The organism is Niameybacter massiliensis, assembly GCF_001282685.1.
GTDB classification, from domain to species: domain Bacteria; phylum Bacillota; class Clostridia; order Lachnospirales; family Cellulosilyticaceae; genus Holtiella; species Holtiella tumoricola.
The window spans coordinates 1,247,081-1,362,423 of record NZ_LN875035.1; the positions used below are offsets into that span (position 1 = coordinate 1,247,081).

90 protein-coding genes, 2 pseudogenes and 1 riboswitch (2 of these 93 running past the window's edge) are annotated in these 115,343 nt (G+C 34.0%); of the genes and pseudogenes, 17 read left to right on the top strand and 75 right to left on the bottom strand.

The genetic code is table 11. The features are described from left to right. From BN2390_RS11430 to BN2390_RS11455, 6 genes are all read right to left on the bottom strand, one after another. Positions 1–523: the 5' portion of a polysaccharide deacetylase family protein gene (locus BN2390_RS11430; RefSeq protein WP_053984479.1), read on the bottom strand. It extends 161 nt beyond the left edge of the window; the window shows 523 of its 684 coding nt (coding positions 1–523); its start codon is at positions 521–523; its stop codon lies beyond the left edge, outside the window. Further along, the gene (locus BN2390_RS11435; RefSeq protein WP_053984480.1) at positions 523–1,599 is read right to left on the bottom strand and encodes an MGDG synthase family glycosyltransferase; all 1,077 of its coding nucleotides are present in this window, start codon (positions 1,597–1,599) and stop codon (positions 523–525) included. Before BN2390_RS11435 ends, BN2390_RS11430 begins: the two co-directional genes overlap by 1 nt. A gap of 192 nt (positions 1,600–1,791) precedes the next feature. Then, on the bottom strand, positions 1,792–2,295 hold the full coding sequence (locus BN2390_RS11440; RefSeq protein ID WP_053984481.1) for an HdeD family acid-resistance protein: 504 nt from the start codon (positions 2,293–2,295) through the stop codon (positions 1,792–1,794). 83 nt (positions 2,296–2,378) lie between these two features. Next, the gene (locus BN2390_RS11445; RefSeq protein ID WP_053984482.1) at positions 2,379–3,773 is read right to left on the bottom strand and encodes a transglutaminase family protein; all 1,395 of its coding nucleotides are present in this window, start codon (positions 3,771–3,773) and stop codon (positions 2,379–2,381) included. A 150-nt stretch (positions 3,774–3,923) separates the two neighbouring features. After that, a complete protein-coding gene (locus tag BN2390_RS11450; protein WP_053984483.1) occupies positions 3,924–4,769 on the bottom strand; it encodes a YitT family protein in 846 nt (281 codons plus the stop codon). Between the two features lie 120 nt (positions 4,770–4,889). After that, a complete protein-coding gene (locus BN2390_RS11455; protein ID WP_053984484.1) occupies positions 4,890–8,153 on the bottom strand; it encodes a DUF5107 domain-containing protein in 3,264 nt (1,087 codons plus the stop codon). Between the two features lie 116 nt (positions 8,154–8,269). On the opposite strand from BN2390_RS11455, the gene BN2390_RS11460 reads away from it, so the two are divergent. Further along, complete coding sequence (locus tag BN2390_RS11460) at positions 8,270–9,115, top strand: helix-turn-helix transcriptional regulator (RefSeq protein ID WP_053984485.1); 846 nt, start codon at positions 8,270–8,272, stop codon at positions 9,113–9,115. Positions 9,116–9,146: 31 nt separating this feature from the next. On the opposite strand, the gene BN2390_RS11465 is transcribed toward BN2390_RS11460, so the two are convergent. The 8 genes from BN2390_RS11465 to BN2390_RS11500 all read right to left on the bottom strand — a co-directional run bounded on the left by BN2390_RS11465 (position 9,147) and on the right by BN2390_RS11500 (position 16,460). Beyond that, positions 9,147–10,307 carry a dicarboxylate/amino acid:cation symporter gene (locus tag BN2390_RS11465; RefSeq protein WP_053984486.1) on the bottom strand — a complete coding sequence of 387 codons (1,161 nt, stop codon included), beginning with the start codon at positions 10,305–10,307 and terminating at the stop codon, positions 9,147–9,149. Positions 10,308–10,498: 191 nt separating this feature from the next. Beyond that, a complete protein-coding gene (locus BN2390_RS11470; RefSeq protein ID WP_053984487.1) occupies positions 10,499–11,821 on the bottom strand; it encodes a PepSY domain-containing protein in 1,323 nt (440 codons plus the stop codon). A gap of 117 nt (positions 11,822–11,938) precedes the next feature. Continuing rightward, positions 11,939–12,175 (bottom strand): putative Se/S carrier protein, encoded by a 237-nt coding sequence (locus tag BN2390_RS11475; protein ID WP_053984488.1) that lies wholly within the window; start codon positions 12,173–12,175, stop codon positions 11,939–11,941. Next, the gene (locus tag BN2390_RS11480) at positions 12,172–13,314 is read right to left on the bottom strand and encodes an aminotransferase class V-fold PLP-dependent enzyme (RefSeq protein ID WP_053984489.1); all 1,143 of its coding nucleotides are present in this window, start codon (positions 13,312–13,314) and stop codon (positions 12,172–12,174) included. Before BN2390_RS11480 ends, BN2390_RS11475 begins: the two co-directional genes overlap by 4 nt. A gap of 14 nt (positions 13,315–13,328) precedes the next feature. After that, on the bottom strand, positions 13,329–13,916 hold the full coding sequence (yedF, locus tag BN2390_RS11485; protein WP_053984490.1) for a sulfurtransferase-like selenium metabolism protein YedF: 588 nt from the start codon (positions 13,914–13,916) through the stop codon (positions 13,329–13,331). Positions 13,917–13,925: 9 nt separating this feature from the next. Continuing rightward, positions 13,926–14,945 (bottom strand): selenide, water dikinase SelD, encoded by a 1,020-nt coding sequence (gene selD / locus BN2390_RS11490; RefSeq protein ID WP_053984491.1) that lies wholly within the window; start codon positions 14,943–14,945, stop codon positions 13,926–13,928. Between the two features lie 279 nt (positions 14,946–15,224). Beyond that, a complete protein-coding gene (locus tag BN2390_RS11495) occupies positions 15,225–15,488 on the bottom strand; it encodes a cupin domain-containing protein (RefSeq protein WP_053984492.1) in 264 nt (87 codons plus the stop codon). Between the two features lie 135 nt (positions 15,489–15,623). Further along, the gene (locus BN2390_RS11500) at positions 15,624–16,460 is read right to left on the bottom strand and encodes a Cof-type HAD-IIB family hydrolase (RefSeq protein WP_053984493.1); all 837 of its coding nucleotides are present in this window, start codon (positions 16,458–16,460) and stop codon (positions 15,624–15,626) included. A 463-nt stretch (positions 16,461–16,923) separates the two neighbouring features. Here BN2390_RS11500 and BN2390_RS11505 point away from each other — a divergent pair, with 463 nt between their 5' ends. The 3 genes from BN2390_RS11505 to BN2390_RS11515 all read left to right on the top strand — a co-directional run bounded on the left by BN2390_RS11505 (position 16,924) and on the right by BN2390_RS11515 (position 19,589). Further along, on the top strand, positions 16,924–17,538 hold the full coding sequence (locus BN2390_RS11505) for an alpha/beta hydrolase (RefSeq protein WP_053984494.1): 615 nt from the start codon (positions 16,924–16,926) through the stop codon (positions 17,536–17,538). A gap of 69 nt (positions 17,539–17,607) precedes the next feature. Continuing rightward, a complete protein-coding gene (locus tag BN2390_RS11510; protein ID WP_053984495.1) occupies positions 17,608–18,066 on the top strand; it encodes a MarR family winged helix-turn-helix transcriptional regulator in 459 nt (152 codons plus the stop codon). A gap of 116 nt (positions 18,067–18,182) precedes the next feature. Beyond that, positions 18,183–19,589, top strand: coding sequence for an MATE family efflux transporter (locus BN2390_RS11515; protein ID WP_053984496.1), 1,407 nt, complete (start codon positions 18,183–18,185; stop codon positions 19,587–19,589). 73 nt (positions 19,590–19,662) lie between these two features. Here BN2390_RS11515 and mscL read toward each other — a convergent pair whose 3' ends face one another. Beyond that, entirely contained in the window at positions 19,663–20,097 is a 435-nt protein-coding gene (gene mscL, locus BN2390_RS11520; RefSeq protein ID WP_053984497.1) for a large-conductance mechanosensitive channel protein MscL, read from the bottom strand. 94 nt (positions 20,098–20,191) lie between these two features. Between mscL and BN2390_RS11525 the strand changes: the two genes are divergently transcribed. Next, entirely contained in the window at positions 20,192–21,628 is a 1,437-nt protein-coding gene (locus BN2390_RS11525; protein ID WP_053984498.1) for an SGNH/GDSL hydrolase family protein, read from the top strand. A 30-nt stretch (positions 21,629–21,658) separates the two neighbouring features. On the opposite strand, the gene BN2390_RS11530 is transcribed toward BN2390_RS11525, so the two are convergent. Continuing rightward, entirely contained in the window at positions 21,659–22,000 is a 342-nt protein-coding gene (locus BN2390_RS11530; RefSeq protein WP_053984499.1) for an arsenate reductase family protein, read from the bottom strand. A gap of 230 nt (positions 22,001–22,230) precedes the next feature. On the opposite strand from BN2390_RS11530, the gene BN2390_RS11535 reads away from it, so the two are divergent. After that, on the top strand, positions 22,231–24,543 hold the full coding sequence (locus BN2390_RS11535; RefSeq protein ID WP_053984500.1) for a bifunctional diguanylate cyclase/phosphodiesterase: 2,313 nt from the start codon (positions 22,231–22,233) through the stop codon (positions 24,541–24,543). A gap of 84 nt (positions 24,544–24,627) precedes the next feature. Here the strand turns inward: BN2390_RS11535 and BN2390_RS11540 are convergent, their stop codons facing one another. The 15 genes from BN2390_RS11540 to BN2390_RS11610 form a co-directional block, all read right to left on the bottom strand. After that, positions 24,628–26,037: a vWA domain-containing protein gene (locus BN2390_RS11540; protein WP_053984501.1), complete on the bottom strand. Its 1,410-nt coding sequence runs from the start codon at positions 26,035–26,037 to the stop codon at positions 24,628–24,630. A 3-nt stretch (positions 26,038–26,040) separates the two neighbouring features. Continuing rightward, positions 26,041–27,171, bottom strand: coding sequence for an ATP-binding protein (locus BN2390_RS11545; protein ID WP_053984502.1), 1,131 nt, complete (start codon positions 27,169–27,171; stop codon positions 26,041–26,043). Positions 27,172–27,183: 12 nt separating this feature from the next. Beyond that, positions 27,184–27,987: a hypothetical protein gene (locus BN2390_RS11550; protein ID WP_053984503.1), complete on the bottom strand. Its 804-nt coding sequence runs from the start codon at positions 27,985–27,987 to the stop codon at positions 27,184–27,186. A gap of 158 nt (positions 27,988–28,145) precedes the next feature. Further along, positions 28,146–28,637: a hypothetical protein gene (locus tag BN2390_RS11555; protein WP_053984504.1), complete on the bottom strand. Its 492-nt coding sequence runs from the start codon at positions 28,635–28,637 to the stop codon at positions 28,146–28,148. A 108-nt stretch (positions 28,638–28,745) separates the two neighbouring features. Next, positions 28,746–29,318 (bottom strand): hypothetical protein, encoded by a 573-nt coding sequence (locus tag BN2390_RS11560; RefSeq protein ID WP_053984505.1) that lies wholly within the window; start codon positions 29,316–29,318, stop codon positions 28,746–28,748. Positions 29,319–29,461: 143 nt separating this feature from the next. After that, complete coding sequence (locus BN2390_RS11565) at positions 29,462–30,394, bottom strand: ABC transporter permease (RefSeq protein WP_053984506.1); 933 nt, start codon at positions 30,392–30,394, stop codon at positions 29,462–29,464. Next, entirely contained in the window at positions 30,395–31,465 is a 1,071-nt protein-coding gene (locus BN2390_RS11570; protein WP_053984507.1) for an ABC transporter permease, read from the bottom strand. Continuing rightward, the gene (locus BN2390_RS11575) at positions 31,446–32,960 is read right to left on the bottom strand and encodes an ABC transporter ATP-binding protein (protein ID WP_053984508.1); all 1,515 of its coding nucleotides are present in this window, start codon (positions 32,958–32,960) and stop codon (positions 31,446–31,448) included. The genes BN2390_RS11570 and BN2390_RS11575 overlap by 20 nt, the downstream gene beginning before the upstream one ends. Positions 32,961–32,980: 20 nt before the next feature. Further along, on the bottom strand, positions 32,981–34,123 hold the full coding sequence (locus tag BN2390_RS11580; RefSeq protein ID WP_053984509.1) for a BMP family ABC transporter substrate-binding protein: 1,143 nt from the start codon (positions 34,121–34,123) through the stop codon (positions 32,981–32,983). A gap of 147 nt (positions 34,124–34,270) precedes the next feature. Continuing rightward, positions 34,271–34,372: riboswitch (purine riboswitch) on the bottom strand. A gap of 155 nt (positions 34,373–34,527) precedes the next feature. Continuing rightward, positions 34,528–36,606, bottom strand: a complete 2,079-nt coding sequence (rbr, locus tag BN2390_RS11585) for a rubrerythrin (RefSeq protein ID WP_053984510.1) — start codon at positions 36,604–36,606, stop codon at positions 34,528–34,530. A gap of 178 nt (positions 36,607–36,784) precedes the next feature. After that, positions 36,785–38,887 (bottom strand): PAS domain-containing sensor histidine kinase, encoded by a 2,103-nt coding sequence (locus BN2390_RS11590; RefSeq protein WP_198524906.1) that lies wholly within the window; start codon positions 38,885–38,887, stop codon positions 36,785–36,787. 363 nt (positions 38,888–39,250) lie between these two features. Further along, a complete protein-coding gene (locus BN2390_RS11595) occupies positions 39,251–39,679 on the bottom strand; it encodes a hypothetical protein (protein WP_053984512.1) in 429 nt (142 codons plus the stop codon). 226 nt (positions 39,680–39,905) lie between these two features. Beyond that, the gene (locus BN2390_RS11600; protein ID WP_053984513.1) at positions 39,906–40,652 is read right to left on the bottom strand and encodes an amino acid ABC transporter permease; all 747 of its coding nucleotides are present in this window, start codon (positions 40,650–40,652) and stop codon (positions 39,906–39,908) included. Positions 40,653–40,680: 28 nt separating this feature from the next. After that, entirely contained in the window at positions 40,681–40,896 is a 216-nt protein-coding gene (locus BN2390_RS11605; protein ID WP_053984514.1) for a hypothetical protein, read from the bottom strand. Positions 40,897–40,971: 75 nt separating this feature from the next. Beyond that, entirely contained in the window at positions 40,972–41,556 is a 585-nt protein-coding gene (locus BN2390_RS11610; protein ID WP_053984515.1) for a transporter substrate-binding domain-containing protein, read from the bottom strand. 405 nt (positions 41,557–41,961) lie between these two features. Here BN2390_RS11610 and BN2390_RS11615 point away from each other — a divergent pair, with 405 nt between their 5' ends. Further along, on the top strand, positions 41,962–43,701 hold the full coding sequence (locus tag BN2390_RS11615; protein WP_053984516.1) for an ABC-F family ATP-binding cassette domain-containing protein: 1,740 nt from the start codon (positions 41,962–41,964) through the stop codon (positions 43,699–43,701). A 79-nt stretch (positions 43,702–43,780) separates the two neighbouring features. Here BN2390_RS11615 and BN2390_RS11620 read toward each other — a convergent pair whose 3' ends face one another. The 8 genes from BN2390_RS11620 to BN2390_RS11655 all read right to left on the bottom strand — a co-directional run bounded on the left by BN2390_RS11620 (position 43,781) and on the right by BN2390_RS11655 (position 51,940). Continuing rightward, positions 43,781–44,074 carry a (2Fe-2S)-binding protein gene (locus BN2390_RS11620; RefSeq protein ID WP_330373759.1) on the bottom strand — a complete coding sequence of 98 codons (294 nt, stop codon included), beginning with the start codon at positions 44,072–44,074 and terminating at the stop codon, positions 43,781–43,783. 32 nt (positions 44,075–44,106) lie between these two features. Then, positions 44,107–44,364 carry a cysteine-rich small domain-containing protein gene (locus tag BN2390_RS11625; protein ID WP_053984518.1) on the bottom strand — a complete coding sequence of 86 codons (258 nt, stop codon included), beginning with the start codon at positions 44,362–44,364 and terminating at the stop codon, positions 44,107–44,109. An 83-nt stretch (positions 44,365–44,447) separates the two neighbouring features. Beyond that, positions 44,448–46,265 carry an ABC transporter ATP-binding protein gene (locus BN2390_RS11630; protein WP_330373760.1) on the bottom strand — a complete coding sequence of 606 codons (1,818 nt, stop codon included), beginning with the start codon at positions 46,263–46,265 and terminating at the stop codon, positions 44,448–44,450. 1 nt (position 46,266) lies between these two features. Then, positions 46,267–48,018, bottom strand: a complete 1,752-nt coding sequence (locus BN2390_RS11635; protein WP_053984519.1) for an ABC transporter ATP-binding protein — start codon at positions 48,016–48,018, stop codon at positions 46,267–46,269. Between the two features lie 91 nt (positions 48,019–48,109). Continuing rightward, complete coding sequence (locus BN2390_RS11640; protein ID WP_053984520.1) at positions 48,110–48,484, bottom strand: HEPN domain-containing protein; 375 nt, start codon at positions 48,482–48,484, stop codon at positions 48,110–48,112. A 160-nt stretch (positions 48,485–48,644) separates the two neighbouring features. Then, positions 48,645–50,237, bottom strand: a complete 1,593-nt coding sequence (locus BN2390_RS11645) for a choice-of-anchor I family protein (RefSeq protein WP_053984521.1) — start codon at positions 50,235–50,237, stop codon at positions 48,645–48,647. Between the two features lie 198 nt (positions 50,238–50,435). After that, complete coding sequence (locus tag BN2390_RS11650; protein ID WP_053984522.1) at positions 50,436–50,864, bottom strand: hypothetical protein; 429 nt, start codon at positions 50,862–50,864, stop codon at positions 50,436–50,438. A 131-nt stretch (positions 50,865–50,995) separates the two neighbouring features. Next, positions 50,996–51,940 carry a helix-turn-helix transcriptional regulator gene (locus BN2390_RS11655; protein WP_053984523.1) on the bottom strand — a complete coding sequence of 315 codons (945 nt, stop codon included), beginning with the start codon at positions 51,938–51,940 and terminating at the stop codon, positions 50,996–50,998. A 162-nt stretch (positions 51,941–52,102) separates the two neighbouring features. On the opposite strand from BN2390_RS11655, the gene BN2390_RS11660 reads away from it, so the two are divergent. Further along, a complete protein-coding gene (locus tag BN2390_RS11660) occupies positions 52,103–53,977 on the top strand; it encodes an alpha/beta hydrolase (protein ID WP_053984524.1) in 1,875 nt (624 codons plus the stop codon). Between the two features lie 57 nt (positions 53,978–54,034). On the opposite strand, the gene BN2390_RS21715 is transcribed toward BN2390_RS11660, so the two are convergent. The 3 genes from BN2390_RS21715 to BN2390_RS11670 all read right to left on the bottom strand — a co-directional run bounded on the left by BN2390_RS21715 (position 54,035) and on the right by BN2390_RS11670 (position 57,214). Further along, on the bottom strand, positions 54,035–54,181 hold the full coding sequence (locus tag BN2390_RS21715; RefSeq protein WP_154668821.1) for a hypothetical protein: 147 nt from the start codon (positions 54,179–54,181) through the stop codon (positions 54,035–54,037). Positions 54,182–54,499: 318 nt separating this feature from the next. Beyond that, positions 54,500–55,741, bottom strand: coding sequence for a metal-dependent hydrolase family protein (locus BN2390_RS11665; protein ID WP_053984525.1), 1,242 nt, complete (start codon positions 55,739–55,741; stop codon positions 54,500–54,502). A 21-nt stretch (positions 55,742–55,762) separates the two neighbouring features. Then, positions 55,763–57,214 (bottom strand): APC family permease, encoded by a 1,452-nt coding sequence (locus BN2390_RS11670; RefSeq protein WP_053984526.1) that lies wholly within the window; start codon positions 57,212–57,214, stop codon positions 55,763–55,765. A gap of 322 nt (positions 57,215–57,536) precedes the next feature. Between BN2390_RS11670 and BN2390_RS11675 the strand changes: the two genes are divergently transcribed. Beyond that, a complete protein-coding gene (locus BN2390_RS11675) occupies positions 57,537–58,250 on the top strand; it encodes a LytR/AlgR family response regulator transcription factor (RefSeq protein ID WP_053984527.1) in 714 nt (237 codons plus the stop codon). Continuing rightward, positions 58,247–59,563 (top strand): sensor histidine kinase, encoded by a 1,317-nt coding sequence (locus BN2390_RS11680; RefSeq protein WP_053984528.1) that lies wholly within the window; start codon positions 58,247–58,249, stop codon positions 59,561–59,563. The genes BN2390_RS11675 and BN2390_RS11680 overlap by 4 nt, the downstream gene beginning before the upstream one ends. Positions 59,564–59,686: 123 nt before the next feature. Here the strand turns inward: BN2390_RS11680 and BN2390_RS11685 are convergent, their stop codons facing one another. From BN2390_RS11685 to BN2390_RS11700, 4 genes are all read right to left on the bottom strand, one after another. Further along, a complete protein-coding gene (locus tag BN2390_RS11685) occupies positions 59,687–60,499 on the bottom strand; it encodes a purine-nucleoside phosphorylase (RefSeq protein WP_053984529.1) in 813 nt (270 codons plus the stop codon). 41 nt (positions 60,500–60,540) lie between these two features. Beyond that, on the bottom strand, positions 60,541–61,434 hold the full coding sequence (locus BN2390_RS11690) for a DUF1266 domain-containing protein (protein WP_053984530.1): 894 nt from the start codon (positions 61,432–61,434) through the stop codon (positions 60,541–60,543). Positions 61,435–61,714: 280 nt separating this feature from the next. Further along, a complete protein-coding gene (locus tag BN2390_RS11695; protein ID WP_053984531.1) occupies positions 61,715–63,073 on the bottom strand; it encodes an MATE family efflux transporter in 1,359 nt (452 codons plus the stop codon). Positions 63,074–63,306: 233 nt separating this feature from the next. Continuing rightward, complete coding sequence (locus BN2390_RS11700; protein WP_053984532.1) at positions 63,307–64,668, bottom strand: MATE family efflux transporter; 1,362 nt, start codon at positions 64,666–64,668, stop codon at positions 63,307–63,309. 345 nt (positions 64,669–65,013) lie between these two features. On the opposite strand from BN2390_RS11700, the gene BN2390_RS11705 reads away from it, so the two are divergent. Then, complete coding sequence (locus BN2390_RS11705) at positions 65,014–65,730, top strand: PHP domain-containing protein (protein WP_053984533.1); 717 nt, start codon at positions 65,014–65,016, stop codon at positions 65,728–65,730. A gap of 80 nt (positions 65,731–65,810) precedes the next feature. Here BN2390_RS11705 and BN2390_RS11710 read toward each other — a convergent pair whose 3' ends face one another. The 8 genes and pseudogenes from BN2390_RS11710 to BN2390_RS11750 form a co-directional block, all read right to left on the bottom strand. Then, complete coding sequence (locus BN2390_RS11710; protein WP_053984534.1) at positions 65,811–66,458, bottom strand: pentapeptide repeat-containing protein; 648 nt, start codon at positions 66,456–66,458, stop codon at positions 65,811–65,813. A 197-nt stretch (positions 66,459–66,655) separates the two neighbouring features. Then, positions 66,656–67,348, bottom strand: coding sequence for a pseudouridine synthase (locus tag BN2390_RS11715; protein WP_053986313.1), 693 nt, complete (start codon positions 67,346–67,348; stop codon positions 66,656–66,658). Further along, positions 67,338–68,540 (bottom strand): class I SAM-dependent rRNA methyltransferase, encoded by a 1,203-nt coding sequence (locus BN2390_RS11720; protein ID WP_330373763.1) that lies wholly within the window; start codon positions 68,538–68,540, stop codon positions 67,338–67,340. The genes BN2390_RS11715 and BN2390_RS11720 overlap by 11 nt, the downstream gene beginning before the upstream one ends. Positions 68,541–68,689: 149 nt before the next feature. Then, positions 68,690–70,078, bottom strand: a complete 1,389-nt coding sequence (locus BN2390_RS11725; protein WP_053984535.1) for an amidohydrolase — start codon at positions 70,076–70,078, stop codon at positions 68,690–68,692. Between the two features lie 24 nt (positions 70,079–70,102). Further along, positions 70,103–71,041, bottom strand: coding sequence for an ABC transporter permease (locus BN2390_RS11730; protein WP_053984536.1), 939 nt, complete (start codon positions 71,039–71,041; stop codon positions 70,103–70,105). Next, complete coding sequence (locus tag BN2390_RS11735; RefSeq protein WP_053984537.1) at positions 71,035–72,069, bottom strand: ABC transporter permease; 1,035 nt, start codon at positions 72,067–72,069, stop codon at positions 71,035–71,037. The genes BN2390_RS11730 and BN2390_RS11735 overlap by 7 nt, the downstream gene beginning before the upstream one ends. A gap of 423 nt (positions 72,070–72,492) precedes the next feature. Further along, positions 72,493–73,842 (bottom strand): annotated as a pseudogene (locus BN2390_RS11745) (ABC transporter ATP-binding protein); the annotation flags it as partial. Positions 73,843–74,004: 162 nt separating this feature from the next. Next, positions 74,005–75,039, bottom strand: coding sequence for a BMP family protein (locus BN2390_RS11750; RefSeq protein ID WP_053984539.1), 1,035 nt, complete (start codon positions 75,037–75,039; stop codon positions 74,005–74,007). Between the two features lie 160 nt (positions 75,040–75,199). On the opposite strand from BN2390_RS11750, the gene BN2390_RS11755 reads away from it, so the two are divergent. Beyond that, positions 75,200–75,790, top strand: a complete 591-nt coding sequence (locus BN2390_RS11755) for a helix-turn-helix domain-containing protein (RefSeq protein WP_053984540.1) — start codon at positions 75,200–75,202, stop codon at positions 75,788–75,790. A 56-nt stretch (positions 75,791–75,846) separates the two neighbouring features. On the opposite strand, the gene BN2390_RS11760 is transcribed toward BN2390_RS11755, so the two are convergent. Both BN2390_RS11760 and BN2390_RS11765 read right to left on the bottom strand, forming a co-directional pair. Further along, on the bottom strand, positions 75,847–76,995 hold the full coding sequence (locus BN2390_RS11760; protein ID WP_053984541.1) for a Gfo/Idh/MocA family protein: 1,149 nt from the start codon (positions 76,993–76,995) through the stop codon (positions 75,847–75,849). 259 nt (positions 76,996–77,254) lie between these two features. Beyond that, on the bottom strand, positions 77,255–77,983 hold the full coding sequence (locus BN2390_RS11765) for a response regulator transcription factor (RefSeq protein WP_053984542.1): 729 nt from the start codon (positions 77,981–77,983) through the stop codon (positions 77,255–77,257). A 50-nt stretch (positions 77,984–78,033) separates the two neighbouring features. Here BN2390_RS11765 and BN2390_RS11770 point away from each other — a divergent pair, with 50 nt between their 5' ends. Further along, positions 78,034–79,752: a sensor histidine kinase gene (locus BN2390_RS11770; protein ID WP_053984543.1), complete on the top strand. Its 1,719-nt coding sequence runs from the start codon at positions 78,034–78,036 to the stop codon at positions 79,750–79,752. Positions 79,753–79,775: 23 nt separating this feature from the next. Here BN2390_RS11770 and BN2390_RS11775 read toward each other — a convergent pair whose 3' ends face one another. The 3 genes from BN2390_RS11775 to BN2390_RS11785 form a co-directional block, all read right to left on the bottom strand. After that, positions 79,776–81,458 carry a type 2 periplasmic-binding domain-containing protein gene (locus BN2390_RS11775; protein ID WP_053984544.1) on the bottom strand — a complete coding sequence of 561 codons (1,683 nt, stop codon included), beginning with the start codon at positions 81,456–81,458 and terminating at the stop codon, positions 79,776–79,778. A 17-nt stretch (positions 81,459–81,475) separates the two neighbouring features. Next, on the bottom strand, positions 81,476–82,291 hold the full coding sequence (locus BN2390_RS11780) for a carbohydrate ABC transporter permease (RefSeq protein WP_242847667.1): 816 nt from the start codon (positions 82,289–82,291) through the stop codon (positions 81,476–81,478). A 90-nt stretch (positions 82,292–82,381) separates the two neighbouring features. Continuing rightward, complete coding sequence (locus BN2390_RS11785; protein WP_242847668.1) at positions 82,382–83,287, bottom strand: ABC transporter permease; 906 nt, start codon at positions 83,285–83,287, stop codon at positions 82,382–82,384. Between the two features lie 240 nt (positions 83,288–83,527). On the opposite strand from BN2390_RS11785, the gene BN2390_RS11790 reads away from it, so the two are divergent. Beyond that, entirely contained in the window at positions 83,528–85,279 is a 1,752-nt protein-coding gene (locus BN2390_RS11790) for a DUF4838 domain-containing protein (protein WP_053984547.1), read from the top strand. Between the two features lie 124 nt (positions 85,280–85,403). Then, positions 85,404–87,641, top strand: a complete 2,238-nt coding sequence (locus tag BN2390_RS11795) for a glycoside hydrolase family 30 protein (protein ID WP_082238770.1) — start codon at positions 85,404–85,406, stop codon at positions 87,639–87,641. A gap of 75 nt (positions 87,642–87,716) precedes the next feature. Here the strand turns inward: BN2390_RS11795 and hdhA are convergent, their stop codons facing one another. Together hdhA and BN2390_RS11805 are read right to left on the bottom strand one after the other, a co-directional pair. Further along, the gene (gene hdhA, locus BN2390_RS11800; RefSeq protein ID WP_053984549.1) at positions 87,717–88,514 is read right to left on the bottom strand and encodes a 7alpha-hydroxysteroid dehydrogenase; all 798 of its coding nucleotides are present in this window, start codon (positions 88,512–88,514) and stop codon (positions 87,717–87,719) included. 169 nt (positions 88,515–88,683) lie between these two features. Continuing rightward, a complete protein-coding gene (locus BN2390_RS11805) occupies positions 88,684–89,238 on the bottom strand; it encodes a helix-turn-helix domain-containing protein (RefSeq protein ID WP_053984550.1) in 555 nt (184 codons plus the stop codon). A 168-nt stretch (positions 89,239–89,406) separates the two neighbouring features. On the opposite strand from BN2390_RS11805, the gene BN2390_RS11810 reads away from it, so the two are divergent. Further along, the gene (locus tag BN2390_RS11810) at positions 89,407–90,342 is read left to right on the top strand and encodes a DMT family transporter (RefSeq protein WP_053984551.1); all 936 of its coding nucleotides are present in this window, start codon (positions 89,407–89,409) and stop codon (positions 90,340–90,342) included. 193 nt (positions 90,343–90,535) lie between these two features. Here the strand turns inward: BN2390_RS11810 and BN2390_RS11815 are convergent, their stop codons facing one another. Both BN2390_RS11815 and BN2390_RS11820 read right to left on the bottom strand, forming a co-directional pair. Next, positions 90,536–97,276 carry a chitobiase/beta-hexosaminidase C-terminal domain-containing protein gene (locus BN2390_RS11815; RefSeq protein ID WP_053984552.1) on the bottom strand — a complete coding sequence of 2,247 codons (6,741 nt, stop codon included), beginning with the start codon at positions 97,274–97,276 and terminating at the stop codon, positions 90,536–90,538. A gap of 1,188 nt (positions 97,277–98,464) precedes the next feature. Continuing rightward, positions 98,465–99,025, bottom strand: a complete 561-nt coding sequence (locus BN2390_RS11820; protein ID WP_053984553.1) for a hypothetical protein — start codon at positions 99,023–99,025, stop codon at positions 98,465–98,467. A 410-nt stretch (positions 99,026–99,435) separates the two neighbouring features. On the opposite strand from BN2390_RS11820, the pseudogene BN2390_RS22415 reads away from it, so the two are divergent. Further along, positions 99,436–99,564 (top strand): annotated as a pseudogene (locus BN2390_RS22415) (multidrug resistance efflux transporter family protein); the annotation flags it as partial. On the opposite strand, the gene BN2390_RS22115 reads toward BN2390_RS22415, so the two are convergent. The 12 genes from BN2390_RS22115 to BN2390_RS11880 all read right to left on the bottom strand — a co-directional run. Beyond that, positions 99,561–99,785 carry a DapH/DapD/GlmU-related protein gene (locus BN2390_RS22115; protein WP_053984554.1) on the bottom strand — a complete coding sequence of 75 codons (225 nt, stop codon included), beginning with the start codon at positions 99,783–99,785 and terminating at the stop codon, positions 99,561–99,563. The pseudogene BN2390_RS22415 and the gene BN2390_RS22115 sit on opposite strands and share 4 nt — an antisense overlap. Before the next feature lie 573 nt (positions 99,786–100,358). Then, positions 100,359–101,522 carry a flagellin lysine-N-methylase gene (gene fliB / locus BN2390_RS11830; protein WP_053984555.1) on the bottom strand — a complete coding sequence of 388 codons (1,164 nt, stop codon included), beginning with the start codon at positions 101,520–101,522 and terminating at the stop codon, positions 100,359–100,361. Between the two features lie 258 nt (positions 101,523–101,780). Continuing rightward, positions 101,781–103,574, bottom strand: a complete 1,794-nt coding sequence (locus BN2390_RS11835) for a glycoside hydrolase family 16 protein (RefSeq protein ID WP_053984556.1) — start codon at positions 103,572–103,574, stop codon at positions 101,781–101,783. Between the two features lie 11 nt (positions 103,575–103,585). Continuing rightward, the gene (locus BN2390_RS11840) at positions 103,586–104,893 is read right to left on the bottom strand and encodes an FAD-dependent oxidoreductase (protein ID WP_053984557.1); all 1,308 of its coding nucleotides are present in this window, start codon (positions 104,891–104,893) and stop codon (positions 103,586–103,588) included. Between the two features lie 12 nt (positions 104,894–104,905). Then, positions 104,906–106,177: a Gfo/Idh/MocA family protein gene (locus BN2390_RS11845; protein WP_053984558.1), complete on the bottom strand. Its 1,272-nt coding sequence runs from the start codon at positions 106,175–106,177 to the stop codon at positions 104,906–104,908. 11 nt (positions 106,178–106,188) lie between these two features. Beyond that, positions 106,189–108,063: a beta-N-acetylhexosaminidase gene (locus BN2390_RS11850; protein WP_053984559.1), complete on the bottom strand. Its 1,875-nt coding sequence runs from the start codon at positions 108,061–108,063 to the stop codon at positions 106,189–106,191. Positions 108,064–108,067: 4 nt separating this feature from the next. Further along, a complete protein-coding gene (locus BN2390_RS11855) occupies positions 108,068–108,952 on the bottom strand; it encodes a carbohydrate ABC transporter permease (RefSeq protein WP_053984560.1) in 885 nt (294 codons plus the stop codon). A 12-nt stretch (positions 108,953–108,964) separates the two neighbouring features. Next, on the bottom strand, positions 108,965–109,867 hold the full coding sequence (locus BN2390_RS11860) for an ABC transporter permease (protein WP_053984561.1): 903 nt from the start codon (positions 109,865–109,867) through the stop codon (positions 108,965–108,967). A 150-nt stretch (positions 109,868–110,017) separates the two neighbouring features. Next, on the bottom strand, positions 110,018–110,779 hold the full coding sequence (locus BN2390_RS11865; RefSeq protein ID WP_053984562.1) for a response regulator transcription factor: 762 nt from the start codon (positions 110,777–110,779) through the stop codon (positions 110,018–110,020). 1 nt (position 110,780) lies between these two features. Continuing rightward, a complete protein-coding gene (locus BN2390_RS11870; protein WP_053984563.1) occupies positions 110,781–112,478 on the bottom strand; it encodes a sensor histidine kinase in 1,698 nt (565 codons plus the stop codon). Between the two features lie 121 nt (positions 112,479–112,599). Continuing rightward, positions 112,600–114,291, bottom strand: a complete 1,692-nt coding sequence (locus BN2390_RS11875) for a type 2 periplasmic-binding domain-containing protein (RefSeq protein ID WP_053984564.1) — start codon at positions 114,289–114,291, stop codon at positions 112,600–112,602. Positions 114,292–114,842: 551 nt separating this feature from the next. Beyond that, positions 114,843–115,343 carry the final stretch of a Gfo/Idh/MocA family protein gene (locus tag BN2390_RS11880; protein ID WP_053984565.1) on the bottom strand. Its footprint extends 600 nt past the window's final position, so 501 of the gene's 1,101 nt are visible here — the last part of the coding sequence; its start codon lies beyond the right edge, outside the window; the stop codon is at positions 114,843–114,845.

Below are 115,343 nucleotides of genomic sequence, written 5' to 3' on the forward strand. Positions count from 1 at the left end.
TTTGCTGAATTTTAGTAACTGTTGTATTCCCTCTCCAATCCTGTGCCATAACCTTCCATAATACAGCCTGTAATCCTCTTTTTTTAGATTCTAAAATCGTACTAATATTAAAGTGTCCCCATGGAGGTCTAAAATAATGAATATCTACACCTAATTGCTTCATAATCTCTATACTTTGCTCAAAATCATATTCAGTAGATGCTGGTGTCTGCACTAGCCCATTTTTATGTGACAAGGAATGTAAACCTATTAAATGCCCTGCCTGCTGCATTCTCTTTATAATTGCTGAATTTTGTTTTGCAAACTCTGCAACTACAAAAAAGCTTGCTTTAATATTGTATCTATCTAATAAATTTAACAGTTGAAGTGTGTATTCTGAGTCTGGTCCATCATCAAATGTTAAATATATGGTTTGATTACATCTACCTTTTTGAAAGTAGTTCCATATTTTATATCCATATGTAGGCATAATGCTATAACTTAAAAATAGAAGAAACAATGCACTAAAAATGACTATCTTCATTATGCAACCTCCTTTTTACCAAAATAATGAGATGGGCATAGGCAATCCCATTCAAGTTTTATATTTGCCATATTTACTTCCATCTGCTCAAGAAGAGCATCATTGTTAAGAAGATCCATAATATCTTCATAGACATCCTTTTTATCTGACCACACAATACGTCCAATATTTTTTTGTTCAATATATTCCGCATTCCCAATTTCTTGCATCAGAAATGGCTTAATAATATACAAAGGTGTTCGGCAATAAATTGCTTCAAAAGTTGTACTACCTCCAGACTTTGTAATAACTAAATCTGCTCGTCTCATATACTCTGCTACTTTATCTGTATATCCTACTACATTAATAGCTGGAAAATCTTTTTTCATCTTTAAAAATAAGGCTTTATTTTTTCCTGTAATAACAGTAATGTGTAAACTTTTATTCCTACATAACTTAGTTAAAAACTTATGATATGAAGGAATAAGTCCAAGTCCTCCTCCCATAATAAGCACTTCTTTTCTCCTCTTTATACCTGTATGTGTTTTCAATACCTCCTTATGAAAATCCTCTCTTACTGGAATCCCACTGACTCTAATCTTGTCTTCATATACACCTTTAGAAATAAGTATATTCTTTGTAATGGTTGCTCCGACAAAATATATATCTGTATGGGGCGTTATCCATTCTTCATGAGCCGTAATATCTGTAATATAAGTATATAGAGGAATCGATGTGCCTACTTTTTCTTTATAGGCTGAAATGTATTGTGAACTCACTGGTAAAGTGGATATAACTAAATCCGCCTGATACTCAGATAATAATTGGTGTACTTTTTTTACAACTGATTTCTTCAATGTTATATTACTATGTCTACATGCAATTTCATTTAAGCAGTTATAAATAGAGGCACACTTATTTACCATAAAGTTAAAGCTGGCGTAAATAACTGTACTACTTTTTGGAAACATATATTCAATTATATCTACTATATATACATGCGCTTCAGGATTCATTCTTGTAATCTCTTGCTGTATTGATTCAGCTGCGCTATAATGCCCCATTCCAAAGTGCCCGGTTAAAATTAAAATATTCATCACGCTTCTTAGGCAGTCATTCGCCCTTTCCTCCTAATTGTATATTTGTATTTTATTCATACAGTATACTTAAGAATTCTTTCTGTAAGATTTACATTCCCTTAAGAAATCTTAAGGTAAAAAAATAAATCCAGAAGCTCATCACCTAACAAGCTTTCTGGATTTATATCATTCATATTTTATTTTAAAACTTTAGGCATGGCATCCTATATAGACTTCACTTCCTGCTAAGAAGATAAAATAAGCACCTATAATGTACGGAATATAAGGGATTATAAAGACTATAGCCACTGGTGAAAGAACAATAAGTAGACCAATAATTACAGTAACTACTCCTTGTATAGTTCTAAAATTCAAACCTAGATTTTTATTTTTAAAAGCTATGACAAGTTCAAATAATCCTCTTACTAGAGACCATGCACCATAAAATACAAGTAACATTTCTATGGTTGCCATTGGTGAAATAATGAGGATAAGCCCAAATAAAATATCTATAACACCTGATATTAAAGTATACATTTTAAATGAACTATGCCATCCATGCACAATCTTTGATATGGCAGCTCCAATCATGAGTATGCCTATTAAAAAAGCAAAACTTAATAAAGATTGTAATGGACATAAGAAAAATAAAATTCCCACTACAGCAAGCAAAATACCATCTAGAATAAATAATTTATCAATATAGTTTTTCATTCTTGTACTCCTTGATTTATAATTTTTATCCTATAGCTATTTTGTCTCATTTTCAAAAAATCACTCATACATATTATGCTTTTTCATTTTATATTCCAAATACTCTCATCTATTATAGGATAAATATATCCCGCATCCTTTAAGAGTATAAATCCTGCATTATATACAGTATTAATAAATTGTTTTGTTTTACTATTTCTAATATGTTCTGTATATTCTTTTTTCATTTCACCACTAAATGCATTATTAAAATCTATATCCACACTTAAAGTTTCAAAGGCTTTATCTAGAAGCTCCAAATAATGCTTTTGCATTTCTATAACTTCCTGTTTCTTCTTTTGAAATATATCTTGATTTAATGTACTACTTTCATCTTTTAATGCTCCAATAGCTTCTTTTATCTTATCCCCTTCTTCTATAAGTTCATCATGATTTATTAGAAGTACAGAGTTTGTCGATGTTAGCTCATCTTTTATCAGGTAGTCCTCTTGAGTATCCATATTATAGCATCTATTTTCATTTGCTTCCGTTGTATAAAATATCTCGTAAGTTTCAAAATCAACTGTATTATAGATAGAATCTGCTAAAAATGTAAAACGTTCATTTACGCACTTTGGCAACTCATATTTAGGATACTTACTATTACCTCCACTATGCCATCCATCATAATTTCTATACATTTGCTCATCTGTCTTACCAAAATCCCAATAAGTCACTCTTCCTTTTTCAGTTGTGCTTCCATAAGTTGCATCAACATGATAATAAGCGCCATCCATCTTTACAATATTCCAAACATGAGATTTATCATTAGATACTGCTAAATGGTTTTCTATACCTAATTGGTCTAAAATGGTTCGCATTGCATACGCATAATGAGTGCAAATACCTTTTTGACTTACAATAATATCCCCTTGTGTGCGTCCATCTATACCTATTGTGTAAACACACTGTGAAAGCCAATTATAGATTGCAAGAACTTGCTCAGATTCACTTCTACTCATATCCACTACTTCATTTAAAATATATTCTATTTTTCTAATATACTCATCTTTATAAGCAATAGCAGTATCTCTATCATATATACCAAAATATTGAATATTGATTACTTGATTAATAGAATCTAGGCTTAATCCTGATAGATAAGGAAACTCTGGACGACTATAAAGTGCATCTGCAAGACTTTCTAATTCTTCTTGATCTAGAGTAAATCCCTCTATATTAAGAGAGGGTTCAAACTGATTAATAGCATCTACCAATAGCTTATAAAGTTCTTCATCTGGATTAAGATAAGCCTTTTCATTAGGTGTTATTAAATATTGATTATAATTAATATACATCTTTTCTTCTTCCTTATTAGGTATCACTAAATCATCTGTATATTTGGGTTCCTCTTCTTTTATATTGGTATTATTACTACATCCAACTAATATTAAGCTACTAAACAACATCATTATTAGATATTTTCTTAGCTTATTCATAACTACCTCCTTTGGATTATACATATTTTTCATTATAAGATGGCCTTGATTGATTTACAATTGAATCTGCTAATATATCACATAATTTTAATAATAAATAAAGGTCGATTTCATAAGCTTTTCTTATAAAATCAACCTTTATTTAAATCTCTACATATATTCCTTATGTAACGTAAATCCTCGACCTCGTACTTCATTCACTTGATTAATAATCATAAAAGCATTTTCATCTATATTCATGGTTAAATCATTGACTTTAGAAAGTTCTCTACTAGACACTACTGTAAGCACAGCATAACCTTCTTTACGTGTATGACCACCCTCACTATGAATCAACGTAGTACCTCGGTCTAACTTGGTACGAATTGCCTCACTAATGGCTTCGCTTTTTTCACTTATGATCTTAATCTGCATTTGATTTCTTCCAATCATCAATACTTTATCTAGTACTGTTGTATAAAGAAGAACAAGTAAAATGCCGTAAAGAATTTGTTCTTTACTTGAGAAAATCATTTGAGTTAATAAAATCAAACAGTCAAACACAGACATAGTCATAGAAACAGGTAACTTTAACTTTTTATTTAAAATAAGTGGTGGAATATCCATTCCTCCTGTTGAAGCACCCGAACGAATGACCATTCCAATCCCTGCCCCAATAAGTAAACCCGCAAATACAGTAGCTAACATAGTATCATTTGTTATACCACTGCCACCAAACCATTTTTCAAAAACACCCAAGATAAATGGGTAGTAAAATGTACTTAAAATCGTTGTCAGCGCAAAAGCTTTCCCTAGTACAACTGCACCTGCTACAAACATTATTACATTGAAAACACCTACAAAAACTGAAACAGGCACACCAAACTGATGCTGAAATACAAGCGCTAAACCTGTGCTCCCACCAGTAATCAGATTGTTGGGTAAAATAAAGAGTGCAACTGCCAAGGCATACAAAGTATTGCCTAGTAAAATGGTTAAAATCTTTTTCATTGGCATTATCTTTTATTCCTTTCTGTATCTCTTGTATCATGATAAACCTTATACATTATACCACAGTCTACACTCTTTATGCCTACTCTAATCATTCCCTTTTCTGCTCAATTTATATACTTAAATTCATTCTATAATTTGTTGATGTGTACAATCTATCTCTAACGCTTTTATGAAATACTCTTTTGCTTTTCCCTCATCTTCTAGGCCAAGTTTTCCAAGTCCTATAAGATAATAGCAATGCAGTTCATTGCGCTTATTGAGATCCTCATCAAAAATCAAGAAATCTGGTAAAGATACTGCAAAGTAATCTACTTTTATATCATCAAATAAATGTTTTTCACCATAGCTTAACAATTTATTAAATCTACTTCTTGCTTGTTTTTCATTTCCTAATGCTCTATAAGCTAAGCCTTGGAAATATATATTCTCTGGTGGCTGATCATTATAATACATAGCACTTGCAGGTTCATTAATTCCCAATGTTGCCTTAAAAAAGTTTGCTTTGGCGTGTTCAATTTCTTCTATAGCTTTATAGCAAAGGCCCAAGTTAAAGTAAACTTCGTTATCTGTACTCCCTGCTAATTTACCTTCTCCTAAATTATCAGGATAAGATAAAGCCTCTATAAGTAATGTAATCGCCTTTTCATATGCTTTAACTCTCATGTGCTGTTTTGCACATCCTACCTGTGCTTTCACATATTGTTTGGTGATCTTCCCTTCGCCCCCCTCCCATGGATGAAACTGTCTTTTTGCAATAAGTATTTTTGCTTTTTCATAATCTTTTACTAAATTAAGCAACGTTATATATTCCACATATAAGTCATCTCTTATTTCTACAAGATCCAAATGCTTCTTAAAATGAGATAACCGCTCCTCTATACTTACATTGAGTTTTTTATAAAGTTGATCTAGCTCTAAAAATACTCTTGCATCCTTTTCATTTAACACAAAAGCTTTTTCAAGCATTACTTTTGCTTGTTCTGGTTGATGGCACTTATTATAGTATGCAAGAGATAAATTACGATAAGGTGTTGCAAATGTTGGGTATGCTTCTACACATAACTCCCATCCTTCAACAGCTCTATCATATTGTTTTCTATCATACCATAAGTTCCCTAAGTAATAAGCTGCCATACCTGCACTTTGAAGTGTGGATTGAACATGCTCTAGAACAATAATATCTATTAAATCATTAGGAAAACAATAATCCGGGCATGCTTTCTCACCCTTTTCATAGTACCTTTTCCCTTCCTCCTCATCTCCTAACTTGTACAAACAGTAACCTTTATAATATTGATTTAAAGGGGAATTACCAACTTCTAAAACGCTTATCGCTTCTTCATACATACCACTTTGCATATAATTTCTTGCAAGGATTAGTGGCATCTGAATATCTTCTTTACGAATAAATGTATGAACTGATACAAACTGCTTACCTTGTAATTTTAAAATCAATGCTATTTCATTTTTTACAAGTTTATCTAATCTATCTATTTTCTCAGTCTCATGAGCAAAAACTAGAGCTTCTTCAAGACTTCCTAACTTTCTAAGAATCGCTATTTTTAAATGTCTTGCATCTATACTATGATAGTTTCTAACTATAGACATCTCAATATGTTCTAGTGCCTCTTGGTAGTTCCCCTTTAATGCATCGATTTGAGCAATTTGATAATAACCTGCATGTTGATACTCACTATTCCATGTTGCCTTGTAGAAAGCTGCATAGGCTGCTTCATATTTTTGTTGATACTTCAAGCTAAGTCCAAGTAAGTAATATCCCTCTCCATCGTATGGATTGGGACTATGTCTTATAGCACTCTTAACTGCCTGTCTAAAATATGTCTCACTCTTTTCAAATAATCCTCTTCTAAGAAGTAAAGAACCATATGCCGTGTTAATACGTATATCCTCTGGATCTCTTTTTAATCCTTCTAAGTAGTAAGGATCTGGCTCATAGGTGGCATGGCGGTATTGTTCAATATGCTTCCCTGCTAAATATAAAGCTTCTGTGTTCTTAAGTGTTTCTGGCTCCTCAATAGGTTTGGCCGGCTCTGGTATTTCTTCAATTTCTGGTTCTTTAGCTGTATATTCTAGAATTAATGCTCCTCTTTCATTTGTTACACGAAGTGTAAGTTCATATTCTTTTTCTTCACCTACATAAACTTCTTTCACAAAGGTAATAGATGGGTCAAGGGAAAGCTTCTCATCTATATAGACTTGCTCTTTTCCCACGAATTCTACATGAATATTTTGCATAGTTGTTGTATAAATCCCTACTTTGGCTTTGCCTTCTCTTAACTCAGTACTTAAAGCAATATCTTTGGTTGCATTTTTTACATATCCAATACCTTTGTAAGGCATAAAATATTGAGTAAATGTCTTCTCCTCATAAGGTGCCAGCCATGTAAAGTCTGGTTGATTATCTGTATAGATACCTGTCATTAATTCAATATAGGGTCCATCTTCATCTGTCAAATTACAATCCCAAGCCTTACCAAAGTCTCCACATCCCCAAGTCCATTGCTTTTTCCCTGGTGAAATATGATGATTAGCAACATGTAAAATACCTGCCCCAACAGCATTATCATATCCTCCCACAAAGTTATAATCTGATTTGTAAGCCATGTAAGATGTAGGGACAGGGATATTTTTGTATCTAGAGATATCTACGCCTTCTGAGTAATCCATTTTATAATAGGTTCCTGTCGCGATAGGGAACTTAGATACATCCCGTTTCCCATGATCCATAACAGCATGCACATCCGGTGGAAATATAGACTGTGTATAATCATTGACTGCTACAGCTGGATTTGCCCACCAAAGGAAAGTTTGATTTTCATCTGTTCTATTATACAGTTGTCCCTTGATTTCTATATAAGCCTTATCTGGATAAAGAGTAAATCCTGCCATTCCTTTTGTTCCATACATTCTATCAATTTCACTGACCCATACCGTTTTGCTTCCATCCTTATTTTCTTCAATATGATAATCTACTGGGCCATATGTATTGGGCCTGTGATGCTGTGGCCAATTAAATTCGATTCCCCCAGAAATCCATGGCCCCACAAGCCCTACAAGTGCTGGCTTAATCACATGGTTATAATACACAAAATCATAATTATTGGTCTTATCTAAGGCTCTTTGTATTCTTCCGCCAAGCTCTGGCATAATCATTACCTGGAGGTAATCATTTTCCAAATAAACAACTCGATACGTTTTATCTATTTTTTCATCATATATTTTATCAATAACAGGGTAAGGATAAACTTTACCACTACTTCCTTGGTACACTCTCTTTTCTAAAAACATAGGGTTCTTATCTGGCTTTCCAACTTCATATGTAGGTATTATAACTTGCTCTTCCCAAACCTTAACACTCTGATTCATAAAATGTCCCTCCACCATTTGATTGATTGATAAACTTATACTATAATATTTTTATTATTTATACATTACACATACTTGCTTTCTTACTTATAAATATTGCTCTTTGGAGGTGTATCATGTACATAATTGAAAAGGGTGTATTACCAGATTCAAGTATTTTGTTCTATACCCCTAGTCAACTTGCAAAATCATTATTTTTCTATCCAATCTCTATGGGATATTTTCTATGTGATCACAACTATCATGTCACACGTAAAGAGCATCAGAGCTACTTATTACTCTATGTCATAAAAGATTCAGGTACTGTTATTTCTGGTAATCAAACCTATACTTTAGATGAGGGTTGCCTGCTCTTTCTTGATTGCTATAAACAACATACTTACTTTACCTCCTCATGGGAAATTGCTTGGTTACATTTTGATGGAAATATAAGCGCTCAATACTATAACCTTATTATCGAGCGCTTTGGTAGTATTATTAATGCCAATACACCTACAAGTATTTCAAGACTTCTTTTAGATTTTATTGATTACTTTAGTACGCAATCATCTATTAATGAGGCACTTGTATCTTGCCAAATCAATCAATTATTATGTGAACTCTTTACACTTTCTTCTCATTTATCTACCAATGAACTGCATACATTATCTCCCGTTGACCATGCTATTGAATATATGAAAGTTCACTTTAAAGAACCTATAACGTTAGAAGACTTAGCCTACCAAGTTACTCTTAGTCCTTACTACTTTACAAGACTCTTTAAAAAAGAAACAGGACGTACACCCTACGATTATCTTATTACCTTACGCATTAATCAAAGTAAATATCTTCTTAAAAGTACATCCATGCTTGTAAAAGAAATTGCTTTTGAAGTTGGCTTTAATAGTGAAAGTAATTTTATGAGCTCTTTCAAAAAAGTAACAGGTTATACACCTACTGCTTTTAGAACACTCCCCCTATAAGTAAAGGACTTGGACAATTTGTCCAAGTCCTTTATTTTTTCTTAAGAATTACTTCTACTATCGCTGCAATCGCACCATCACCTGTTATATTTGTTGCAGTTCCAAAACTATCTTGTGCTGCATGTAGTGCAATCATAAGAGGCTTTTCTATTCCTCCAAATCCAAGCATGGATTCCAATACTCCAAGAGCTGCCATAACACCCCCTCCAGGGACACCAGGTGCAGCCACCATTGTTACACCTAACATTAAAATGAAAGGCATCATCATTTCAAAAGTTGGTACTTGCCCTCTCATATACATAACTGCCATAGAAGTTAGTACAAGTGTAATCGTATCTCCTGCTAAATGGATTGTCGCTCCTAAAGGAATCACAAACCCTAATATCTCTTCACTGATATTATTTTTCCTTGCACATTCTAATGTGACAGGAATCGTTGCTGCTGATGACTGTGTACCAACAGCTGTTAAATATGCTGGCACCATATTCTTAATCATTTTAAAAGGATTATCCTTTTTAAGAATTCCAGCAATGATGTATTGCAACACGATATAAATAATTTGTAAAGAAAATAAGATTATATAAACCACTCCAAAGGATTTAAGTGTTAACAAAATTTCTCCACTAAAGCTAAGCCTTGCAAAAATACATCCTATGTACAAAGGAACTAATGGAATTAAAATACTTTGTACGACCATTAAAATTAAAGTATTTAGCTCTTCTACACCTTTTAATAGCACACTATTTTTTATTTTAGATAGTCCAATACCTAGTACAAAGGCAAGTACCAAAGCTGACATTACACCCATAATAGGTGGCATTTCAATAGAAAAATAAGGTTCTGTAAACTGGCTTGCCTGATTAAACATATCACCACTCTTTATAAGTGTTGGAAGTACTGTATCTCCTACAAACCATGCTAACATTCCTGCTGAAATGGTTGAGGCATAGGCAACCATAGTTGTAACTATAAGCCCTTTGCCTGATTGATTACCTAGTGAAGCAATACCTGGAATAATAAAGCCTATAATAATTAATGGGATCATGAAAGATAAAAAACTTCCAAATAGCCCTTCCGCTGTAACCAAGATTCGCATAGGAATAATCCACTCAAATTGTTTACAAATAAGACCCAGTATAATGCCTATAATCAAACATATTATAATTCTAGCAATTAAAGATAGTTTTTTCATTTTGTCCCCCTTGTTGTCTTGTTTGTTTTTATACTAAAAACATTTGTCCGTTTGTCACACTATAATCTATATTACTATTTTTGTCAATTAGCCTTTTTTTCCTTTTTATCATTTCTTTTAAGTTTTAATCCAAATAATAAAAGCCACAAGTTCCTGTGTACTTGTGGCTTTTATTATTTGGATTGTAGTGATTAATCGTCATCTCTTTCATCATGATCGTCATGGTCATCATCTAATGCTTCTTTATCGAACTCTACTGTCTTACCTGTCTTTGCATCAATCTCAATGTTGTATTCATATTTTGCATCAATTACTTCTACTTCATAGATCCATTTGTTATCATCTTTATCAAGCTCAATCTCTATGATTTTTCCTGATGGTACAAGTTTCATAACTAATGCTTTAACTTGTGCTTCTGTAAGAAGCTTATCATTTACTTCTGGTTTTACTGGTTTAGATGGTTCAATTGGTACCATAGGTACTTCTGTATGTTTCATATCTAGATCAAGACTCATTAATGCACCTGTTTCTGGACACACAATAAGATCCATTGTACCATTTTCTAATGTTACATCTACGTCATACACCCATAAATTACGTGAAAGGCTCATTTGTACATTGGTTACTTTGCCTTCAGGAATATGTTTGAGTACAATAGCTTCAATTTGTGCAGGTGAATATTTGGCTACATATCTGCCATTTTCATAACGATTTACTGCATTTTTATCTACTTCTTGTAATGTAAACACTTCTGCATCATCTACTAAACCATTGCTTCCATCTACTGTTACTTCAATATGATAGGCTTTATAAGTAAATGTCATTTCATACTTTACTTTTTGGTTCTCAATAATTCTCTTGCTTCCTACAAAAGTTGAACCTTTTGGAAGCTTATTGTAGATTTTTTGAATTGCTTGGTTTTCTGTTACAACGCCCTCTACAATTTCATCACTTGGAAGTGTTGTTGGTTTATCCACTGAACCTAAACCATTAAATGTTAAATCTCTTTCTAGTGTTCTACCTGTTTCAGGATCCATTTCTAATGAACCATATACTGCTGTTGATTTAAATTCCACTTCATAAATCCAAAAACCATTGTCTTTCTCAAGCTCAACGCTTTTAACTACAGCACCTGGATAAGTTCTTTCTACAAGTGCAATAATCTCTTTTTCATTTAACTTCGGATTATATTTTCCATTTTTCTTAACTCTATTTTTAGCCTTCTCATCAAAGCCTACATATGTTTCGCTGTCTAATTCTTCTACTGATTTTAACACTGCATCTACCTTAACTTCAAATTTTTCTTTTGTTCCACCGTTATGTATCTTCACTTCATACTCTTGGTCATCTGTATCATAACTTGTTGAGAGGTGTTCGCTTCCACGAGGCATCATTTGAAGTACAAGATTGGTTGCTTCATCTTTAGTCATAATTGTTTGAGTAGGTGCTGCAAAAGTTGTCACTGTAATGGCTGTTAATGCGGTTAATGTAACAAATGCTTTTCTAAGTTTCATTTTTTCAATCTCCTTTAAAAATATGAGTTTATTTTTATTTACACTATAAGATACAAACCACATTTTTTATTTAGGGACCTTTTTAAGCTTTTTTATAAAAATTTTTATAAACTTTTTCTAAATGATAATCTCATAGATATTCTCATACTCTAGATGATACTCTATCTTAAGATTCTCTATTAATACTCTATTGTTAGGATCCTCTCTCCATGCTAATCCACAACCTGCTCCTATTAAACGTGGTAAAGGAATGAGCCTTCCACTCAGCTTTCCTTGTCTGGCTACATCTTCAAAAGCCATAGCTTGTGTAGTGGTCTTAAAGGTGACTACACACTGTAATTGTTTTTGTCTCACCTTGTCTCCTCCTCTAAAGTCCTAAGAGCTTGAATCGCTTCATCCACTTCATCTTGAGTATTAAAATGGGAAAAACTAAAACGAACCATACCTTGCTCTTCTGTTTGAAAGGCCTTATGAACTAGAGGCGCACAATGTGCCCCTGCCCGAGTTGCAATATTAAAACGATAAAAAAGTTCATCTGCTATTTCTGCTGAATCCATATCTCTTATATTAAGTGCCACAACAGGCGTTCTCACTATCGCATCAAGATCACCATATAATGCTATTCCTGGCACATCTTGAATACCTGCTATAAATCTTTTGGCAAGAACTGTGGCTTCCTCAAGGATTTGCAACTGCCCATAGTGATTTAAATAATCACAGGCTGCACTAAGTCCTGCTATACCATGGGTATTAAGTGTACCCGCTTCAAGTCGTGTAGGTAAAGGTAAATCCATTGTATGTGAAAAGCTATCCATACCTGTGCCACCTACCTTAAGAGGATTTGGTATAGCCCCTTCTGCTAAACAAAGTAGCCCTATTCCTTGTGGGCCTAGAAGACTTTTATGCCCCGAACAGCAAAGTACAGATATCCCTAACTTTTGCATATCTATTGGAATAAGCCCAGCTGTTTGAGAAGCATCTAAAATAAGCAACAGCCCATATTGCCTACATAACTTACCTATCTGCTCAATCTCTGTTACATTGCCAAGTACATTAGATGCATGAGTTATAACAATTACTTTAGATTCTTTGCAAATAGCTGCTTCTATTTGTGAAATATCTATGCAACCTTTTTTATCTGTACCAACAACTGTGAGCCTTACGCCTTGCTTCTCCATAAGATATAAAGGACGCAAGACACTATTATGTTCAAGAGCAGTGGTAATGCAGTGATCACCGGATTTGAGCAGACCTTGTATTGCAATATTTAAGCTTTCTGTTGCATTAGAGGTAAATACCACACGTGCTGAATCACCCACATTAAAAAGTTGGGATAACTTCTCCCTTGTTTTATAGATTAATCTACTTGCATCGAGAGATGCCCCATGTACACCTCGTCCACTATTACCTGTATTTAATATGGCATGATACACAGCTTCTGCTACTTCTGGTGGCTTGTGAAAAGAAGTTGCTGCATGATCTAAATAAATCATCTCTTAACCCTTTCTTATGGTTTCACAATTTTAGTGGCTTGCATTTGTTTTTCTAAAATAGTATACATATTGGTCACTGTTCCAACAGCTAAATTCTCAGTAAGTCCATAATGATTGAGGCAAGTTCCACAAGTAAGTACCTCAACACCTTGTGATTCTAAGTGTTTTAAATCTGCTATAGATTCTGAGCTCTTGGTAGATAAATAGGCTCCACTATTATAAAGTAAGATAGTTTTTGGAAGGGTCTCTTGTTCAGTCAAAGCATAGATGAATCCTTTCATCAATGTACGTCCTAATCGCTCATCACCATCTCCCATTTTGTCTGAAGCAAGTACAACAACTACGTTATCATATGTAGGCTCTATTCCACACGCCTCTTGTTCAACCACACTTATGGTCACAATATAATGATTTTCATCTATTTTGTTTGAAGTCAGCGGCAGCCTTTTTTGCTCTGCTAACTTGGTTAAGTTCTGTACAGCTATCTCATTATCAACTGATACTTCTACTGTATCTCCTTCACCTAGTGTTGCTAATACTTTTTTAGTTTCTACAACGGGTATTGGACATACTTTACCCATGGCATCTATTACTTTTTTCATTTTAATCTCCTACCTTACAATGATTTTTTTATTTGTTTTTGTAACTGTTCCTACTATAGCACAAGGTAATCCTAATGCTTCTATCTCTTTTAATGCACACGCTGCATCGTCTGGATGCATACTTACTAACAATCCTCCAGATGTCTGTGGGTCAAAGAGAATTTCTTCCATTGCATAAGGCACATTGATAAACGCTACCCTATCACCTACATGATTACGATTTCTCTGTCCTGCAGCTGTAATGAAAAATTCATTGGCATAATGTACTGCCTCTTTAATATATGGTACTTGTAAACTATCAATCTCAGCACCAAAATTTCCCTCTAACATTTCTGTGAGATGGCCCAAAAAGCTAAAACCTGTCACATCTGTACATCCATGTACACGATATTTCTTGATGATTTGGGCTGCATACTTATTGAGAGTCGTCATAGATCTAATGGCGCTATCCATTGCTTCTTTCGAACTTTCCCCTACACGTTGTGCTGTACATACAATGCCTACACCCAATGGCTTTGTCAAAATGAGCTTGTCCCCTTCTTGACACCCATTATTCTTATAAATCTTATCAGGATGAATGGTACCCATAACAGAAAGGCCATACTTCACATCATTATCAGCAATAGAATGTCCACCTGCTAGTACACCACCTGCCTCTTTGACCTTTTCACTACCACCTTGCATAATCTTGCCTAAAATATTTAAATCCATCTTCTCTGGGAAACATACAATATTAAGGGCTGTCTTAACCTCACCGCCCATTGCATAAATATCTGAAAGTGCATTAGTCGCAGCAATCTGTCCAAAAATATAAGGATCCTCTACCATCGGTGGGAAAAAGTCTAACGTCTGAACAACGGCTAAGTCTTCTGTTAATTGATAAACTGCTGCATCATCTGAACTATCAAAGCCTACAAGCAAATTAGAATCTGCATATTTAGGTAACTTTTCTAGCACTGCTGCTAAGATACCTGGGCCTAGTTTTGCAGTGCATCCGCCACCTTTACAAAACATATTCTCCTCATTCATTCTTACTCATTCCTTCCTAGCTGTTCATTATACTTTTAATATAAATCTATTTCTATGTGAAATTCTATTATTAATTTCTTGATTTTACCAATTCTATTATATCATGAATTTAAAGGAATATAGCTACATTGTAAAATTAATAAGCTATAAAAAAATAGTACAGAACTCAACGCTTAAATAAAAAACCCTTACAAACTTTTCAAAGTTATGTAAGGGTTTTTACTATATCTTATTGGATTTTATACATTATCTATCTCTTAAAAATTTTTCTGCTACATGTTATTCTACATGTTTATAATATTTTTTAATAGGTTTTACCACTTCCCACATACAGTCCATTCCTTTTGGAAAAATAACATAATCTCCTACGCCAAATCTAAATTGGCGTTCTTCATAAGTAACCACTGCCTCCCCTTCTATAATCAGACAATGTTCTTCTTCTTCAAAATGCCATGGAAACGTAGATACCTCACAACTCCAAGTCTCACATTTCTCCATTTCTGTTCTTTCTTCTTCTGATGCTGGCCTTATTATAATAGTCATCTTTATTTTCTCCTTTTATATTTTACGCTTTATTCTTCACTTTCTATTCTTTGTCAATTCATCTAATCTATTCTTATGTTATAACTGTCACAAAAAAATACCAGTCTGTTTTTCTAAACATACTGGCATCTCCTTTTAGGCACTTAGTGCCCTTCTATTCATTTCTATAAATCTTGCCACACCATCGTTGTCATTGGTATCTATGACACAGTTTGCATTCTCCTTAAGTGATTTTTCTGCATTTCCCACTGCACACCCACAATCTGCCACTTGGATCATTTCCATATCATTTAAATTATCACCAAAAGCTATGACTTCATCTATTTCATATTGCCCTGCAACATATTTAGCTGCTTCTGCCTTATTGGTACCTTCTGCTGCAATCTCCAGTAGATAGCTAGATTCTGTATTAACATCTCTATACATAAGTGTTTTGATGCCTGGTACATCTTCTAACTGATCTGTTATCTTTTTAATCACTTCATAAGAATCTAACATAACCATATGTCCCACTTGACTCTCTGGTGTAATAGGATAAGACTCTACTTTTTCAAAGCGTTTAAGCGTTAGATTTTTACGTCCATTGTAGAATGCTTCTTCATCTTTGCTATTAAAGCCTTTATAATAAACGGTTAAAAAATCCTCTTTTAGTGCATAAGCGAAAATTTGCTTTTCTTGTTCTTCCACAATATTGATAATACGTCTTACGCTATCATAAGGAATAGTTGATGTATAGATATATTTCTTTTGTTTAATATCATAGATAAAGCTTCCATTCATCACAATAATAGGAAGATTTATCTCTACACCCTCTAAGAGTGGTACAACTGTTGCCGGTGTCCTTGCTGTAGCTACTGTAAAGTATGCCCCTTGCTTAATTTCCTTATTAAGGATAGATGCTGTCTGCTCTGAAACTTTACCTTTGCTATTTAATAATGTCCCGTCTAAATCAGATACATATAAAGTCTTCATTTTTGTTCACCTCGTTGCCTTTTCTCCATCCCTAGTTTTGAGGGGGAATTCCTATTATATCAAATCCAATACTTTTTTCAATCCCCCAAAATATCTTTTATTTTTTTATACATCTATCAAAAATAGGTCTTCTATAGCTTATGTTGTATCAACATTTTCAGCTACTAGAAGACCTATGACTTTAATTTATTTTTCTATTTTATCTTCTAGAAGCTATAAGATTTTTTTACGATTTTCTGTTACATAGCTTACTCTTTTTGTCATTTATAGACCTCTATCTCCTATCCTATATGGCTTCATTATAAAAAATGCTTATTTCAGCGTCAATGTAAATATGCAATCAATTTGTAAATTCGCCTTACCTTTTAATCTCCAAAATTCCCCTTTATAATAGATTAAATATTATTTATACTATATAATAACATTTGTTCAAATTATTTATTTTCAAAAAAGGAGACTTAATATGACTACATCACTTAAATCCCATTGGGGAATCGACTTAAATAGCCGCTTTGTTAACAAAAACAGCGACACACTTTGCGTTATTTTACCTGGTATCGCTTACTATCTTGATCGTTCTTACTTAGATTACTCAAAACAACTTTCATGCGAACTTGGTTTTGATACATTAGAAGTTGAATATGGCTTCCAAACTGCAAAAGCTGCTTTTTCTGTTCCTGACGAATTTGATATCATTGTAAAAGAAACTATTCAAGTTGTAGAATCTAAACTTGAAAAAGAATACAAAAAAATTGTTATCATTGGTAAAAGCATCGGTACATGCGTTCAAATTGCACTTAATAAACATCTTGAAGGTAAAGATATCACTAACATCTACATTAGCCCAATCGACAAAACTGTAGGCCTTGGTATTACAGAAAATGCTTTTGTGATCACAAGTTCAAGTGATCCACTTTTATCTAATGAAAATTTTGAAAGCCTTAAAACTATTGCTGGTATTACATTAACAAACGTTGAAGGTGCAAACCATGCACTTGATTTAGAAAACAATGTATTAGGTACTATTGATGCATTAAAAACTTACATTCAAGATGCACGTACTTTCCTTACAAAATAATCCTACTATCATTGCGTAGTTATGATACACTAGTACTATTAATAAAATATTCAATAAAGGTTGTGTCATATGAAGTTATACGAAGATGAAGGTATTGGACGCTATATTAGCCACCTTCATAGAATTGGAGCAAGTTTTCTCTCTAAAGAATATGAAAAATACGGTATAGGATCTGGCCAGTATTTATTCTTGCTTCAACTCTACCTAAAAGATGGTATTAGCCATGATGAACTTACAGAAAAGGTCTCTGTTGATAAAGGTACAACGACTAGAGCTGTTAAGAAATTAGAAGAATCGGGATATGTTACCCTTGCACTCAACCAACAAGATAAACGTAAGTATCACATTTACCTTACCCCAAAAGCGCTGGAATCCAAAGAAGAAATTCTAAGCATTTCAAAAAAGTGGGAAGATCAGCTCTTAGGTTGTTTATCTTCTACAGAAGTAGATAACCTATTTGCTCTACTTAGAAAGATCTCTACCAACAACTCTAGCTATTTTTCAAAATGTCGTAAAGATATACATTAGCAAGAAGCCCTAAAACATTTAGTAAATGTTTTAGGGCTTCTTGTTGCGTTTACAACGTTTTTATGATAGTATCTTTTTATTGCGTATGCAACAATATTGTAAAAAGGATGTGAACTATGTCTAAAGACAACACTCAACAAGACCTGGGATCTGAAAGCATTATTAAATTGCTTATTAAGTTCTCTATTCCTGCAATTATTGGCATGGTTGTGAATATGCTTTATAACGTAGTAGATCGTATGTATATAGGTAATATTCCTCATGTTGGTGGCCTTGCTATTACAGGTGTTGGTATCACTATGCCAGTTACACAAATTATTACAGGATTTGGAATGCTTGTAGGAATTGGTACCTGTGCAAGTATCTCTATTGCATTTGGTAAACAAAACCAAAAGGAAGCCCAACGTTACTTAGGGAATGGACTTCTAGGGATTATCACCCTTAGTATTCTAGTTGCTGTATTAGGTAATTTATTTGCTGAACAAATCCTTACATTGTTTGGTGCTAGTGAAAACACACTCCCTTATGCACTAAGCTACATTCGTCCTCTTCTTTGGGGAACAATCTGTAACCTATTTGCTTTTGGACTCAACAATTCAATTCGTTCAGATGGTAATCCCAAACTTAGTATGCTCACTATGATCATTGGAGCTGCTATTAATATTATTTTAGACCCAATCTTTATCTTTGCACTTGGTCTAGGTATACAAGGTGCAGCTTATGCTACTGTAATCTCTCAATTTATTGCAGGTTGCTGGGTACTTTATTACTTTACTAAGAGTTCAAAGTCTTCTATTAAGATTACATTAGAGGATATGAAGTTAGATTTAGGTATTATGAAAAATATTTTAGTCATTGGGCTTGCACCATTCTGCATGCAATTTGCAAGTAGTATTGTCTCTGTTATTGCAAACAAGTCTCTGATGATGCATGGTGGTGACTTAGCTATTGGGGCTATGGCTATTATCACTTCTATCTCAACCATTTATATCATGCCTATTTTTGGTATTAACCAAGGTGCACAACCTATTATTGGCTATAATTTTGGAGCAAATAAATTTGAACGTGTAAGACAAACTTATATGTACAGTCTTATTGTATCTACAATCTTCCTTTTCATCAGCTTTATTTTCGTTCAAACGTTCCCTTATATAGCTGTTGGTATGTTTAATAACGATCCTGAACTTACTGAAATTACAGTATCTGGTATGAGATTATTCTTACTCTCTATGCCTATCATTGGTATACAGATGACTGCTTCTAACTACTATCAAGCAGTTGGAAAAGCAAAAAAAGCTATGGTCATTAGCTTATCTCGACAAATTATTTTCCTTATTCCTTGTTTCTTAATTATTCCACGTTTCTTAGGACTTCAAGGTGTATGGTTAGCAGGACCAATTGCAGATTTACTTGCAATTGCTTTCTCAAGTATTTTTATCTTTAAAGAAATGCGTGAGTTAAAAAAAATGGCCAATGATCCTGAGCTAAGCATGAAATCAGCTAGCCCAGACTTAGTCGCCTAATTTATTTTTAAAAAAGCCATTATAATACTAACCTTTTGCAAGGTGTATTATAATGGCTTTTTTGCTATCTTTTTTATTGTGCTGACTTTTCTTGCTGTGCTTTTAGTAAATCTCTGATTTCGGTTAAAAGAATCTCCTCTTTAGTAGGTTTGGGCTCTTCTTTGGCTTTTTCCTGCTCCTTATGACTAAATCTACTAGCCATTTTATTCACTACTTTTACCATAATAAATATAGAAAGTGCAATAATAAAGAAATCTAATATAGTTTGGATAAACATACCATAGTTAATCACTATAGGATCTAGCCCTTCCTTTGATGGATCAATCACCCACTTCCAATTGGTAAAACTAATCTGTCCAACCAATAAACTAATCATAGGCATAATCATATCATTCACAAGAGAACTTACTACTTTGCTAAATCCACCCCCTATAATAACACCTACTGCCATGTCTAACACATTGCCTTTCATAGCAAATGCCTTAAATTCACTGATTGCCTTCTTCATTTATAACTACCTCCCTTTGATTTTTAGGTTGTTTAATACGCTTATATCTTTTAAACTATATTTATCAAATTTTGTTTATATAAGGAATCAAACTATGAAAAAATTTAAATATCCTATGCTGATTGCATTATGTATGTCTCTAATGCATCCATCACTTTTTGCAGCACCTATAGTAGAGCCACTATCACCTATTTTATCTAATCCCCTACATGAAGAGGAAGTGGCTATGGAGACATTAATCCTACCTAGAAACTTATACATTCTAGCTGGAGATAATCATACACCATCACGCTTAACCCTCTATGATAGAAATATAGTCCTATCACCTTCTAATGCTTATACACTAACTACCCAATCAACTTTTGGTACACGTACGCTCGGTCGTTGGTTCTATGAGAGTCTTGGTGAGGATGTCCTCACGCTCTCTTCTCCTTCTGATCTCACCCTTACATTAAATACAGCCAAGAACACTCTTACTCAATCTATGACTGTAGAAGTCGTAGATACTACTGATACTACACCAGTAAGGCTTCTTGCTGTAGGTGATAGTCTTACACGTATGGGAAAATACATTGAACATGTACAATCTATTCTTCCAAATGTAGAAACTGTGGGCACCATTACTTATAAGGGTGAAACTATCCAAAGAGAAGGTCGTGGTGGCTGGACCTTTAATAAATACTTTAATTATATCGGTTCTAGTGGCTATTTAGATAGCCCTTTTGTTTTCCCAACTTCTATCAGTGGTACTGCTTATAAAGGCAACACAGATGATTGGAAAAAGGTCTGCGTAGCTAAACCTAGCGATACAACCTATGGAGGACTTCAAAAAGTTGCCCGTGGTTGGCAAGAGTCTGGCCCTTATCTTTATGATACCAATGGCTACTACAAATATCCTAGTCTTGGGGATGTAATGGTAGATCCCAGCTTACCTGAAGGCTCTAAATGGATAGAATGGAACGGTACTTCTTGGGTACCTCTTCCCATCCAACCTACTGAATTTGAAGTAAACTTTACAAAATATATGGAGCGTTTTGCTATAGCCTATCCAACTGGTGCCCCAACTCATATTAGTATTCTACTTGGTGCAAATGACTTTGGTACACATGATACACTTATGGATATGCCAGGTTTCCTTCATTATTTAGAACAATTCATTGCTTCTATCCATGCTTATGATCCATCTATTCATATCATTATTTGCACACCAACCCTTGCACCTCATGAGAATATGCTAACAGGAGATACAAGCAACTACTACCGCTATAATCGTAATATGAAGCTTGCTACTCATTATCTTTTACAAACTTATGACAATGATAAAAGCTTAGCTAGAAATATTTATATTGCACCTATGACCCTTACATTAGACACGGCTAATGGCTTTGACTATAAAACAACTGAGGTTGAAATAGATGGTGTCCTTACTACTCAAGTCATAGCTAAAAACAGCATTCATCCAAATGAATACGGAAATATTCTAATGGGCAATACTTTAGCAGCTGTTATACAAAAGTTTAGAACAAAATAAAAGGAGGGCATGCCCTCCTTTTATTTTGCTCTAGTTCCATGCTTTCCAAACTTCTGCCTGATAACCAATTGTAGCTTGTTTTCCATTACGTACCATAGGAGTTTTAAGTATCTGTTGATTTTCTAGTACCTTTTCTAATTTGCTTGCTTCATCAATATATTTTACAAGTGCAAGTGCATCTTGATCTTTACAATCAGGATCTAACATATTTTCTAGCCCACCTACAGCTTGCTTCACACTATTAAGTTCTCCCTTACTCATTTCTTTTGCTTTCATATCCACAAATTGATATTTTACACCTCGTTCTTTAAAATAACGTTCTGCTTTCTTCGTATCGAAGCATTTTTTAGTTCCAAATATTTGTATGTTCATTATTTATAATTCCTTCTTTTTATATGTATTTTTATAAAACCTATCATATCATAAAATCTCCTTCTTTATTAATATTATCATCTTTAATTAGCTCTATTTATTTCTATTTAAAGATGAATAATATTCTCATTAATGATATAATGTCTTCTTTAGGGCAAACTACTTAAGACCTATAATTCTAATAATTTATATAACCATACAGAAATACTGACTTAATATAGGAGACTTACATGGAAATTTCTAAAAAAATAAATAAACGCCTTACTCGTACTACTTCTATTATTATCCCTATTTTTATTATTATCATCATAATCCTTATAACTTATGGTTCTAATAAAATATCGAGTTTTACTACAGCTTCACATTATCGTCAGCTTACAGAAGATGTGCAAAACTATTCTAGTATTTTAAAAGCAGTTACCCAGCAAGTTGGTGCTGATGAGGAAATCATACACTTTTTGGATCATTTCCTCACAACTGAAAGTATAGACCAAAAAAATTTTCTAGCACTCAAAAATCAGATTGCGTTGTATGAAAATATTTTACAACCTATTACTTTTATTAACACTATTAATATTGTAAGTTTGCCCGGCCAATATCTTGTTTCTAGTGGAACACTCTTTGAAGACTTCGATGTGACTAAACGCCCTTGGTTTAAAGAAGAATACCTAGATAATTATCAAGATCCTATTATTACATCTGCACATAAAGATTATACAACTGGTAAATATGCTATTAGCATTATTAAATTTATCTACTCTAATCATACGAATACTCTTTCTGGTGTGGTAATTCTAGATATTTTTATTGATGACTTATTAGATTCTATGGATAAAAGCTTTTATTTAGGAACGCTTAAGTCTTATCTCAATACTGGAAATGGAATGTATTTATCTAGGAATGGTCTCTATACATTAGACGAAATTCCTACACAAGATACTTTTATTTATTCTGATACCATTCTAGATAATAAAGTTGATATTTTATTTGCTTTTGACAAAAGTTCACTCATTTATAGTAAATACGTTAAACAAGTGACCCATACAACTATTGTTATATTACTCAGTATAGGATGTATTCTATTATTTACTTTAACACGTCTTATGAGCTTTATTATTGCTCCTCTTACAAATTCTCTAGATCATTTAAAAATACTTTTAAAGAACTTAGAAAAAAATAATTTTGAGCTAGAGCTAAATGATGAATTTGAGCAATTAGAATTTATTTCTGAGGCACTGAGTAAATCTTTTGACAAAAAAGTTCAATCCCTTATTTATTATGATGAACTAACAGGCCTACCTAATAGAAAAATGTTATTCAAACTTACTACCAAACTTATCAAAAAGGAGCAAAGCTTTGCCTTACTTTTTATTGATTTAAACAAGTTTAAATATATAAATGATTTATTTGGTCATACAGCTGGTGATGAATTACTTATTAGTTTTAGTCGTGCATTAGAAGATGTTTTTGCAGATAAAGGTATCGTAACTAGATATTCTGGTGATGAATTTGTTATTATCTATGATCGTTATACTTGTAAAAAAGACTTATTGGATTTTTATAACTTTACAGTTATTCCAACATTCACTAAGCCCATTTATTTTAATCAACATCATGCAGTGGTTGAATTCTCAGCTGGAGCTGCGATCTACCCAAATGATGCTACAACCTTTGATGATCTTATACGCAAAAGTGATTTTATTATGTATCATTGTAAAAAGAACGACCCTAGCAAAGGCCTCATCTTCTTTGACCCTATGCTTTATGCAACAAATCTTAAAGTAGAAGATATAAAAATGGAGTTAAAACAAGCACTCTCTAAAGATGAATTTTTAATTCATTATCAGCCCATCGTAGGTAAAGACCAATCCATTCATAAGATAGAAGCCTTACTTAGATGGCGTAGTGAAAAATATGGTTTTGTTGCTCCTAGTGATTTTATTCTCTATGCAGAAGAAACCGGTGCAATTATTTCAATAGGTTATTGGATTATAGAAGAAATTTGTAAAAACTTTAATCCCCTTAGCCAAACGGATAGACTACTTCAAATCAGTATTAATGTATCTCCTATTCAATTAATGGATATACATTTTACACAGACTATAAAAAAGATTGCTGAGAAGTATTCTATGGATTTTAGTAACTTATGCTTTGAAATTACAGAATCTGTAGTTCTTGACGAAAATATGGTTGTCTACGATAACCTACATGCACTACACAATTTAGGTATAACCATTGCTTTAGACGACTTTGGAACAGGTTATTCATCTTTCAACTATTTACGCAAATATCAGTTAGATATTCTGAAAATCGATCGTATCTTTATTCAAGATTCATCTAATAAATATTTGAATATTGTTAAAAATATCAATGATATCGCTCATTTACTGGGTATGGAAGTTGTCATCGAAGGTGTTGAAACTAAAGAGCAGTTTGATGTTTTAAATAATATGGGCTGTGACTATTTTCAAGGGTACTACTTCTCTCATCCTGTAACATTAGAAGAATTGAAGCACTTAACCACTAAATCTATCCCTCATTAATTTGTAATAATTATAATAAAGAAAAGAGTCAATAAAACGAGAATACATCTCTCACTTTATTGACTCTTTTCTTTGCTATTTTCCCTACCATATCGGTGCTTGATTATTCATAGAATACCCATCACTGCGTACATCTCTCATTTCTATGAATTCATCTTTTGTCTCTACTTTATTCAGTCTTTTAATAGCCCCATAAGACTCTTGTAATGAAAGTGTTGCTGCCTTTTCTGAAAGAATCCATAAAATTTTATATCCTCTTGGTCTAATCTGTAGCTTTTGCTCACCTTTTCCATCGGTAAAATAAATAAGTAAGTCTATATGCTTCTTATTGGCATACTCAAATACAGGCGTAAACTTAGTAGCACCTCTCGTGCTTGGTCTTTCTTCTATATCCTTTATAGATTTCACCTGATAGGTGCGTCTAATTTCATCATCACATTCAATGATTGTAATCGCATGATTATAGTTTTTTACAATATGCAAAACTTCCTTCATGGCTTGTTTAAATTGTTCGTCACTAATACTTCCACTAATATCAAGTGCAATAGCAATCTCTGCTTTATGCCCTCTCAGCGTACCTCTTAGATCTAACCTGTCTGGCTGTCTTCTATTACGTCTTGTAGTCGTTTTCTTTGTATGACTTTCTATTGTCCCCATCAAGCGTTTAAGATACAAATCCCAAGACAATTCCCCTTTTTCTTTTTTAAGAGCTGCTATCATATTCCCAAGGTGAATAGGTAAAGGTCCTTTGTCGGCTTGTTCTACAAATCGTTTGGTAAAGATGTGAATGGTTTGTTCATCTAAGCTATCACATTCCTCCCATAGGTCATGAGTCCTTGCCACATCATATTCTGTCTGGATAGATTCTTGTTGTGGCTGATCAATGAGATCCCCTTCCTCATCTTCCTCTAAAAGATCTAAAGCAATCTGAACTTTTTCCACGTAGTACTCAAAAGGCTCATAGGGTCTGAGTTTTAACTCATATTTCAAGTTAACCCACTCAAGAGTTGTAGCATAAGGTGGTAAATATTTAAGATATTGATTAACGACCATATCCATGGCTATATTTAAAGCAATTTTACTATACGTACTTTTTAGCCCTTTTGCTCGTAGTAAATGTAAAGAAACAATATGCATAATCTCATGTTTAATAGAATCTTTCATCTGATTTCTATTTAGACTTAGGAAGATAAGCGGATTAAAATAAATTACATATCTAGCACCTTTAAAGTTGACTGCTGTAGGCGTAGAAATATCAAAACGAATCTCTCGTTCCATCTGAAATAAGAAATACCCATAGAAGCAATCTTGTTCCTCCATAAGGCTAGAACTAACCTTATCAATTAAACTAAAAAAATCTTGCTTAAACTCTAGAGGCACATCTACTTCAGCTTTTTCGCCAGCACGATTCATTTTCATCATAGAAACCATTTGGATAAGTGTGATTGCTTGCTCATATAACGTATCCACTTGTTTTTCAAAATAACTTTCCATATTTTATCCTCTTATCGTTTCATAAGTTTCAAAATAAGCATCTAAAAAACAATCACATTCTAAAGCACTCTTATACACTTTAGGATAGTCCTTTTTAATCTCTTTCATAATTCCCATCATCAAATCTACTGGATAAAGTTTGAGTAATGCCATTAACTTTTCAATACTCTTACTTACTTCTCCCTCCTCCTGGTAAATAATATCCTCTAAGCGTTTAAGTATATTGGTTGCCGCTAGATATAATCTTGTATGGCTTTCATTTTTTACTCGTTCTATAAATGCTTCATCAAATGCCTCTGTTAAGAACACCTCATCATAACTTATTAAGAGACTATGATTCGCTTCTACAAAGCTTACAAATTCTTGCGCAATGACCTTTCCTACATTCCCCCCTATCACATTCACAAATACATGACGTGGGATATTCCCTTCACTTTCTTTATAGACTTTATAAGTCTTAGAAATTCTTTCATAGCTTCTAGGTGTAGCTCTAATATCATCCTCGTTAATAACATTTAAATACTCTGGGAAAGTAGAAATAAACTCGATGACCTTTTGTTCAATCCCCACTTCACTTGCCCATCTTAGCCATTGCACTGGATCACTTTCCATATTCAACCATACAAAGCGATTCTCCTGAGCCGCGTCCATATCTACAACTTGATAGTCAAACTCTGATCCATACTTTTGTGAAGGATTCATTGCTGCCAAGATTTTTACTGTTTCATGAAGCTTATAACCATTGATTTCACGATTCAAAATTAAATTCATAAGTTCTTGCTGTACTGTATGCTCACAACGATTGATTTCATCAATAAAGAGCAATACACTTTGTCCATTGTTGATAGCCCTATCTATTTCTCTTAACTTAGTATGCACGGCATAGACGGTTGTTTTCTTCTCTATAAGCTGTCCATTGTCTCCTACTGCTGTATAAACTTCTACTGTTGGAAGCCCACCAATTTCACCTTCTTTAAGTAAGTTACCATCAATTATAATTAAGTGCCAGTCATTGGCCTTTGCTATTTCACGGGCAAGAGCTGTCTTTCCAATACCACTTTCCCCAACAATTAGAGGGACCTCTCCTGTAGCAAGTACTAATTCTACACTTTTTAATGTTTCTATAAAATTCATTCTTGTCATCTCCTATGCCATCTTCAGCTTTTCATCTACAGTAATTTGTTTGGCTTTCTTACTTCCATATTTATAAATAAAGTGTATCTTATCTATCTGAAAACGTATGCTACTTCTATCAATCTTTCCACATCTTAAAAAGTCTCTCACATACTTTTCTTCCACTTCATCTGCTGAAAGTACTTCTTTTAACAGAAGCTCTAACTCATTTAATTCAACTTGTTCCTCTATATATTTGATCACTAAAATATTTATCTTTAAAAAGGTAAGTAATCTCTCTTTATCTAGATTTGGAATAAAACGAATAGCATCCTCATTGCTTCTAATAGCTAGACACTGTGCACCATAGCTTGGTGACGTCATAAACTTTAAAGCATCATAGCTCGCCTCAACAGCTGCCTCTTGGGCAGACTCACAAGGGGACTTAATATACTTAATAGCATCATAATTGGTACGTACAGCAAGTAACTGAATGGCCTCACTTGGTTCTTCAATATACTGAATTGCCCAACCTGACTGACCTACCGCAAGCTTCATCACTTCTTCTGTAGGTTCCTTAAGATATTCTAAGTTACTCCATCCTTTTTTTATAGCTTCAAGCATCATCTCTTCTGAAGGTACCTGGACAAATTTAATTGCACGAGCATTATTGGCTACTGCTATCTCTTCCATTTCTTGTGTAGGCGCTTCTATATATTGTAATAATAGCCCATTCTTCTTAAGGGCAGCCAATTTCATTTCATCTGTAGGACTTGGAATCGTTTTGATTGCAAAAGGATTCATCTCAATCATCCTAATCATTTTTGCTTCTTCCATTGTTTTAACTTCTTTCTATTATTTAATTAACTATTATTATCACTTAATATTTTATCTTTTTGTCTTTTAACTGTCTACACTTAAATTTTAACACTTTCACATATAAAAATGCACGTAAGTTTCAAACTTACGTGCATCTCTTATTCAATATCTATTGATTACTCTTTTCTAAAAAAACGATTAATCTCATCACAAGCCATTTTATTTAACTTACCCATATTACCTTTAACTTCTTCATTTTCTTGATCACGATCTTTTTTATTAAGACCCATTACCGTATAATCTATATCTTTTTGAAGGAGGCTTTCTATTGTATTCCATAAATCCATATACTCTTCGCCCTTATTAAAGCTAATTGCTTTACCAGATTTTTTCTGACTTATACCTCTTTGAAGTTCTTCTAAAATATACTCATTTGTTACATATATATGAATGGGTTGACCTACTTGAAGCATTTTTGTATCTTCCAATTCTTCTAAACCTGTTGCCAGGGCCATAAGCTCTAGTCTGGCTACTCGTGTTTCCTCTTCTAAAAGCTTAATTGCTTCCTTTGAAGTATCTCCTTGTTGAAGAATATAGGCACAAACGCCTACTGCTTGGTCATTACGTTTTCTTTTATTTGCTTTACAATATAATTGTATTGGTGTCATATATACTCTCTTTTCCTTTAGTACTTGCTTTGTATAGTCTATCATATACTGTCAATATAAAGTCCATCTTCATTTCTTATTACTTATTATATATCCCTATCATTTATCTTACTTAATAATTTCTAATACATAGGCCTTAAAGGTCTCAAAACCTTCCATATCACGAGAAGTTCCTTTGTGCATTTCTTTTGTATAGAAATTATATTCCACATTCCCATAGTTAAAAGCTGGACTTGTTAAGATAAAGCTAAACTCTGTCGTTCTATAATTAACCCCACTATTCATTGCCTTTACACAGATTTCAAGTAACGCTTCTGGATCTTCTAACTGTTTGTTTGCTACTATTTTAAGAATGAAACTAAATAAACGGTAGCCTCCGTTTAAAGGAAACATTTCACCCTTTCCTGTATAAAAGAGTTTACCTGTATTATGGAAGTACTTAAGATTTCTAAAGCTCATATTTTTATAGGTATCTTCTACTTCTAATCCTTCTAGCTGAAAAGACTTTGCAGAGTCACTGATACTTTCCCAGCTTGTATCTTGTACCCCTACATTATTTTTAATAGTTTTTTCGAACTGCTTATAAGCCTCATCTATCTTTTTATTTGTATAAATAACTGTATCATTAACAATGACACTGTATTCTCCATTATCAAAAACTAAAGCCACTTTGCTACTCATCTTTATCTCCTTTATCATCTAATAATAATGATTATTATATCATATGAATTATATTATTAGTATGCTTATTTACCTACTATACCCTTTATATAAAAAGATTCCTAGACTGTATTTTGTCTAGGAATTTTTAAAATTATAACAGCTTAACGCTCTTCTCTAAAGTAATTTTCTCCAAGTGCTTTTGGTCCTAAGTTCTGTCCACCTGAACGAATAGACCCTATCACAAGGAATAAAATAGTCACAACATAAGGTAACATATCTACAAAATATTGATTAATTTGAATGCCTGCTGCTTGAAGACGTAAACCTAAAATATCTAATGCACCAAATAAAATGGCTCCAAAGATGGCTTTGAGTGGATGCCATCCAATGAAGATAACAAGTGCTACTGCAATCCATCCACGTCCTGCTGTAATATTTTGTTGCCATGCAGGTACATACACTAATGAAAGAAATGCACCAGATAAACCACATAACATCCCACCTATTACAAGGTTAAGATATTTATAAAGTTCTACACGAATTCCTACAGCATCTGCTGCCGCTGGACTCTCTCCAATCATACGTGCATTAAGTCCTACTTTTGTATATTTATAATAAACAAAAAGAATAATCCCTATAATATAAGCAAGATAAATAAAGATACTTTGATTAAAGAAAGCTGCCCCTATAATAGGTATTTCACTTAGCAGTGGGATAGCTTTTGGTGCTAATACTGCCTTAACAGGCTCAGGTACAATTTGTCCTACCAGATTTTGTCCTAAAAAGTTAGCAAAACCTGTTCCAAATATAGTAAGGGTAAGTCCTGTTACAACTTGGTTAGCACGTAAAGATACAGTTAAAACAGCATAAATCAATGCACCAAAACCGCCTGCTAACATAGCTCCTAGTAATGCAAGCCATGCATTTTGAGTTGTTACCCCTACATTAAACCCGACTACTGCTCCCATAACCATCATACCTTCTACACCCAGGTTGATGTGTCCTACTTTTTCACTCATTACTCCGCCAAGTGTGGCAAGTAAAAGGGGTGTTCCTGCTATAACTGCTGCTATTAAAAATGACTCTATTCCCATTTACATTGCCTCCTTTGCAACTTCTTTTTCAAAATGTACTTTATAGTTAATAAAGAATTGTGAACCAAGTACACAGAATAATACTACACCTTGGATAATCTCTGCCGCTGCTTGTGGAATTTGATAAGCTGTCTGAATATAACTTGCGCCTTGTGTTAAGATTGCAAAGAAAACAGATACGACTACAATCCATGGGCTCTTAAGATTAGCAAGCCATGCAATAATAATAGCTGTATACCCTACTCCTGCTGTTAAATCCATTGTAAGTGTGTTGTTAACTGCAGATGCTTGAATCATCCCTGTTAAACCACAAATTCCTCCACTTAAAAGCATAGCAAAAATCATAATCTTTCTTACATTCATCCCTGCATACTTAGCTGTATTTTCACTTTCTCCAAGTACCTGAATTTCATAACCTGCCTTTGTATGATTGATCAATATGTGAATACCGATAACTAATACAATGGCAATAATCCATCCCATATGTATACCAAAAACTTTTGGCAAAATAGCATTATCTGTAAAGTTAGCAATCTTAGGGAATCCCATAGCTGCTGGATCTTTCCATGGTCCATATTGTAAGTAGACAATCCACTTAAGTGCAATATAGTTCATCATTAATGTAACAATGGTCTCATTTGTTCCAAATTTAGCTTTTAACATTGCTGGTATAAGTGCCCATATGCCTCCACCAATCATCCCAAGGATAATCATAAGTGGGATAAGAATAATGGCTGGTAAATCCTTAAAATATAGTGCTGCAAATGTAGCTGCAAAACCACCCATTAAAATTTGTCCTTCTACTCCGATATTCCAGAATTTCATACGGAAGGCTACTGCAATCCCTACTGCTGTAATAATAAGAGGAATGGCTGTAATAACAGTTTGTCTGAAACGGTGAGCTGATCCAAAGCATCCCTCTAACATAGAAGCATACACTTCAAAAGGATTATGTCCCATAACACCTATAAATACGCTGGTTAAAATGATAGCTAGTACAATAGCTAATCCTGTAATTGCTACTTTCTTCTTTGCAGAAATAGCGCCGTTTTTAGATACCCTTATTTGCATGTTGTCCTCCCATCATTAACCCAAGCTGTTCTTTTGTTACACCATCTGCTTCTACAAGCCCTGTCATCTCTCCATCACACATAACCATAATACGGTCACAAAGTTGCATCAATACATCTAGGTCTTCTCCAACAAAGAGTACTGCTACCCCTTTTTCCTTTTGCTCATTAATCAAGTCATAAATTTGATGAGTAGACCCTACATCTAGTCCCCTTACAGCATAAGCTGTTATAAGCACACGTGGATTGGCATCAATTTCACGTCCTAAAAGAACCTTTTGTATATTCCCTCCTGAAAGCATTTTTACAGGATGATTTATATTTGGTGTTTTAATACTTAACTTCTCAACCATTGCCTCTGCTTTGGCTTTGATTCCTTTTTTATCTAAGAATAATCCTTTTTGCGTATGATACTCTTTTAAAAGTAGATTATCTGCTGTTCCCATGCTACCTACTAAGCCCATTCCTAATCGGTCTTCTGGGATAAAGCTCATACTAATTCCTTTTTCATAAATGGTTCTTGGTTTAAGACCCGTTACCTCTTCACCTTCAAAAACTAATTTCCCACTTTCTAAAGTCTTAAGCCCTACTAATGCTTCACAAAGCTCCTTTTGTCCACTTCCAGCAACACCTGCTACACCTAGGATTTCTCCACTTCTAAGGCTAAATGAAACTTTATTAAGTAATGGCACACCTTCTTTGTCTTTAACCGTTACATCTAAAATGTCATAGACAGACTTAGGATCATGAACTGGCTTACGTTCAATACTTAATGCTTCACTATGACCAACCATTAACTGAGTCAGATGTACTGTATTTGTATCTTTTATATCTACTGTTTTGGCTACCGTACCTTTTCTAAGAACAGTTACTACGTCACATAGTGCCATAACTTCATTTAATTTATGGGTAATAATAATGATACTTTTTCCATCTTGTTTCATAAGCCTTACAATATCAAATAACTTCTCCACTTCTTGAGGTGTAAGTACTGCTGTAGGCTCATCTAAAATAAGAATGTCACACCCTCTATAAAGAACTTTAATAATTTCTAACATCTGCTTTTCACTAACAGACATCTCACTTACTTTTTTATCTAAATCAATAGTTAGGCCATATTTTTTACAAAGTGTTTTTACACAATCTGCTTCATGACTTCCTTTGGTAAAGAACTTACCACTTCCTGCAATAATGTTCTCTTTTGCTGTAAAAGATTCTACTAATTTAAAATGTTGATGTACCATGCCAATGCCTTTAGCAATAGCACTTTTAGGAGAACTAAAATGAACTTTTTCAGAACGCACAAAAATGAACCCGCTATCAGGACTATAAATTCCTGATAGCATGTTCATTAATGTACTTTTTCCTGCGCCATTTTCTCCTAGTAGGGCATGGATTTCTCCCTTTTTAAGTGTAAGGTCAACGCCTTCATTAGCAATTACCTCACCAAAACGTTTTGTTATGTTTTTTAATTGTACCACTACTGTTTGATCCATATTGCGCCACCTATATTTTATTAGTTAATATCGCCTACTACACCTTCAACAAACCAATCATTTGAAAGTTGGTCTTCATCACTTAATACAGAGCCTTCTGGTACTCTTTCATTCCCTGCTTGGTCTTTAATTGGACCTTGGAAAGTATTAAATGTACCTGCTTTCATCTCTGCTCTTCTTGCTTCAATGATTTCTGCTATACCCTCTTTTGCATTTGCTGTAAGAGGAGAAATATCTACGATACCTGCATCAATACCTTCCCAGTAAGCACTAGGAGTGAATGTTCCATCAATAACAGACTGTACTGCTTCTACATAATAAGGACCCCAGTTCCAAATTGCACTAACAAGATTTGCATTTGGAGCAATTCCACTCATATCTTGGTGATATCCGATTGACCATACACCTTTTTCTTCTGCTGCTTGTTGTGCCCCTGCTGCATTTTGATGTTGAGCAAGTACGTCACATCCTTGGTCGATTAAAGCACTTCCAGCTTCTTTTTCTTTTGCTGGGTCATACCATGTGTTTGTCCAAGATACTTTTACAACTGCATCTGGATTAACAGCTTTTACCCCAAGTGTAAAAGCATTGATTCCACGAATAACTTCTGGAATTGGCATCGCTGCAACGTATCCAATTTGGTTCGTCTCAGTTTGAAGTCCTGCTACCATACCTGTAATGTATCTTGCATCTTCTACACGGCCAAAGTAATTTGCCATATTTTCTGTTGTTTTATATCCTGAACAATGGAAGAATGTTACTTCTGGGAATTCTTTTGAAAGTTTTTCTATGTAATCCATATAACCAAATGATACTGCAAAAATAACATTGCATCCTTGGTCAATCATATCTCTAGCTACTTTTTCTACTTCTTGTGTCTCTGGTACTGATTCTTTATAAACTGTTTGTACACCAAGTTGTTCTTCTAAATAAAGTCTACCTTTATCATGAGATTGAACAAATCCACCATCTGCTACTGGTGCTGAATAAATAAATCCTGCTTTGATATCTGCATTTGCAGTTGTTTGATTGTTATCACTTTTTTCTTCTGTTTTAGGAGCATCTGTAGCTTGTACCGCTGTACCTCCTGTTGAACAACCTGTTAATAGCATAGCAAGTGATAATGTTCCAGCTACTAATAATTTAAAACTTTTTTTAAACATATTCCTCTTCCTTCCATGATGTATTTCCTCAAAATAAAAAAACTCTTTGCATAAGCAAAGAGTAATCTTCCTAACACTTCTAAATTCACTTCCAAAATAACTGATTTAATTATGCTAAATCTGTTTAGTCGAAATATGCCTTTAGAAATATTAGGATAGTTTACTCATAGCCCAGACTCTTTATGGTAGTCGGTAGAAACGCTTAGACCTTATCTCCAAGCTTATATAAGTACCTAACATTTTTCTTTTTAACAATTCGAACGTTCGAATTTAAATTCATTATAATCGTACGACAATAAACTTTCAAGTATATTTTTAAAAAAATATATTTATGTCTATAATATTTATTATACTAGAATTATTAAAACCCTTGAACTAAGTTGTTTAAGTTCAAGGGTTCTAAATTAATAATTTTCTTTTCTTACTTCAAAGTAGCTTCTTGGATGTGCACATACTGGACAAATTTCTGGTGCTTTATTTCCCACTACAAGATGCCCGCAATTACGGCATTCCCACATAGCCGTTTCACCTTTTTCAAATACTTGTTGCATCTCTACATTATGTAAAAGTGCACGGTATCTTTCTTCATGAGCTTTTTCAATTTTACCAACTGCTCTAAACTTATTTGCTAGTTCTACAAATCCCTCTATCTCAGCTTCTTTTGCAAATGTCTCATACATATCTGTCCATTCATAATTTTCACCATCTGCTGCAGCTTTAAGATTTTCTGCTGTACTACTAATACCCTTTAATTCTTTTAACCACATTTTTGCATGTTCTTTTTCATTATCTGCTGTGTGACTAAAAATACCTGCTATTTGTTCAAAACCTTCCTTCTTAGCAACGCTTGCAAAATATGTATATTTATTTCTTGCTTGACTTTCTCCTGCAAAAGCAGCTAACAAATTTTGTTCTGTTTTTGTTCCACTATAAGCATTTACTTTTGGAGGCTCTATTTTTTCTTCAACCTTCTCAAATTTATCTACTCCTACATGACAAATTGGACACTCCTCTGGAGCACTACTTCCTTCATGAATATAATTACATACAACACATCTAAACTTTGACATTACTATATCCTCCTTTTTATTTTCAGATTTATGATTAAGGTTTATTCCTAAATCTGCACTACGGTCTTTATAAGCTGTATGAAGCATTTGTTCTGCAAGCTCACTTAATGGTTTTCCATAAAATGTCTCATATAACTTTTGAATCTCTTCATTTTCATGGCTTGCTCTTTTTCTCATATATTGATCACGCTTATAGAGTCCATCTACTCTTTTCTGTCTGAGCTCATTACCTTTATAAGCTCTATCCTTAGGCTGACCACCACCACCAATACATCCTCCTGGGCACGTCATTACTTCAATAAAATGGTATTGTTTTTCATTCGTTTTTAATTGCTCTATTAATTTACGTACATTACCTGTTCCATAAATGACAGCAAGATTAAGAGTATGCTCACCTATCGTTAACGTTGCTTCTTTCATCTCCTCCATCCCCCGAACAGGCTTTAACTCATATAATGTTTGAGGTGCCTTTTCTTTTAAGATAAACTCATATGCTGTACGAAGCGCTGCTTCCATAACACCACCTGTATTACCAAAGATCACTCCAGCCCCACTTGCTTCTCCCATTAAGTTATCATACTGAGATTCTTCTAATTGATTAAATTCAATGTTTTCTTCTTTTGCCCATTCTGCAAGCTCTCTTGTTGTTATCACATAATCCATATCTCGCATATCATCTATCCCATGATATCTTCCAGCTGCATTCATCTCTTTTCTACGAATTTCAAATTTTTTAGCTGTACATGGTGTCACTGCAACATTTATAATACGCTTCGAATCAATATCCATCTTCTTACTAAAGTAAGTTTTTATAGTTGGACCTTGCATGCCAATGGGACTTTTAGCAGTAGAAAGATGAGGTAAAATATCTGGATAATAAAGTTCAGCAAACTCTACCCATGCAGGGCAGCAACTTGTAAATTGAGGTAATGGTTTATTGCCTGTTTTAATACGTTCAAGGAGTTCAGTGGCTTCTTCCATTATTGTAAGATCTGCACTAAAGTTTGTATCTAAAACATAGTCAGCGCCTAAAGTCCTTAGCATAGCAACCATTTGCCCCTGTACAAAACTTCCATCTTCCAGTCCAAACTCTTCGCCAAGTGCAACACGAACCGATGGAGATGTGCTAAAGATGACTATTTTATCTGGATCGTTAATTGTCTCTTTTACCTTAGTATATTCTTTTTTTTCCGTAATAGACTCAACAGGGCATACATTAGCACACTGACCACAATGAATACATATTGCTCTATCTGATGTATTGGCTAAATCATAGGTTCCTAGAACTTCAATGTAGTCTTTACAAATATTTTTACACATACCACATTTAATACACTTTTCTTCATTTCTGATAATTGAAGGATTTTCTTCTTCAATGGGTACTCTTACTTCTAAAGATAAATGTTTACTCATTTTCCTTCTCCATATTTTATATTTCTATAATCTATCTATATTTTTATATAATTATACACCTATTTAAAATTTAAGTAAATAGTAATTATTATTATGAAATACTTTTTTCACATTATAACCCCTCAAATTTCATTTTAAAATTTGAGGGGTTATAATGCATTTATTCTGTTAATTCATTTTATAAATCATAGATATCTGAGAACTCTATTCTACATTTGTGAATTAATATATCTTCTTTTTCTGAGTCCATCTGATCTATTAATTGTACTTGCTGTGTTTCATTTATTGTATGAATAGGAATGGTCACAATAAAGGTAGCTCCCTCTCCTTCTTCACTTTCTACATATATATTTCCTTGTTGTATTTCAACTAAACACTTCACTAAAGCTAGCCCAATACCTGAGCCTTCACATTTTCTAGTAAAAGAAGTATCTACTTGTGCAAAACGATTAAAAATCATGGCTTGCTTTTCTTTTGGAATACCTATACCTGTATCTCTTACTGAAATAACCAAATTATTATCTTTTATATTTAAAGTAACTTCTATAGAATCACCCTTATTGGTGTATTTAACCGCATTAGAAAGTAGATTCAGCATAATGCGCTCTATCTTTTCCAGGTCACACGCCATAACCAATTCTTCCACTTCGGTATCAAAAATAATAGAAAGTTCTTTATTTTTAACATACTCAACTACCGACATAGTAATATCTTCTATTACGCGAACAATATCACAGTTGACCCACTTCGCTTGATAATAACCAGCTCCCATTTTAGATATATCTGTAATATTATTAATAAGTCTCAATAACCTAAAGATGTTTTGTTTCTCTATACTTTTATATCTCTCTAACTTACTTAGTATCTCTCCTATACTCTTTTCTTCATCTATCTCCTTAACCTCTAACTCGAATATCTGCATTGTACTATAAATAATGTTTAATGGTGTCTTCAATTCATGAGACATATTTGCAAGGAACTCCGTTTTTAAGGTTTCTAATTGTAAGGCTTCTTGATAAGCAATCTTTTCCGCTTCTATTTCTTTTCTAATTAATAATTCTCCTCTTAGTTCTAGCGAGTATTCTATACTCTTAAAAAGAATAGCTATATGCTGACAAAGCTTATCAATAATACACGAGTCCATTAGTGGATACTGCAATTTTGATTCATATGTCGTAAAAATAGCCCCCATAAACTTGTTATTATACTCAATAGGATTAATTCTTATATAGCTATCATCTATTGTTTTTGATTCTTTTGTTATCCTACACCTCATCTTTTGTTCAAATGCTTCTACTTTCCATTCTGTATTTTCTTCTATAAGTTCTACTAACTTAATACCATCAATACGTAAAGGACTATTCGTCAAAAGCCTATCATCTGACTTTTGTAGTCTACCAATTTCCTCCATACTTTCTGTATTCTCATTATATTTTAATATAATAATATTATTTCCTTGAAATATTCTAGCTGCTCTTGTACTAAACTCTAGTGACTGTACTAATTGATCATCAAGTTCTTTTTGATCTATCCTAAAATCTGAATTTTTACTCTCTATAACCTTAGCAATATCTACATTCTGTTTCAAAATATTATATTGACTCATTCCTATATAGCCTTGGTAAGTTTGATCTTCATCAAATAGTGGGATTTTAATAAGCTGATATGTTAAATTTTCTTTAGCATTGGCACTCATACGTTCTTCATTAATCATAATACCTTTACGAAGTATGCTTTGATCCTTTTTAAATATATCTTTATTTAAAGTCTCTTTATAAACTTCTTCAGGATGTTGCTCTAAAAGCTCTTTTCTATTAGATATATTATTCATATCACTTAATTGATTTACCATTGTAAGTGTATTAGAGTTAGCAAACTTATAATTATCTTCCGTATCTGCTAACCATATTGCATAAGGAATGTTCTCTAAGATTACTTCTAGTTCTTTTGTCGTGATCTTTGCTTCTTTATACGCTTTAACCACCAACCAATAACTATCTCCTCCTAACCATTCTTCTCTATATATTTTTCCATTTGCTTGAAGCAATTTTCTTTCATGATCATATAAAAAAATATCTATACTTTTGCCTACAGATTTTTCAATTTCATCAATTATACTTTCAATCTGATTCGACAATATTTGCTTTATGAACTTGTTATGCAGATCTTCTTTTCTATATTTTAATTTCGCCAATATACTTTGATTACAAAATCGAACTCTGTAGTCTTCATCAAAAATAATAATACCCTCTTCTAAGTAATCCAATAGTTGTATATTCACATCTACACCCTCCCTTAAACACTTTTCTCCCATACAAGTCTACCATGAAATTAAATAACTATCCCCCTCAAAATAGTTATTTAATCTTTGCTTACATAAATCGACTTTTACTTACAAAGTATACACTATTTATATCCTCTTTTAAATATTATTATTTTTACCTGTTTTTTATTTTTTATTTAATTAATTAATACTTTGTGAATATTCGTTCATACTCCTAGTAACTACTGATAGCTAATATACAGAATAGATATTTTATAGATTTCTTCACTCTTTTTCTTTTAAACAGTATGAACAAGTAAATCTCTTTTTAATAACTACTTCTTTACATAGTGCTATAAATTATTTTTTTAACTTTAAAATTTATTTTCCCATTCTACAACATCTACAGCAAGGATTACAAAGATAACAACAGTTATAATTATTTCCACCTTCTTGAGAAGTTGTAGGTAAACTTCCCCCTCCATCATTAGATATATTTTGATATTGGCATGTCCTTGGAATAACATAAGGTGCTACTAACAATCCCGCTACTTCATAACATGATACTATAGGTTTATTAAATATTTGATGGTAAACAGGATACCAAAGTTTAATAAATGTGGCAATATATATTTGTAATAATATTGCTTGAGCATTAGCAGGTATATACACCCCTTGATGTTGATACTCCCATATACTATCACTTACAAATTGATACTGTTTTCCTTCTATCACATATGACACTGTAAAGTAAGCTACAAAATCTCCTCTATTGGTAACTTCAATATAGCCTTTATCTTCATTATTCATAGCATCTCCTCCTAATACTTGTTTAATTTATTATATGTATTCTACTACTTGGTCGTGATACAATAAATAGCCTACACCTCTAACACATACGTTCGAAGGTGTAGGCTATAGCTATAAAATTTATTATAGGAATTGAACATTAAATATAAACTGATCTAAACGTTTCATTCCCTCTTTAAGCAAGGACATAGGCAGTGCTACATTCATTCTTATTGTATCTGGTCGATTAAATAGGCACCCATCTTGCCACCTCCTCCACTTTTTTAGCTACTCTATACTTTTTAGTGATTTTATGTCCGCTCTTGCCAAAGTCTAACTTCCTATTTATATAGTTAAAGATCTGTTCCATTACAATACTAATCAGTGCAAATACAATGGCACAGCATACATAGCCTTCTAATACATGACCGGTCTTAGCACCAATGGATACCGCTTTCCCAATCATATCGATGACACCAACTAAGTATGCTAAGGCCGTTGCTTGGAATAAGGAAATAAAAATTGTGCCAAAAGTTGGTAGGGCAATACGCAATGCTTGTGGTGCAATAACATGCACCATAGTTTGTGTTTCCGTTAAACCTGCGGCACGACCGGCTTCTGTTTGACCTGTAGGAACTGCCAAAATAGCAGCCCTAATCGTTTCTCCCATAAATCCGGCCATATTAAGTCCATAAGCCAACAATACATAAACTATATTATTAATCTCAGCTATATCTACACCTAATGACTTCAAGACGGCTGGAGCCCCAAAATAGACAACAAACATCTGGCATATAATGGGTGTACATCTTATATAGGAAATAAATATGGTAACAATCTGATCGAGTACAACAACCTTTCTAATTCTAATAATTGCTAAAATACATCCCAAGGTTACCCCCATTACAAATGACCCAAGAACGATTTGCAAGGTAATCGGAAACTTTTGAATAATCGTTGGAAAATATTCTATAACTCTTCCCCATTCAAACATACTATCCCTCCTTCCTATTTCAAACACTTTATTTTTTTGAGTAGTCTTTACCTAAAATTTCTTCTGAGATTCCTTTTAATATCCCTTCTTCTCGTAATTCACGAATCGCTGTATCAACATCTTGTTGAAGTTCTTCTGCTCCTTTTTGATAGATGAAATAAGCACCATCATTATAGCCTTCTGGCGTTATATTGTAATCGCTATAAGCTAAGACATTATCGTATTTTGAATTAAATAAATTCAAATCGTATTCACTCTCGATAAATACATCATAGAGGCCATTTTTTATACCTGTTGCAATAACGGATAAGTCTGTTGCCTACTCCACTTTAAGGCTACTATCAGGGTTCTCTTTGTTCCAGTTAAGGAGTATGGTCTCAGCCATTGTTCCATTTGTTGTGACAGCTGTTAATCCTTTACAACTCTCAAGATCTGTAATACCTGTTCTTCCTTTTAAATAACCTACATGGAAACTACCAAAGTACATATCAGCTTCTTCTGCATAGAGATAATTTTCTGCTCTCTCATCTGTATAGCCAAAGTGATGTACTGCCATATCATACTTTTTCGTATCCAGCCCAATAAGTAAGTTACTAAAGTCATCAGGATTAATAGTAAATTCGTATTTATCCTCTAATTTCTCTGCTACGGCACACACAACCTCATAGTCGTAACCTGCTGGGTTTTCATCATCATCTAAATAGCAAAAGGGTACAAAAATATTACCAATTCCTACTGATACCTTTATTTTATCTGACGCATCCTTTTCACTTTTCCCCTCGCTTCCTTTAGTTGTTTCTACTGTTTTTGTATCACTCTTACTACATCCACCTAATGTTAAACTCATCATTGTAATCACTGTACATACACCCATAGTTTTTACTAACATTTTCATTCTTTTCATATACTCTGCCTCCTTTGGATTTTTAAATAAACAAAATAGGCGCTAGCTCTAATCATAATTAGATACTAACGCCTTTGTTAATTTCACTTATTTTATTTATTCTTATTTTTAATGGTTATATAACAAAAAGGTGCAATTTGCTTTTTCAACAAATTGCACCTTTGCAACCTACCTATTTAATATGTAGATGTTTTCTTGAATTTATATCAAGAAGTATAGACTTAGTTTTTTTAGCTGTCAATACATTTTTTCATATATGTCATTTATTTCCTAAAATATCTTTCGCAAGAAGTAATTGAAATTTGTCGAAAAAAATGTTATGCTACCAACATTAAAATCAAATTACACTATGAAAGAGAGCTTGTTTCATAAGCTCTTTTTTAATGTTTAGAGAGAGGTATAAATATGATAAAAGTTGATAACTTATCTTACTCCTTCCCGGACAAAGATCTCTATAATAATATTTCATTTACAATAGAAGAAGGACAACACTGTGCCTTCATCGGTACAAGCGGTAGTGGAAAAAGTACGCTTATCGATATGATTATGGATCCTGAAAAATATATGTATGATGGCGACTTGGAAATTGCTCCAAATTGTAGAATCGGCTATGTCAGCCAGTTTAGTGGATTAGATACTACTAATGAAATGACTGTTTTTGAATATATTGGAGAAACCTTTATCAAGCTACAAAATGAAATCACATCTATCTGTACTGAGATGGAAACCGCTTCTGACCTTGAGACTTTACTTGAAAAGTATCAAGAAGCACTAGATGCCTTTGAAGCCATTGGCGGAGATGATTTTGAAAGTAAAATTACTAAACAACTTAGCTTGGCTAACCTTAGTAAACACGAAAATCTTATGGTTTCTAAACTAAGTGGTGGTGAGTTCAAACTTATTCAAGTTATTAAAGAAATGCTCACAAGCCCAGACCTACTCATTATGGATGAACCTGATGTCTTTTTAGATTTTGAAAATCTTAATTCTCTTAAGAATCTAATCAATGCACACAAAGGTACATTGCTGGTTATTACACATAATAGATATCTGCTCAACCACTGCTTCAATAAAATTATTCATCTTGAAAACATGGACCTTCAAGAATTTGACGGACGTTATATCGATTATAATTTCTCATTACTCGAAAATAAAATTGAACTTCAAGAACTGGCTACTGCTGATACAGAAGAAATCGAAAGAAACAATCAATTAATCAACAAACTAAGAACAGCAGCAACTAACAATTCTGAGCCTGCTCGTGGAAAAGCTTTAAAAGCCCGCGTTAAAATACAAGAACGCTTAGAAGCACGTAGAATCAAAGCACCATTCTTAGCAATCAAGCAGCCAGAAATTCAATTTGCTACAGATGAAAAAAGTGAAGAAAGCACTGTACTACAAGTAAATGGGTACAGCGTTGCCTTCAATGAACCACTTTTAGAAAATGTTAACTTTGAGGTTAAATCTACAGAGAAAATCGCCCTTATCGGTCCAAATGGTTGTGGGAAGTCTACACTTCTTCGTGCAATCTTTAAAAATGAGCATCAAGCCATTGCGTTTAGTGAAGATGCTCAAGTAGCCTTTTTATCTCAACTTCAAGGTGAAATGTTGGACGAATCTCAAACTATCCGCGAAGTATTCTTTGAAGCTGGCTTAACAACAGATGAAGCCATTCACTTACACCTTATGAAATATAGCCTTGAAGAAAAAAGTCTTCAGACTAAAATAAGCACCTTATCTGGTGGCGAAAAAAATATGCTTCAACTTGCTAAACTGTCTTTACTTAATGCTGATTTCCTACTTCTCGATGAGCCAACAAGTCATTTAGATACTTATTCACAAATCGCATTAGAAAAAGCACTTACTGACTACAACGGTGCCATTCTTATGATTTCCCATGACTTCTACTCCATTATCAACTGTATGGATGCTGTTTTGATTATTGACGATAAAACAGTTAGAAAAATGAGTATGCGTAAATTTAGAAAGATGATTTATGCAAATCATTTTAATAAAGATTATTTAGAAATTGAACAAAAGAAAAAAGATGTTGAACTCAAAATTGAGCTTGCATTAAAAGAAAACGATTTTGTTCGTGCAAATATCCTTTGTGAAGAGTTAGCAACACTTATTCAACAGCTTTAAAAAAATATATGAGTAATAAAAGGAAACCTCCTAAAACTGATCTCAGTGATAGGAGGTTTCCTTTTATTACTTTTATCTTCTAAATCTCTAAATCTTTTTCCCAACTTGCTTGTTCTAGTAACCCCTCAATACTTGAGCGGCATCTTTGGCCTCTACAAGAGCCAGCCATAGCACCCGTTGCTGCTCTTACTTTTTCCAATGTATCTGCACCATTTGCAATGGCTTCTTTAATAGCCGCGCGTGTAACTACGCGGCATGGACATGTCTTGGTTAATCTATCTTTAATTGCTTGTTCATCAATAGGACTCATAGTTATTCCTACACTTTCTGCTTTTCTTGAAGGTAGAATAACACATAAAATAATTATTATCAACTAATATCTTTTAGAAATATTTTCTGAACTTATTATTTGTTTTTTGCACGCTCTAATACAAGTTTCATTTTTTCTTGTACATACTCATAACCATTAGGTCCATGGGTTTTAGTACAGCCCATGCAGCTTTTTATACCTGATTCTAAATATGTATAGTTACCTCCGCAATCCTCTTTAAGCATATATAAAGGGCAATAACAGAATAAACAATTAAAGTCTTCTATGTTGTCTATTTTATGGCAAGGAAAATACTCACATGCTTTATTTTGAAACTTTTTATAACCTTCCATCTAGCTACCTCCTAAGTGTTAGTCTCTCTTATTTTACCCTTAGAAGACCTTATCTTGCAATCATTAGAATTTATGTCTTAATATTAAGCAAACTGAGCTTCATATAGTGAACAATAAAATCCTCTTTGTGCCATTAGGCTTTCATGTGTGCCTTGCTCTACTACATTCCCTTCTCTTACAACTAAAATAGTATCTGCATTTTGAATCGTCGAAAGGCGATGGGCAATGACAAAGCACGTTTTATTCTCCATTAATTTTCGCATAGCCTGCCCTATTTGAATTTCCGTTCTTGTATCTACATTAGAAGTTGCCTCATCTAAGATGAGCATAGGTGCATCTAATAACATCGCTCTAGCAATAGTTAGAAGCTGCTTCTGCCCTTTTGAAATATTAGCCCCTTCATCACTAATGACTGTATCATACCCTTTAGGTAGTCTTTTAATAAATGAATGAATCTTAACAGCTTTTGCGGCTTCCATAACTTCTTCTCTTGTTGCACCTTCTTTGCCATAAGCAAGATTGTCATAAATCGTTCCATGGAATAACCAAGTATCTTGTAATACCATAGCAAAAGATTTTCTAAGACTCTCACGGGTCAGGTCTGTACTTAAATGATCATCTACCAAAATCTTGCCACCTTGAATGTCATAAAGACGCATCAAAAGATTAATGAGTGTCGTCTTCCCAGCTCCTGTAGGACCTACAATGGCAATTAACTTACCTGGTTCTACCTTTAAGGAGAGGTCATGAATAATAGTTTTTCCTTCTTCATACCCAAACTGAACGTGGCTAAGCTCTACTTTCCCTTGTACCTTTTCTTCACTTCCAAGAGCTATAGCCCCTTCATGATCTTCTATTTCATTGAACTCATCTAGCAAACTAAAGATTCGTTCTGTTGCAGCTAGAGACGATTGGAGCTCACTCACAATATTAGCAGCCTCATTAATAGGCCCAGAAAACTTTCTAGAGTAGAGAATAAAAGAAGATATATTACCAATTGTCATCTTACCAGCTAAAAATAACATAGCTCCAAATACACTGATAAGAGATAAGGATAAGTTATTGATAAAGTTAACACATGGTCCTGTCATTCCACCATAGTAATCGGCTTTATAATAAGCATCTACTGCCTCTTTATTCTTCTTACCAAACTTAGCCAGTACATTCTCCTCTTGAGTATAGGCTTTTAATGTTTTTTGTCCAGATACCATCTCCTCTGTAAAGCCATTAAGTAATCCAAGCTTTGCTGATCGCTCTCTAAAGAGTGGTCTGGTCTTACTGGTAATAAACTTTGTAATGCCTATAGATAAAGGTACTGTAAAACAAAAGACTAATACTAAGCTTTTAGAAATTACCAGCATCATTGAAAGTGCACCTGTTACAGTAATGAGTGTAGTCAGCATCTGAATCAGATCACTAGATAAAGAACCATTAATCGTATCAATATCATAAGTAATACGACTGATAATATCCCCTGTTTGCCTTGTATCAAAATACCCGACTGGTAGTTGTAACAGCTTATCAAATACATCTTTTCTCATACGTTTTACTACCTTCTTACTGATGGTAATCATTAAAACAGATAACCAATAAGAAAGCATACTTGATACTAGATAAAACACTATCATCCATCCTGCATAATAAAAAACTTTATTAAACTGTACTTTTCCAACACCCACTATGGCATCTACGGCATAGCCTGAAAGCATAGGTCCAATAAGTGCCAGTAAGTTGCTTCCTACTGTTAGAATAAATGCAATGAGCAATAACCATTTATATTGCATCAAATAAAGGGTTAGCCTAATCAATGTTGCTTTTTTATCTTTTGCTTGATTCATAGCCTTTTGCCCTTTAATATTTTTGCCTCCTGCTAATTCTCCTACAAATCCACGTTGACTCATCTTAAGCTACACCTCCCATTTGCGATGCACTAATCTGTCTATAGGAATCACATTGTGTCATTAGTTCGTCATGTCTACCATAACCTATCATTCGTCCTTCTTCTAAAACAATAATATGGTCTGCTTGCATGATAGAGCTTACCCTTTGGGCTACAACAATCTTAGTGGTACGCTTAAAGTGGCTACTTAGTTCCTGGCGCAACATAGCATCTGTTTGATAATCTAATGCACTAGATGAATCATCAAGGATAAGGATTTCTGGATGGGCTGCCAATGCTCTTGCAATAAGAATTCTTTGCTTCTGTCCACCACTTAAATTAGCTCCTTTAATATCTAGAGATTCTTCTAAATTATTCGCTTTCTGCTCTACAAATTCCTTTGCTCTTGCATAAAGCAATGCTTCTTGTATTTGCTCTTCACTTAGATTTCTCCCAAGATTTAAATTTTCTAAGATTGTATCTTCAAAAATCATATCATTTTGAAAAGCGACACCAAACTTACTTCGTAACTCTCGAAGTGGAATACTTCTGATATCCCTTCCATCTATTAAAATACGCCCTTCCTTTACATCGTAAAAACGTAAAAGGAGACTGACGATTGTACTCTTTCCTGCACCTGTTCCACCCAAGATTCCTAATGTCTCTCCCGGTTTTATGTAAAAACTAATATCCTTTAAGTCCTCTTCTTCACCTTTGTTATAGGCAAAGGAAACCTTCTCAAATACTATATGATACCCCTCATTTACAGCCTTGTCTGCATCAATATTTTGATCTTCATAGTCCTTTAGAACTTCTATAACTTCCATATCATCCTCTAATGCTAAAATGGTATCAATACGGTTCGCTGAAGCAATAGCTTTTGAAAGAATGATAAACATCTTAGATATAGAAATCATCGCATTTAGGATAATTGTAAAATAGGTCATAAAAGCTAAGATTTTCCCTACTTCACTTAAGCCACTATCCACTCTAAAAGCCCCTACAATCAATACACCTACTAAGGCTAAGTTCATAATGACACTTACACTTGGGTCAATAATTGCCATGACCATTCCAGCTTTTTGTTCTTGTGCTACCACTTCATCATTAATTTTCTCAAAACGTTTCTTTTCGTAGTCTTCCTTTGACAGTGCCTTAATGACACGAATCCCACTAATATCTTCTCTAACAATTCTTACAAAATGATCAATGGATTGTTGTAACTGAGTGTACATCGGAATACTTCTTTTAGATACCTTTAGCATAATCCATACTAAAAATGGTAACGTAATAATAAGTACACAAGCAAGTACTGGATCTAATGTTAAAGTTACAATGATTCCTCCTATTAAAAGGATTGGTGCCCTTACCCCTAAGCGCTGCATTCGTCCTATCATCTGATGCACATTATAGGTATCTGTTGTTAGCCTAGACATCAGTGAAGGCTTGGTATACGTATCAATATAAGCATCTGATAAGTACATTACCTTCTTAAACAAATCATTTCTAATATGCTCTGTTGCCTCACTCGCCACTTTAGATGCCATCCTATTAGCAATAATGTTAAAAGAAACAGCTAAAAAGGAGCATACAATCATCATGAGCCCCCATAAATAAATTTTACTCTTATCCTGAATAGGAATAATTGTATCAATCATATAAGCCAATATCCATGGTAAACAAAGGTCCATAATAGAACCTACAAACTTGATGATAAAACCTATACTCATACGAAAATAATAAGGTTTCAAATAATACGATAAAATTTTTTGCATTGTTGTCTCCCTCCTTCACGGCTGTCATATTATTATTCGCATGTTTATTATTCTATCACAATTTAGAATTTAGTTTCAAATTTTACTCTATTCATTTCTCTAATTCTTTTAGCCATTTATTTAAGACTGGGTGCAATGCTTGTACAATTTCAAAATCACCTTCAAAATGAATATTATATAACGTCTCTGTATCCCAATCTTTCATCTCAATATAATGAGTGGTTACTTCCTCTGGGATCGGTAGCTCATAACCTTTACACATTTTAATAAGTGTTTTTAACTGATGTGTAAAGTTAGAGGGGAGACCGTTAACCTCTAATAAATGCTTAAGTGCTAACTCTATAATCATATGCGTATGAAAACATGCATTGACTAAATCGTCTTCATTTACCCCTTCATTCAAATATTCCATTTCTCTATTTAAAAACTTCAAATTCCGCCTTGCTAAAACCAACATACCTGTCATATGTTATCACCTACTTTAGAATTATATATTAGAAGATTATATCCTTTTTTATAAGGGGATAAACAGTTATCTTCTTTTATTCTAAATTCAATTAAAAAGAGCTGATTTCTGTATTAAAACAGAATCAGCTTTCTTTTTATTCTATGAATATTTATATGTACTATTGCACTTCTAAAATACTTACTGTACCACTTACTTCATTGGCTACAAGCACAAGAGCTTTGCCTGTTGGACTTACATTTTGTGGTACAAACTCGATACCTTCTGGTGCGCTATCTCCACCTATTGGTTGCGTAAAATCTCTTGTATTAATATAACTTTGGTATTTTGCATTGTATGGATTTGTAATATCATATACCATAATGCCACCTATTCTTTCAAGGCCCACAAAAGCATAAAATCTCCCATCAATTTCTCCTACTTTAACATCTTCTGCTTCTGGTCCTTTTTTACCACTACGATTATCAAGTTCTACTTCTTTATTTGTTGTATTGAAATATTCTGGTAAGACTTTAGCTATAATTTCTTCAAAATCACTCCCACTATCAAATACTTGTGTCATTGTCTCTGCATCCCATATAGAAAAAGACCTTGCTCCAAATAAATAGTTTTGATTTGCATCTAATCCTTCTACAACCTTGTTATCAAGACATTCTGTTTTGATTGCCTTACCTTTATCTGTTACAGCAACTTCAATTTTTTTCACATTGTTGTATTGATTCTCTTCTTTAATGTGATCCATTTCCTCTGTAGTATATTCTCTTGCATCACCTTCATTAGCAGTTACAACATAAGTTTTACCGTCTACTTCATAAGCAGCAATACCATCTGGCATATATACACCCAATGCATTTTGTGTCACAATATCAATTTTCCCATCCTTCACCATGTCTAACGCATTTTTAGGATCACTAAAATCCTTAAATCCTAATCCTTTTACAGATTCTACTTTTCTTGTTGCAAGATCAATAGTCGCAATGGCATTTGCTTCTTGTAGTGCTACATAAGCCTTCTTGCTATCTGAAGATACTGTAATATATTCTGGTTCTAGATCTTCTGATGGTTTTGCACCTTCTTTTAAAAGGACTTGATTCTCTAAAAGAAGCGCTCTTTGGGTATCGTAATCTCTGAAAGTAATAGCTTCACTTGTTGCCTTTTCAAGTCCATTACTTAAATCGATAATTGTTATAGAACCTTCTGGGTCTTCTACATCTTTTCCATACCCATTGCGTGGTTCACCTTCATTAGCTGCTAAAATATATTTACCATCTGGTGTAAATGTCACCATATCTGGTTGAACGCCTGCCTCAAAAATCTTAAGAATCTTTCCCTCATAGTCAAGGACAACAACTTTACCATTTTTATTGTATTCCTTATGTTGTACAGCTACTGCTACTAAATCTCTATCTGCTTGAATAGCAATGCTTGTAATATCTCCATATTGAAAACCAACTTCTTTAATGGCTTCTTCTAAATTAATCTCTTGTTTTTCAGCTGTCTTAGCTTGGTCTAAGACGCTCTCTAATGAAACAATCTCTATTGTACTTGTCTTTCCGTTAATAAGATAAAACTTATTATTATCTGGATTAAATTTTATAATTTCTGCTATACCACCATCTTCACTTTGATAGCCTGTTGCATAGTTCCCAATAGCTTCTAATGTTAATCCTCTATCTACTGTTGTGGCAAAAATAGGTGTTACCAAACATTGAGCCATCATAAGGATCGCCAGTGATTTTTTAATAAGTTTCATATCTTTCTCCTTCAAATCATTCATTTTTCATTTATTTTACTTATCATGCATTAGGGACAGCTTAAATTCATGTAAAATTTATGTTAATCCCAATTTTTCTCATATATAGTAATAAGCCACCCTAGTGCAATCTTTATATCCTAAATAGGATAAGATTGTTCTAAGGCGGCTTATGATGCCTATTATTTATACTCTATCTCATATTTGTCGCTCTTTAAGTTTATTCAATGCTTCTAAAAACGCTTGGTCTTGCTTATAATCAATATACATTAAGCAAGAGACAGACTGCCCTTCTTCAATAAGTCTTGTAGCAATACGGGCATGGTCTTCTAGATTCTTAACTTCCATTTTAAATTTTAAATCTAGATGTCTCTTCTCTCCTTGAAACCATACGGTATCTCCTTCCGCAGGAATGACCACCTCTACATCCTTTTGTGTATGACTTTCTGTAATACTACCAAATTTACTTTTTGTAAAAGCTATGTCGCCTTCTTGATAACGGCTGTATTCTTCAATATGTGCCAAGATCTTTTCTGCATCTTGTCTCATACTACGAAATGCATCTTCCTCATAAAAATAATAAATTGATAAATAATCTAATATAAATTTCTCACCTTGTATGTCCATATTTCAACCGTCCTCCTCATATGCTAAACATATTTAGTGTTGACAGTTACTTTGTAATGTATGTATTAATCTATAGGATTATAAACTCTACATTCTTCTATCTTGAAGTATCTATCACCTGATTATCTCATTTATTCCTGTAATACCAAAAGCTTTTTATATTCTAAAATAGCTCCATCAATGATTTTAATTGTTTCTTCATCTGAATAATAAGATTCAAGTGAATCTCTTCTTCCTTGTTTTACAGCAATAATGCTCCTCGCTTGATTCTTATATTCTTTAGGCGTACACCCACAATACTTAGCAAATGCTTGGTTCAAATACCTATAATCCGAAAATCCACATTGATAACATACATCTACAAGTTTCATATTAGTGGTTAAAATTAGCTGCCTCGCGTGGTTAAAGCGCACCAAAGTTAGGTACTCTTGGAAACTATAGTTAATATTATCTTTTATAAAGTGTGATAAAAAAGATATCGAAAGTCCTTCTTGCTTGGCAATATCTTGAAGATTTATTTTCTCTGAGTAATGTTCTTCGATGTAATTAATAATTCGATTTAAACGCTTACTTTTCTTACATGTTAAAAGATATTCCTTCTCACTAATCTCATAATGTGCATATTTACTTAATAAATCAAAATATATGATATTTACAAAACTAGCACATTGTATTTCATAATAGGTTGGTTTTTGAAAATAGATTTTTCCTAATCCTAAAAAAGTTAAAATAAGAAAGTAATGCTTGATTCTATAGGAACAATGATCAGAAAAAATGACATGTTTCATATTTGGAAAATATCCCTCAAAGTACTCAGGCAAAAGTTGTAAACATAAGAAAGTTGTACATTGCTCTCTTGAAATAATCTCATGCCCTACATTCCCATTTAAAATAATAATGTCACCTGGTTGAAATTGATATTTTTCATGATTAATCACCACCCATGGTTCTCCTTTTATGACAAGTAAAATTTCTGTTTCTGGATGGAAGTGAGGTGCACGATATGCTACGTCTAACAAAAATATTTTCATGTTTTTTATGTTTGGATGGTGAATAACTTCAAGTTCATGTTTCATAGATGCTCCTTCCTTTTTTATCACAACAAGATTATCATATATATTAAACAAATTTATCATAGTTAATTAGTCTTTTTTTATTTATAATACATTACACAATCATATAAAAGCAACACAAATGTATGAATTGATTTATTTTCAAACTGAAGGGGGAACACTTATATGAACACTAAATCAAATCAAAAAAAACGATTTAAACACGGATTAACACTTTCTATTGTATTTACCTTTATGTGTCTAATTACCGCACATCTTGTTCTAAGTGATTTTGGGAAGATTAAAATTGAAACAACAACTGTACAGACTCGTTCTGGACATAATATAAGCCTACGTGTTTATAGTCCAAAAACTGCTACTTCAGAAAGCAAAGCACCTGCTATTGTTTTTGCTCATGGACTTTCTACCACTAAAGAGTGCTATTCTCAATATGCTACAGAACTGGCACGCCGTGGCTTTGTAGTTGTAACACCTGATATGTTAAATCATGGTGGCTCAGATATTGCACCCGAATTTACTTACTTTGCTGATCCAAATGCCGATGGATATGGTGTATACGCTGGAGTACGTTACGTTGCTACCCTAGATTATGTTGATAAAACTCAAATAGGTGTGGCTGGTCACTCTATGGGAGGAAATGCCACTAATCTTTGTATTACTCTAGATAATGAAAGTGAAACTCCACTTATCTCTGCAGCATACCTTGTAGCAAGTAACCCTACATTCAAAGATTCTGAAGGTAACTGGATAAATGTATACGGTGACCGTAGTGTAGGCCTTTACTATACTACCCTTGACCATGTATATTTTAGTACTATGACAGAACAAGGACCAACATCTGCACAACAATTTTTAAGTACAGATGAAGCTAAATCTTTTGTAAGTTTTGGACAAGCACCTTCTCTCTTTGAAGGTAAGGAAGTTATTCCTGGCCATACATATGCAACTAACATGGACGGCAAACAAGTCATTCGTCGCATCAATAAAGCAGATGAAATTCATCCCTTGCCACAAGGTGGTAGCGGTGGTGTAGCGGCTGTTGTTGACTTCTTCCAAGAAGTGTTTGTAGCACCAAACTATAAACTAGGTGCTATGCAAGTCTGGAAAGTATTTAGTATAGCTTCTATACTTGCTTTATTGGGCGCAATTGGAATTTGTATCTTTACTATTAATACTTTAACAAAAACAAAATTCTTCAATAGCTTACGCTCTTCTGATGCAAAAGCATTACGCCCTGCTCCAAACAAAACAGGTAAGATATGGTTCTGGGTATTAACACTTGCTAACTGTGGTTTTGCCTTCTTGAGTATTTCACTCATCTTCAACAAAGGCTTTGGCTACTTTGTAACCAATCAATTACCACAACAAGTATCTAATACTTATGCTCTTTGGGCATGTGCTAATGGTTTATTCATGTTGATTACATCTTTTGGCTCTTACTATCTCTATGGTAAAAAGCAAGGTGAAACGCTTACAGGATGGGGGGTTAAAATCAACTTTAAAGACCTTTTAAAATCTATCTTACTTGCAATTATTGGTTTTATAGTTGTTATCATCATCGTTTATATTGCAGCTTATGTATTCCAAATGGATTTACGTTTCTACCTATGGGGTATGCGTGATATGCGATTCGACCACTTATACTTATTCTTCACCTATTTGCCATTCTACTTAGTATTTGGTATTGCAGCAAGTATTGCAATCAATTCTGCTTACTATGCAAAAATAGGTACTGAACCAACATGGGCAAATGATTTATTCTTTGCTTTTATGAACATTATTCCTGCCTTTGTTATTACATTTATTGGCTACTACCTATTCGCTAAGACTGGATTCAAACCAAATGTATTTGGTTCACCATTTACATTTACTTATACTATTAATGCTATTCCTGTCTTTCCTGTAGCTATTATCGTACTACGTCGTATTTTCAAGCACTGTAACAATCCTTATATTCCAGGAATTACAGTTGGATGTTTACTAGCATACATGCAAGTATCTTCAGTTTTCACATGCCATACTTTTATGTTTATGGGCTAATATAACGAGGTACACCATAGTATCTAATCAAAAAGTCAGCTATGAACTATAAAATGTTCATAGCTGACTTTTACTTTTAATGCTCCTTGTTTTCTTATCCCTTTCCCTATGATGTTTCAAAAGCAGTGGATGAACTTCTCCATCAATATTTCTAATATAATTTGCTTTTTTAACAGTAATAAGTTGTAAATTACGTGTTAGCAAAATAATTACTCCCCCTAAACCAATTATAATCGCCCACATAGTAGTTGTTATGCTATTTACGTCTAGCGCAAATAAGTAGAAGATAAGTTCATTTCTATCAACTACTAGCTCAACTTATACACCTCTTTCTCTCTTCTAACGATATAGTCGTCCATTATTGGGTATCAAAAAAAGATTAGAATGGCTTATCTTTTAAAGTTTCTAAGTACTTTATGCAGTACAATATCTATGTCTGCTCATGATAAATCTCATTCTAATCTTCTAAATTTATTTATTTATTTTTAAACTATAACTAAAGTACACTCTCTTCTTTATAAATTATTTTTTTATAAAGTCTCCTTCTTTCATAATCATTTCCATGTTGTCTACATCAATGGCACGAATATTTTCTAGAGGATTTCCATTAATAACCAAAATATCTGCGAATTTACCTGCTTCAACTGTTCCTGTAATATCACCTACATTTAACATTTCAGCCCCTACTTTAGTTGCTGCAACAAGTGTATCCATTTCTGAAATACCTGCTTTTTCTACGAATGAATACATCTCACCAATAGCTGTAATACCATAAGGTGTTAAGCTAGAACAGAAAGAGTCAGAACCAATGGTAAGCCCAATACCTTTGCCTTTTGCTTTTCTTAAGTTTGCATACACACGATTAAGTTCTTTTTCTGCTACTGTTGCACCTTCATATTGATCATGTACTTCTGGGATATAAGGAGGTGCATAAGTTTTGAACCATTCATTTAAGAACTGAATAGTTGGGCAGAAGTAGATTCCTTTTTCAGCCATAATGTCTAGACATTCATCATTTAAAGTTTGACCATGGATAATAAGATGTACACCAGCTTTAGCAGAATCTAAGGCACCGCCATAACCTTCTGCATGTGACCATACTGGAATGCCTACCATGTTACATTCATCTACAACTGCTTGAATTTCTTCCAATGTATAATGTTGATCTAATTTTTTATCCCATCTCCAGATACCGCCACCTGTTGACCAAATTTTGATAGCATCTGGGCTTTCTCTGAGTCTTCTTCTTACTGCTTTACGTAAATCCCAAGGACCATCTACACGTTCTGCCCATGGATGAGATTGGTCATTATACCAAGATGGTAATCTATGTGAATCACCATGTCCACAAGTACGTGCAAAGCCTAATCCTGTTCCTACAATACGAGGTCCTTTCATAACCCCAGCTTCAACCATATTACGGATATGTAACCCTGAACGTGAGATTTCACCAACAGTAGTTAATCCTCTTTCTAAACATTCTTTTGCTTGTTGTACAGCAACAACTGTTTTTTGAATAGGATCTTCTAGTACCCAATCACTATCATCATCTGTCAAGTTTCCGCTAAAATGAAGATGTGTATCAATTAATCCTGGCATAATCGTTTTACCAGCAATATCTACCTTTTTATAGTCATCTCCAAAGGCTTTCATTTCTCCTGCATATTCTATTTTCTTATCTTCTATTAATACTAAAGAATTTTTAATAGGTGCTTTACCTGTACCATCAATTAAAAGACCATTTACAAATGCTATTTTTTTCATTGTTGACCCCCTAAATTTATTTTATTTATTTAAAGAATAGCCATTAGAGCTACTTCTTTTCTTAGTTGAAATAAGCTTAAGTACTATACCAATTGCAATCCAGCCTAAAACAATAATCCATTCTACAGCATTTAATGCTGCTGGACTTGCTGGAATAACCATAAGTGCTACGATAAGAGAACCACATAAACAAGCTGCCCCAATACCAATCTTTCCACCTGGTACTTTATAAGGTCTTGGAAGATCTGGTTCTGTTTTTCTCATTCTTAAGCAAGCAAAACTTACCATTGTACATGAGAATATAAATGCAAGCGCTGAAACATTAGTTAATGGCACTAACATTTTCTTACCAAGGAATGGCCCAAGAATGGTAAGTGCTGCAATTAAATAATTGGCTGTAGTTGGTGTGCCCTTTTCAGGATCTACCTTTGCAAAAGACTCTGGTAATTGTTTTTTACGTCCCATTGCAAGTAGAATACGTGTTGTTGCGCCGTAGAAAGAATTCATAGGCCCCATTGGCCCGAGTGTTGCGATACAAAGCATCACAATATATAAAATCATGTTAATACCTTTTAAACAAGCAAGTGCTGGTACTGTGTTTTGTACAAAGTCTGACCAAGGAATAATGGTACCAAATGAATAAATACAAACCATATAAAATCCACCAGCTGCGAGTAGAGCAAGCCCTATAATCTTGCCAAATCTATTCCAATCCAATCCTTCTGCTGCTTCTTCTGCTTGTTGTGGAATGGTATCAAATCCCGCATAGAAGAAAGGTGTCATAACTAATACAGAAATAATCCCTGCAAATAAACTGGTTGCTGTTGTACTTGAAGTCGCTCCATCTACTTGTGCAAATATTGGTGTAATATTGCTAGGTCCACCTTTAATAAAAGAGATTCCCATTGCTAATACCATACCGCATAATAATGCTTTAGTAAGAAACGCTTGTAATTTAGCTGCAGAAGATGCTCCTTTAAAGTTCAACCAAATAACATACCCTGCAAAACAAAGTGCTATAATCGTTGGGAATAAGTATACATCTGCCCCAAGAATGGTATATAGCTTAACCGAACGTAAAATAGGGAAAAATTCTCCAAACATGTCTGAGACTAATGTAGAGATTGCAATAGCTTCCCAAGGGCAAAGAATACCATTTCCTAGCGCTAGCAACCAACCTGTAATATAAGAAGCATTACTTCCAAAAGTTCGGTCTACATACTCTACGATTCCCCCTGAAATAGGAATAGCTGCTGTTAATTCTCCAAATACGGCTCCTATTGGTAGTAAGAAAATTGCTCCAATAAGAAATGCAATCATTGCGGCTACAGGACCTCCGCCAATAATCATCCAGTCACCAACTAATAAAACCCATCCTGTACCGATAATCGCCCCAAATCCTATAGTAAAAAAATTCCATAGTGAAAGCGTTTTTTTCATGCCTACACCTTCTGATGGCTTTATCTTTTCCATCGTTTCATATCCTCCCCTACAAATATTTTATTTTAAATCACTAAATTTATTAGTAAAAACACACTTACAAAAGGTCTTTTTCTTTTTATATTTTTGTGTATTTTTACTCGTGACTATAGTCTACTCTTTCTTTTTTTTATTTCAACAGAAGTTACATAAAGTAGACTTTTGATGTCAAAATCGGGATTTTCTTTTAAATGCACATGAGCACTTACTTTATCAGATTCTTCCTGATTTGTATTGTAAATTACAAAAATATGTTGTAAAATTCCTATCATATAACGACTGATAGAGTTGATCTTACATTTGGGGAGGGGTTACTGTGTTTTATATTGCCTTATGTGATGATAATTCATATGACTTAGAGCTAACATCTGAATATATACATGAGTTAAAAAAGGAACATTGGCAAATTGAAGATATATACATAAATAATGGAATAGAACTTGCAGAAATGAGTAAGAACGGCCGACGCTTTGACCTTATCGTTTTAGATATGTGTATGGAACCTATAGATGGTATTGAAACCGCCCGTATTATTCGTCAATATGATCCTGAAGTTCCCATTATCATTCTTACGTCTTCTGTAGAATATGCTATTGACGGATACAAAGTCAATGCACTACGTTATCTTATCAAACCTGTTAATAAAGAAGAGTTTCTTAACTTAATAAAAGAAACTCTTTTTAAAATTTCAAGACATAACAAAAAGTATTTTATATTTACGAACGAAGATGGATTAAATAAAATCGCACTAGACAATATTTATTACTTTGAGTCCAATATACGTACTATTTATTTAATAGCTAAAGACGGAACCTTTACTTTTACAGGCAAAATCAGTGAGGTTGAAGAACAACTTAAAAATGTAGGGTTTGTACGTACACACAAAAGCTATATTGTTAATTTAAAACATGTTTCGAATATTTTTAAGGAATCAATTATATTAGAAAATAAAAAAGAGATTTTATTAAGTAAACATAAAAGAAAAGAAGTTGCCAAACAGCTTTTAGAGTATATGGAGTATGCTTTATGACCATTACGCTTCAAGACTTTTTCACCTATTTCTTTTTATCTATAGCTGAAACCATCATCCTACATCAACTTTTGGTATCTTTTTTAAATAAAAATACCCTTATTTTTGAAAAGTACTTTGTAGGATTATTTGGCTATTTTATTTTTCAAATGATTACATACTTTATAGGCTGTCCTTTATTTTCTACTGCTATTTACTATTTCATCTTTACAAGCATTATCGCTACAATCTTCTTTATGGATAGTACTGAAATTAAGATTATTGCATCTTCATTGTTTGTTATGCTCAATTACTCCTGTAAGATCTTTGGTGTCCTTGTCGCTACATTAACCCATAATCTTACACTTTCTATACTGCCTAGTCAGATGATTTTAAATGCTAAAGCTGAAATTATAGCTTGTATATTCTTTTTAATTTGTGTGCGTATTATTATTTATTGTCGTCATTTAAGGCTTAAAAATAATTTAATCACTTATAGTATTATTATTTGTATCTTTCCTGCAGCTGTCCTTTTTTTAGCAACTAGGCTTTTTCTACATCGTCTAACAGTATTTAATCTTACGTTTTATTTTGAAATAGGATGTTTATTATTTTTTACTTCCCTCGCACTTTTTTACCTATTGGATAAAACTGTTGTGATTAAAGAAAGTAGTGAAAAATCTGCACTGATGGAAAATCTTATGCACATTCAAGAGCAATACTATAGTAAATTAGAGGATTCCCAAAAAGAAATCGCCTCTATGCGTCATGATATGAAAAATCATCTAGGATGTATCCAGTCTATGTTAGAGAGTGATCACTACGATGAGGCAAAAGATTATATTACTGATCTCTATGCAAAAAGTACTCATCTTTCCTCTCCTGTACAAAGTGGGAATGTAATGGTAGATATTATTCTTAATCAAAGCCTGTCAAAAATGTCTAGCCATAATATCACCTGTCAAGTGAATGCAATTCTCCCTCCTACACTCCCTATTAATAACCTAGACCTATGTATTCTTTTAGGAAATCTCCTTGATAATGCATTAGAAGCCTGTAATCGAATGGAAGGTTCTTCCGAAGAACGTTTTATAACCTTGGATATATGTACAAAAAAAGAAATGTTATATATTCGTGTTGCTAACTCCTTTGATGGTATCGTTAATGTGACCAACAACATTTATCACACTGTAAAAAAGGGACAATACATATGTGGTATAGGACTCTCTAACATCCATAAAGTTGTTAATAAATATCATGGAGAAATGGACATTTGCTATACTGATGAAATTTTCACTGTTTCTACACTGCTTGGATTAGATTCTAATGCTTAGAAGTTACTTACACCTTAAGACTTACTCCAAAATACAAGCCACCCTAAGAATAATCTTTATACTATCAAAGATCATTCTTAGGGTGGCTTATTATCTTTTTATTATTATAGGCTTATCTTCAAATTAGATAACAGCAATCATCTCTTCAACCCATTTGCATAAGTTGACAGAAGCTTTTTGCGCTGTTTCCACAACACGTTGGTGAGAGTGTTTACATTGTTGGATCCCTGTTGCCATGTTGGTAATACATGATATACCAAGTACATCCATACCTAAGTAGTTAGCAACAATTGTTTCTGGAACAGTAGACATACCAATGGCATCTGCTCCCATACCACCATACGCTCTAATCTCAGCAGCTGTTTCATAGTAAGGTCCCATAAATCCTGCATAAACACCTTCTTTGTATTCAATGCCTAATTGCGTTGCAACTTCTTTAGCCTTTGCAATAAGATCTAATTTATAAGGCTCAGACATATCTGGGAATCTTGGGCCAAAACGTTCATCATTTTTACCCATAAGTGGATTATCACCCATTAAATTGATAAAATCTGTAATCAGCATTAATGTACCTGGGCTAAACTCTGTATTGATTCCACCACAGGCATTTGTTACGATAATTTTTTCAACACCAAGCTGTTTCATCATATAAACTGGATAAGTAACTTCTTTCATTGTATAGCCTTCATAATAATGGAAGCGCCCTTGCATAAGAAGAACCTCTACACCATTAATCTTACCAAACGCTAATTTCCCTGCATGACCTTCTACTGTAGATTGAGGAAAATTAGGGATATCTGAGTAATCTATGCTCTTAATATCTTCTACGATATTTACAAGATCACCAAGACCTGATCCTAAGATAACAGCTATTTTAGGTTGATTGCTTACTTTTGATTGAACATATTGTACTGATTCCATAACTTTATCGTACATATTAAAAGCCTCCTTGAAGTTGGTTTATTAGATTTACCTTATTATATAGTATTTAAATCTTTATTAAAATAATCATTTTCAATTAACACTCTAATACCATTAGCTCTCTCATTTATACTTACAGGTCCAAAGACTACTTTGTTTTCGTAAAAATAGCATACACCAATTAAATAATCTATAATAAACTCTTCTATTGATTTAAACTCCTCGTTAATGAGGCTATAAAGTTCTTCTTTAAATCTATCAAACTCTTCTATACTTATTAAATCACACGTCAGTGCTTCCCTTAATAATAAAATTGCTCGTTGAAGGTTAAAAGCAGCTATATGCTTTGAGCTTTTCTTATCTTTGATACTATCAAATTGTAGATGATTTTTCTTTAATATTTTTTCAAACCATTGATTTTGTTTTATATTAAATTCAGTAGTTGTAAAATTGTTTTGATCCATTAACTGTTGTACTGTTTCAAAGAGACCTTTTTTATCTTCTATCTCCCAACTCGCTCCAAGTGAAGCAAGAATTGTTTCTTTTTCATCTTTACTTTCATAATCTCGTACTTCTAAGCAATTGATAAATCCTTTTTTACTTTTTTCTTCTTGATTATGTTTATCTATGTTAGCCTCAGTAATCGAATATAATGCGCCAACTTTAACTAAAAATTGAGTGGTTTTATCTGTACATTTAAAATGAATATTTCTGTTGAGTGCTTTTTCATATGAAATAGAACTTGCTTTCCAAATAAATTTTACACACACTACAGCTATCCATCTTACACAATTAATAATAAGTACAATTAAGAACACGCCAATAACTAGATTAATAAGTTTGTCTCCTCCAATAGCTGCAAAAAACGGTCTAACACAAAATAAAATTGCTACAATGATAGCTGAGAGGATTGTCCTCCCTACATGTTGTTTAAATGTTTTTCCATACATACTCATATTCCTTTCTATTCATCAATTAATAATAGGATTTATCTACTATTAATTTTATTTATAGGTCTATTTATAATATACCCCTACAAATTATATACTCTAATACAATATTTTTAAATATTATTTTTTTACTTTTCAATATATCATTCTACATTAAAAATTTTTAGCCTTTTTACCACTTAACTTTTTTTCATAACTAAATTTTCAAATAAAATACCTTACAAAAAGCTCGTAAGTTATTATTTAATAACTTACGAGCTTACTTTTATTACTTAGTCGACTATATTCTTATTTCATCTTCTTTATCCATCTCCTGCTCTATCTTACGCATCTTCATAAAGTAGACGATAACAAGAGGTACAGCAGCGGCAATCCAAGCGGCAGGGTCCGCTAAACAAATTCCCACGAAGCCAATAACTGCTGGTAAAGTGTAAGCAACCACTGCACGTGCCACTAGCTCAAATACACCTGCCATCATCGGTATAAAGGATTCTCCCATACCTTGAAGTGCATTACGATAAACAAAGATAAGTCCTAGTGGTATAAAGAATGCTGCCGCATAGTTTAAGACTTGACTTGCATAACCTATTACCTCTTGGCTAGGATTCTCAAGGAATAAGCCTATAAGTGACTTTCCAAAAAGAAGTAATACACTACTTGATAGTATACTGGTAATAATAGATATAAAAGTTATTGTCTTAACACCTTCACGAATACGATGATATAGTCCTGCACCTAGATTTTGTCCTACAAATGTAGCTGTGGACACGCCATATGTGACTAATGGCTGCATGACTAACTGAATGACCTTGGATGCCGCTATGTAAGCTGCCATAACACTTGATCCAAAAATATTGATGGCACTTTGAAGGGTCATAATTCCAATGGCTGTGATAGAAAACTGTAATGCCATAGGAAGTCCAATACAAAAATGTGTGCGGTAGTAACTTGCTGGCACTTTGAAATCTTCTTTTTTGAGTTTTAATAAATGGAACTTCTTATAACTATAGACAAGACAAAGTATTGCTGCTAAACCTTGAGCGATATTGGTCGCATGGGCCGCTCCTGCTACTCCCATATCAAAGTTTACAATAAAAACCAAGTCTAAAACAATGTTTACAACAGAAGCTAAAATCAAGAAATACAAAGGTGTTTTACTATCCCCTAGCGCGCGTAAAATCCCTGCAGACATATTATAAAATGATTGTGTAAAAATCCCCGCATAGATAATCGTAATATACGTATCTGCATATCCAAATACATTCTCGGGTGTATTCATAAGCTTTAAAAGTGGTGTTTTTAAAGCTAGCATCACTATTGTTACTACAATGGTGAGAATGACTGTAAGTGTTATATTACTCGCAATTGCTTTTTTTACACTATCCTCATCTTTTGCGCCAAACCGTTGAGCAACCATAACCGAAAACCCACTGGTCAGTCCCAATAAAAATCCATTAACCAAGAAGAACATCGAGCCTGTTGAGCCTACTGCTGCTAATGCCTCTTCTCCTAAAAATTTCCCTACAATGATGGTATCTACCATACTATAAAGTTGTTGAAAGACATTTCCAATAAGTAATGGGATTGAAAACCATATAAATAACTTAAAAGGCTTGCCTTGTGTCATATCATTTGTCATATTAATGCTCTCCTTACTTTTTAAACATCCTTCATTATAATCTATTCCTTGTCTTTTGACGATATAAATTTCTCTTTAAATCATTCCATTAAGTATATTCTACTTAAAGTTTACAAAAAAAATTCCTCCACATCTATTTCATTATGTGGAAGAATTTTTCTTATTTTTTATTTAGGTCTTCTATCCTTAGGATATCTTGTTATGTCTTTAAAATAATTGATTAATAGCTAAGACTATAATATTTTTGTATTACCCTCTACAGCCATTCTCTGCTCTACTTTACGCATTTTAATAAAGTAAACAATGATAAGTGGTGTGGCTGCTGCAATCCATGCTGCCGGGTCTGCTAAACAGATCCCTGTAAAGCCAATAAGAGTTGGCAATGTGTAGGCAACAACTGCACGAGCTACCAGTTCAAGCATCCCCGCCATCATCGGTATAAAGGACTGTCCCATGGCTTGAAGGGCATTTCGGTAAACGAAAATAAGTCCTAAAGGTATAAAGAATATCCCTGCATAGTTTAAAACTTGAGTTGCATAACCTATTACTTCTTGACTAGGGTTGTCAAGGAAGAATGCTACAAGTGTTTTACCAAAAATAAATAGTACGGCACTTGCTAGTATACTTGTACCAATAGATATAAAGGTAATCGTTCTGACCCCTTCACGAATACGATGATATAATCCTGCTCCTAGATTTTGTCCTACGAATGTTGCTGTAGATACACCATAAGTTACTACTGGTTGCATAACGAGCTGAATAACTTTGGATGCTGCTGTATAGGCAGCCATAACACTTGATCCAAAAATATTAATCGCACTCTGAAGTGTCATAACCCCAATGGCTGTAATAGAAAACTGTAATGCCATTGGAAGTCCAATACAAAAATGTGTACGGTAGTAACTTGCCGGTACTTTAAAATCTTCTTTTTTGAGTTTTAATAAATGGAATTTTCTATAACTATAAACAAGACAGAGTACTGCTGCTAACCCTTGAGCGATATTCGTTGCATAAGCTGCGCCTGCTACACCCATATCTAAATTCACAATAAATACTAAGTCTAATACAATATTTACTATAGAAGCTATAATAAGGAAATAAAGTGGTGTTTTACTATCACCTAAGGCACGTAAAATCCCTGCAGACATGTTATAAAATGCCTGAGTAAAGATTCCCGCATAAATAATCGTAATATATGTATTTGCATAGTTAAAAACATTATCTGGTGTATTCATAAGCTTTAAAAGTGGTGTTTTTAACAAAAGCATAACCACTGTCACGATAAAGGTTACAATTACAGTCAATGTAATATTACTAGCAATGGCTTTTTTTACACTCTCTTCATCCTTGGCACCAAACCGTTGAGCAACCATAACGGAGAACCCACTGGTAAGTCCTAATAAAAAGCCATTAACTAAGAAGAACATAGACCCTGTTGAGCCTACTGCTGCTAGCGCTTCTTCTCCTAAGAATTTCCCTACAATAATGGTATCTACCATACTGTAAAGTTGTTGAAAGACATTTCCAATAAGTAATGGGATTGAAAACCATATAAATAACTTAAAAGGCTTGCCTTGTGTCATATCATTTGTCATATTAATACTCTCCTTACTTTTTTAAACCATCCTACATTATAGCCCATTCATTATCTTTTGGCGATGTCTTTTCTTATACTATTCTTGTACAAAATATTTTTTTATTTCAACTTCTTTATAATGTGCTGCTAATTTTACTAACGCTTCTCCTATCTCCTCAAGTTCCCCTTCCACCTCTTTACTTTTAATGAATCTTATTAGTATATATTCTGCTCACTCATATAAAATACTTGTACTTTAGTTTAAAACAATTATACTTAACTTATACTTTACTCAAACTTTATACATTCAAAATGCTATTATAAGATACTTAAAATTATCCATTAAAATAGAGAGGGAATCTATATGAACATTGAGCAACTCAAAGAATTAACCAAAGCCTATCCATACAAAGTTGAACTCCATGCCCATACATCACCTGTAAGTCCATGTAGTGAAGTGTCACCCAAACAATTAGTTGAATGCTATAAAAATAAAGGATATGATGCCGTAGTCATCACTAATCACTTAATCGCTGAGTTACTCACTAGCGAAGACCTGGAACAACATCTTTCCTACTATTTGAAAGATTATCAAGAAGCAAGGTCTGAAGGTGAAAAATTAGGGTTAAATGTTTTACTAGGACTTGAAATACGTTTCCCTGAAAACGAAAACGACTATCTCGTATATGGCATTGATGAACGAGATGTAGCAAAAGCCATTACTTATTTAAAAAGCGACTATAAAACTTTCTATAAAAACTTTAAAAATGATAAAAATCTCATTATACAAGCTCATCCCTTTAGAGATGGCATCAAGCTTCAAGATGCCGACTACGTGGATGGAGTAGAAACCTTCAACTGCCATCCACATCACAATTCTGGTATCGCACTTGCTACCAGATACGCTAAAGAACACCCTCATTTTATTGAGACCGCTGGAACAGATTTTCATCATTTAGGCCATGAAGGTGCAGGAGCTATGCTTTTTAAAGCGCTCCCAAAAGACTCCTTTGAACTTGTAGAACTTTTAAAATCAAGAGATTATTTATTTAATGTAAGCGGCAGTATTGTATTACCTTAACGATATTTAGATGACTTACAAAAATCCCCCACGGATTTCTAACATAATTGTTACAAATTCGTGGGGGATTCCTCATTTCATTATACTGTTTTACATGCTTCTATAGCTTCAATAATTGTACTTAATGTACAGAAATCTTTATCTATGCTCTTCTTAATCTTTTTTAATCCTTCAATTAATACTTCTTCATCAAATTTCTCTAATAAACGCATAAGGCTAATTGAGCTAATTTTACCATCTTTTGTATCTAATACTCTTGCAAACTTTACAAATTCATTTTTAAGAAGTCCTTCAACAGCTTTTTTAAGTTCTAGACTAATTGCTAATTCTGGCATTTCATCAAATACTTTAACATCTTGATTTGCTAACTCTAGATTTACAGCTTTGCTCATATCAGTTGATACAAAAATTACATTTTTAAAAGTTGCACCTTCAAAATCTACACCTTCTAAGTTAACTGAATCAAAAAGCGTGTTTTCAAATTTAACTTGTCTGAAGCTGGATTTTTTTAAATTAGCAGCTACAATTTCTGCTGAGTCAAATGTACACTCTGAAAAGTTACATGCCTTAAATTGCGCCCCTCTAAAACTTGTCTCATCAAAATTAGAAGATGAAAAATCACAACCGAAACAATTACTTCTTCTTAAATCTTTTGACTTAAAGTCCATATTTGTTTTCTTTCTATTACTATACTTAATTTGATCATTTAATCTTTTACTAATAGCCATTTTTTTCTCCTATTGGAGCAACTGTATTTCAGTTCGCTCTTAGATTTCTTCTGCAATATAAAAAACTCTTATACCAAAAGATATAAGAGTTTTTTATCACATCACTTTTCTTTTCTATCTATTAGAGTATCACACGTATAGTGTAATAGCAATTAATAATTCTTTCTATTACAAATTGTCCTATTCTATCAATTAGTCTATCTGCTACTACTGAGCATTTTCAATTCTTCTAATTCCATTTTTGTCAGCATTCTCCAGCTTCCATAGGCCAAATCTTCTATTCCTATATGCAGAATACGTACACGCTCTAGTCGTACCACCGTATAGCCAAAAGCCTTACTCATTTTACGTATTTGTCTATTAAGGCCTTGGGTCATGATGATACTAAAGGTATCTTCTGTAATCGCTCTTACTTTACAAGGTCTTGTTTTGACTCCTTTAAGCATTACCCCTTCAGACATGCCTTTTACAAAGGCTTCATCAAAGGCTCTATCTACCTTTACAATGTATTCCTTCTCATGAATATTTTCTGAGTCTAAAATTTCATTGGCTAAGTCACCATCATTGGTTAATAGAATTAAGCCCTGAGAATCCTTGTCTAGCCTGCCTACAGGAAATATATACTCTGGATAATTGACAAAACTTATAATATTATCCTTTACATCTGGGTCTGCTGTACAAGTAATCCCTACTGGCTTGTTTAATAAAATATACACTTTGTCTCTTGCAACAATCAATTCGTGATCAATACGTATCTCATCCTCTTCTTCTACCCATTGCCCCGGAATACATAGTTGATTATTGACAAGTACTCGTTTTGCTTCTATAAGTGCATGAGCCTGTTTTCTTGAGCAAATCCCTTTATTACTTAACAACTTGTTAATTCGCATAGCACTTTTTAATAAATACAACCTTTAGGTAGTTACCTTCTTTAAAGGTCTCTAGTGTCTTGAAGTCTTCTGGTAAAGAAAATGTTTCTAACAACTCGTATCTACATTCACTTTCTTTAAAAGCTTGGTTAATAAACTCTTTAAACTTATTCATATCAAATAAGTTACAGTTAGTAGATGCTACAATAATCCCATTTGTCTCAGTGATAGCAATAGCCTCTTTTAAGAGATTTTTATAATCCTTTGACGCACTAAAAGTGAATTTTTTAGATCTTGCAAAGCTTGGTGGGTCTAAAATAACCATATCAAATTTCAATTGTTTCTTCACTGCATATTTAAAATATTTGAAGACATCTTCTACAATAATATGATGCTCTGTATAGTCAATACCGTTGACTTCAAACTGTTCTCTTGTCTTACTTAAACTTCTATTGGCAAGGTCAACACTTGTTGTCTTGGCACCACCTAGTGCTGCAAATATGGAGAATGCACCTGTATAGGAGAAAGTATTAAGTACACTTTTCCCTTTAGCATATTTATCTCTTATTAACTTTCTTACAGGGCGTTGATCTAAAAATACACCTACCATTGCACCATCATTGAGATAAACAGCAAAGTTTACATCATTTTCTTTCACAATAAGTGGAAACTCAGGTTCCTCTCCCCATACAAAATCATTTTCTTCTATATATTGTCCACCTTCATTGAAACGTTTCTTCTGATAGATTGCTTTTGGGTTTCCTACTTTGATTAAAGTCTCTATAATCATTTCTTTAAAAGTATAAATGCCCTCATTGTACCAACTTACTACGTAGTAACCGTCATAATAATCAATAATCAACCCACCTATGCCATCGCCTTCTCCATTAAAGACGCGAAAAGCTGTTGTTGAAGGATCTTGGTACAATGCTTTTCTAAGTTCAAAAGCTGTCGCTAATTTATGCTCAAAAAAGTCTTCATCAATTATTTCATTTTCTTTATAAGAAAGTACCCATCCATATCCTTTATTTTGTTTGCCATAGTAACCCTTTGCAAGAAACTTATTTTTCTCATCATATAAGTTAACGAGAACTACATCTTCTTTAAGCTGATTGATATTTATAATAGCTTCTTTTGCTATAAGAGGATTACCTCTTTGAATTGCCTTAACAAAGTTTGCCTTAATTTTTATTGGTGTCTCTCTTCTCATCATGTCATCCTTTTTACTTGGTAAATTATTATCTACACTATTTATTGCCCTTATTATATCATAAAATACACCCATAAAACGTCAAAATCCTCGCAACACTCATCATATGAGCCTTACGAGGATTAAATAGCTTATTATTTTTTATAAAGATTTTATTGTTCCCAAATATGTGGATGAGGTTTTCTAAGTACACGGTTGCATACTTCCTCACCTTCTTGGAATAATTGTTTCTCATCTACTTTTGTTAAGCGGCCTTCTTTAACTACCACTTCACCATTGACCATAGTCATCCATACAGAACCTGTTACACCACCTCTTGGTAGAAGGTTCTTAGGATCATGAATGAGTCCTGTCATTTCTAATCCACTGATGTCTACCATAAATAAGTCCGCACCTTTTGAGACTTCAAGTGTACCTAAGTCATCTCTTCCTAATGTTTTTGCACCATTAACAGTTGCAATCTTTAGCATTTCATAAGGTGTTAAGCAAGTACCTCTTTCTTTAGAGTAGTACGCCTGCATTAAATAAGAAAGACGTAGCGCATCTAATAAGTTAGAACTGTCATTTGTAGCTGAGCCGTCACATCCTAAACTGATTAAAACATCTTTTTCTTTCATAGCTTTCATATCTAAAATAGGGAATCCACCTAATACGGCTGGTGTTGGACAGTGACTTACACCTGTACCTGTACGACCTAGTACTTCATATTCATCTGGTGTAAGTTCCCAACCATGTGCAATCCAAACATCTTTACCTACAAAGCCAATGTCTTCGCACCATGCAAGAGTACGTTTGCCATGTCTTTCTTCAATCCCTGCACATTCTCCCTCACCTAAATGGGTATGTAGACGCACACCTAATTTTCTTGCCAGCTCTGCAGATTTGATAAAGGTCTCTTCGTAGCAGTTAATAGGTTGACATGGTGCAATAACAATTTGCTTCATAGAGTATGGATTTGGATCATGATACGTTTCAACCAGTCTCTCACAATCTTGTAAGAACTCCTCGGTTGTCTCTACCATCTCTGCTGGAATAGAGCTCCCCTCTTCTCTTGGTAGAGTATTCGCTCCTCTACCTGCATGATAACGAATTCCTAATAACTCAGCTGCTTCCATTTGTCTATCTACAGGACGTTTACCTGTCTTTTGTGTATAACAATATTGATGGTCAAAGGCACATGTACACCCATGCTTTAATAAATCTGCCATCGCTGTAATGGATGCATAGTAAATTACATCATCATCTATTTCTTTAAAAATACGATAAATTTTATCAATCCAGTCCATAACCATTAAGTTTGGATAGTCTATCGTCATTAAGTTTCTTACAAAAGTTTGGAAGAAATGATGATGGGTATTTATCATCCCAGGATAAATAATTTTATCTGTTGCATCAATAATTTCTGCATCATCTGCTTGAAGGTCTTTTCCTATTTTTACGATAGCTGGTCCATCTATTAATATATCACTATGATAAAATACATTGTCCCCTGCATCACAAGTTACAATTGCATATGCATTTTTAATTAACTTTTTTGCCATTTAAATTTCCACCTCTTCTATTATTTAACGAGAACCTCGAATATATGGTACGCCTAAGCTTTCTGGCTCACTTTTCTTTCTTGCTGAAAGTAAAAGAGCAATAAGTGTAATCACATAAGGTAACATTGCTAATGCTTGACTAGGTAGTGCCACACCCATCGCTTGTAGACGAATCTGTAACGCATTTGCCCCACCAAAGATTAGCGCTGCACCAAACATGCCTATTGGTGTATATCTACCTAATATAACTGCTGCAAGCACAATATAGCCTCTCCCTGAGATCATATTCTCTGAGAACTTACCAAGTTGAACAAGGACAAGAGTCGCCCCTCCAATACCACCTAACATTCCGTTTACTGCAATCGCAATCCACTGATATTTATAAACAGGAATCCCTGCTGCATCTGCTGCTCTTGGGTTCTCCCCAATAGCTGTAAAGGCAAGTCCATGTGCTGTCCTTTTATAGAAAATAACTGCTGCAATAATTAATAGGTAAAGCACATAAGTTAAAAGATCTTGATTAAATAATGCATTTCCTATTAAAGGAATCTCTGAAAGGACTGGAATCTTAATCGTTGAAAGGGTTGGGATTTGTTGATACGATTCACTTGCCATTAATTTATATAAGAAGCTTGTAACCCCTAACATAAATATGTTGAGCGCAATCCCACTTACTGATTGATTTTGTCCAAGCTTAATGGTCAAAAAGCCGTGAATGGCACTAACCATAAAACCGCCTAGCATCCCACAAAGAAGTCCAATAAATAAATTGTTACTATAATAAGCACCTGCGAAGGAGAAGAATGCACCTCCAAGCATAACGCCTTCCATACCAATATTTAAAATACCTGTGCGTTCTAAAAAGACTTCACCTAAACCTGCATACAGGAGAGGAATCGCCATACGTACTGTAGCTGTTAGAAATGCTGTAAAAAAGGTCAGTGTAAAAATTTGTTCTAGCACTCTGATTTCTCCTTCCTATTTTTCTTCATTGCAAAAATCTTTTTAGCTAATATTAAAAGAACAACCAATCCGACTAAAATATTTACAATTGAAGAAGGCACACCCATTTGTCTTTGCATGGAGTTTGCCCCTACTTGCATGGCTGCAAAGCCAATGGCAACACCAAGTACAGCTAATGGGTTATTAGATGCCAGTAGTGCAATAAGAACCGCTATGTAACCACAATCAGAAGAAATCCCTTCTAAAAGTTTTTTCTGGATGCCTAAGACTTCTACAACACCTGCCATCCCTGCTAAGCCACCACTTAAAATGGCTGAGATAACAATATTTTTCATCACAGAAATCCCATTGCATTTGGCTGCTCGTTGGTTCATCCCAACTACTTTAAGCTCATAGCCTGTTGTTGTTTTTTGCATGAGTAGCCAAACAATCACAACAGCTACCACTGCAATAATAAAACCAATATTTAATCGTGTCGGTGGCATCAATAAACTGAACGCTGCCTCTGACTCAATTCTTGCTGATTGTGGCACACTTCCACTTGGGTCCATCAAGAAGGTTCTTACTGCAATCCCTGTAAAGTTGATGGCAATATAGTTAAGCATAATCGTAACGATAATCTCTGAAATATTAAATTTTGCTTTGAAGATGGCTGCAATAAATGCCCAAAGGCCACCACATAAGAAACCTGCTACCATAGCAAGGATAATTCTCATAGGCCCTGGAACTCCTGTAAAGTTCACAGCTACAAAAGTTGCAGCCACAGCGCCCATATAAAACTGACCTTCTGCACCAATATTGAAGAAGCCTGTCTTAAAAGCAACTGCACAACCAAGCCCTGTAAAAATAAGAGGGGTTGCCTTTACAAAGATTTCAACAAATCCATTCATATTTCCAAAGATACCATTTATAAATTTACCCATTGCATCAAAAGGATTAGCTCCTGCTAAAACAAGAAGCAAAATACCAACGACTATCGTTGTTAATGCAATGCCTAAAACGGATATATAGGATTTTTTCTCTTTCATATGTATTAATCCTCCTGACCGACAATACCACCCATAAGCAGGCCTATTTTTTCTAATGTTACTTCATCTCTTGCTAATACTGCCATCACTTTTCCACCAAACATAATGGCTACACGATCACTTAATGCCATGATCTCTTCAAGGTCAGCTGAAATCAAAATCACACTTTTACCTTCATTTCTTTGTTCAACTAAAACTTGTCTTACAAACTCAGTTGCACCCATATCTAAACCTCTTGTAGGCTGATTAGCAATAATAAGCTTTGCATCTTTAGAGGCTTCTCTTGAAATAATAATTTTTTGCTGATTCCCACCAGACATCAATCTTACTGGCGTTTTTTCTTTTGTATTCCCTGATGTTTTAATACGGTACTTTTCTATTTGTTCTATGGCATTTTGCTGAATCTGTTTACTTTGTAAGANCATTTCTTTGTTCAACTAAAACTTGTCTTACAAACTCAGTTGCACCCATATCTAAACCTCTTGTAGGCTGATTAGCAATAATAAGCTTTGCATCTTTAGAGGCTTCTCTTGAAATAATAATTTTTTGCTGATTCCCACCAGACATCAATCTTACTGGCGTTTTTTCTTTTGTATTCCCTGATGTTTTAATACGGTACTTTTCTATTTGTTCTATGGCATTTTGCTGAATCTGTTTACTTTGTAAGAAGCCACGTATAGAAAATGGACGCTTTCCATAATCACGTAGGATTAAGTTTTCTTCCACACTCATCGGCAAAACTAAGCCATCACTATGTCTATCATCTGAAATATAAGAAATCCCTTTAGCAAACTTCTTCTTCACATTGAATTTAGTAATATCCTCACCATAGAAGCTCACCTGCCCCTCAGTTGGCTTTTGAATTCCTGCAATCACTTCAGCTAAATCTGTTTGTCCATTGCCATCTACACCTGCAATGCCTAGTATTTCTCCTTGATTAAGAGTCAAAGAAATATGATCTAACCTTGCTGCTTTATGATGCTTTTTAATAGATACATTGGATAAAACAAGGGCTTCTTCCTTTTGAGTGTGAGACCTTACGTCAAAGTGCTCATTTAAAGTCCTTCCTATCATATAGTGTGAAAGTTCTGTAGGATTGGTCTCTTGTGTGTTTAAGTCGATAATCTTTTTCCCATCTCTTAAAATACTGACTTTATCACTAATGCTCATAATCTCGCTCATACGATGGGTGATAATGATAATGGCATAGCCTTCTTCTTTTAACTTGCGCAGCACATCAAAGAACTGCGCTGTCTCTTTTGGTGTTAAGACGCCTGTTGGCTCATCTAATATTAATAAATCCACATTACGGTATAGGGCTTTTAAGATTTCTACACGTTGCTGTTGTCCTACTGATAAGTTGGCAACTATAGCTTTAGGATCCACTGCAAGTCCATACTTTTGTGCCAATGCCTCAATACGCGCTTTTGCACTTTTTCTATCTAGCATCATCCCTTCATTTTTCAATCCAAGAATGATATTATCCATAACACTTAAACGTTTTACTAATGAGAAATGCTGATGAACCATGCCAATACCACTTTCAATGGCCTGTTTTGGAGAAGAAAAATCAACTTTTTCTCCCTTCCAGAAGATTTCTCCAGAGTCTGGTTTGTAAATACCAAATAAAATGTTCATTAAAGTAGTCTTGCCTGCACCATTCTCTCCAAGTAGTGCATGAATTTCACCTTTTTCTATGGAAAGGTTAATATTTTCATTGGCATATACACCCAAGAAGCTTTTGCTGATCTGTTTCATTTCCAAAATGCCCATCATTCATTCTCCTTTTAACCCTATATATCGATGTGAAAGTAACGCTCGCCACATTTCTTCCATTGCATGCCTTTTAATAGGAACATAACCTTTTATATTAGATAAAAATAGGGACGATAAGTTATCCTTTATCCTCCCTATCTGCCTTCCTCTATGTAAAGTCTATCTTGCGTTTGTATCACAGATAACTGTAAATTCACCTGATTTAATTGCTTCTACTTTATCTGCAATAAGTTGTTTAACATCATCAGGAATACTATCTTCCATTTCATGATAAGGTGCAAGTTCAACAATACCATCTGCCATACCTAACTCTTTTACTACACCTTCAAAAGAACCCTCTTGAATATCAGTAATCGCTGTTTTAATTAACTCAGGTACGTTATAGATTGCAGAAGTTAAAATAGTTTGTGGTGCTAATGCATATTGATCGTATGAATCCCCAATTGCAAAAATACCTGCTTCTGCTGCTGCATTTAATGCGCCTGTACCACATTCATTCGCACAATGTCCAATCACATCTACATTATTTTCAATCATTGCTGTTGCTGACTCTTTTGCAAGAGCTGTATCTGTGAATGAACCTGTCCAAGTTGTTTGTACTTCTATATCTGGATTAATCGCTTTTGCACCATCTTCAAAAGCATTCATAATTTTTACAAGAGAAGCACCTTGCACTGGTCCAATAAATCCAACTTTATTACTTTTTGACATGCTTGCTGCTAACATCCCATTTAAATAACCTGTTTCTTCACATTTCATAACATAAGATGCTACGTTCTCTGCTGATGCACCTGCTTCAATACAAATGAATTTTGTATCTGGGTAAAGCTCACCAACTTCTAATGCAGGATCGCCAAATTGGAAACCATGGCCGATTACGACATCATAACCGTTTGCTGCATAATCTGTAAATGTTGCAGCCATATCTGCCGCAGCTACATTTTCTGTATAAGCAATCTCACAACCTAGTGCCTCTTCTACTAATAAAAGACCTTCATATGCTGACTGATTCCATCCCATATCATTTACCGCACCTGTTACACAAAGAGCTACTTTTAATGCACCTTGTTCTTGTACAATACCTGTCTCTGTCCCTTGCTGAATCCCTTTAGCATCTGGAGTAGAAGCACATCCTGTAAGTAAAGAAACACCTAATATTCCACCAAGTAGTAATGACATCCATGATTTTTTCATATTTTCTCTCCCTTTTAATCTATTTTAAAATTATGTAACATCTCTTTTCACGTTCATTATAATGAACACCACTTGTCTTGTCAATTACATTTTTTCAATTTATTTGACAAGTGTATAAATGATTATTATAATGGGTACAAGTATTATAGAGGAGGTTTTTATGACATCTCTTAATTTAGTCCGAATTGGAAATATCTTAAAGAGTCAAAGGCTTATGCTAGGGCTTTCTATTAGAGATCTATCTGCAAAATGCGGGGTTTCAGCAGGTACTATTAGCCAAATAGAAACAGGAAAAACAGCACCTAATCTTGTAAGTGTGTACACACTTTGTGAAACATTAGGCTTTCCTATATCCGCTCTTTTTGTCGAAGACTGTGACGAACGCATCTCACTTGTTCGAAAAAATGAACGTAATTCATTTACTCGAAATACAAGTAATGGTCAATCTATAGATGAAGCACTTATTATCAAAGGTGAACATCAAATGTGGGGTGGGGTTATCACTATGCCACCACACACTTCTTCTGGGGCATTTTACTATCACGAAGGTGAAGAATTTATATTTATTTTGCAAGGTAACTTAACATTTGAACTAGAAAATTATCCACCTTACGAACTGTATGAAGGCGACACTTTGTATTATCCTAATGAAATAGGCCATAGATGGGAAAACAAATCAGATCAAGAAACCAAGCTTTTAATTGTTTCTACTTCTGAATTTGAACAAGGTCCCTCAATAACTTTAGATTAAAAAAGGCGGTATGAGTTTTCATAACTCATACCGCCTTTTGTGTATTTATTTACTTACTATACACGCACACCAAACTGTTCCCATATAGGTCTCATGTCTAACATTTGCCCTTCTTCTCTTGCTTGGTAGATTCCAAGTGCTACAATTGCACTACGTATACCCTCTTCTCCACTACATACTGGTGCTTTACCATCTACCATAGATTCCATAAGCTCTTTAATAATGTAGTAGTCTCCATCACCATGACCCCCGCCTACTAAGTCTACTTCTGTAATCTCTTCATCACCTAATCTCTTATAAACCAATTTTCCACTATAAAGTTCTACAATAAGTGTTCCCTCTGTACATGAGAAGTAAAGGCGTCTTTCTGGAATTGCATTAGAGGTTGTTGCTTGGAACTGAACTTGAACATCGTTTGCAAAGCGCATAATGGCTACCACATTGTCTTCGATTGTCTTATCGGATAGGAATGGATTATCATTACCTTGTTCATAGTCATCCACAAGACCTGTATCCCATCCATTAAACAAGTTTGGATGTTTATCATAGAGATGGCTGTTTGCTGGTACAAACATTTTATTACCACCAAATGCACTAATATGAGTTGGAACAGAGTCAATAAGCCAGTTCAATAAATCCATATCATGAACGCATTTTTCTAAAATATGTGGCCCGGAAAGTTCCTTCAGCCTACGCCAGTTTTTCATAATATAGCTTCCATGGTCAGGTAAAATATTTTCTGAACCATTTACTGAGACAATATCACCTAAAACTTTGCTTTCTAGAACTTTTTTAGTTTCACGGTAAATTGTTGCATATCTTAATGTAAAGCCTGTTGCAAATAATTTATTTGATACTTTATGAGCCTCTTTAATAGCTAATAGCTCTTCTATTGATAGGGCAATAGGCTTTTCTGAGAAAACATGTTTCCCTGCTTTAAAAGAAGCAATGATTTGCTCTGCATGAAAAGCGTTTGGTGATCCAATCATTACCCACTCAATTTCATCATCATTTAAAATATCCTCATAAGAGTTATAAATAATACCTTCGCCATCTTTATTACAATGTTTTAATAATTGTTCCGCATTCCCATGACTAGGATCCCATACCCCTTTTAACGTAACCTCTTCATATTCATTAAGTGCTGCTGCAAGACTTCTAAGTCTTCCTCCACATCCAATAACACCAAATTTTATATTTTTCATTGTAATTCCTTCCCCCTATATATCTATATATTTTAGTAAATAATATCATATTTTACTAATCCAAAAAAGTATTTTTATATATTTTATCAAAATTTTTATATTAAATATTCTTTATTATATACAAAACACATTTCACTCTACTCCCTCTCATCTGATCCCAAAAAGAATTTATATCTAAACGTAAAAAAGCCACTCTAAAAATCGTCTTTGTACAACATACAAGTAAAAAAGACTATTCTTAGAGTGACTCATTGTGCTTTTAAAGTATATTTTGTTGCTTTTCTCTATATTCAGTAGGGTAGCATCCTTCATATTTTTTAAAGATACGAGAAAATATACTTGGATCCTCATATCCTATTTTTTTAGCTAAATCAACAATTTTAATACTAGGGTCCATTAAATAAAGTTTTGATATTTCAATACGTCTTTTGTGTATATAAGCTGGAAAAGTTGAGTTTGTATGTTCTTTAAACAACTTGCTAAAATAACTGTAGCTTAAAGACACATTCTTCGCTACCTCTCCCATGGTAATGTTTCTATGTAGGTTTAAATCAATGTATTCAATAGCCAAAGCTATAATATGCTTATCTGCCCCCTTTAGCTTATCTATAGGTTTTCCCAACGATAAAGTATCCCCACCCAATTTTGCCTCTAACTCTTTTATATCAACAGGCTTTAGCATATAATCCGTAGCCCCTAATAAAAAAGCTTTCCTTACATACTCGTAATCATCATATCCACTTAATACAAAAATCTTAGGTAGATTCTCTTTTTTTCTCAGCCTTTCAATAAGTGTTAATCCACTAAATCCTGGCATTTGAATATCTGTAATTACAATTTCTGGTTGATATTGGTCATATAAGTCTTCTGCTTCTGGTACACTATGGGCTGTTAAAAACTGATAGTATTGATCATAATGAATTCTTTTTAATTTGCCTATAATGCCTTGGCAAATAACTTTATCGTCATCTACAATTAATAAATACATTTACTTCCCCCCTCTTATAAAATATCTTATAATATATTTGAGGTGATTGCATGAAATATTCAAAAAATAATTTAACACGTAGTTTTACAACGCACTTTATTTTTCTTATTCTGCTTCCTTTCCTTGTCATAGCGAGTTTCTTACTTCATATTTCTTATATTTCATCTAGAGATGATAACAAAAGACTTCATATGGATTTTACTTCTCAAGTTGCCTATAATATTAATCAACAATTTACCTTTGCTCAAAATATTCCTCGCTTAGTCCTTCTTAATGATTCCATTATTGATTTCTTTTCAAAACCTTACCAAGATAAAATTGATTTAGAATACTATCGCACTCAAATTTATAACTACTCTAAAATTACTAGCGGTATTTCTTCCGATATGAAACTACGTATGTATATTGAAAATGAAACCATTCCTTCTGGCTTTGGTATGTTTTATCATTTATCTAACATTCTACATATTCCATCTATCCAGTCTTTTTATGAAGATGAGGCTCAAGATTCCTGCTGGCTAGATGCTTCCTCCATCACTTCTGAAAACTTCTATGCCGATGCACTCTCCTTATACAATATAGACTCCTTTTGCTTTATGACCAAAATTTATAATGACGCTGAACCCATTGGTATCGTTTTAAGTTATCTTCCTAAACATCTTTTAAACCTCTCTGCTACAGGATCTTTCAACTCCAATGTTCAATGTGTTATAGATAATTTTAAGCTTTATTATAATTTCACTTCTAAAACGCTTTCTTCCGATGAATTAGATACTATTTATCAACGAACCGATACTTTTTATACTAATAAGCATTATGTTGCCTCAAAACACACTTACCCTACTCACCCTTTTGAAATCATTATTATTACATCTCCATTTTCTAATCAACCTTTTAATATTCTATTATTATTAATCTTTATAATATTTATATTTATACTCTTTCTTTTCTTCATTCTATATAATTGTAAGCTTATTCATGATATTCATTACTGCTTAGATGCATTAGATGAATCTATTCAAAATAACTTTACTACAACACTCCATCTCAATCGTAGTGATGAAATCTTTCATATTTCTTCACGTATTAACTACCTTATTGAAAAAATCCGTAACTTAATCTCTGTAACCATTAAACAAGAAGTCTCTGCAAAAGAAAATCAACTGATTGCCCTCCAGCATCAAATCAATCCACATTTTTTGTATAATACAATGGATATTTTTTCAGCTCGTATGGAAATCAATGAACTTTATGAAGAAAGTGATGCCATGACCTGCTTTTGTTCTATGCTACGCTACAATATTAATAGTAATCAAATGCTAGCAACCATTGCTGATGAGCTTGCTCAAGTTACTCATTATATTACAATCCAAAAATTACGAGAGATTGATATCGTACTTATTACTAATATTTCTGAAGAACTTGTTCATATTCCTATTATTAAATTCATCTTACAACCTATTGTTGAAAATAGCTTTAAATATCGCAAACTTGATAGTACACTTGTTATTTCCATTAAAATTTTTGAAGATAATCGCCTTATTTACTTCAAAATTCAAGATAATGGTACAGGATTGTCAGAAGATAAACTCGCAGAGCTTAATCAATCATTTAGTTCTTCCTATAGCGCACTTTCAAAGTCTTATCATCATATTGGCTTATCTAACATTAATGACAGACTTAAATTATTTTATGGCCCCTCTCATCATATTGTTGCATCCATGGAAGATGGTCAAACAACTTTTACTTTCTCCATTCCAATAAAATAAAGGCAGGTTTCCCTGCCTTTGTTTTATTGATTAAATGGATGTGCAAATTCTAATCCTAATTTTACTTTATTTGCTTGGAATAAAGTATTTTGATACTCTTCAAGTTGCTTCAATCCTAATTTATCCATTTCAGCTAGTGCTTCTTTATATAAAGCTTCACATTGTTCTGCTGAAGAAGCTGTAATTACCCTACCTAATGCCTGTGTTTTGTATTCATTAATACGTGCAAATATAGCGCCTTCTTCACTTCCTGCTGCTGGTGCAACATCTGTAAAACATTTATCGTCATAGATGAGTACTTGTGGGTCTCTTGTACGTGCATTAATATCTTCACCCCAAACTTTGTCATCATCGAAATCAAAGCCACCTTGTATGAAAGTATAATCTGTTAACCAGCCTATACCATCTCCATATTTCGCATTATATTCCGTTGGGTTTTCTGCTTGAAGCTTAACCATTTCTGGGTTAAGTATGATTTTTCCATTTTCAATCGTATAGCCACCCATACCATAGTTTGCATTATAAAGCGCTTCTTTTTGCGTTAAGAATGATAAAAGCTGTATCGCACGGTCTGGCCTCTTAGTATTTGCATTAATGAGCGTTGCAGTCCATCCTGCATTACTCTTTGCTGGTACAGCAACATAGTCATGGTTATCCCCTTTCATAAGTCCAGCATAGAGATACTTAGCAGCTGGGTCTTGTGCATAGAGGCTATCTCTTGTACTAGATACATTGGTCCATCTTGTGGTTGCAAAAAATTGACCTGATGCTGCTTTTTGTTTAATTTGATCTGCACTCATTGTAAAGCTCTCATCAGTCATAAGCCCTTCTCTATACATTTGATTTAAGAAAAGTACTGACTCTAAAAATTCTGGTGTACGATAAATAGATTGGAAATTTCCCTCTTTATCTTCTTGAGATGAACCAAATTGCTCTGCTAACTGCTCAGCAAGAAAATCTGTCATAAGTCCCATATATGGAACCACTTTATTACCATTATAAGTAATATTTGCTTCCTTCACTTTTCTAAGTGCATCCAAGAAACCTTCTTTGGTTCTTAAGTCTTCATAATTTGCACCTATTTGTTTCATAATATCATCTCTAACAAAGTTTTGGTTATGTGTCTCAAAGAAGCCATTATTCTCTGATACATTATCCTCTCCGTAATAGAAATTACATATTGAATACCAGTTCCCATCTTCTGCTGTATACCATTCTTTTTGAGACTCTGGCACCAAAAGTTCTGGTGCATACTCTTCTACTAATTGATTAAGTGGAAGTACAGTACCATTTTGCTCTAACATTTTTCTTTGGGTTGAGTTGGCTTCAACAGTAATGATATCTGGCAATTGCCCTGTCTTAATCAGTACATTTAATTTATCAATATCACCTGTTTGGAACTCAATTTTAGTACCTGTTTGTTCATAAATCCATTTATCCGTTAAATTTACTTCTGGGTTAAATTTTTTCCCATACCAATCATAAGCAACAAACCATTTAATCGTGTAATCTGATGTATCTGTTTTCCAACTAGGTGATGCAAGTTTTGCCTCTTCTTCTTTTTTATCTTCTACTTTACTTGTTTCTTCTTTTTTCACTGTGTCTGTTTGTTTAGGTTCTTCTACTTTTGTTGTACTACACCCTGCCAAACTACCAACTGCCATTAAACTTACTAATAACAAACTCTGCCATTTTCTTGTTTTCATTTTCATTCCCCCTATAATTATTCTTTGACTGCTCCCATCGTAAAGCCTTTCGCAAAATACTTTTGCAAGAATGGATAAACTGTTATGATAGGCAAGGCTGTTACAATCATTGTTGCTAGTTTAATAACTTGTGGTGTCAACTTAGTTGCCTGTTCTGGAATAGTTGTTGCTGCAGCACTTCCCAATCTACTCGCAACAGCGGGGTCCGTGATAACTTTTTTAAGAAATAATTGTATAGTCTGTAATTCTTGTGAATTAGTGTACATCATTGAATCAAAATAGGAGTTCCAATGCCCTACTAAAGTAAATAGTGCAATAGTTGCTAAAACGGGTTTAGAAAGCGGAAGAATAATAGATAAAAAAATACGATACTCTGATGCACCATCTATCTTTGCAGACTCTACTAACGATTGTGAAATTTCCCTCATAAACGATTGAATAATAATCATATTATAAGCACTAAATAATCCTGGAATAATATATACCCAGAAACTATCAAAAAGCCCCAAACCGTTAATAAGAATAAAGTATGGAATAAGTCCTCCACTAAAGAACATGGTAACCATAATAAATGGAATGTAAAATTTCTTAAATTTTAATTCCGGCCTTGTAATTGCATAAGCTGTCATCGCTGTACAAAACAAACTCGTAACTGTTCCAACTATACATTTTAAGATCGTTATCCAAAAAGCTTGTAAAATAGTCTGATCACTAAAAACAGCTTGATAGTTACTAAGAGTAAATGCTCTAGGCCAAAAGTATACGCCCCCTCTTAGATAATCCTGCCCTTCATTCAATGAACCGACCAGCACATACCATAATGGATAGATCATAATAAACATCATCACTACGGTCAAAAATATATTAAGATAGTCAAAAGCATTTTTTTTGGTTACACTTACTTTCTTCACATTATCCCCCCCCTAGAATAAGCCCTTTCCTACACATTTTTTTGAAAGCTTATTAGCAATTAGCATAAGGCCTACTGATACTACGGATTTTAAAATACCAACAGCAGTCGCATAAGATAATCTAGACTGCTTAATCCCCACTTTATAAACGTACGTATCAATGGTTTCACTAAAAGACAAATTCAGAGGGTTTTGCAATAAGATAATTTGTTCATACCCTGTATTTAATATAGCACTTATCTGAAAAATAAACATGATAACGATTGTGCCCATAATACATGGTAAAGTAATATACCAAATCTTTTGAAGTCTATTACATCCGTCTACCGTAGCCGCTTCATAAAGTTGCTGGTCAACACCCGATATGGCCGCTACATAAATGATAGAACCAAATCCTACATTTTTAACAATACTTGAGATAGTAAAAATTCCATAAAAGTAACTTCCCTTAGCCATAAAGTTAATAGGTTCACTACTCATTCCAAGCCATTCAGCTAGATCACTAAAAAGGCCTCCTGGTGCTAATATTTCTAATAGAATTCCCCCAAAGATTACCCATGATAAAAAGTGCGGTAAGTAGGAAATTGTTTGTGCTACCTTCTTTAGCCTATTGCTATAAAGTTCATTTAACATAAGCGCTAATATTATGGGAGCTGGAAAAGCAAATAATAACCCTAATCCATTAATGCTAATGGTGTTTTTTAAAATCCCCCATAATGCTGGATCATTAAAAAATTCTTTAAAATACTTCAGCCCCACCCATTCAGCCGATGCCATTGTTGAGAAAATGTTATACTCTTTAAAAGCTATAATTACTCCATACATAGGTAGATAGGCAAAAACTACTAAAAAGATAATACTCGGAATAATCATACTCTGGATCTGCCACTGATCTTTATTCCATGTTCTCCTCTTCACAACCACTCCCCCCTTTTCCCTAGCTTTTATTGATTTATTCTTCATTTGTTTATATTATATATTTATGTATATATATTTTGAATATCATTTTTTATCTTTACATGATTATTTTTATGCAATTTATATATTACCTCTACTTTTCACCTAATTCCCATTGTTCAATCATACGCTATACTATTAATCTTATTTTTCTCTTTTCCCATCATTCAAATAGATTAGATAACTTAAGGAGGATTATTTATGTTGATTAGTAACGAAACACCACTTATTGTCCACGATTTCTTTAATGAGCCAACAACTCAGTTTGCACACCAAGAACTTACTTCTTATTGGTCTAAAATATTTGCCAATGCTTCATCTAATGTGTCATCCCCCCTATCCATTAATTTCTCAAGGAATGAGCACTTACCCTTTGATAGTTATAGCCTTCATATTTTAGAGGATTCAATTACTATTAGTTCCCCTCTAGGTCGTGGCATTCTCTACGGTGTCTATGAACTTCTTAAACTAATAGGATGTACTTTTATCTTCCCCTCACCAGCACACCAATATATTCCAACACTAACAACATTTGAGCTTGCTCCTCAAACCATCACAAAGATCTCTTCTTTAGAGTTTCGTGGCCTGTGTCTCTATCAAGTTTCCACTCACACCCTTACTGAATCAATCAATATGATTGATTATATGGGAAAAAACAATTATAACTTTTTACTTACTTCTATCAATAAAGATGATGAGGCTGTGGGAGATTTTCAAGATATCCACTGGGAAGATGTAGGAGAAACGCTTTATCCCGAACTTATTAAAAGAGGCATTGTTATTGATATGAGTGAGCATTCTACAGATTACTTTTTTCCTCGTAAAAAATGGTTTTTAGAACATCCAGAATGGTTTGCTCTGATTAATGGTAGTCGTCACCCTCTCCAGATTTGCTATTCTAATGCTGATGCGGTAAATGAATACATTAAAAGCTATTGCAATTTTGTTAAAATCCATCATGACTTTAAATTTATTGGCATATGGCCATTAGATGGTGGTGGTTATTGTGAATGTGAACAGTGTAAAGATCCTCTAACCATCTTAAAAGCTAATAAAAAAATAACTCATGCTATTGGCAAGGTACGTCCAGATCTTACAGTTGAACATCTAGCTTACACCCCTCAGAGCCTTTCTTGCCCTAATGATGATATTCCAGATAACCTTTCCGTCTTAGTCTGTAGTATTCAAGATACTCTAGCTTATAAATGGGGCCTAAAAGCAAAAAATAAAGGAGGTGCTTTTTACTTTGACTATGACACAGGAGACCATTACCGTTATCGTACCCACGTTTGGCTAAATCCTATTGCTTGCAAAGATATGGTTAATACATTTATGCACTATCATTATCGAGGCATCATCTCCCTCTATCTCCCCATAACAAGTTGGTGGCAATCTAGCCTTAATTATTATTACTTATCTATCGCCTACTATAATCCTTGTTTTGATTTAGAGGCCGAAACCCTTAAGCTCTCCAATATGCTTTTTGGCATACTCAATGGCACTATACTTGCCGAAGCCTTACTCACTACCATTACGAAACTTCAAGACAAAATCCTTTGGAGCCGTTTTCCGCACAAATTTTCACATCAACCAGAGCATATCTGTCATCGCCATACTTCTTGCGATGCACTTCACCTAGAATCCTATAAGCAGACTTATGCTCATATTCAACAACTTATTAAGTCTGTAAACTTAGATCTTATGACAGATGCCCAGCGCTATCAGCTAGAGCTCTTTAAATCTTACTTAGAGTTACAAAAACTATTTTTTGAGTGTATTGATCAATTTAATTTTGATACAGATAGCCCTGACAAAGTAACTCCTTATTTTGAGATGCTAGAAAAACTTCAAAATAAATACGGAAAGGTCTTTATCTCACCTGAATATGCAAAATGGCGCATTATAGGTAGAGATAATATCTTAGACCCTAAAAACACAGATACTTTATTTTAAAATCCATTTTATACACCTTAAAAATAGTCATTATTAAATAAAAATTGTAATGGCTATTTTTATTTATTTTGTCTATGTTTAAATTAGGTTTCATCATAATTTTAAGTGGGGGAAGGGTGATTTAATGAGTCGATTCAAAAAGCTATTGGTAGGTTGTCTGGTTAGTAGCATCATACTAGGTGGGATGAATGGTAGCGCTGTCTATGCAGCCTCTAATCCTCAAGTTACTGTAGAATGGAATAATGTACGTCAACAAATTGATGGGTTTGGCATTACACAAGAAGAAGAATGCACCTATGTTATGAACGAACCTTATCGTTCAGAAGTCATGGATTTGTTATTTTCTCAAGAAAAAGGCATCGGCCTATCTTTACTCCGTACAGAAATTGGTTGCGGGGAGAGCAAACCTACTATAGAACCTGAAAATAATGTTTGGTACACAGATGGGGATCCTCGTGAATTATGGTACTTTAATGAAGCTCTCCAACGAGGTGTAAAAAAAATCTATGGTACAGTATGGTCTCCACCAAAATGGATGAAAACAAATAACAGTTGGTATTATGGGGGATTTTTAAAAAAGGAATGCTACCAAGAATATGCTGATTATTTAGCAGCTTATGTGAAAATCTATAAACAATATCATAACATTGATATTTATGGTGTCTCCATTGCTAACGAGCCTGAATATCCTGCATCTTGGAAATCTTGCCTTTGGACCCCAAATAGCTTTTATGATTTTATCGTTAATTATTTAAAACCTACTTTTGAACGTGAAAACTTAGATACTAAAATCATCGCAGGTGAAAGTGGGTTTTGGAATGAACATTTTGTAGAAAAATTACTTACTACTCCCGAGGGACGCGAAGCATTAGATATCGTAACTTCTCATCAATATCAAGGGTTTATTCAAGACTTCCCACTTTCTGACCAGGCACAAAAGAAAATATGGCTCACTGAACTTTGTGATACATCTAATGGTTTAAAAACAGATATCAATGACGGTGTAGATTGGGCTATGAAAGTTCATAAATTTATGACCATTCCTGAGGTCAGTGCTTTCTTCTATTGGCGCGGAGCTCACACCACATCAACCAATCAAGCACTTATTCAGATAAACAATAATACAGATTACACCACCACAAAAAGATTGTATGCTATAGGTCAATACAGTAAATTTATTCGCCCAGGCTATCAACGAATTGTTGCTACAGAAAATCCTGCTTCTGATGTTTACGCTACAGCGTATAAAAATCCTATTACAGGTGAATTCTGCATTGTTTTAGTAAATAACAACAAAAATAATAATTACGTATTAGATGTCAACCTCCAAGGTGTCTCATCTGGTTACTTAACTCCTTATGTAACAGACTTAAATTATAATATAGAACCTTTAGAAGATATCCCTGTTACAAATGGTATTGCTACTGTCTCTATTGGCTCAAAAAGTATTATAACTTTAGTTGGTACACAAAATTCTACACCACTCACAACCAAGTCCTATGATACAGTTGATACTCTAGACCATATGGGTAATCTTTATGACTCCTCCCCTAAATGGACCATCGAAAAGGGTAATGATTATGGACGCTATGATAATGATTCAAGCTGCCTAAGAAGGATCGAATTATCCAAACAACATGCCATTTATAAATATCCTGGAATAAACGATTTCTTAGCCACTCTATATTATTGTGACAATCTAAATAACATCCAATTCTCCATATCTAGGGATGGTATAGATTACACCCCTTTACAAGTAGAACATACTAAGCCGATTCATACCACAAAAGATTGGAATAGAGTAAAATACTTCCCTAGTTATGATATCCCTCAAGGGACAAATTACTTAAAAATTGAGTTTGATGGTGGTACGAATGAATGGAATAAACATCTAGCAGAAATTGCTTTTTCCTATGATTCAAGTGCCATTGCATTAATGGACGATTTATCTGACTTATTCCAAGTTACAACAAGTTCCAACCTGGTGATTGGTGGCCAAGATGGTAACCAAAAAGAAAAGTTTGATAACGACACAACAAGAGCTCTACGTACAACAACAGATGCTGGAGAACTTATCTATACTTTAGGTGACCGTCAAATTAATGATTTTGACGTATACTTATATTTCTATGACAATACAGATGACCCCTTCCAAGATATATCCTTCTCTACTTCTAATGATGGGATCAACTGGTACCCACTTGAAACTAAATCCTCCGGAACTTTTTATACCAAGGATCATTGGTACCGTAAAACCTATTCACCTCTCAATAATACCAAGGTAGGTAATTACTTAAAAATTACACTTAGTGGTGGTAAATATGAATGGAATAAGCAAATTTCCAAAGTAATTCTGTATTAAAACCTATTAACTTAAATAAAATTAACAAAAGTGCACAATTTTTAATTTATAATTTGTGCACTTTTACATTTTATATTATCTTCTATTTTTCATTTCAATCATATCACCATACACAGGGGTTGGCATACCAAATCCACCAGATACATCCACAATTTGTCCTGTTGTGTACGCTGCATCATCACTTGCAAAGTAAGCAACTGTTCCAGCTACTTCCTCTGGTTCTCCCATACGCTTAATTGGTGTATGTTTTAAGAAGAATTCTTTAAATGCCTCTGATAAATTATTATTTACCGCATCTGTTGCTGTCATACCTGGAAGGACTGCATTGCAACGGATATTATCTCTTGCACATTGAGTAGCAATCAGTTTTGTTAAATAATTAATTGCTGACTTACTTGTTCCATATCCAATTTGTGAAATATCTGGGCGAATTCCTGCAACTGAAGAAATATTAATAATACTTCCTCCTCCATTTGCAGCCATATGTGGAATAGCAGCTTGTGCAGTTAAAAAGACACTGGCTAAATTCATATCTACTGTACCAATAAAATCTTCATAATCTGTATTTTTAATATCTAAATCTGTTTTTGGATTAGAACCACCAAAGTTATTGACCAACACATCAATTCTACCTTCTTGTTTGGCAACTTCATCGATCATCATCTTATAACTTTCTTTAACTGTAGCATCATTGTAAACAACCTTTACATTGTAGCCCGCTGTACCTAATTCTGTAGCAATTTCTTGTGCACGCTCTACATTTCTAGCTGCCATATAGACAGTTGCGCCTTCTTGTGCCAAACGTTTGACACAAGCAAGTCCTATTCCTCTTGTTGATGCTGTAACTACTGCTACTTTATTTTGTAATCTCATATTGTTCTCCTTATTTCTAAGTTATATTCTTTATTAATAAATATTCTTATATAATTTCTTATTCTATAACAATATATCACTTTGTCAACTCTAAATTTTTCTATAAAATTTTTAAATTTTTCAAAAAAAATCTTAGACCTTTATTTGTTATGTCTAGGATTTTCTCTGCTTAATTACCGTAAATAATAATATTTTGAAATACTGCTTTATTATCTGTAATATTTTTGTATTCATGTCCTTTATCAGCTATGAATTTTATTGATTTTCCTTTATCTAATATATAATCTTTACCTTTTATAGTTATCACTATTTGTCCTTTGGTAACGATTATATACTCTTCAACACCGTCTGCATGAGGCATTGAAATGTGATGACATCCCGCTTCCAATTCTATCGTAAATATTTCAAATCCCTTATTTGCATCAAATGGAAATATAGGATACAATCTCATTTTTTCCTTACTTTCAATTATAGGTACAACCCCCTCTTGATCAACAATTATTAGCTCATCTTGATTTTCTTCAATAAATACTGAAAAGGACACTTTTAACCCCGTAGCAATCTTCCATAATGTAGATACTGTTGGATTAGACTGTCCTCTTTCTATCTGTCCTAGCATAGCTTTGCTAACATTGGTTACTTTGCTAACCTCCTCTAAACTTAAATTTCTACTGCTTCTTATCTCTTTAAGTTTTTTACCTATAAGTAAATTTAAATTTTCCATCTCTCCACTCCTTAAACACAGCCTTTTGTATGCTATAGCATTTTTTTTATAATATAACAGTTGAAATTATTTATTCCGGTTTGTATAATATCATATATATTATACACTATAGCATACATTATATTTGTATATTTTACTTATTTCATATTTTACATAAGGAGAAACACAATGAAAAAAGCATTTATCTTAGGTATTATATCCTCTTTCTTTTTCTCATTTACTTTTATTCTTAATAGTCAAATGAACATATCTGGAGGTAGTTGGCTTTGGAGCTCATCTCTAAGGTTTTTATTTATGTTACCTCTATTATTTGTGGGTATAGTGATTAACAAAAGCTTAGGCAAGGTCATTTCAGAAATAAAAAAAGCACCCACAAGCTGGCTACTGTGGAGTACTGTTGGATTTGGATTGTTTTATGCACCCTTAAGTTTAGCTTCTCAATACGGCTCATCCTGGCTTGTTGCAGGAACATGGCAGATAACAATCATTGCCGGGGCACTCATATCCCCTTTATTTACTACTAAAGTAAAAGCCGAACGAGGTATGACTGAAGAGCGTAATAAACTCCCTAAAAAGTTCCTTTTAATTTCTTCAATCATATTAATTGGCATTTTTTTAATGCAATTTGAAGAGGCAAAATCACTTTCCTTATCAGAATGTTTAATAGGAATGGCTCCAGTTCTTGTTGCTGCCTTTGCTTATCCTCTGGGTAATAGAAAGATGATTGAACTTTGCGACAACAAACTAAGCACTATTGAAAGAGTCTTTGGAATGACCCTTTGTAGTCTGCCTTTTTGGTTGATCATATCAATATTCGGTACTCTTTCTGTAGGACTTCCTAGCCAAGATCAATTAATACAATCTTTTATTGTTGCAATCTTTTCCGGTATTATTGCCACAGTACTCTTTTTCAAAGCAACAGATTTAGTAGGCGGTGATACTCATAAACTTGCCATAATAGAATCTACCCAAGCAGGTGAGGTCATCTTCACACTATTAGGCAGTATTTTATTTTTAAATGATTCCCTTCCAACTTCTATTGCAATATTAGGTTTATTTCTAGTTGTTGTTGGAATGATATTAAACAGTATGTCACAGACATAAAGTTTAGCTTAAAATTTACTCTTTACATATTCATTTACGATCTGTATTTTGTAATAGCAATATTTGTTGTTCAATAAAGCGTAGTCTTGGCATAAATGTATCCTCCTATGACTGCTAGAGATCTAGTAACATGAAAAAAAGATAGAGACTATTTTATTTAGTCTCTATCTTTCAGGGTACATTTTCATTTTTATTACTTCATAATGTTATGAATCATTTTTGCAACTTCTGCTCGTTTTGCAACTTGTTTTGGATTTAATTTACCGCTACTTCCGCCTAAGATATTCTTTTCTACTAAAATAGCCATACTTTCTTTAGCCCAACTACTGATGTAGTCTGTATCTTCGAAAGCTGCTAAATTATTTTGTTCTATTTCTACTTGTATATCCATTAATTGCATATATTTTACCAGCATACACGCTAGCTGCTCTCGTGTTATCTCTTGATCTGGTCCAAACAACCCTTCTCCAATACCTTGTGCAATACCCATTTCATTTGCCCAAGCAATATAAGGAGCATAGTATATATCCTCTTGTACGTCTGTAAATAAAGTATTTTTCTCTACTTCGTCTACATTTGCAAGTCTTCCTAAGACCGTCACAAACATACCTCTTGTCATAGTCATTTCCGGACTAAATGTATCTGTAGCTGTTCCTCCCATAATATCTCTTGCTACTACAAAATCAATACTTTCTTTTGCCCAGTGATCTCCAATATCTTTAAGTCTCATTTCTCTATATACCACTTCATAACTTCCTAGCCCTTCTACTTGAGCTTGGATACTATTATCTTGATAGCTGGATGTTTTTAGTAATTTACTTGATCCAATGGAATCATAGTAATACATAACTACATTATTAGGTGATTGACCTTTAGTTAATGTATAAGGAATTGTAATGTGTATGGTTCCTATTCCGTTTATAGCTATCTTTTCTCTCCCTTTACTTATTCCTACTATTACTTTATTGCCTTCTAATTGCTGTATTGTAAATGTCACAACCTCTTCCCCAACTTGATCTAAAAGATTATTTATCACTTCCTTATTTAAGATAACCTTTCCTATAGAGGTCTCTATTACAAGTTGCGCCTTATCTTTTACGAGGGATTGAAGTTGTTTTTTAGATGTTTGCCACTCAGCTTTATCTGCTTTCACCTGTGGTCTAACTATAATACTCTCTTTATCTTCTGTGATTTCTACTACCTCAATCTGTGTAGAACTATTTGATGTATTGTTTGTAGATCCACCACTACCTGATGAACCACCTGATTCATTTTTCTGCCACTTAGCATACACTGTTACATGAGCCACTACTTCTTTATCAAAGTTATATGCCTCTGTATAACCTTCATCTATATACCATCCTATAAATTTATAGCCTTCTCTTATTGGATCTGCCGGCTTAGTCGCCTTTTGACCTTCTAATATCTCTTGTGCTGCTACTTCACTTCCACCCTTACTATCAAATGTAATACTGTACTTTATATCTTCTCCAACTATAATCTCTTTAGTTACCACACCACTATTTTCCATTCCTTCTTTTACTGCTATTGCTTTGATAGTTGCTGTTTTATTAAGTACAATAGCCTCTGTATAGATTAAGCTTGCTTGAGTAGGATCTGAACCATCTAATGTGTAGTAAATAGTTGCATCTGGCGTCTGTGTTATCAGCTCAACCTTGCGATACTTATCTGTATCTATGCCACTTACAACAAAGATTGGCTCACTTACATATACTTCTTTTCCAACTACAACTTCTTGGCTTACAATAGCACTATCATCCATACCCTCTTTAGTTGCTACTGCCTTAATAACCGTTGTTTGCTCTAATACAATACTCTCATCATACTTAAGACTTTCTTTTGTAGGCATGCTACCATCTAGTGTATAGTAAATAGTTGCATCTGGTGTCTGTGTTATCAGCTCAACCTTGCGATACTTATCTGTATCTATGCCACTTACAACAAAGATTGGCTCACTTACATATACTTCTTTTCCAACTACAACTTCTTGGCTTACAATAGCACTATCATCCATACCCTCTTTAGTTGCTACTGCCTTAATAACCGTTGTTTGCTCTAATACAATACTCTCATCATACTTAAGACTTTCTTTTGTAGGTATACTACCATCTAGTGTATAGTAGATACTTGCTCCCTCTGTCTCTGTTTTCAATTCAACAGTTCTCACCCCATCTGTCTCTTTCCCACTTACATGAATACTTGGTGCATTTACTTCATTAGAGATGATAAATTGAGCCGAAATAGTAACATCTTTTTCTGGCATTTCAAATACTCTACCTTCAATTGCCTCATTGTTGATATAAAGAGATGCAAGTTTATACCCCTCTTCTGGTTCAACATGCACTAGGATAGATTCCCCTATTGTTGCCTCTGTCTGATCAACTGAAATACTACCATTTATAGGCTGTGTTATATAAACATCATAGGTCACAGCTTCTTGCGCTTTGAATAGAACTTCAACAGAGACATCCCTTGCTGGCATCTTAAATGTTGTTCCATCTATTTTGCTTCCATTTACCTTTATTTCCTGAAGCATGTAACCTCTATCAGGCGTAGCGCTTACAGTAATAACATCTCCTTCTTTTGCAATGATTTTAGAAGTTTTAAACGTTCCATTTGTAGCATCCAATTTTTCTACACTATAATTATCTTGCATAAACTCCGCTGTAATCGTAACATCTTCATTAGGCATCCTAAAGGCACTACCTATTACCTGCACACCATTTACTTTCAGCGAATCTTTTTTGTACTTAAATCCTTCAGTAGGTACTATGTTAAGTACTACCTCCTCACCATATACCTCTGTATCTCGACTTGCTAATACCTTACCACCATTTATATCACCTACAGTGATGGTATGACTTGTATGAATTCGTGTTGTGTAAACTTCTGTAGATAATGCTTTAACAGTCCTTGCATCCATGGTTTCATTAATTGTTACTAATACTGTCGTCTCATCCAACGCTATATGCATGCCATATGGTACGCTACTTTCTGGTAATGTCACTGTATACAATAACTTATTACCTTCGTCATTAATAGATTTGTAAGTTGCAATAGTATCTGGAGCATCTATTCCCTCAAATGATACTTTTAAAGTACTATTGTTTACATCAGATAGACTCCCTAAAACATGTGCTTTGGTTGTTAGTGCTATATCAACAGATGTACCACCCACACACTGCTCATTAATATCAATGGCTGCATCCATTGGCTTATCTACGTTACCAAGTATCCTATCCATTGGAATTTCTTCATAATAAGGTTTGACACCATCTGTTTCATAAAGTACGGCAATATCCCCATTGGGTAATTCTGCCAAACATGAGTATGCATAGGCTGTATTATTTACTTCATAAGTATATCTCCATTCAATATCATATTTATCATAGCCTGTTGCACCAGGATTTTCATGGACTAATCCTACATGAATACGTCCCTTTGATCTTTGATTGCTTCCTTTTTCCCCTTCTGGCGCTGAAAGAATAATAGCAGGTTTCCCATCAATTTCTCTTGAATAATTAATAACTGATAACTGCACATTACTCGCATACTGGAATCCTTCATCAATACGCATAGGTTCAAATGTAGCCCCACCATCTAAGCTATCTGCATACCCCACATAGTTGGTATAAGCTGCACTACGTGCATACATACGAATGGTACCATCTGGTAACTCTACAAGTTGTGCTTCACTTGACTTACCTGGACTCTTACCAGGTTCCGTTGTCATAGTTGTAATGTCACTATGCTTCCATGTCGCTCCTTTATCATCACTATAGATAACACTACTTCTCTCTCCGTAGAGGTCACTATACATTGGGAATAAAATTCTCCCTGCATATTCTCCTTTTCGAATCACATGCCCTCTTCCAGGTCCTGCAATAAAATAGCGCATCTTATCTGTCTTAAATTCATTAGCAATAAGCCGTGGCTCATTCCATGTAATACCATTATCATTGCTTGAGCTTAACCACAAGTATGCTACTGGATATAAAATAAAGTCTGCTGTATCATAAAAGATACTCATAGGCACGCTTTCACCACTCAAGCTATTATTAGGCCTCTTTTGCTCAACCTCAAGTGGAACACCATCCTTAAATAATTCAAAATAGGCATTAAGTGTGTAAGCTGTTTTTTGATTATTTTCTATTTCAATTAGTTCATATTTAAGATTCGGATTGGTACTTACAACTGGCTTTATATAGTGCGTCATTTGCACACCACTTACAATAGGTGTCCCATTAGGGACCAGACCTACATAGTATGTTCCCTCTTCATTATCAGCTACTCTTTCACCTGCTGCATTAATTTTAACCATACCATTGCCATAAAGTCTGCTATAGTTACCAAAAAGTCCACCACCACTTGGCCATGCATCAGCAAGCATATAAATAATACCTGTCTCTGGATCTTGTACAACTGCTGGATCGATAAATGATGCACTCTTTGAAGCACTTCCGGAGGCATTCGTATACTCTCCAAAATAATTCACTAATTGAGCCTCTTCCCAAGAACCGTTACGTTTAAATCGCACACCTGTATCCAAGTTATTAGGAGAGTCAGCTGTACTACCAAAACGAACATCCATAGCTGCCATAATATCACCATTTATTAACTCTGTTAATGCAGGTATTCTAAAGTAGTTACTACCAAACTCATCTCCTGCTACAAACGGCTGGTCTGATTCCTTTTCTTCAGCGACTTCTTTTGTTTGACTTGTATAAGCAATCAATTCTTCATCCGAAAGCGCCGTAGGTACCAAGGTAGCTTCTCCTATTAATCCAGTAAAAGGATATGAGTTACTACCATTACTTCTTGCAGTTCTCCCTAAGCTCACCGTATCAATATGCGCAAAATCTGATGCCATCTTATACTCTTCTGGTGTCATTTGTTTTTGTACCACTAACTCACCATTTACAAATATCTTATATGTATAGTCTGTCGCATCAGCTTTAAATGCAAGGGTATTTGCCCCATTAAAACGTAGTGTATTGGCAGTTCCTGAATAGTTCACACCTGCCCCTCTTAATTCATACCCTATGGTTGAACCATTTACATACACATGAAAATGGTTGTTCGCCTCTTTAGAGTTTGAAAAGCTAAACAAAGATCCAATTCCACTTTTCCCTTGACTAAATTGCATCTTTAGCGTCATACTATCCAAGAGTTTCACCGTGTCTATAACTGTTTCATCATAATCCTTATATCCGTTGTCTATCATGCCCTCATTAAATCGAAGTAATGTTTTTTCTTGAATGATTGGTGCATTTAAATCTACTTCTGAATGAATGTCAAAATTAAATGTTTCACCATCACATGTAACAACTATTGTATACTTAGTCTGTGGTGGCAGTGCCTCCTTTGTCTTTAACACATTATCTTCAATAACAAAATGCGCATTATCGGCTACGCCCTCTTTTAAGACAACACGCTTTCCATCTGTCCCCTGACCTGTAAGTATAAATTCGCCTACTTCTGCACCTATTTTATAAGGTTCAAAGCTTTTCCCATCTAATGTTACCTGAATGCAATCATTTTTCCCGGCTAATGTTAATGCATTTGCTTGTTCCACTGTTAGCACTTGATCTGTAATAGTAATTTGTGCAATATCCCCAATCCAATTTTTATACGCTACACCATTACTATTTGTATCAGTGCCACTTAGCCCCCCAATCTGAATACTATTCATATCTTGATTTCTAGTGAAAAATCCCTTGAATTTTTCATCAGCATAATGGCCATTTGCTCCATTTAAAACCGTCTCACCATCTCCACTTGCAAAAATATAACTATCATCAAAGCTAATAGCCATTACATGCCATTGCCCATCTCCATAATTAACATTCTTTGAATAAGAACTGTATAAGCCATTTGAAAATTCGTAACGTGGCATAATCTCCTTCTCATCATAATAGGCCCCTACTAACTGTGCTTTTGTATTTTTAGTTTGGGGTGCTGTGGCTGAGCCAAACCCAATAATAGAATATACACCCTTTTCCGTAATAAGGTCTGGATTTAAACGCGCCTTAACAATAATCGTCCCTTTAGTCAGCCCCTTTATACTCTCTAAGTCCATAGTTTTATCAATAGTTTTTGTACCATCAAAAATTCGTTCTTCACCATTAAGCACATAATCGATAGTAGCATTCTCATACACATCTTCTACTGTTGTAAATACCTTCTCCTCAATACCCTCTTCTTCTGGATAAATTGGCAATAGTTCTGGTAAATGTTCTTCATCTGGGTAAACAGGTAGCGTTTCTAATTTATGCTCTTCTTCTGGATCAACTGGTAGTGTTTCTAATTCATTCTCTTCTTCTGGATCAACTGGTAGTGTTTCTAATTCATTTTCTTCTTCTGGATCAACTGGTAGTGTTTCTAATTCATTTTCTTCTTCTGGATCAACTGGTAATGTTTCTAATCCATTCTCTTCTTCTGGATCAACTGGTAATGTTTCTAATTCATGCTCTTCTTCTGGATCAACTGGTAATACTTGAGTTTCACTTATAGCGCGAATCTTAAACTTGAAAACTTCCCCTTCATATACTACCTGTATTATGTAGGCTACACCATTTTCAAGTTTTTCCCTTGTTCTTAATATGTTGTCCTCTATAACAAATAGCTCATTATCATATGCGTCTTCGTTTAAGGTAACTCTACTATCTTCCTCTCCTCTCACCTCAAATCGTCCTACTCGGGCACCTTCTTGATCACAGTAGACTGTTAGATTATCTAGGATTACTGAAGTTATTGTACTCTCTAAAGCATCTTCTTTTTGTGCCATCTCTCCTGGAAGTAATGTCTGAGCTGAATAAGGTAGTGCATGAACTGAAATTTGCAAACTACTAGAAATAAGACATGGTACCAATCCTAGTATTGCTAGTTTTTTTGCCATTACTCTATTTTTCACCTAGTTTCCTCCTTATAAATAAAAATTTTTTTTATTATATTATAAAAAAAATTTTTATTTAAATTTTCAGTTAAATTCTACCACTCTTTATAATATTTGTCAATTATTTCTATTTTTTATAATTTATAACATTATATTTTAAACAATATTTATATCAATATTCATCTTGTAATTCATTTCAATGATCATTCTAACAATTTTATACCTCTACCTGCCACTCTTATTGTATCAAATTCAAGTTCCTTCATCTCTCAGAGACGATACCCATCTAAAGAAGATTGCACTGCTTCCTTTCTAGTCAATTATGTGTAAATTGTCATATAGATGACATCTTCGTGGAGGTACAGCCTCAACTTTAAATGACACGTAAAACTAAACATGTCCTAAGCTGTTGCTTCTCATCTTGTGCTTCTTCTTTCTTCTTATAAATACTAAAGTAATCAATTAAAGCTTCTTTCAGGTAAATGCCTCTATCTCTTACCTAACTTTTTATAAATTTTTTCAACTTTTTTGCAAAGTTTGGGAGATTTTTTGAAAAATCCGTGTATAAGTATATATAAGGTAAATTAAATTACCTTATACGGTATCTAATGGGACAAGTCCTAGGCCCCTTGAATCTAAGATCCCTCTCTAAGATGAGTAAGTAACTTAAGTCCTCCTCCTCCCTAGACTTAAATGATACTCCTCTTCTTAGAATCCAGCCCTGTAGGTGGTGGCAACCACAGAACGCTGGTTACATCTATAACTAAATAGTGACTTCCACCTTTTTAAATCCTTAGACACCCTCTAAGCATGTAAACCCTTAGGAACGTATGAGGTAAACCCAGCGTACAAGCAACTAGCCTTGGACACCTGGCATGATAAATCCAATTAGGATCCCTTTCACTGCAGGCACACCAAAGCAGTTCGCCTGTAGCCTGGTAAATCCAAGAGGACTTTGCTAATGGTATCTTTGCTTAGAATATACACTCAGGACTACTCTAGGAAGTTGCTTATAAGTTATAATCTTTGCCACAAAATAATAAGCCACCTTAATTTCAGTCTTTGTGCTACGCATAGGGAGGAAAAGACTGTTATTAGGGTGGCTTATTGTGCTTTTTAATGAATTTATTTAATCTTTAAAACCCTCGAACTAACTGATATGATGAGATTCTATTTTGATGTTTTTATACTTCAGCCATTATTCTCTTATACATATAGACTGATACCACCTGGGGCTTTATTTAACTTATCTAGCATATTAATTACTACTGTATTTTCTTTTAGATTTTTAAGTTTTTCATTATCCATATCATCTGATATTGGATAATCTACTTTTTGTTTGTTTTCAAGTTTTTTTCTTTCTTCCTCTACTTCTTCTATATAATCAATCAATGTTTTTTGTGCATTTTTCATCATCGCTTTTTCTTGTTCTGAAAGTTCACATTCAAAACGTTGTCCATTCACAACAATCCATCTTTTATTTTCATCTTTACCTAGTTCTTCCCAAGTTACTTCTCCACTATAAGTTGTATAATTTGCAATTTTATCAAACGTACTTCGATCCACTTGAATTGTAGTATGTGCTGCAGTACCCTTATCCAGACTTGATGGCATTTTTACTTTTGTGGTCATCTGTGATATATATGTATCTCTATCTTTTACTGGGAATTTTTTATCTTGATTTTGCTGTGGCATTCCCTGTCCTACCTGTTTTTTTGTCATCATAGCTGCCATTTTATCATATGAACCTACTATTCTCATACTCATATATCATACCTCCATTTTATATTGATTGACCTTATACTCTCTTTATATCGACAGCATAAATACATTAGTTAATTATATAAGTTTAATGTATTGGGACTTAAGTATTGTGTTGGTTTGTTGTAGGTGGTAGTTATGATATTTGAAATGACAGTTCTAGTAGCCAATACTGTCTTATTTGTATTAAACAAAAACAACCCATGAATTTCAACTAAATGACTTGAAATTCGTGGGTTATAATTATGGAGGTAAACCACTATGATTTCCTCTACTATTCTCATTCTATTATTTTCTTTCATCTATTAAAAGATTATTTAATAGGAGGAACCCTTATCAAATTCAAGCTCCTTCTAACATCAGAGACGACACCCATCTACAGAGGATTGTACTGCTAGCCTTCTACCCAAAATCAATTAATACAATCTTTTATTGTTGCAACCTTTTCCAGTGTTATTGCTACAGTACTCTTTTTCAAAGTAATAGACTTCGTAATTGGTGATACTCATAAACTTACCATTATCCTCTCTCCACATTACCTTTAACCCTTGCTATATAGAGGATAGCGGTACTTATCTTCCTCTGCAATTTTTCTCATCACTCTACAAGGTACACCAACTGCAATTACATTGCTTGGTATAGATTTTGAAACGATACTTCCTGCTCCAATAACTGAATTATCTCCAATAGTTACACCCGCAAGAATAGTTGCTCCTGCCCCAATCCAAACATTATTGCCGACGGTAATCGGCTTTGCAATTTTCATTCCCGCCTTACGTTGTTCCGGGTCAATGGCGTGTTCGGCAGTTGTAAAGCAACAGTTTGGAGCAATAAAAACATTGTATGCAAACCAAACGTTTGCTCCGTCTGTAATGATTAGACTATGATTTGCATAAAAATAATCGCCAACAGAAATGTTATATCCGTAATCACACCAAAATGGTGGAGTAAATATTACATTCTCTCCTAAATATATTTTTAATATTATATAATAATATTAAATAATAGTAAAATACCATAAGCACAAACAAAGCCAACCTAAGTTGCCTCCCCTCCAAAATCCTAGACAAACTTAAGTTGGCTTTATTAGTAATATCTTGTTACAGGATTCTTAGTGAAACTTCATCCACTATGCTTGTGTGTAATAAGTTAATTTGTCCCTTCCTATCCGGTTCTCATCCTTACGAAAGCGCCTGGTAGCCCTGCCGTTGAAGAGGTCGCAGTGACTTTGCACCATTATTCGTCTGACCACTTGTAACACCTAAGACGTACTATCCGTTCATTTAAAACTTCTTACATTATAAGCTTGTATTTTTCATTTCAATCATATCGCCATAGCTTAAAATGCATTCATTAAAGTCATGATGATTTTATCAACTTCATAAACTTCCTCTGTTTCAAAAATTTCCTGTAATGCTTCTATATTCTGTTCTAAATGCTCAACATCCTTAGAATACATATGACTTATATCCACCATATCTACCTCTGTAAATTGTCCATTTTCTATAAATCTTATTACTGCAAGCTCCTTGATCATGATCATACTCATGATCGCTATCTTTATTTTTGCAGATACATCATAATCAAAAATAGACTTCATAAAGTATCTAAATATAAAATACACTAATATATTTTTAAACTTATACATGCTATCTTTATAATAATGATCAAACGCCTTATGCTGATCGATATAAAATGCTCTATTCTCTTCACTTTGCCAAAACTTTTCAAACCCATTATTTAACCCTAACGGATCATTATCGTTTATATGCTCCAAATCTCTGTATGTTTTAAAATACTCATAGACATGGCTATATTTAATCACTTCATTTCCTTTATATTTATATAAATCATTTATCATTTCTTCTATAAAACTACTTTTACTGTACTTTTCTCTAATAGCTTTTATATCATCCATCTCATCAAAATCTATTGTCTCTTGTATTTCTTCAACAAATCTAAGCACAATTGCTGCCTTAGCTTCTAAAGCTATATGAGGCATTCCTAGAATATTAATGATAAGCTTTCTACAAAGGAAAAAGTCTTCAAGTGCCTTTTCATCTATACAATCATCCGTATCTCCTACTTCATCATCTTCACTTAAATCAAATTCTGTTACTTTATCATTTCCTAATATGATTCTTGCAGCCTCTGGGCAAGATAAAGATATTCCCATTTCTCTTAAGTCAAAAAACTCCTCCATGTATCTTGGGTACTGTCTACATGTATAACAAAGACTTTTCTCTCCAAGTTCCTTGTATATTTCACAAAGATTATTTTTATTTAAAAATGGACAGTTCTCACCGTTTAATACAAAAACATTTTCTCCATCTTCTTCTACAATCTTACTTCTTACCTTTTCTCCAAAACCACTATCTATATTTTGATAAGCATTATAAGTTTCCTCATCAATGACAATTCCCCATCCTGCACAACAAGTATCTTCACACGCTGATGCTATACATTTAAAATCCTTAAAATAACTTGGTACTCTTATCTTCATTTGTAGTTTCACACTCTCTCTATCAATTATTATTTTATTTTAATATTTATTGGTTGTAACATCAAGTGTGGTATCTTTAATCGTATACAGCTAGAAATTCCACAAAATAATAAGCCACCTTAATTTCAGTCTTTGCATAACGCATAGGGGGAACAGACTGTTATTAGGGTGGCTTATTGTGCTTTTAGATTAATTTAAATTATACTTGAATTGTTAAGTATCTGGTGTAGTAGTAAGGATGTAATCCCAACTTACTACTTAAATGACACGTAAAACTAAACATGCCCTAAGCTGTTGCTTCTCCTCTTGTGCTTCAATAAAAAGATAGGTATTAGAAGGCACATCCTTATCTACCACTAATCGATTGGTATCTCTTAATTGTACACCTTCTATTCGACATGATTCACTTCCTACAATGTCACACATTATGGTATAACGGATTTGGCCTGGATACCTTTTACCATACTGATCGTAAACTGTTGCATGAAGAATCCTTTCACTACCTTTTGTTATCGTGTCTTCACTTATTTCAAAACGTAAAGTTTCCCCATAAGGATCTTTCTTAGAAAGCTTCAAATGCTTCACTTCTTTTACATTTTCCTCGCAATATGCTACTAAAAATATATCTTGATTCTCTTTGGCATAGGCTTCTACTGTTACTTCACCAGTCTGCCTATGGATAGTAACCCCTTGTGCTTCTTCCTCTTTTCTACTAAGTACTCTCATACCTTGTACATCTGTCCCTAGATACCACAAGATATCAGCCTCTATTGGTTTATCCCATTGATCCATGGCATAGGCTGTCATCCTATAACGCTTTACCTTTTCATTAGGAATTTGTAAATACGATGGTCCTTGATAATCATTAATCACAAGGGATATAGGTTTTGCTTCTTCTTTCTTCTTATACACTCTAAAGTAATCAATCAAAGCTTCTTTCGGATAAATACCTCTATCTCTTCCCATACCACAAGAACCGTCTTTTGCCCCAAGATAAAGACTGAACAGAGTCATCATACGATAGTTGGGTGTTCTGTCTGTCTCTTGTACCAGCTTACCATCTAAATAGAACTTAGTACCTTTTTCATTCCATTCAAAGCCATAAACATGAAATTCATGACTTGGACTATTGATAATAGGTGTTGGTTCTACCCAAAGGTAATTCAAATCCGTACTTCCATTAGGATGAATAACAGGACGCCATATATTAGGTTCATAGTCCTTTGACTCTGTATAAGCATCAAGAGTCTGCTCTACAATATCAAATTCTGCTGTTTGATTAGTAAATACTCCAAAGGCATACTGTTCGCTTCCCTCTACCTCGGCTGTGATATGTTGATCATCTTGTACCCCTATCATCCACCAAGCAAAATGGCTTCCATCTTTTGTATCTGGCAAACGCATTCTTACCTCAAAATAGCCATATTTAGTTGCAAAGCCCTGAAAATCCGGAATTTCTCTAGAACCAGTTACTGTACCAAATCGATGCAAATGAGTACGTTCAAAACTTTGTATACTGCTAACCCTATGCCCTCCATCTTGTACACACCAAGGTTCTCTATCTGGTTTTGATGTGATTATGAACTTGCCATCCTCAAAATAGAAATCTGCTTTTGCCAGTCTATCTTCTGTCCAGCCCCTGAGATAGTACGGTGACCACTTACGCCAATCTATCTGCCCATCTTGAAACTCTTCGTGATAAACAAGCTCCCATCCTTCTTTTTCCAATGGGCTTGGCAGTGCATCTTGTAGTGTAAAATCCTTGATAACTTCAATTTTTAAAGTAGTCCATATATCTTGATTTAATTTGACTTTAGCGATTACGTGAAACTGAGTACTTTGTGCTACTTGATCACTTAGATAAAGCATATCACCATCTATCCATATACCCTCAATAGATTTCTCCATCTCATAGACAATCGCTATATTCTCTACTTCTTGCCCACTGTTATCCATCAATATGGCTTGTAGTAGTCTGCGTGTTCTGCCACTAGCAGGAATAACAATAGCTTCTCTATCTGTAAGTTCAGGTGTTTGAAATACTAACCTCATGTTTGACCTCCCTAACCTTCCTCTGTAAAGTTAGGCAAAAAGGCACCTATAGCTTTTAAGCGTCTTTGAAGCTCTTTGATATCTATTTCTTTTACTTGCCATCCTTTATCTATGCTTAATGCAGCTGCTACACCTACCGCTTGCCCTGTTATAAAGCAGGCTGGCATAACTCTCACTGAAGATAACATCTGTCTATCTGCACTTATACATCTACCAGCTACTAAGAGATTATCCAGTTCTTTTGGAAGAAGTGCACGATAAGGTATGCCATAACTCTCACCATCTGCATAGCGAAGAGAGCTGTGCTCTTTCACAAAAGCATCATAGGCGTCCTTGGATGGATTCGCAATATGTATATCTACCGGATAGGAGAAACGACCTATCTCATCTTCAAAGCTAGCACGATTCATAAAGTCTTCAATGGTCATGACATACTCTCCTTGAATTCTACGAGATTCTCTTACGCCTAGATAAGATGCTGAAACCATAGGAAAAGCATTTTCGTAGCCCTCTTTTACATACTTTGTAAAATAAGTTTCAAACTCTCTTAATATTTTGCGTCCTTTAATCATAGCTTGTGTTAAATCTTGTACATTGGTTGCATCTACATTGAAGACATGACCTATATTTGCCCCACCACTTGTCTTTCCTGCTCGACAAAAACCAGGAATGTGTCTATCCTCTTGGGTAAAAACATGATCTTTAAAGGCCTCTTCTAAAAAAGCCGTATGAGGCATCCACATTTTTTCCCATTCTATATCAGCCCATAAAGAACATAAGGATGCAGGCATGGTATTTCCTTTTTCATCACCTAAGGTATACGCAACACCTGATAAGGCACACACATCTGCATCCCCTGTTGTATCAATGAATACTTTTGCTTTTACTGCTAACAATCCACTTTTTGTACTAACAATAAGAGCTTCTATATTCCTACCCTTTTTAATAACATCGATAACTTGTGAGAAAAAGAGAAACTCTACACCTGCTTCTACTACTAAATCATCATAGATTTTTTTTAATCTTTCTAATTGAATTCCTACTGTACGATCCATGATAACGGAAGGATCCTGTCTACTAGCTTCATAAATTTCACGTCCTATACCATCTGCCAAGAAATCTACACCATTTTCAAAAGGCATGAAAGCAGGGACAAGCCCTGCTGTTCCTGCTCCTCCGAAAAAACCTTGGGATTCAATAAGAAGTACTTTCACACCTTGTCTTGCTGCACTGACTGCTGCCGCAACACCAGCAGGTCCACCACCTGCCACACAAACATCTACATCATATGCTACTTCTATCTTTTTTGTATACTCCATAGGTTTATCTCCTTATTTAACTGTAAATACTTTGCCATCTTCTAAGCGCGATGCTTCTGCCTTAAGTGCTACAATATGACTTTCTATCGATTTTTCAAGTGAAGTCTGCAAGCTAGATATGTGTTCTGGATTTCTCATCAGTTCAATAAACTGATCCATCATCTTCTCATCACCACCACCATGTCCTTCAATACTTGTTTCATTGTCGATCATATAGTGTATAGGCTCTTCACCAAACTTAAAGACGCTTACTACATTTTTATCCATATCTGCCTCAATACAACCTTTTGTTCCCATTACCTTGAGATAGCGATAGCATCTATCACTAAAAGCTGTCATTGTGAAGTTGATCGTTACACCATCTTCACAGAGCATATTCACTACTTGATGGTCTACTACATCATTATCACAATGATAAACACATCTACCATATGGCCCTGTTTTTAGTGCTTCCATTACATTTTCTTCTGTAGGTACAGGCGCAACAATATTGATAGGCCAATCCTTTTTACCACCTTTGACTCCTGTTACAGGGTCTTCTAAATAATAGCGCACTGCATCATATGGACATTCTTTACGTGCTAGGCAGTTATCTGTACATCGAAGAGTTGCTCCTTCTGGTGCTTTTTCTTGTTTAAATAAATAGTTACTTCCAAAACTACTTACTTGCTTACATGACTTGCCTACAAGCCATAGTAGGATATCCAAGTCATGACAACACTTTGCTAAGATCATTGGGCTTGACTCAGATGTTTTTCGCCAATTGCCACGTACAAAGCTGTGAGCTTGATGCCAGTAACCTACATTTTCAATAGCCTGCACTGTCACCACTTCTCCTATATCTCCCTTTGTGATACAATCTTTAATCGTATTATAAAATGGTGTATATCTTAAGACATGGCATACAACAACATGACGCTTATGTATCTTTGCTAATTCTACTAGCTCTTCACACGCTTCAATACTGTCTGAAACAGGTTTTTCTAAGAGTAAATGATACCCTTTTTCTAGAGCCATTTTTGCATGATTCACATGGTCCTTATCTTGTGTACAAATAAGTGCACAATCAGCCATCTTTGGTTGATCAAGGATTGCTTCTGCACTTGTAAAGCATGCTTCTTTTGGTAAAGAGAAATCCTTTCCTACTCTTACAAGCTTCTCTTCATCAACATCAGCAATACCTACAACTTTTATTTCTTGTGGATGCTCTAATATATATCTGCCGTAGATATCTCTTCCTCTACCACCTAGGCCTAAAATAATCGTCGTTATTTGCTTATTCATTATGACACCCCTTAAATTTTATTTGCAGTAACGATATTTGCCCAAACATAGGCACCTTCTAAACCACTCACATTTTTTCCTCTTAAAATGTTTAACCTTTCAACTTCCAATTCTTCAATTGAATCTATTTGACGGTGTATATACTGATTAAGCCTTAACTGAGTACTTTCTAGTCTAGCTAGTAAGCCTCCTAGCCTAATATCTATAACTTCATAACCAAAGGCTTTATTGGTTGTAAACCATAGTTCTCTCCAAGTACTTCTTAATTGGTTCAGATATTGGATAGCTAGCTCTAAATCCACGGTAACAATAGAAGCTAGTTTTTCCTCATTCTCTTGCTTATAAGCATTTAAAATATCAATCCCCAGCTCTGCCTTATAGCTCAAAAATCTTGCCATCTCACTATAAAATCTAAAGAGTAAACTGTATTGTTTACTAGCTTTACTATGGTTTTCAAATACTTTTGCAAGCTTCTCATAGTGTGACCTTCTCTCTAAATCTTTTACATCTTCATCAAAGAGACCTACAAGAGGATCTTGATAAAAGAGGAACTTACTAGGATTTGGCACATCATTTACTAAATGCTCAAGCATCGGTAATGCATCGAATTGACCAATCTCTAAGAAAGGATCTATATCTTCTCCAATACACTGTTTAAATCTCTCTTTGACGCAATCTAAGTTAAATTTTCCATTGTAACAGAACTCTGCATACACTTGAAGTGCCGGTAAAAAGCCTTGGATATTAGCTTCAGCACCATTATCTCCCCATGCTGTTAGCAATACTTCTTTGATACCTTTAGTAACACAAGACTCTAAAGCTGGAATTGAGGTCTTAAAGAACAAAGGATAATTCACTGCTGCACCAACCCAAGTCCACATACCTCCTGCAAAGATAGTGTTAGCTTTAAATTGTTTATGTTTCTCAATATAGTCATTATAAAAACTATGCGTTTTATGGTAGTAATCCCAATAAACTAGTTCAATATCTTCACTTGCATGATCAATAACTTCTTGTGGAATACTACAAGCTTCATCATAATAAAAGTGTTCTTCTGAACCTAATCTAAAGTACATATCACTCCAAATCATTGGCCTTAGTCCATATCGTTTTACAATCTCTTCCACGCGATCTAAGTGCCCTTTAATAATCTCAAAACCATTAGTATAGCCATGCTTTTGTAAGTATCTTCCCAGTCCTAAATCCATAGCCTCATCCATACCTAGATGTATACGACGGCTTCTATAAACATCTGATGTACTAGCTATCATTCTCTCGATAAGGTCATACACCGCTTCATCTCCCGCAAGAAGTACACTAGAGGTATCCTTGTACTTAGCCAAATCTCCCCACTTTAGTGCATTCTCTAAATGTCCCAATGTCTGTATACATGGCACTAACTCAATACCTAACTCATAAGCATAATCATCAATGCTTTTTAACTCCTCTTTCGTATACCTTCCACGCATATACCCAAAGAAAGGTTCATTCTCTATTTCATACACATCTTCTGTGTACATCATACACATATTAAATCCCATGACAGCCATCTTAAATAATAAGTCTTTTATGGCAGTTACAGTCAGAACTGCATTTCTTGATACATCAATCATATAGCCTAATGTATCAAAGCAAGGTTTTTGTTCTAGCAATAGGGGTACCTGCTCTTCTTTTAAAAAAGAAAGCGCACGATAAATTTCCACTTGCTTTTGTATATGTATCTCTATATTTTCAGCCTTTGTGTAGATACCTAAGTGATTACCTTTTTTAACAATTACTTGTTTGCCCTGTGTATCTATTTCAAGACCTAATTTATCAATCTCTGACTCTAAACGTAGCTGAGCTACTTCTCCAAAAAGATCTCTTATATCTATATTAATCTTCATCTACTTACTCCTTTACACTTCCAAGAACAATACCTTTTACAAAGTACTTCTGTAAAAATGGATAAACTAACATAATAGGCAATGTTCCTAAGAATATCTGTGCTGATTTAAGTGTTTCATCGCTTACATTTTTCATAATCGCTAACTCTTCACTTGTCATAAGACTCGTATTAATATTCACATTTAATGTGGATAGATAAGATTGAAGTGGATAGTTTGCTGGAGAATTCATGTATAATATCCCATCAAACCATGCATTCCAGTGTCCTACTATTGTAAAGAGTAAAATGGTTGCTAATGCTGGCTTTGAAACAGGTAAAAATACCTTAAACAAAATAGTAAACTGACTAGCTCCATCAATCATAGCTGCTTCTTCCAAACTTTTTGGTATACTTCTAAAGAAGTTAAGAAGTAAAACTACATTTCCAACTGCTACTGCTCCTGGTAAAACAAGTGCCCATATGCTATCAAATAATTGTAGGTTACGTATTAAAATAAAGTTTGGAATCGTTCCTCCACTAAAGAAGTTTGTAAATACAAAGAACCATGCCAAAGCTGTTCGGTATTTGAGTTGTGAGCTACTCTTAGACAGTGGATATGCTGTCAATACAACTAAGGTCATATTAATGATTGTTCCTAAAAATACACGCTTTAAGGTTACGCCCAGTGATACGATAAAATCACTTTTCTCTAGTAAAAATTCATAGGATTTCAAAGTAAAATCCACCGGCCAGAGGCCTACTTTACCAGCAGAAGCTGCCGCACTACCACTTAAAGATAGTGCGAACAAATGTATAAATGGCAAAATACAAAGCAAAGTAATACATACTAACACTAAGATATTAAAAACGTTAAATATTTTTCGTGATATACCGTCTCTTACTACCATCATGAACCTCCTTTAGAAAATCTTATACCCTGCAAAACGATAGGCTAAATAATATGAAATCCCTGTTAATCCACAAGTTATAAGAGATTTAATAAATCCTAATGCCGCTGCAGGTGAATATAACTTTTGACCTATACCAAGTCTAAAAACAAAGGTATCTAAAATATCTGCACTTTCATAAACAAGAGGATTATAAAGTAAGTAGATTTGATCAAATCCTGCATTGAGTACACAACCAAGTGCCAATGTAATCGTTAAAATAACTATTGGTAATATAGATGGAAAGGTAATGTATCTTACTTGTTGCAAACGATTAGCTCCATCTACAACTGCTGCTTCATACTGGCTTTGATCAATATTAGTAATTGCAGCAAGATAAATAACAATATTCATCCCCATTCCTTTCCACGTATCACTAAATATGATAAGCCATGGAAAGGCAGCATTATCTGTAAAAAATGACACTTTATCAGCTCCTACCATTTCAAGTAGTGAGTTGATAGGACCATTTAAACTAAACACTTGGAAAATAACACTTGCTATAATTGCCCAAGATAAGAAATAAGGTAAGAAAAAACTGGTCTGTACAATTTTCTTTAACCTTGTTCCTGCTAATTCGTTAATAAGTAGTGCTAACAAAAGAGGAACCAAAATACCTAGTACCATCTTTGAGCATGCTATAAATAGCGTATTTTGTGTGACACGCCAAATATTAGGTTGATTAAGGATAAACTTAAAATTTTGTAGCCCTACAAAATCTGAACCCAAGAATCCCTTTCCTGGATTAAAGTTTTGAAATGCCATCACAAGTCCAAACATAGGTATGTAAGAGAAGATCAAAGTTAAGATCATTCCTGGTGCTAACATGATATAAAATGGTGCTTCTCTTTTTAATCGTGCTTTTCTTTTCGACATACAATATACCTCCTCTTCATTCTTACTAACATTATATTTTCTTTGTGTATTGTTTTCTATTTCTAATACTTTACTTACTTTTATTTTGTTTACTTTTGGGCAAATAAAATAGCATATCCATGTTTTAAAACATGAATATGCCTAACTAAATTACTCTTTTTTATAAATATTTTTATCAATACATGCATCACGATAATGCTGAGGTGTATACCCTGTAACCCTCTTAAAATACGTTGTAAAATATGTAGGTGAATAAAATCCTAATTTCACACTAATATCCGTCATCTTTAATTTACCTTTTTCAATAAGTTCTTTTGCTTTCTTAATTTTTATTTGCTGAATATAATGAGATAGATTTTCACCGCATTCTTTCTTAAATAATCTAGAAAGATAAGACGGATTCATATTAACTCTTTCAGCAATAGTCTGTAAGCTTAAATCTTTATCAATATTTTCCTCAATATATTGCTTACACGCTTCAATAATACGTAGTGTATTCTCTGTTTGCTCAATGCTATCTATTAGTCTTTCTGCCGGCATCTCATCTAGAACTTTCTCGATGAACTCAATAATGACTTCATCTTCTTCATTTTTTAAAATAAATTTTGCTTGGCCACTTTTAGCAATATCATATAGGCAATCAAAGTCACTATAGCCAGTCAAAAAAATGACTTTTGCATTTTTATTTTCTTCTCTAGACGTAATCTCTTTAACCATTTCAATACCTGTCAGCCCTGGCATACGCATATCTGATAAAATAACATCAACGCGCTGTTTATATGCCAGTCGAATAGCCTCTTTAGGCATATAGGCTTTATCTATTTTTACATGGTATTTACATTTTTCTTTAATCAGATTTTCTAAGCTATCTACAATTTCTGGCTCATCATCTACTATCAATAACCTAAACATATTATTCCTCTCCCCCTAATAATTTCATTTCCAAGTCAATTTTCATCTCAATTCGAACACCTTGCCCATGCTCACCTTTTTTATATACTAATCCACTTTGCTTACCATAGTGTAGCTTTAGACGTTTATTTACATTTAATATACCTGTGCACTCTACATAGCCACTATCTGCTTCAAGCTGACTATTTAAAACATCTATTTGCTCATCCTCCATACCCGTTCCACTATCTTCAATACTACATTTCAACCACTCTTCGTCTAAGCAAAGAAAAATATCTATATTCCCTTGGTCTTCTAAATTCTGAAAAGCATGCTCATATATATTTTCAAGTAATGGTTGAAAAATAAGTCTCGGTACTTTTATATCCTCTAAATCCTGAAGCGTATATAGACGATTGATTTTGATACGGTCTTGAAAACGTATGGTCTGAATATCTATATAATCCTCCATATGTTTAATTTCTTCTTTAATAGGTACAAAATAAATACCGTTTCGTGTAATATAACGATAGTATGAAGCAAGTCGTTTACTTAAGAGAATAGCTTTCTCATATTGTTGATTGGTACACATTCGCTGAATGTTATAAAATCCATTGTATAAAAAATGCGGGTTAATCTGTAGTTGATATTGTTTAATCTCTGATTGCTGAAGAGCTAGTTTTTGTTCATACTGTGCCTTAATACTTGTATCTAATCTAGCAATCATCTTGCCAATAGCCTCATATAAATATGTAAATTCTTCTGTTTCGTGACCTGTTAGTTCCACATTGTAACATCCTGCTTCTACATTTTTAAAAGCCTTAATAATTTTTTTGATAGGTTTATGCATCAATTTATTCATACATGTTACATAATAGATAATACCAATCCCTGCAAATATAAAGCAAACACCTATCAAGACACTTAAGAAAATAAAATTATACCCATATACTTCTAACTCGAACTCAAACACCAACATTTGATTAGTAGGTTCAAGCCGCTTAGTAATAACCTCTATATTTTTCTTCTTAATATCTTTTTCCTTCTCTTTACCAAATAATTTACTAGCTAGTATATTCTCATCATTTAAAAAACTTATAGACACTAAGTTCTGATTTAAATAATTAGAAATATAGCTTAGGAAATACTCTGGTTCAAATTCGATACACAAAACTATATCCAGTTGACTAAGTGCCTTACTTCTTTCATAAAGAGGGTCAAAATCAAATAGATAGAGTTTATCATTTATCAACTTAAAATCTAAGCGGCTTACTTCGAGTTCACTCTCAAATAATTTCTGATAGTCACTATCTTCTAGATGAATAATCCCACTATCTGCTGACAAAACCATATTTTTATTTCTTATAAAAAGCATACTATCATTAATAAAATGATTAGCTACCTTAATGCTATTTAATTTATATCTTAAGTCATTGATCTCCGCATAATACTCCCATGGCCTCACATAGGGATCACTATAGCTAATCACTTTTAATTCTGGCCTATTTAAAATCTCTCTACAGTATTGATTCACATAAGACATTTGTAATTCCAACTGTTGAATAGCAAAGTCTGTACTCTGCTCTATTTGTTGCTTCATATTTTCTTCTACATGCTTTAAGTTGTACCAATAAAAAAAGATATTTGTTGTAAATACAAGGACTATTATTGTTACAAATAAAATAACAGCCTGTCTATAAACCTTCAACGTTCCCTTCAAATGATCACCCCATTATCCCGTCATACATCCTGTCCCACTATCTATTTACTAGTATAACATTCTAAATATAGATATGAAAAGAAGACAGAAGCGTATCGCTACTGTCTATCTTTTTTCTTTATTATTGTTTTGCATACCAATCATTAACTTCGTTTGTAATCTGATCTCCACCCATCTTATGCCAATCATTTACGAATTTATCAAATTCTTCGATAGGTGCACCTGTGATAATGCGATGATAAACCTCATCACGAAGTGTATCTAAGATACCTTGTGAAGTGATCATCGTTGGTGTGTATGAACCATAGAACTCATTCATAGTATATAGTTTTTCATTACGCACTTTTTCTGTTAGTCCAAAACCACCATCTTCTGCAATGCGGCTATAATATAGTCCCCAGTCTGTACCATTTAATTCTGTCTCTAAACGTTTTGCTGCCTCAAAAAGATCTTTAAATTTTTGTGGTTTAAGGAGTGTAATATCATCTTTTTTAAGTGCTTCATTGAGTTCTTTGTACTGACGTGAGTTCTCAAATGTATCATCCATTCTTACTGGGCACCAGTTGTATACATAACCATTTTCTGGCTTCCATAATTCACGGTCATACTCTTCTTCTCTTTCACTTACAACTGTACTTAGCGTATCATAATAAATATTAATCATCTTCGCTAATGCTTCAGGATTCTTCATATCTTTACTAATAACATGATATGAACCTATAAATGCTTGGTTGAGTCCTGTTTTTGCAATTCCACCTTCTGCACTTACTAAATTAATAGCTTTCCAACGTGCATCAGGATTATTATCAATAGAAAGGTTAAGTGGCCAAGCTGGTACCCACCATTCACCAAGTACAATACCTGCTTTTCCTCCAACGACGGCTTCTGTCATCTTATTACTATCCATTGCCACATACTCTGGATCTAAGATACCCTCTTTATACATCTTTTGTAACATCTCTAGTGCATCTCTCATTTCTGGTTGCACATCACCACACACTAATTTACCACTTTCATCTTTAATCCACATCTTTGGATAAGCATTATAACCATTCATTAGGCCCGCTGCACCACCAAATCCAGCATAAAGTTCTTTGTATAATGCAATACCAATGGTATCATCTTTTCCATTTTTATCTGGATCTTGTTCATTGAAAGCTTTTGCCACTTCAAATAATTCATCCATGCTCGTTGGCACTTGTAAGCCCAATGCTTCTAACCAATCTTCACGTATGTAAATTAACTGTGTTTGTTGGAAATTATCTAAATTTCTTGGAATAGCTACTAATTCACCCTTTTCATTGGTACATTTCTTAAGTAGTGTTGGGTCTGCTTCTAAGTTCTTCTTAATAGGTTCCATTAAGTAATCATAAGCTCCTGTTAAATCCCCAATCATATCAGATTGCTTAAGAAGTTCAAATTGCCCTTCATCTACTTGAAGAATATTTGGGATTTTTCCTGAAGCAATTGTAACATCCATCTTCTGTGCGCCTTGACTTGCAGGTACTACCCAGTCATATTTAAGCTTAATACCTAAATATTTTTCCATGATTTCTACCCATTTTTGATTCTCTGGTGTGGTATCTTTAGGTACAATCCCATCTTCTGGCACATTATAAGATGCTACTACAGACACCTCTATAGGTGGGTCATATTTTTGCCAAATATCAATATTTTGTACTTCTCCTGTTTCTTCACCTTTGGCAACACTTTCAGTAGTATTAGTTACATTATCAGGTTCTTTACTTGAGCATCCTGTGAACATTGCCATTAGCATCGTTCCTGCAAGCATTATACTTAGTGATTTTTTCATAAAACGCCTCCATTTTAGATAAATTTTTATACAAAATATCCATTTCTAATCTGAGTATAATGCATTTATTTTCACATAACAATTTAGATTAATTTACTTTATTCTATTTTATTTACTTTTTTATTCTAAATATCTCTTTATAAATATCTTTTTTCAATATACTCCACCTCGCTCAAAACACACTATACATTACTCTTATTTTTCTTACTTATTAAATAAATATTTTCTTCCTATACTTTATTGCATTCATTAAACATACTATCATCCCTAAGCCTAGTATGTCCAATCAACTAGAAGGCAAAAGCATATACATCCAAAACCTTTAACAAACTCTTTTAACTTTTTTCTTTATTTTTAAGTATTTAGAAAAATTTAAGAAGAATTCACTAATAACAACTTGGCTTAGAACATAGATAGGGTACTACTCTAGGAAGCGGCTTATAAGTTATATCCTTGTCACAAAATAATAAGCCACTCTAATAACAGTCTTTGTGCAATGCACAAGGGGAAAAGACTGCTATTAGAATGGCTTATTATACTTTTAGATAAATTTATATGACTTCGCTCAACTTAACACTACGACTTTCTTTTGCTGATAAAGTACATGCGTCTGCTGTTGCAATAGCTGCTCTTGCTGCATCACCTGTTAAGAGTGGTCTAAATTCTTCATCTGCCTCCATACCATGCATAATGTTATTAAAATACTTCATCTCATTAAACATAATAGAATGTAACCACATTGGAGGGATTTTGCCTGGCTTACCATATTGGATTGCCCCATCTAGCTCTGTACCTTTGTAAATGCGTGTACGATCATCATCTTCTTCTTGTGTTTCATGTAGTAAGAAATGTGTATCTTCTCCATTAAGTCGTAGAGTACCACCAGCCTCAAACATATCTAGCTTAATAGCCCCTTTTGTTCCTTGTATCAATACATAGTGCTCTGCCCAGTGGAATGCTGAGCCCCATTCAAGTACAGCAAATTTATTGCCTGCAAATTTCATATTGATAAAGATCATATCATCTTCATCTCCAAAGTTCTCTCCGCTATG

Bases quoted from the DNA above. Each gene is read 5' to 3' on its own strand.
- BN2390_RS11875 (WP_053984564.1), bottom strand. From the start codon at position 114,291: ATGAAAAAATCACTAAGTATAATGCTTGCAGGAACGATGCTAATGGCA.
- BN2390_RS11695 (WP_053984531.1), bottom strand. From the start codon at position 63,073: ATGACAAATGATATGACACAAGGCAAGCCTTTTAAGTTATTTATATGG.
- BN2390_RS11630 (WP_330373760.1), bottom strand. From the start codon at position 46,265: ATGAGTCAACGTGGATTTGTAGGAGAATTAGCAGGAGGCAAAAATATT.
- BN2390_RS11670 (WP_053984526.1), bottom strand. From the start codon at position 57,214: ATGGAAAAGATAAAGCCATCAGAAGGTGTAGGCATGAAAAAAACGCTT.
- BN2390_RS11515 (WP_053984496.1), top strand. From the start codon at position 18,183: ATGTCTAAAGACAACACTCAACAAGACCTGGGATCTGAAAGCATTATT.
- BN2390_RS11750 (WP_053984539.1), bottom strand. From the start codon at position 75,039: ATGAAAAAATCATGGATGTCATTACTACTTGGTGGAATATTAGGTGTT.
- BN2390_RS11465 (WP_053984486.1), bottom strand. From the start codon at position 10,307: ATGAAAAAACTATCTTTAATTGCTAGAATTATAATATGTTTGATTATA.
- BN2390_RS11500 (WP_053984493.1), bottom strand. From the start codon at position 16,460: ATGAAGACTTTATATGTATCTGATTTAGACGGGACATTATTAAATAGC.
- fliB (WP_053984555.1), bottom strand. From the start codon at position 101,522: ATGAAGATAAGAGTACCAAGTTATTTTAAGGATTTTAAATGTATAGCA.
- BN2390_RS11650 (WP_053984522.1), bottom strand. From the start codon at position 50,864: ATGGACATACAAGGTGAGAAATTTATATTAGATTATTTATCAATTTAT.
- BN2390_RS11440 (WP_053984481.1), bottom strand. From the start codon at position 2,295: ATGAAAAACTATATTGATAAATTATTTATTCTAGATGGTATTTTGCTT.
- hdhA (WP_053984549.1), bottom strand. From the start codon at position 88,514: ATGAGATTACAAAATAAAGTAGCAGTAGTTACAGCATCAACAAGAGGA.
- BN2390_RS11550 (WP_053984503.1), bottom strand. From the start codon at position 27,987: ATGGAAGAAGCAAAAATGATTAGGATGATTGAGATGAATCCTTTTGCA.
- BN2390_RS11805 (WP_053984550.1), bottom strand. From the start codon at position 89,238: ATGGAAAATTTAAATTTACTTATAGGTAAAAAACTTAAAGAGATAAGA.
- BN2390_RS11770 (WP_053984543.1), top strand. From the start codon at position 78,034: ATGAAATATTCAAAAAATAATTTAACACGTAGTTTTACAACGCACTTT.
- BN2390_RS11615 (WP_053984516.1), top strand. From the start codon at position 41,962: ATGATAAAAGTTGATAACTTATCTTACTCCTTCCCGGACAAAGATCTC.
- BN2390_RS11540 (WP_053984501.1), bottom strand. From the start codon at position 26,037: ATGGAAAGTTATTTTGAAAAACAAGTGGATACGTTATATGAGCAAGCA.
- BN2390_RS11855 (WP_053984560.1), bottom strand. From the start codon at position 108,952: ATGGTAGTAAGAGACGGTATATCACGAAAAATATTTAACGTTTTTAAT.
- BN2390_RS11850 (WP_053984559.1), bottom strand. From the start codon at position 108,063: ATGAAGATTAATATAGATATAAGAGATCTTTTTGGAGAAGTAGCTCAG.
- BN2390_RS11755 (WP_053984540.1), top strand. From the start codon at position 75,200: ATGACATCTCTTAATTTAGTCCGAATTGGAAATATCTTAAAGAGTCAA.
- BN2390_RS11690 (WP_053984530.1), bottom strand. From the start codon at position 61,434: ATGTATGGAAAAACATTTAAACAACATGTAGGGAGGACAATCCTCTCA.
- BN2390_RS11545 (WP_053984502.1), bottom strand. From the start codon at position 27,171: ATGAATTTTATAGAAACATTAAAAAGTGTAGAATTAGTACTTGCTACA.
- rbr (WP_053984510.1), bottom strand. From the start codon at position 36,606: ATGAGTAAACATTTATCTTTAGAAGTAAGAGTACCCATTGAAGAAGAA.
- BN2390_RS11555 (WP_053984504.1), bottom strand. From the start codon at position 28,637: ATGACACCAATACAATTATATTGTAAAGCAAATAAAAGAAAACGTAAT.
- BN2390_RS11660 (WP_053984524.1), top strand. From the start codon at position 52,103: ATGAACACTAAATCAAATCAAAAAAAACGATTTAAACACGGATTAACA.
- BN2390_RS11645 (WP_053984521.1), bottom strand. From the start codon at position 50,237: ATGAAACTTATTAAAAAATCACTGGCGATCCTTATGATGGCTCAATGT.
- mscL (WP_053984497.1), bottom strand. From the start codon at position 20,097: ATGAAGAAGGCAATCAGTGAATTTAAGGCATTTGCTATGAAAGGCAAT.
- BN2390_RS11595 (WP_053984512.1), bottom strand. From the start codon at position 39,679: ATGAATAATGAAGATAAAGGCTATATTGAAGTTACCAATAGAGGAGAT.
- BN2390_RS11560 (WP_053984505.1), bottom strand. From the start codon at position 29,318: ATGAGTAGCAAAGTGGCTTTAGTTTTTGATAATGGAGAATACAGTGTC.
- BN2390_RS11655 (WP_053984523.1), bottom strand. From the start codon at position 51,940: ATGAAACATGAACTTGAAGTTATTCACCATCCAAACATAAAAAACATG.
- BN2390_RS11820 (WP_053984553.1), bottom strand. From the start codon at position 99,025: ATGAGTATGAGAATAGTAGGTTCATATGATAAAATGGCAGCTATGATG.
- BN2390_RS11565 (WP_053984506.1), bottom strand. From the start codon at position 30,394: ATGGGAATAGAGTCATTTTTAATAGCAGCAGTTATAGCAGGAACACCC.
- BN2390_RS11720 (WP_330373763.1), bottom strand. From the start codon at position 68,540: ATGATGAGAAGAGAGACACCAATAAAAATTAAGGCAAACTTTGTTAAG.
- BN2390_RS11580 (WP_053984509.1), bottom strand. From the start codon at position 34,123: ATGTTTAAAAAAAGTTTTAAATTATTAGTAGCTGGAACATTATCACTT.
- BN2390_RS11780 (WP_242847667.1), bottom strand. From the start codon at position 82,291: ATGATCTATCCATTATGGTATGTGCTGGTCGGTTCATTGAATGAAGGG.
- BN2390_RS11525 (WP_053984498.1), top strand. From the start codon at position 20,192: ATGAAAAAATTTAAATATCCTATGCTGATTGCATTATGTATGTCTCTA.
- BN2390_RS22115 (WP_053984554.1), bottom strand. From the start codon at position 99,785: ATGAAAATTGCAAAGCCGATTACCGTCGGCAATAATGTTTGGATTGGG.
- BN2390_RS11610 (WP_053984515.1), bottom strand. From the start codon at position 41,556: ATGAAAAGAATGAAAATGTTAGTAAAAACTATGGGTGTATGTACAGTG.
- BN2390_RS11760 (WP_053984541.1), bottom strand. From the start codon at position 76,995: ATGAAAAATATAAAATTTGGTGTTATTGGATGTGGAGGAAGACTTAGA.
- BN2390_RS11860 (WP_053984561.1), bottom strand. From the start codon at position 109,867: ATGTCGAAAAGAAAAGCACGATTAAAAAGAGAAGCACCATTTTATATC.
- BN2390_RS11700 (WP_053984532.1), bottom strand. From the start codon at position 64,668: ATGACAAATGATATGACACAAGGCAAGCCTTTTAAGTTATTTATATGG.
- BN2390_RS11570 (WP_053984507.1), bottom strand. From the start codon at position 31,465: ATGCAAATAAGGGTATCTAAAAACGGCGCTATTTCTGCAAAGAAGAAA.
- BN2390_RS11470 (WP_053984487.1), bottom strand. From the start codon at position 11,821: ATGAAACTTAGAAAAGCATTTGTTACATTAACCGCATTAACAGCCATT.
- BN2390_RS11480 (WP_053984489.1), bottom strand. From the start codon at position 13,314: ATGATTTATTTAGATCATGCAGCAACTTCTTTTCACAAGCCACCAGAA.
- BN2390_RS11450 (WP_053984483.1), bottom strand. From the start codon at position 4,769: ATGCCAATGAAAAAGATTTTAACCATTTTACTAGGCAATACTTTGTAT.
- BN2390_RS11575 (WP_053984508.1), bottom strand. From the start codon at position 32,960: ATGGATCAAACAGTAGTGGTACAATTAAAAAACATAACAAAACGTTTT.
- BN2390_RS11705 (WP_053984533.1), top strand. From the start codon at position 65,014: ATGAACATTGAGCAACTCAAAGAATTAACCAAAGCCTATCCATACAAA.
- BN2390_RS11455 (WP_053984484.1), bottom strand. From the start codon at position 8,153: ATGAATCAGAGTGTTAAGGTTTGGGAAGAGCAAGTTATAATACCTACA.
- BN2390_RS11530 (WP_053984499.1), bottom strand. From the start codon at position 22,000: ATGAACATACAAATATTTGGAACTAAAAAATGCTTCGATACGAAGAAA.
- BN2390_RS11865 (WP_053984562.1), bottom strand. From the start codon at position 110,779: ATGTTTAGGTTATTGATAGTAGATGATGAGCCAGAAATTGTAGATAGC.
- BN2390_RS11835 (WP_053984556.1), bottom strand. From the start codon at position 103,574: ATGAGGTTAGTATTTCAAACACCTGAACTTACAGATAGAGAAGCTATT.
- BN2390_RS11735 (WP_053984537.1), bottom strand. From the start codon at position 72,069: ATGAAAGAGAAAAAATCCTATATATCCGTTTTAGGCATTGCATTAACA.
- BN2390_RS11790 (WP_053984547.1), top strand. From the start codon at position 83,528: ATGTTGATTAGTAACGAAACACCACTTATTGTCCACGATTTCTTTAAT.
- BN2390_RS11625 (WP_053984518.1), bottom strand. From the start codon at position 44,364: ATGGAAGGTTATAAAAAGTTTCAAAATAAAGCATGTGAGTATTTTCCT.
- BN2390_RS11765 (WP_053984542.1), bottom strand. From the start codon at position 77,983: ATGTATTTATTAATTGTAGATGACGATAAAGTTATTTGCCAAGGCATT.
- BN2390_RS11435 (WP_053984480.1), bottom strand. From the start codon at position 1,599: ATGAATATTTTAATTTTAACCGGGCACTTTGGAATGGGGCATTATAGC.
- selD (WP_053984491.1), bottom strand. From the start codon at position 14,945: ATGAATGAGGAGAATATGTTTTGTAAAGGTGGCGGATGCACTGCAAAA.
- BN2390_RS11445 (WP_053984482.1), bottom strand. From the start codon at position 3,773: ATGAATAAGCTAAGAAAATATCTAATAATGATGTTGTTTAGTAGCTTA.
- BN2390_RS11495 (WP_053984492.1), bottom strand. From the start codon at position 15,488: ATGACTATTATAATAAGGCCAGCATCAGAAGAAGAAAGAACAGAAATG.
- BN2390_RS11845 (WP_053984558.1), bottom strand. From the start codon at position 106,177: ATGAATAAGCAAATAACGACGATTATTTTAGGCCTAGGTGGTAGAGGA.
- BN2390_RS11725 (WP_053984535.1), bottom strand. From the start codon at position 70,078: ATGGCAAAAAAGTTAATTAAAAATGCATATGCAATTGTAACTTGTGAT.
- BN2390_RS11665 (WP_053984525.1), bottom strand. From the start codon at position 55,741: ATGAAAAAAATAGCATTTGTAAATGGTCTTTTAATTGATGGTACAGGT.
- yedF (WP_053984490.1), bottom strand. From the start codon at position 13,916: ATGAAAAAAGTAATAGATGCCATGGGTAAAGTATGTCCAATACCCGTT.
- BN2390_RS11635 (WP_053984519.1), bottom strand. From the start codon at position 48,018: ATGCAAAAAATTTTATCGTATTATTTGAAACCTTATTATTTTCGTATG.
- BN2390_RS11810 (WP_053984551.1), top strand. From the start codon at position 89,407: ATGAAAAAAGCATTTATCTTAGGTATTATATCCTCTTTCTTTTTCTCA.
- BN2390_RS11535 (WP_053984500.1), top strand. From the start codon at position 22,231: ATGGAAATTTCTAAAAAAATAAATAAACGCCTTACTCGTACTACTTCT.
- BN2390_RS11685 (WP_053984529.1), bottom strand. From the start codon at position 60,499: ATGTACGATAAAGTTATGGAATCAGTACAATATGTTCAATCAAAAGTA.
- BN2390_RS11640 (WP_053984520.1), bottom strand. From the start codon at position 48,484: ATGACAGGTATGTTGGTTTTAGCAAGGCGGAATTTGAAGTTTTTAAAT.
- BN2390_RS11710 (WP_053984534.1), bottom strand. From the start codon at position 66,458: ATGGCTATTAGTAAAAGATTAAATGATCAAATTAAGTATAGTAATAGA.
- BN2390_RS11840 (WP_053984557.1), bottom strand. From the start codon at position 104,893: ATGGAGTATACAAAAAAGATAGAAGTAGCATATGATGTAGATGTTTGT.
- BN2390_RS11510 (WP_053984495.1), top strand. From the start codon at position 17,608: ATGAAGTTATACGAAGATGAAGGTATTGGACGCTATATTAGCCACCTT.
- BN2390_RS11600 (WP_053984513.1), bottom strand. From the start codon at position 40,652: ATGTTTGAATGGGGAAGAGTTATAGAATATTTTCCAACGATTATTCAA.
- BN2390_RS11715 (WP_053986313.1), bottom strand. From the start codon at position 67,348: ATGCGAATTAACAAGTTGTTAAGTAATAAAGGGATTTGCTCAAGAAAA.
- BN2390_RS11680 (WP_053984528.1), top strand. From the start codon at position 58,247: ATGACCATTACGCTTCAAGACTTTTTCACCTATTTCTTTTTATCTATA.
- BN2390_RS11460 (WP_053984485.1), top strand. From the start codon at position 8,270: ATGTACATAATTGAAAAGGGTGTATTACCAGATTCAAGTATTTTGTTC.
- BN2390_RS11775 (WP_053984544.1), bottom strand. From the start codon at position 81,458: ATGAAAACAAGAAAATGGCAGAGTTTGTTATTAGTAAGTTTAATGGCA.
- BN2390_RS11795 (WP_082238770.1), top strand. From the start codon at position 85,404: ATGAGTCGATTCAAAAAGCTATTGGTAGGTTGTCTGGTTAGTAGCATC.
- BN2390_RS11505 (WP_053984494.1), top strand. From the start codon at position 16,924: ATGACTACATCACTTAAATCCCATTGGGGAATCGACTTAAATAGCCGC.